The 85515-nt window shown below is 39.9% G+C and carries 92 protein-coding genes, 3 pseudogenes and 1 riboswitch; of the genes and pseudogenes, 60 read left to right on the top strand and 35 right to left on the bottom strand.

Features of this window, described 5'->3' with window-relative positions; translation table 11 throughout:
• From EV693_RS06420 to EV693_RS06410, 3 genes are all read right to left on the bottom strand, one after another.
• Nucleotides 1–1203, bottom strand: a 1203-nt coding sequence (locus EV693_RS06420; RefSeq protein ID WP_132501541.1) for a hypothetical protein, incomplete at its 3' end; no start/stop codon positions are given.
• 263 nt (nt 1204–1466) lie between these two features.
• Nucleotides 1467–2843 carry a Trk system potassium transporter TrkA gene (gene trkA, locus EV693_RS06415; RefSeq protein ID WP_132501540.1) on the bottom strand — a complete coding sequence of 459 codons (1377 nt, stop codon included), beginning with the start codon at nt 2841–2843 and terminating at the stop codon, nt 1467–1469.
• A gap of 51 nt (nt 2844–2894) precedes the next feature.
• Nucleotides 2895–5690 carry an autotransporter outer membrane beta-barrel domain-containing protein gene (locus EV693_RS06410; protein WP_132501539.1) on the bottom strand — a complete coding sequence of 932 codons (2796 nt, stop codon included), beginning with the start codon at nt 5688–5690 and terminating at the stop codon, nt 2895–2897.
• Between the two features lie 141 nt (nt 5691–5831).
• Between EV693_RS06410 and EV693_RS06405 the strand changes: the two genes are divergently transcribed.
• Together EV693_RS06405 and EV693_RS06400 are read left to right on the top strand one after the other, a co-directional pair.
• The gene (locus EV693_RS06405; RefSeq protein WP_132501538.1) at nt 5832–7001 is read left to right on the top strand and encodes an FAD-dependent monooxygenase; all 1170 of its coding nucleotides are present in this window, start codon (nt 5832–5834) and stop codon (nt 6999–7001) included.
• A gap of 103 nt (nt 7002–7104) precedes the next feature.
• Entirely contained in the window at nt 7105–7686 is a 582-nt protein-coding gene (locus tag EV693_RS06400) for a DNA-3-methyladenine glycosylase I (RefSeq protein WP_132501537.1), read from the top strand.
• Nucleotides 7687–7697: 11 nt separating this feature from the next.
• Here the strand turns inward: EV693_RS06400 and EV693_RS06395 are convergent, their stop codons facing one another.
• The 10 genes and pseudogenes from EV693_RS06395 to rsfS form a co-directional block, all read right to left on the bottom strand.
• Entirely contained in the window at nt 7698–8441 is a 744-nt protein-coding gene (locus EV693_RS06395) for a 4'-phosphopantetheinyl transferase family protein (RefSeq protein WP_132501536.1), read from the bottom strand.
• A gap of 60 nt (nt 8442–8501) precedes the next feature.
• Nucleotides 8502–9464 (bottom strand): lipoyl synthase, encoded by a 963-nt coding sequence (lipA, locus tag EV693_RS06390; RefSeq protein ID WP_132501535.1) that lies wholly within the window; start codon nt 9462–9464, stop codon nt 8502–8504.
• 10 nt (nt 9465–9474) lie between these two features.
• Nucleotides 9475–10134, bottom strand: a complete 660-nt coding sequence (gene lipB / locus EV693_RS06385; RefSeq protein WP_132501534.1) for a lipoyl(octanoyl) transferase LipB — start codon at nt 10132–10134, stop codon at nt 9475–9477.
• 15 nt (nt 10135–10149) lie between these two features.
• Nucleotides 10150–10455: a DUF493 family protein YbeD gene (gene ybeD / locus EV693_RS06380; protein WP_132501533.1), complete on the bottom strand. Its 306-nt coding sequence runs from the start codon at nt 10453–10455 to the stop codon at nt 10150–10152.
• Between the two features lie 87 nt (nt 10456–10542).
• The gene (locus EV693_RS06375; protein WP_132501532.1) at nt 10543–11718 is read right to left on the bottom strand and encodes a serine hydrolase; all 1176 of its coding nucleotides are present in this window, start codon (nt 11716–11718) and stop codon (nt 10543–10545) included.
• A 15-nt stretch (nt 11719–11733) separates the two neighbouring features.
• Nucleotides 11734–12369, bottom strand: a pseudogene (locus EV693_RS06370) (septal ring lytic transglycosylase RlpA family protein); the annotation flags it as partial.
• Between the two features lie 153 nt (nt 12370–12522).
• The gene (gene rodA / locus EV693_RS06365; RefSeq protein WP_132501530.1) at nt 12523–13650 is read right to left on the bottom strand and encodes a rod shape-determining protein RodA; all 1128 of its coding nucleotides are present in this window, start codon (nt 13648–13650) and stop codon (nt 12523–12525) included.
• A gap of 24 nt (nt 13651–13674) precedes the next feature.
• Entirely contained in the window at nt 13675–15642 is a 1968-nt protein-coding gene (gene mrdA, locus EV693_RS06360; protein WP_132501529.1) for a penicillin-binding protein 2, read from the bottom strand.
• A gap of 15 nt (nt 15643–15657) precedes the next feature.
• Nucleotides 15658–16125, bottom strand: a complete 468-nt coding sequence (gene rlmH / locus EV693_RS06355) for a 23S rRNA (pseudouridine(1915)-N(3))-methyltransferase RlmH (protein ID WP_132501528.1) — start codon at nt 16123–16125, stop codon at nt 15658–15660.
• Between the two features lie 116 nt (nt 16126–16241).
• Nucleotides 16242–16556, bottom strand: a complete 315-nt coding sequence (rsfS, locus tag EV693_RS06350; protein WP_132501527.1) for a ribosome silencing factor — start codon at nt 16554–16556, stop codon at nt 16242–16244.
• A 291-nt stretch (nt 16557–16847) separates the two neighbouring features.
• On the opposite strand from rsfS, the pseudogene EV693_RS06340 reads away from it, so the two are divergent.
• Nucleotides 16848–17060: pseudogene (locus EV693_RS06340) on the top strand (FGGY-family carbohydrate kinase); the annotation flags it as partial.
• A gap of 60 nt (nt 17061–17120) precedes the next feature.
• On the opposite strand, the gene acpP reads toward EV693_RS06340, so the two are convergent.
• Nucleotides 17121–17351 (bottom strand): acyl carrier protein, encoded by a 231-nt coding sequence (gene acpP, locus EV693_RS06335; RefSeq protein WP_006249478.1) that lies wholly within the window; start codon nt 17349–17351, stop codon nt 17121–17123.
• Between the two features lie 371 nt (nt 17352–17722).
• On the opposite strand from acpP, the gene proS reads away from it, so the two are divergent.
• Together proS and EV693_RS06325 are read left to right on the top strand one after the other, a co-directional pair.
• On the top strand, nt 17723–19438 hold the full coding sequence (gene proS / locus EV693_RS06330) for a proline--tRNA ligase (protein WP_132501526.1): 1716 nt from the start codon (nt 17723–17725) through the stop codon (nt 19436–19438).
• A gap of 200 nt (nt 19439–19638) precedes the next feature.
• Nucleotides 19639–20964, top strand: a complete 1326-nt coding sequence (locus EV693_RS06325; RefSeq protein ID WP_132501525.1) for an L-cystine transporter — start codon at nt 19639–19641, stop codon at nt 20962–20964.
• A gap of 61 nt (nt 20965–21025) precedes the next feature.
• Here EV693_RS06325 and frdD read toward each other — a convergent pair whose 3' ends face one another.
• From frdD to frdA, 4 genes are read right to left on the bottom strand one after another with little or no spacing between them, the layout of a single operon-like run.
• The gene (gene frdD / locus EV693_RS06320; protein ID WP_132501524.1) at nt 21026–21370 is read right to left on the bottom strand and encodes a fumarate reductase subunit FrdD; all 345 of its coding nucleotides are present in this window, start codon (nt 21368–21370) and stop codon (nt 21026–21028) included.
• Nucleotides 21371–21407: 37 nt separating this feature from the next.
• A complete protein-coding gene (frdC, locus tag EV693_RS06315; RefSeq protein WP_132501523.1) occupies nt 21408–21800 on the bottom strand; it encodes a fumarate reductase subunit FrdC in 393 nt (130 codons plus the stop codon).
• Between the two features lie 9 nt (nt 21801–21809).
• Nucleotides 21810–22580: a succinate dehydrogenase/fumarate reductase iron-sulfur subunit gene (locus tag EV693_RS06310; RefSeq protein ID WP_132501522.1), complete on the bottom strand. Its 771-nt coding sequence runs from the start codon at nt 22578–22580 to the stop codon at nt 21810–21812.
• 6 nt (nt 22581–22586) lie between these two features.
• A complete protein-coding gene (gene frdA / locus EV693_RS06305; RefSeq protein ID WP_132501521.1) occupies nt 22587–24368 on the bottom strand; it encodes a fumarate reductase (quinol) flavoprotein subunit in 1782 nt (593 codons plus the stop codon).
• A gap of 281 nt (nt 24369–24649) precedes the next feature.
• Here frdA and EV693_RS06300 point away from each other — a divergent pair, with 281 nt between their 5' ends.
• Nucleotides 24650–26425, top strand: a complete 1776-nt coding sequence (locus tag EV693_RS06300) for a transferrin-binding protein-like solute binding protein (protein WP_165904884.1) — start codon at nt 24650–24652, stop codon at nt 26423–26425.
• A gap of 12 nt (nt 26426–26437) precedes the next feature.
• Complete coding sequence (locus EV693_RS06295; protein ID WP_132501519.1) at nt 26438–29209, top strand: lactoferrin/transferrin family TonB-dependent receptor; 2772 nt, start codon at nt 26438–26440, stop codon at nt 29207–29209.
• 66 nt (nt 29210–29275) lie between these two features.
• On the opposite strand, the gene EV693_RS06290 is transcribed toward EV693_RS06295, so the two are convergent.
• Both EV693_RS06290 and EV693_RS06285 read right to left on the bottom strand, forming a co-directional pair.
• Nucleotides 29276–29368 carry a methionine/alanine import family NSS transporter small subunit gene (locus EV693_RS06290; protein WP_132501518.1) on the bottom strand — a complete coding sequence of 31 codons (93 nt, stop codon included), beginning with the start codon at nt 29366–29368 and terminating at the stop codon, nt 29276–29278.
• Nucleotides 29368–30876, bottom strand: coding sequence for a sodium-dependent transporter (locus EV693_RS06285; protein ID WP_132501545.1), 1509 nt, complete (start codon nt 30874–30876; stop codon nt 29368–29370). Before EV693_RS06285 ends, EV693_RS06290 begins: the two co-directional genes overlap by 1 nt.
• A gap of 563 nt (nt 30877–31439) precedes the next feature.
• On the opposite strand from EV693_RS06285, the gene rpsJ reads away from it, so the two are divergent.
• The 14 genes from rpsJ to EV693_RS06215 all read left to right on the top strand — a co-directional run bounded on the left by rpsJ (nt 31440) and on the right by EV693_RS06215 (nt 39805).
• Nucleotides 31440–31751: a 30S ribosomal protein S10 gene (rpsJ, locus tag EV693_RS06280; RefSeq protein WP_001181005.1), complete on the top strand. Its 312-nt coding sequence runs from the start codon at nt 31440–31442 to the stop codon at nt 31749–31751.
• A gap of 25 nt (nt 31752–31776) precedes the next feature.
• Nucleotides 31777–32403 (top strand): 50S ribosomal protein L3, encoded by a 627-nt coding sequence (gene rplC / locus EV693_RS06275; RefSeq protein ID WP_132501517.1) that lies wholly within the window; start codon nt 31777–31779, stop codon nt 32401–32403.
• A gap of 15 nt (nt 32404–32418) precedes the next feature.
• Nucleotides 32419–33021, top strand: a complete 603-nt coding sequence (rplD, locus tag EV693_RS06270; protein WP_132501516.1) for a 50S ribosomal protein L4 — start codon at nt 32419–32421, stop codon at nt 33019–33021.
• Nucleotides 33018–33320 carry a 50S ribosomal protein L23 gene (gene rplW / locus EV693_RS06265; protein ID WP_132501515.1) on the top strand — a complete coding sequence of 101 codons (303 nt, stop codon included), beginning with the start codon at nt 33018–33020 and terminating at the stop codon, nt 33318–33320. Before rplD ends, rplW begins: the two co-directional genes overlap by 4 nt.
• Before the next feature lie 22 nt (nt 33321–33342).
• On the top strand, nt 33343–34164 hold the full coding sequence (gene rplB, locus EV693_RS06260; protein ID WP_132501514.1) for a 50S ribosomal protein L2: 822 nt from the start codon (nt 33343–33345) through the stop codon (nt 34162–34164).
• A gap of 28 nt (nt 34165–34192) precedes the next feature.
• A complete protein-coding gene (gene rpsS / locus EV693_RS06255; protein WP_005539416.1) occupies nt 34193–34468 on the top strand; it encodes a 30S ribosomal protein S19 in 276 nt (91 codons plus the stop codon).
• Between the two features lie 10 nt (nt 34469–34478).
• A complete protein-coding gene (gene rplV, locus EV693_RS06250; RefSeq protein ID WP_132501513.1) occupies nt 34479–34811 on the top strand; it encodes a 50S ribosomal protein L22 in 333 nt (110 codons plus the stop codon).
• A 17-nt stretch (nt 34812–34828) separates the two neighbouring features.
• Complete coding sequence (rpsC, locus tag EV693_RS06245; RefSeq protein WP_132501512.1) at nt 34829–35533, top strand: 30S ribosomal protein S3; 705 nt, start codon at nt 34829–34831, stop codon at nt 35531–35533.
• 11 nt (nt 35534–35544) lie between these two features.
• Nucleotides 35545–35955 carry a 50S ribosomal protein L16 gene (gene rplP / locus EV693_RS06240; RefSeq protein WP_132501511.1) on the top strand — a complete coding sequence of 137 codons (411 nt, stop codon included), beginning with the start codon at nt 35545–35547 and terminating at the stop codon, nt 35953–35955.
• Nucleotides 35955–36146, top strand: coding sequence for a 50S ribosomal protein L29 (rpmC, locus tag EV693_RS06235; RefSeq protein WP_005818323.1), 192 nt, complete (start codon nt 35955–35957; stop codon nt 36144–36146). Before rplP ends, rpmC begins: the two co-directional genes overlap by 1 nt.
• Nucleotides 36146–36403: a 30S ribosomal protein S17 gene (rpsQ, locus tag EV693_RS06230; protein ID WP_132501510.1), complete on the top strand. Its 258-nt coding sequence runs from the start codon at nt 36146–36148 to the stop codon at nt 36401–36403. The genes rpmC and rpsQ overlap by 1 nt, the downstream gene beginning before the upstream one ends.
• 462 nt (nt 36404–36865) lie before the next feature.
• Nucleotides 36866–38077, top strand: a complete 1212-nt coding sequence (locus EV693_RS06225) for a radical SAM protein (protein ID WP_132501509.1) — start codon at nt 36866–36868, stop codon at nt 38075–38077.
• Nucleotides 38070–39299, top strand: coding sequence for an MFS transporter (locus tag EV693_RS06220; protein ID WP_132501508.1), 1230 nt, complete (start codon nt 38070–38072; stop codon nt 39297–39299). The genes EV693_RS06225 and EV693_RS06220 overlap by 8 nt, the downstream gene beginning before the upstream one ends.
• Nucleotides 39287–39805 (top strand): phosphotransferase, encoded by a 519-nt coding sequence (locus EV693_RS06215; RefSeq protein WP_132501507.1) that lies wholly within the window; start codon nt 39287–39289, stop codon nt 39803–39805. The genes EV693_RS06220 and EV693_RS06215 overlap by 13 nt, the downstream gene beginning before the upstream one ends.
• A gap of 548 nt (nt 39806–40353) precedes the next feature.
• On the opposite strand, the gene araD is transcribed toward EV693_RS06215, so the two are convergent.
• The 4 genes from araD to ulaG all read right to left on the bottom strand — a co-directional run bounded on the left by araD (nt 40354) and on the right by ulaG (nt 43906).
• Entirely contained in the window at nt 40354–41046 is a 693-nt protein-coding gene (araD, locus tag EV693_RS06210; RefSeq protein WP_132501506.1) for an L-ribulose-5-phosphate 4-epimerase, read from the bottom strand.
• The gene (locus EV693_RS06205; RefSeq protein WP_132501505.1) at nt 41040–41900 is read right to left on the bottom strand and encodes an L-ribulose-5-phosphate 3-epimerase; all 861 of its coding nucleotides are present in this window, start codon (nt 41898–41900) and stop codon (nt 41040–41042) included. The genes araD and EV693_RS06205 overlap by 7 nt, the downstream gene beginning before the upstream one ends.
• An 83-nt stretch (nt 41901–41983) precedes the next feature.
• Entirely contained in the window at nt 41984–42751 is a 768-nt protein-coding gene (ulaR, locus tag EV693_RS06200; protein ID WP_132501504.1) for an HTH-type transcriptional regulator UlaR, read from the bottom strand.
• 63 nt (nt 42752–42814) lie between these two features.
• Nucleotides 42815–43906: an L-ascorbate 6-phosphate lactonase gene (gene ulaG, locus EV693_RS06195; protein WP_132501503.1), complete on the bottom strand. Its 1092-nt coding sequence runs from the start codon at nt 43904–43906 to the stop codon at nt 42815–42817.
• A gap of 294 nt (nt 43907–44200) precedes the next feature.
• Here ulaG and EV693_RS06190 point away from each other — a divergent pair, with 294 nt between their 5' ends.
• The 4 genes from EV693_RS06190 (at nt 44201) to EV693_RS06175 (ending at nt 47719) form a co-directional block, all read left to right on the top strand.
• Nucleotides 44201–46027, top strand: a complete 1827-nt coding sequence (locus EV693_RS06190) for a PTS ascorbate-specific subunit IIBC (RefSeq protein WP_132501502.1) — start codon at nt 44201–44203, stop codon at nt 46025–46027.
• Nucleotides 46028–46081: 54 nt separating this feature from the next.
• Complete coding sequence (locus EV693_RS06185) at nt 46082–46558, top strand: PTS sugar transporter subunit IIA (protein WP_132501501.1); 477 nt, start codon at nt 46082–46084, stop codon at nt 46556–46558.
• Between the two features lie 57 nt (nt 46559–46615).
• Entirely contained in the window at nt 46616–47293 is a 678-nt protein-coding gene (locus tag EV693_RS06180; protein ID WP_132501500.1) for a 3-keto-L-gulonate-6-phosphate decarboxylase UlaD, read from the top strand.
• Between the two features lie 66 nt (nt 47294–47359).
• Nucleotides 47360–47719 carry a CrcB family protein gene (locus tag EV693_RS06175; protein ID WP_132501544.1) on the top strand — a complete coding sequence of 120 codons (360 nt, stop codon included), beginning with the start codon at nt 47360–47362 and terminating at the stop codon, nt 47717–47719.
• Nucleotides 47720–47739: 20 nt separating this feature from the next.
• Here EV693_RS06175 and EV693_RS06170 read toward each other — a convergent pair whose 3' ends face one another.
• The gene (locus EV693_RS06170; RefSeq protein WP_165904885.1) at nt 47740–48531 is read right to left on the bottom strand and encodes an IclR family transcriptional regulator; all 792 of its coding nucleotides are present in this window, start codon (nt 48529–48531) and stop codon (nt 47740–47742) included.
• Nucleotides 48532–48778: 247 nt separating this feature from the next.
• Between EV693_RS06170 and yiaK the strand changes: the two genes are divergently transcribed.
• The 28 genes from yiaK (at nt 48779) to EV693_RS06030 (ending at nt 68925) form a co-directional block, all read left to right on the top strand.
• On the top strand, nt 48779–49777 hold the full coding sequence (gene yiaK / locus EV693_RS06165; RefSeq protein ID WP_132501498.1) for a 3-dehydro-L-gulonate 2-dehydrogenase: 999 nt from the start codon (nt 48779–48781) through the stop codon (nt 49775–49777).
• Nucleotides 49778–49858: 81 nt separating this feature from the next.
• Nucleotides 49859–50323 carry a NanQ anomerase/TabA/YiaL family protein gene (locus EV693_RS06160; RefSeq protein WP_132501497.1) on the top strand — a complete coding sequence of 155 codons (465 nt, stop codon included), beginning with the start codon at nt 49859–49861 and terminating at the stop codon, nt 50321–50323.
• 82 nt (nt 50324–50405) lie between these two features.
• Nucleotides 50406–50903 (top strand): TRAP transporter small permease, encoded by a 498-nt coding sequence (locus tag EV693_RS06155; RefSeq protein WP_132501496.1) that lies wholly within the window; start codon nt 50406–50408, stop codon nt 50901–50903.
• Complete coding sequence (locus EV693_RS06150; protein ID WP_132501495.1) at nt 50900–52177, top strand: TRAP transporter large permease subunit; 1278 nt, start codon at nt 50900–50902, stop codon at nt 52175–52177. Before EV693_RS06155 ends, EV693_RS06150 begins: the two co-directional genes overlap by 4 nt.
• A 73-nt stretch (nt 52178–52250) precedes the next feature.
• A complete protein-coding gene (locus EV693_RS06145; RefSeq protein WP_132501494.1) occupies nt 52251–53234 on the top strand; it encodes a TRAP transporter substrate-binding protein in 984 nt (327 codons plus the stop codon).
• 81 nt (nt 53235–53315) lie between these two features.
• The gene (locus EV693_RS06140) at nt 53316–54827 is read left to right on the top strand and encodes a sugar ABC transporter ATP-binding protein (protein ID WP_132501493.1); all 1512 of its coding nucleotides are present in this window, start codon (nt 53316–53318) and stop codon (nt 54825–54827) included.
• A 56-nt stretch (nt 54828–54883) separates the two neighbouring features.
• Nucleotides 54884–55927 carry an ABC transporter permease gene (locus EV693_RS06135; protein WP_132501492.1) on the top strand — a complete coding sequence of 348 codons (1044 nt, stop codon included), beginning with the start codon at nt 54884–54886 and terminating at the stop codon, nt 55925–55927.
• A gap of 16 nt (nt 55928–55943) precedes the next feature.
• A complete protein-coding gene (locus EV693_RS06130; RefSeq protein WP_132501491.1) occupies nt 55944–57059 on the top strand; it encodes an ABC transporter substrate-binding protein in 1116 nt (371 codons plus the stop codon).
• A 68-nt stretch (nt 57060–57127) separates the two neighbouring features.
• Nucleotides 57128–58012 carry an SMP-30/gluconolactonase/LRE family protein gene (locus EV693_RS06125; RefSeq protein ID WP_132501490.1) on the top strand — a complete coding sequence of 295 codons (885 nt, stop codon included), beginning with the start codon at nt 57128–57130 and terminating at the stop codon, nt 58010–58012.
• A gap of 9 nt (nt 58013–58021) precedes the next feature.
• A complete protein-coding gene (locus EV693_RS06120; RefSeq protein WP_132501489.1) occupies nt 58022–59479 on the top strand; it encodes an FGGY-family carbohydrate kinase in 1458 nt (485 codons plus the stop codon).
• 251 nt (nt 59480–59730) lie between these two features.
• Nucleotides 59731–60102, top strand: coding sequence for a 50S ribosomal protein L14 (rplN, locus tag EV693_RS06115; RefSeq protein WP_132501488.1), 372 nt, complete (start codon nt 59731–59733; stop codon nt 60100–60102).
• 10 nt (nt 60103–60112) lie between these two features.
• Nucleotides 60113–60424, top strand: coding sequence for a 50S ribosomal protein L24 (rplX, locus tag EV693_RS06110; protein ID WP_132501487.1), 312 nt, complete (start codon nt 60113–60115; stop codon nt 60422–60424).
• Nucleotides 60425–60441: 17 nt separating this feature from the next.
• Entirely contained in the window at nt 60442–60981 is a 540-nt protein-coding gene (rplE, locus tag EV693_RS06105; RefSeq protein WP_132501486.1) for a 50S ribosomal protein L5, read from the top strand.
• Between the two features lie 11 nt (nt 60982–60992).
• Nucleotides 60993–61298: a 30S ribosomal protein S14 gene (gene rpsN / locus EV693_RS06100; protein ID WP_132501485.1), complete on the top strand. Its 306-nt coding sequence runs from the start codon at nt 60993–60995 to the stop codon at nt 61296–61298.
• 36 nt (nt 61299–61334) lie between these two features.
• Nucleotides 61335–61727: a 30S ribosomal protein S8 gene (gene rpsH, locus EV693_RS06095; RefSeq protein WP_132501484.1), complete on the top strand. Its 393-nt coding sequence runs from the start codon at nt 61335–61337 to the stop codon at nt 61725–61727.
• 13 nt (nt 61728–61740) lie between these two features.
• Nucleotides 61741–62274 (top strand): 50S ribosomal protein L6, encoded by a 534-nt coding sequence (rplF, locus tag EV693_RS06090; protein ID WP_132501483.1) that lies wholly within the window; start codon nt 61741–61743, stop codon nt 62272–62274.
• A gap of 14 nt (nt 62275–62288) precedes the next feature.
• On the top strand, nt 62289–62642 hold the full coding sequence (gene rplR / locus EV693_RS06085; RefSeq protein WP_132501482.1) for a 50S ribosomal protein L18: 354 nt from the start codon (nt 62289–62291) through the stop codon (nt 62640–62642).
• A 14-nt stretch (nt 62643–62656) separates the two neighbouring features.
• The gene (gene rpsE / locus EV693_RS06080; protein WP_132501481.1) at nt 62657–63157 is read left to right on the top strand and encodes a 30S ribosomal protein S5; all 501 of its coding nucleotides are present in this window, start codon (nt 62657–62659) and stop codon (nt 63155–63157) included.
• 8 nt (nt 63158–63165) lie between these two features.
• The gene (gene rpmD, locus EV693_RS06075) at nt 63166–63345 is read left to right on the top strand and encodes a 50S ribosomal protein L30 (RefSeq protein ID WP_005599315.1); all 180 of its coding nucleotides are present in this window, start codon (nt 63166–63168) and stop codon (nt 63343–63345) included.
• A 4-nt stretch (nt 63346–63349) separates the two neighbouring features.
• Entirely contained in the window at nt 63350–63784 is a 435-nt protein-coding gene (gene rplO, locus EV693_RS06070) for a 50S ribosomal protein L15 (RefSeq protein WP_132501480.1), read from the top strand.
• 3 nt (nt 63785–63787) lie between these two features.
• Nucleotides 63788–65107 (top strand): preprotein translocase subunit SecY, encoded by a 1320-nt coding sequence (gene secY, locus EV693_RS06065; protein WP_132501479.1) that lies wholly within the window; start codon nt 63788–63790, stop codon nt 65105–65107.
• A 21-nt stretch (nt 65108–65128) separates the two neighbouring features.
• Nucleotides 65129–65242, top strand: a complete 114-nt coding sequence (gene rpmJ, locus EV693_RS06060) for a 50S ribosomal protein L36 (RefSeq protein WP_132501478.1) — start codon at nt 65129–65131, stop codon at nt 65240–65242.
• 135 nt (nt 65243–65377) lie between these two features.
• A complete protein-coding gene (gene rpsM, locus EV693_RS06055; protein ID WP_132501477.1) occupies nt 65378–65734 on the top strand; it encodes a 30S ribosomal protein S13 in 357 nt (118 codons plus the stop codon).
• 15 nt (nt 65735–65749) lie between these two features.
• Nucleotides 65750–66139: a 30S ribosomal protein S11 gene (rpsK, locus tag EV693_RS06050; RefSeq protein WP_132501476.1), complete on the top strand. Its 390-nt coding sequence runs from the start codon at nt 65750–65752 to the stop codon at nt 66137–66139.
• A 28-nt stretch (nt 66140–66167) separates the two neighbouring features.
• The gene (rpsD, locus tag EV693_RS06045; protein ID WP_132501475.1) at nt 66168–66788 is read left to right on the top strand and encodes a 30S ribosomal protein S4; all 621 of its coding nucleotides are present in this window, start codon (nt 66168–66170) and stop codon (nt 66786–66788) included.
• Between the two features lie 46 nt (nt 66789–66834).
• Nucleotides 66835–67824, top strand: coding sequence for a DNA-directed RNA polymerase subunit alpha (locus EV693_RS06040; RefSeq protein ID WP_132501474.1), 990 nt, complete (start codon nt 66835–66837; stop codon nt 67822–67824).
• Between the two features lie 36 nt (nt 67825–67860).
• A complete protein-coding gene (gene rplQ, locus EV693_RS06035; RefSeq protein ID WP_132501473.1) occupies nt 67861–68250 on the top strand; it encodes a 50S ribosomal protein L17 in 390 nt (129 codons plus the stop codon).
• Between the two features lie 87 nt (nt 68251–68337).
• Entirely contained in the window at nt 68338–68925 is a 588-nt protein-coding gene (locus EV693_RS06030) for an FMN-dependent NADH-azoreductase (RefSeq protein ID WP_132501472.1), read from the top strand.
• Between the two features lie 81 nt (nt 68926–69006).
• On the opposite strand, the gene ftsX is transcribed toward EV693_RS06030, so the two are convergent.
• From ftsX to ftsY, 3 genes are read right to left on the bottom strand one after another with little or no spacing between them, the layout of a single operon-like run.
• Nucleotides 69007–69936: a permease-like cell division protein FtsX gene (gene ftsX / locus EV693_RS06025; protein ID WP_243694585.1), complete on the bottom strand. Its 930-nt coding sequence runs from the start codon at nt 69934–69936 to the stop codon at nt 69007–69009.
• Nucleotides 69923–70588 (bottom strand): cell division ATP-binding protein FtsE, encoded by a 666-nt coding sequence (ftsE, locus tag EV693_RS06020; protein ID WP_132501471.1) that lies wholly within the window; start codon nt 70586–70588, stop codon nt 69923–69925. The genes ftsX and ftsE overlap by 14 nt, the downstream gene beginning before the upstream one ends.
• A complete protein-coding gene (gene ftsY, locus EV693_RS06015; protein ID WP_132501470.1) occupies nt 70581–71918 on the bottom strand; it encodes a signal recognition particle-docking protein FtsY in 1338 nt (445 codons plus the stop codon). The genes ftsE and ftsY overlap by 8 nt, the downstream gene beginning before the upstream one ends.
• 100 nt (nt 71919–72018) lie before the next feature.
• On the opposite strand from ftsY, the gene rsmD reads away from it, so the two are divergent.
• Nucleotides 72019–72618: a 16S rRNA (guanine(966)-N(2))-methyltransferase RsmD gene (gene rsmD / locus EV693_RS06010; RefSeq protein WP_132501469.1), complete on the top strand. Its 600-nt coding sequence runs from the start codon at nt 72019–72021 to the stop codon at nt 72616–72618.
• 132 nt (nt 72619–72750) lie between these two features.
• Here rsmD and EV693_RS06005 read toward each other — a convergent pair whose 3' ends face one another.
• Nucleotides 72751–74736 (bottom strand): TonB-dependent receptor domain-containing protein, encoded by a 1986-nt coding sequence (locus tag EV693_RS06005; protein WP_132501468.1) that lies wholly within the window; start codon nt 74734–74736, stop codon nt 72751–72753.
• A 200-nt stretch (nt 74737–74936) separates the two neighbouring features.
• Here EV693_RS06005 and EV693_RS06000 point away from each other — a divergent pair.
• The 4 genes and pseudogenes from EV693_RS06000 (at nt 74937) to sfsA (ending at nt 76969) form a co-directional block, all read left to right on the top strand.
• A pseudogene (locus EV693_RS06000) lies at nt 74937–75719 on the top strand (hypothetical protein).
• Complete coding sequence (locus EV693_RS05995) at nt 75691–75960, top strand: hypothetical protein (protein WP_132501467.1); 270 nt, start codon at nt 75691–75693, stop codon at nt 75958–75960. The pseudogene EV693_RS06000 and the gene EV693_RS05995 overlap by 29 nt, the downstream one beginning before the upstream one ends.
• A gap of 8 nt (nt 75961–75968) precedes the next feature.
• Nucleotides 75969–76247 (top strand): heavy-metal-associated domain-containing protein, encoded by a 279-nt coding sequence (locus EV693_RS05990; RefSeq protein ID WP_132501466.1) that lies wholly within the window; start codon nt 75969–75971, stop codon nt 76245–76247.
• On the top strand, nt 76247–76969 hold the full coding sequence (gene sfsA, locus EV693_RS05985; RefSeq protein ID WP_132501465.1) for a DNA/RNA nuclease SfsA: 723 nt from the start codon (nt 76247–76249) through the stop codon (nt 76967–76969). The genes EV693_RS05990 and sfsA overlap by 1 nt, the downstream gene beginning before the upstream one ends.
• 78 nt (nt 76970–77047) lie before the next feature.
• Here sfsA and EV693_RS05980 read toward each other — a convergent pair whose 3' ends face one another.
• The 5 genes from EV693_RS05980 to EV693_RS05960 form a co-directional block, all read right to left on the bottom strand.
• On the bottom strand, nt 77048–77674 hold the full coding sequence (locus EV693_RS05980; protein ID WP_132501464.1) for a 7-carboxy-7-deazaguanine synthase QueE: 627 nt from the start codon (nt 77672–77674) through the stop codon (nt 77048–77050).
• A gap of 21 nt (nt 77675–77695) precedes the next feature.
• Nucleotides 77696–78118, bottom strand: coding sequence for a 6-carboxytetrahydropterin synthase QueD (gene queD, locus EV693_RS05975; RefSeq protein ID WP_132501463.1), 423 nt, complete (start codon nt 78116–78118; stop codon nt 77696–77698).
• Nucleotides 78111–78851 carry a 7-cyano-7-deazaguanine synthase QueC gene (gene queC, locus EV693_RS05970; protein ID WP_132501462.1) on the bottom strand — a complete coding sequence of 247 codons (741 nt, stop codon included), beginning with the start codon at nt 78849–78851 and terminating at the stop codon, nt 78111–78113. The genes queD and queC overlap by 8 nt, the downstream gene beginning before the upstream one ends.
• Before the next feature lie 3 nt (nt 78852–78854).
• Nucleotides 78855–78899, bottom strand: a riboswitch (PreQ1 riboswitch).
• Between the two features lie 99 nt (nt 78900–78998).
• Nucleotides 78999–80384, bottom strand: coding sequence for a signal recognition particle protein (ffh, locus tag EV693_RS05965; protein ID WP_132501461.1), 1386 nt, complete (start codon nt 80382–80384; stop codon nt 78999–79001).
• A gap of 234 nt (nt 80385–80618) precedes the next feature.
• Nucleotides 80619–81230 (bottom strand): YigZ family protein, encoded by a 612-nt coding sequence (locus EV693_RS05960; RefSeq protein WP_132501460.1) that lies wholly within the window; start codon nt 81228–81230, stop codon nt 80619–80621.
• Between the two features lie 185 nt (nt 81231–81415).
• Here EV693_RS05960 and EV693_RS05955 point away from each other — a divergent pair, with 185 nt between their 5' ends.
• A complete protein-coding gene (locus tag EV693_RS05955; RefSeq protein WP_132501459.1) occupies nt 81416–82381 on the top strand; it encodes a TAXI family TRAP transporter solute-binding subunit in 966 nt (321 codons plus the stop codon).
• A gap of 123 nt (nt 82382–82504) precedes the next feature.
• Nucleotides 82505–85162 carry a TRAP transporter permease gene (locus EV693_RS05950; protein WP_207906486.1) on the top strand — a complete coding sequence of 886 codons (2658 nt, stop codon included), beginning with the start codon at nt 82505–82507 and terminating at the stop codon, nt 85160–85162.
• Nucleotides 85163–85344: 182 nt separating this feature from the next.
• On the opposite strand, the gene EV693_RS05945 is transcribed toward EV693_RS05950, so the two are convergent.
• The coding region (locus EV693_RS05945) for a YadA C-terminal domain-containing protein (protein WP_207906487.1) at nt 85345–85515 on the bottom strand (171 nt) is incomplete at its 5' end.

The raw sequence follows: 85515 nt of genomic DNA, 5'->3' as shown, positions 1-85515 counted from the left end.
ATTGTCTGCCTTGCCTTGCACCGCTTCAACCAATGTCCCTACACCAAATTCCACTACATTCAATCGCTTATCCTGCTCCACTTCCTTCTCTTTCAATGCATTGACCGCTTTGCCTGTCCGATTAAAACCTTCTTCAACCTCTACACTCAGTTCATTTAATGCCGTCTGTGCTTTTTTAAAGCCCGATGATACTTCATTACCTAATTGTACTAAGCCCTCTGCGTTCTTCTCAATCCCCGAGATGTTTTTCACCACCAAACGCTCTAACCCCATTAATGCTGACTTGTCCGCCTTTTCTCTTAACTGACTATCCTGACGATAATTAATCTCTTCATTTACTTTCGCAATTTCATTTAATCGCTCAAACTGTATTTCATCTGCCCTATCCAGTAACACAATCGCTTCATGAGCCTCTGCAATATCCTCTCGCATTGTCGAGGTTGTGTATTCTACTTCTGATTGTAAGTCCGCTAAATCATAGCTTACTTCTGCAATTTGGTTGCTGTTCCCCTCAATGCCGATTACCGCATCTTCTAGGTCAGATTTCAACCAATTAATCTCCTCCCTATGTCCCTTCACCACATCGTCCAAACGGTCAATGTCTAGCTTTAATTGTTTATGTGAACCAACCGTCAGTTCTTGTAGTTTCTGATTGATAATAGACTGGTTCTTTAGGGCGGCGATTAGGGCGGCGTCTTTGGGGTCATTACGTCTTAGAGATGTATTCAAGATATTTAAAGAAACTCTAGATCTTAACTGCGTAGTTAATATATTTTGTACTTCGTCAGATAATTGCTTACCCCTAAGTGTTCCAGCTTTAATTTGATCCACTATTGTTGTTTTACTATCTAATGAACTAGAAATTATACTATATAGTGTAGAAAGAAGCGAAAGTTGTCCTCCCGTTCTTCCAGTAGAAGTACCCACATCATTAATGCGTTTATAAAGACCATTTACATAAGCGGCATCATTAGCTATCTCAGCAAAACTATTTAAAGCTAAAAGACTGAGTTCAGTATTGACATTATCAAGGACTAACTTATTTTTTTCGATTGGATAATTTTTAATATTAGTTACACCAATTTTTGCAATACTTAGATGTTCAGGAGTAGAATTATTAATATTAGTAGCACCCACACCACTCACACTCAACACAGCCAAAGCAATCACAGACTTCTTTAAGCTAAACACAGATTTTTGCATAATATTATTCTCCAAGTTAAGTAATATTACGCTGTCTAATACAGACAGCGACTTAACCACGGATTATCCCCCCCCCCCCGCATATTTTGTCAAGCGACTGCGTTCAAAATAGGTAAAAATTTTATTTTACTGCTTTACCTATTATGAAACTTATCGTAATCAACGATTCACTTGCAAAAATGCTGTAGACTCTGCCTAGTTCTACTACTTTTTTAATGCCTGTTTTTATTTCCTACTACGTTTAGATATAAACAAGAAAATTATCAGATAAAAAACGCACTAATTTGGAAAAGTTTTTCAACTTCTGCGGATTGTTTGCTGTCGTTTACAAACAGAATAATACGGTCGCCTGTTTGGATTTCCATCGCTTTATGAGCAATCATCATATTTTCGTTACGAACAACTGCCCCAATCACCACGCCTTGAGGTAATTTTAAATCACGAATTTTTTGACCGACCACATTTGATGATTTGGCATCGCCGTGTGCAATGATTTCAATACCCTCCATTAGTCCCTGTTTAAACGCAGCTACTCGAACAACGTCAGCTTTGCGAACGTGATTTGATAATGCGGAAATGGTTGCTTGTTGTGGCGAAAGGGCAATATCAATCGTTCCTCCCTGAATCAGTTGTAGATAAGCCATTCGCTGAACCAATACGATGACTTTTTTTGCTCCTAATCGCTTAGCGAGTAGGGCTGACATAATATTGTCTTCATCATCGCTGGTCAGTGCAAGAAACAGATCAATGTTATCAATATGTTCCTCAAATAGCAGCTCTTGATCTGAAGCATCGCCACATAAGACGAGTGTTTTAGAGAGCTTTTCTGCCAATTTATCCGCTCGTGTTTTATTACGTTCAATCAGTTTGACGCTACAACGATCTTCCAAACTCTTGGCTAATTGAGTACCAATATTGCCACCGCCAACAATCATGACACGGCGATGTGGTCGTTCAAGGCGTTGTAATTCTGCCATGATTGCTTTTATATGGGGCGTGGCACAGATGAAGAATACTTCATCGCCTGCTTCAATAATTGTAGAGGCTTGTGGTATAAAGGCTTTTTCTTGGCGAAAAATCGATACGATACGAGCCTCTATGTGGGGGAGGTGATCGCTTAAGGCTGAAATGGGGTAGCCGACTAAAGGTCCGCCATAATAGGCTTTGAGGCTGACTAAACTGACTAATCCATCAGCAAAATGAGCAATTTGTAACGCCCCAGGGTAATCAATCAGATGGAGAATTTCCTGTGTCACCAATAATTCAGGGGCGATGATATGATCAATAGGCAGCACTTTATTATTAAACAGCACATCATGTTCTCGCAGATAATCTGTGTTGCGAATGCGTGCAATTTTAGTTGGAATATTAAATAGCGTGTAGGCAATTTGGCAAGCGATCATATTGCTTTCATCATTATTGGTTACTGCGACAAGTAAATCAGCATCACTTGCTCCAGCTTCTCGCAATATTCTGGGCGAAGCACCATTACCTTTTAGCACTCGTAAATCATGCTTATCTTGTAAGATGTTTAAGCGTTGTTCATCATCATCAATGATCGTGATGTCGTTATCGTTGTTGGCAAGATTTTCGGCAAGTCTAGCTCCCACTTGCCCAGCCCCTAAAATAATGATTTTCATATTATCCCCTCATTGCTTAATGAGGGGGATTTTACAAGAATAAGCCCATTATTAAAACTCATACTGAATTTGTAATTTAATAGCTTTTTTTTGTTGAGTGTTCTCTTGTTTGGCATACTCAAACGTCGTATCTAACGCCAATACTTTACCTATCTTTGTATTGATTCCTGCTGTTAAACCTTGCTGTTTAGCAACACTGACCCCTTGCCAACTCAATCCATTACGGCTTATTATGTTTGTCGGATGTTTGCTTAATGAGTACCGTTTCTCTACCTCTAAATGAGGGCGTATTTCAATATTCCCTGCAGTCAATACATATTCCATATTCACTCCTATACCGCTGTACAATACAGCTTGACTCTGTATCTTTGTTTTAATATGGTCGCTTAAAGCAAATGATTTATTATGACTATTCATATAGTGCGTTGATAATGCAGGGCGAATATTCAGATTACCTAATTTGTGTGTGTATGAGAGTTTTAACATTGTCCCCCATATAGGCTGACTAAATTGCCCCACGCTCTCTCCTCTTGTATTTTTTATATGTAAATGATGTTGGAAGTAACTATAATTCATCGCACCTTCAATTGCTACGTTAGAATGTGCGTGATATTTTGCATAAATACCTACACCATAACCTTTTACTTGGCTTCTACCTCCCAGTGGGTGAGTAAGATTTGCTTTGTTCATTTCTGCTTGGAGGCTTAATGTTCCCCAACCAGAGTGATGCTGCCAAGTTTTACTGCTACCTAATGTGATATGTTTTGCATTTAAGCTAAAGTGTATATTCCCAGAATGAAGATGATATTGCTGGATATTCGTATCTGCCCAGACGATTGCACCTTTTCCTGCTTCCGTTAATTTTGGTGTGGTGTGGTGGAATAAGAGTTGTGGTGTAGTAGCATTCGCTAATAAGGCCTGTATAATCCCAGAAGCATGGTATTCAAGAGAGTTGAGTTGATTAGAAAGTTGCCAACGTTGTCCTGCTTTTTTAAGTTGGTAACCGATATCGCCAACATCAATCTGTGATAGAGCTATGCCTTGTTCATCTACCAAGCTAAATGTGGCTCCATTTTTTTGAGTATCGACCAATGTCAATGCGAATTTCTCAGGTACCGTGCCACTTTCTTTTATGTCAAGGTAGAGGCGGTGTCGACCATTTGCTGTTTGAGTATTGATGATTGTTGCTATTTTTTTAGAAAGGTCTACTTGCTGATTAAACGTCAATTCACCCGATAAGGTATCTACATTTAGTGGCGAGTAATTATCCTCTACTGTTAGATTAACACTTCCTTTACCAGATAGCTCCGTAATGTTGTGGGCGGCGGTGCTTATGTTTAAGGTCGTTGTTCTATCTGCCAAATCAATTGCTTGTGCATAAATATTCATCCCCTTATTTGAGGGGCGTATATTTAGCTTAGCCTGTTGATGCAATTTGATAGGTGAGTGAAGCTGACCAGATAAATTTAGTACGGCCTGCTGGTTAAGTTGGCTATCACCAGAAAAGTGGTTATGACCAGACAATGTTAATTCCCCTGCATTCACTTCCACGCCAGCAAATTGGTTATTTCCACTAAGGTGTAATTTACCTGCGTGATTGATGATTAATTTGCCTGACCCTGTAATATTTTGTGACCAAGTATCTTGCTTGCTGTAATGAGCAATATCTAATTTATGCTCTGGTATGGCAGATGTTTGCAGATCTTCAAAGAGATAGCGTGGTCCCATATAAGCTAATGGTAGATTAATCAGTCCCCAATTATTATCAGGCTTTGTTAAATCGCCACGCTGTGCCAAACTATTTGCAGGATAGGCCGTACTGGCAAGAATTTGCTTACGTGCTGCTTCATTGAGATATGGAAAACGTAGTCTCAATAAGGCTGGAGAGGTACTAGGTAGTTGTTCTGGCGTGATGCTAACAGGAGTTTCTGTACGCAGTTGTCCATAATAGCCAATTTGGAAATGGTCTTTTTGGTGAGTATCAAATACAGGTGTCGGTAAATCAGATAAGCAATGCGATAATGATTTTCCGCATAGTTCTTCAAATGGGAAACGGGTGGTTCGAGCCATCTGTGATAGGGCAGTTGCTATCTCGTCATCATTTAATAATTGTGCCATATAGTAGTAACGTGCCATACGTGAGGCGATGGTATCTGTTGGGAAGTGTGCACCTAATACCACTCTGCTTTCACCATATTGTAAGGCTCGAGAGAATAACTCTTGACCACGCTCTGGAAACGCTAATGCTAAGGAAACTGCTTGACCAAAACCGTTTGATGTGTGTCCACTTGGGTAGGATGAAAACTTTCTCCCACGACTGTCAGTTGTAGCTTCGTCATAGTTTGGTAGATATTCTCCTGTATTACTGTCCATCACTTGATAAGGACGTCCACGTAGATAGCGGTCTTTTAATATGAAGTCATAAGAGCGTAGGCGGTTATGCTGATTAGTATCTGCAGCACGAGAGGCAGTATTAACAACACCTTCTAATCTTGATGTAAGGCCTGCAAAATCATAATAGCTTATTTTACTTTCTCCAAGTCCACTTAATGCCGATTGACGAAATTCATTACGCACATGATCCACATTTTGGATCTTATCATTATTAGCAAGTGCTAATCGTTGCGATGACGCGTTCTGTTTGTAAGTTAAGACAACTTGACGATCTAATTCTGCATCCAGCGTGCCTTTTGCTGGATAGGCAGTAATCACATTTTGATCTAATTGATTAAACCAAGTGGCCGCATTCGCACGCACTTTTTGATCTATATTGCCGACATCTGCATTTAGGTTAGAAAACGGGTATAGCACGATTGTTAAAGCACAAGAAAGTGTTGATAGTTTCATTTTTACTCCTCATATGATTTAGTGGGTGCTGAGTTACTATAATAAGAATTTGTGGCATAAAAATGACAAACCCATAAAAACCTTACTCCAACTCACCTGCTATAGTAAACTTATCGAATGGTATTTATATTGGGAGGAACAGTGAAACAGCAAGATGTCATTATCATCGGTGGTGGTATGGTGGGAGGGGCTGCTGCGTTAGGGCTAACCAAGTTGGGGCTGAAAGTAGCGATTATTGAAAAATCAGCGTTGCCTCTTTTTTCAGCACAAAAGCCTTATGATGTGCGGATTTCGGCAATCAGTGTTTCATCGGTTAAGTTATTGCAAGATTTGGGGGCTTGGGAGGCGATTGAGGCAATGCGTGTTTGCCCTTATGATGGACTGGAAACGTGGGAAATAGAGGGATTTCAGACCGCATTTCGAGCAGCGGATATTGGTTTAAGCGAGCTGGGGTTTATGGTGGAAAATAACGTAATCCAACAAGCACTCTGGCAGCAGATTCAACAATATCCAAATTGCCAACAAGCGGTCGGTTTTGAACAAATTTCTGCAACCCGTCTTGATAACCAATGGCAAATTAGCCTAGATGGTATTCCTCACTTTTCTGCGCCATTATTACTTGCCTGCGATGGTGCCACTTCAGTGGCTCGCCGCTGGGCGAATATTGGATTGACGAGCTGGCAGTATCGACAGGCGTGTTTATTAGCTACGATAGAGACCTCCTTAGCCCAACAATCGGTAACGTGGCAACAATTCTTCCCTTCAGGGCCTCGAGCATTTTTACCGTTGAATGGTCATAATGGCTGTGTGGTATGGTACGATTCTCCACAGAAAATTGCTCAATTACAAGCGTTGTCATCGGACAAATTAACTCAAGAAATTGAGCGTGTTTTTCCGCAGCGTTTGGGGAAGGTGAAGGTTGTTTCGCACGGCAGTTTTCCGCTTACTCGCCAGCACGCACAACGTTATTTCAATCAAGGTGTGGTATTGGTTGGTGATGCGGCACATACGATTAATCCGCTGGCAGGTCAAGGGGTGAACCTCGGTTTTAAAGATGTCAAAATGCTGCTTAATTTAGCTGAACAAGCGGTCAATGCTGGGCAAAATATTGCAGATGAGGCGTTGTGGAAGCGTTATGAGCAGCAGCGTAAGCCTGACAATTTGCGAATGCAAACGGCAATGGATCTGTTTTATAAAACCTTTAAAACGGAATTGTTACCTGTCAAAATGATGAGAAATTTGACACTGCTTGTCGCAGAGCGTGCTACGTTTCTTAAAAAGCAAGTTTTAAAATATGCTATTGGGCTTTAGAGAGCTTTAGAAATTGCCTTGTTTTTGCATTTGCTAAACGAAATAATGCTGAGGTGCAAGGACGGCGAGTAGGGCGTGTCTGAAAATTAGAGAGAGTGAATTGGTGGATAAAATACGCTGTAGCTGGGTAGGGGATAGCCAGATTTATCAAGATTACCACGATAATGAATGGGGTAAGCCCGAATTTGATAGCCAGAAACTGTTTGAAAAACTCTGCCTTGAGGGGCAGCAGGCAGGTCTGTCTTGGATTACGGTGCTGAAAAAGCGATCAGCCTACCGTGCTGCTTTTCATCAATTTCAGCCAGATAAGATAGCGACAATGAGTGAAGCGGATTTGGACAAGTTAGTGCAAAATGTGGGGCTAATTCGCCATCGAACGAAACTTGCAGCAATCATTAAAAATGCCAAAGCCTATCTTACAATGCAACGAAATGGAGAAGATTTTAGTCAGTTTATTTGGTCGTTTGTTGGGCATCAAGTGCAAATTAATGATGTGCCGACTTCTGCGGTTATTCCGACTAAAACAGCGGCGTCATGGGCAATGTCAAAAGCATTGAAAAAACGAGGTTTTGTCTTTGTTGGAGAGACGATTTGCTATGCGTTTATGCAGTCGATGGGGTTGGTAGACGATCATCTTAATGGCTGCTTTTGCAAGTTGTCTAATAACAAGCTGTCTAATAAATAGTGGAATAGCAATTAATTAACCCTGTAGACGATCGGCTGTAATCCTGTGATGGCGTGATATTGCTGGTTTTTCCATTGCCATATTGGGATAGCAACATTGTGTTGTGAGATGTTCTCAAGAAAAAATGCTAAATAAAATGGTAAGGAAGAATAAAAATGTAAAATCCCTTTGGGGCAATAGTTTGAGTGAATCGTTTGTTGATCCAATCGGTGTTTGACTTCAGACAGTTTGACAATGCCAACCCCCTGCGACTTTAATACTGCTTCTCGTAAACACCAGCTCAGATAAAAACGATCTTCTAAGCGGTCTAAATCAGCCAAAATTTTGCAATCTTGAATCTGTTGGATTTCTGTTGTGTCGGCATAATAATCCAATAATTTGAGGTAAGGGCGTGTTTTTTGTGGGTGTTCTATATCGATGCCAACATATCGTTTGGGCTGGCTAATGTTGAAAATAATCGCCACCCACTCACCAGAATGGCTGATGTTAAAATCTATATTGGGGTGAGATAGATAAGGTCTGCCGCTGTGAGTTTTATTTATTTGATCTAACAAAGAGGTTTCAATCTGATATTTTTGACAGAGTTGGTCTAACAAAAAATACGCCATTCTACGGCTTTTCCACTTAGCTAATTGACGTGCCGACATTGGCATTAGGTTAGACTGTCTAAAATCTAGAAATTCAGCTGGAATAGGTTCATTATGATGAGCAAAAATAACTTCGATTGTCGGTGTTATAGCAGCAATGTTGGGCATATTGGTTACGGGCTGAAGTATAAAAGAAAAGGAAGAGGGCTTCCTTTTCGTTTTGCAGTTTTATTTGACTAAACCACCGCTTGCTTGTAAGTCAGCGTGATAGGAAGAGCGTACAAAAGGCCCGCAGGCTGCGTGTTCAAAACCCATCGCTTCGGCTTTTTCACGAAACATATCGAACTCTGTTGGGTGTACATAGCGAGCTACGGGTAAATGATGGCGGCTTGGCTGCAAATATTGTCCCAGTGTCAGCATTGTTACACCATTGTTCCGCAAGTCCTGCATCACTTCTAAAATTTCCTCATTCGTTTCCCCAAGTCCAACCATAATCCCAGATTTGGTTGGAATATGTGGGAATACCGCTTTAAATTGTTTAAGCAATTTAAGAGACCACTGGTAATCCGCACCTGGGCGAATTTCACGGTATAGGCGAGGCACGTTTTCTAAATTATGATTAAATACATCAGGCGGATTCTGCTGTAGAATTTCAATGGCTTGTTCAATGCGTCCTCGAAAATCAGGTACAAGAATTTCGATTTTAATCTTTGGGTTTAAAGCACGAATTTCTTTCACACATTCTGAAAAATGGCTTGCTCCACGATCAGGCAAGTCATCACGATCGACAGAGGTAATCACCACATATTTTAACCGCATATCTTGAATGGTTTCTGCCAGTTTACGAGGCTCATCTTGATCAAGTGGCAATGGCTTACCGTGTGCCACATCGCAGAAAGGGCAGCGGCGAGTACAAATCGCCCCCATAATCATAAAGGTAGCCGTGCCGTGATTGAAACATTCGTGTAAATTTGGGCAAGAGGCTTCTTCACAAACAGAATGCAGACCGTGTCGTCGCATACCATTTTTGATACTGTCAATTTTTGCTGAATTAGCAGGTAGTTTGATTCGCATCCAATCAGGCTTTTTCAATAATTCTTGGTCGGGATCAATATTTTTCACGGGAATAATGGAGGTTTTGGCAGCATCACGATACTTTACGCCACGCTCCATTTTAAAAGGTGTACCCATTCATTTAGTCCTATTTGTAAATAATCTGTTGCATATTATAGCCGAGAATATCCGTGAAGTGCTGTGTTAATTGTGTGCAAATGTTTGGAAAATGGATCTCAACGGTATCAATAAAGTCTGATAGCTGACACATTTCCAATCCTGCATGGCCACAGGGGTTGATGTAATCAAAAGGGGTTAAGTCCATCTGAATATTCAATGCCAATCCGTGAAATGAGCAGCCTTTACGAATGCGTAAACCGAGTGAGCAGATTTTCTTCTGCTCAACATACACCCCAGGGGCGTCAGGCTTAGGCTGGGCTTTAATGTTATATTCTGCAAGGGTTTTGACAACCGTTTGCTCCAATGCGGTAACTAAATCACGCACTGAAATGGGGTTGCCTTGCGTTTTTAAACGCTTGAGATCAATTAATATATACATCACCTGTTGCCCCAAGCCGTGATAGGTTATTTGACCTCCACGATCAGATTGCACCACAGGGATATTGCTCGAACGCAATAAATGTTCAGCCTTGCCAGCCGTACCTTGTGTGAAGACGGCTGGGTGCTGAACGAACCAAATTTCATCGGCAGTTTGCTCATTGCGGCTGTCGGTAAAAGCGTGCATTGCTTGCCACGTTTGGGCGTAATCTTGAACTCCGAGTTGGCGAATAATTAACTTTGGTTGCATCACGTTTTTCTCGTATTACAGCACCATTCTCACACCACTGATTTTTGCTAATTCAGCATAAAGTGTTTCGATTTGCTCAATATTTTGAGCGTGAATATCAACCGAAATACTGTTATAAGTGCCTTTGCTGCTTTTACTTTCACGAGGGCGGTAATCGCCTTTAGCATATTGCTGCACGGTATTAATGACATCTTCAACCAATCCGTCTCGATTTTGCCCAACCACTTTAAAGGTAAAATCACAGGGAAATTCAAGTAAATCTTTTAATTTTTTATCTTGTGCAAGATCAGTGAGGTTGATATTTTTATTATTCGTTGTCATTGTTATTCCTTATTAAACAAGCGGTATAAAAAGCGGAAAATTTTGCAAATACAATTCTCCCTTTTCCACATTCTATCTATTTCTCTTTTATTCAAAAATGCCTTTTATGGTCAGTACAATCCAATCCCACGCTTTACCAAACATTCCAGCTTCAGGCACATCTTGCATCACTTGTAGATCGACATTCGCTATCTGTTTTTCGCCGAGTTGGTAAACCATTTTACCCACTACTTGTCCTTTAACTAATGGAGCCTCAAGATTTTTCTTCTCAAGCACATAGTGCATTTTAATTTCTTGCGATTTTCCTTTTGGAATGGTGATGAAGCTGTCTTGCAATGTTCCTAGCTGGGTTTTATTTAGCTCACCAAAATAGACATCTTGCTCAACCACATTCTGACCAGCACTTAACGGTTTGAGTGTTTCAAAATTTGCAAATCCCCATTGGAGTAATTTTTTACTTTCAACTTCACGTCCTTTGTAAGTTGGTACGCCCATCACCACCGAAATTAAGCGAGTGTTACTGTTATAGGCGGAGGCGACCAAGTTATACCCTGCTTTATCTGTATGCCCTGTTTTCATTCCATCAACATTGATTGATTTATCCCATAGCAAGCCATTGCGATTAGGTTGTTTGATTTTATTGAATGTAAACTCTTTTTCAGCATAAATTTTATACTCATCAGGCAAGTCTCGAATTAAATGCGATCCAATGATTGCCATATCACGAGCGGAAGTATATTGGTTTGGGTCATCTAAGCCGTGTACGGTTGCAAAATGGGTGTTTTTTAGCCCAAATTTTTGGACGTAATGGTTCATTGTGTCGATGAATGCTTGTTGCGATCCTGAAATATGTTCAGCGATAGCCACACTCGCATCATTGCCTGAAACAATGATAATGCCACGGTTGAGATCATCTACGGAGACTTGTTGGTTCAAATTCAAAAACATTTTAGACGAACCAGGGAAATTTTTCCCCCAAGAATTTTCTGTAACTGTTACCAAATCATCATTGCGAATTTTGCCTGTTTTTAAGGCATCACCAACCACATAGCTCGTCATCATTTTAGTCAGACTTGCTGGGTATTGACGTTGATCGGGATTAAATCCTGCTAATACTGCTCCTGAGTGGTAATCCATTAGAATAAATGTTTGAGCGTTAAGCTGAGGAATGGGAATATTGTAATCGACATCTTGTGCGTAGCTGATTGTTGAGAAAGCGATTGTACAAAGTGCGAAAGAGCGGAATAATTTTTGTTTTAACATAGCCTGTTCCATTGGTTATTTTGTCTGTTTGGATTTTGAGTACGTGGAAACGGAGTAGTTTCCTAATTGGCGAATTTTATTTTTCAGTTTTTTGTTTTCAACGGAGCTGATCGTTTCGAAGATTAACTGGTATTTCTTATTTGCAAGTGGTGTGATTTTTCCTTTTTTTTGCAATTTCTTGAGCAATAGTCTAGCTTGCTTTTCATTTTGGGTGGTAACCTTGATGAAATAGCTTGTTCGAGTTTGTGTCGGTTTAGGCTTAGTTTTTGCTTTAGTTGATTCAGTTTTGTATTTGAGGCGAAAACCCAATTTTTTGGCTACGGTTGCAAGATATTTTGCATCTTTGTCGTGGATATAGCCTTTTTTATCTACGTTCAATGCTCTAATCTGAACTCGAGCAAGCCCTTTGCGGAAGCTGCCAATTTCTTTTGCCGCTGCTTTAGAAAGATCTAAAATGCGTTTGCTGACAAAGGGTCCACGATCATTAATCCGCACAATCACTTTTCGCCCATTGGTCAAATTGGTTACTAGGGCGTAAGAGCCAAGCGGTAAGGTTTTATGTGCCGCTGTGTAGGCATTCATATTAAAGATTTCGCCGTTGGCAGTTTTACGTCCGTGAAAGCGTTCGGCATAATAGCTAGCGATACCTGTTTGGATCTGAGTATGGCTTTTAGATATTGTACTCTTTTTGGCAGCAGTTTTGTTTTGGGTTTTTGCCTCAATTACAAAAGGACTGAGCATTAGGCTTAATGCAATCAGTAAGAGGTAAAATTTACGTAAGATCATAGGGTTCTAGTTATTAAATTATTTAAGTTTACGGTATGGATTATTTTTATTTGCCTGATGACGGTGTACATACACGGACATCATCAAACCAAAAGCTGCCATCAGTGTAACATAAGACGTGCCACCGTAACTAAAAAGCGGTAATGGTACGCCAACTACAGGCAAAATTCCACTGACCATACCGATATTGACAAAAACATACACAAAAAAGAGCAATGCCGTGCCACCAGATAAAATGCGTCCAAAGGCATTGGTTGCTTTTGTTCCAATGACTAAGCCACGAGCCACAATAAAAAGATAAATAGCCAGCAATACCAATATGCCAATCATTCCGTGCTCTTCGCTTAATACCGCAAAAATGAAGTCTGTATGCGGCTCAGGTAAAAATTCTAGCTGTGATTGCGTGCCACTCATCCAGCCTTTTCCTTCAATGCCCCCAGAGCCAATCGCAATTTTTGATTGAATAATGTGATACCCTGCACCGAGAGGATCTTGTTCAGGGTCGAGTAATGTCATCACTCGAGTTTTTTGGTAGGGGTGCATTAAATAAAACCACATAATGGGAATAAAGCCGATGAGGAAAACGACGCCTGCACTAATCAACTTCCAGCTTAATCCTGCTAGAAAAAGTACAAACATTCCAGCAGCACAAACAAGAATGGAAGTGCCTAAATCAGGTTGCATTGCAACTAATAGAGTTGGCACAATAATTAATCCAAGTGCAATAAAAGTATCTTTAAAATTTGGTGGCAATGAACGCTTGCCTAAATAGGTTGCTACCATTAGCGGCACGGCAAGTTTTGCGATTTCAGAGGGTTGAAAACGGATAAAACCTAAATTAAGCCAGCGTTGTGCCCCTTTACTTGTTTCACCCATAAGATCAACAAGTAGTAATAAAATAAGGCAACTAACGTACAGATAAGGTGATATTTTTTCATAAAAACGAGGAGGAAATAACGCCATTACTATCATTATCCCCATACCAAGCGTAACTTGAACTAAGCGATTGATAAACATTCGTTCATTTCCACCGCTCGCACTGTACAGCACTAGTAGTCCATAGCCTGTAATTGCGATTAGTCCAATCAGCAATAAAATATCAAGCGATAAAATTTTCCAAAATCGTTTTAATTGAGCATTATTCATTGTTTGCACCATTGACTGTATGTGTTATTCACGATTTACTTTATTATTCATTTCACCCACTGCCTCACTCTCTGCAAGCGGTCTAATTTGAATGGATTTTTGCAGGGTCTTGTAAGCGGATTGTGTCAGCATATAATCCATAATATTTCGTACAATCGGTGCAGCAGCACTCGAACCGCCGCCTGCATTCTCTAAAATGATGGAGACGACGACTTGAGGATCATCATAGGGGGCATAACCTGTAAACCAAGCGTGGTCGTGTAACTCTTTGCGCAATTTTCCTGCTTTATAATCTTGTCCATTGAGACTGAATACTTGTGCAGTACCTGTTTTACCTGCTGCACGGTATGCTGAATTAGCGAATACTTTTTTTGCTGTCCCATTATGGGCATTGACTACGTTGTACATACCTTGCTTAGCAATCTGCCAAAAATGTTTTGGCACGCCTATAATGTCATTGTATGGTTTGGGATCTTGATATAATTGTTGTTCATTCCCTATTATTTCCTGCATTAAATGAGGTGTATTGACTTTGCCATCGTTAATCAATACTGCAGTTGCTTTTGCGACTTGAAGTGGCGTTGAAATCCAGTAGCCTTGTCCAATGCCAACAGGGATTGTATCGCCCTGCACCCACGGCTTTTTGTAGCGTTTTTGCTTCCATTCACGAGAAGGCATAATGCCACTGGATTCTTCTGCAAGATCGATACCTGTTTTCACCCCAAAACCAAATTTTTTCATCCATTCTGACATTTTATCTATCCCCATATCGTAGGAGAGTTGGTAGAAAAAAGTATCGGAGGATTCAGTGATCGCTTTTATCACGTCTGTTTTACCGTGTCCTGAACGTTTCCAATCTCTGTAACGTTGTGTTGTGTTAGGTAGCACCCAAAAACCCTGATCTAAAATAGTTTGATTTGGTGTAATTTTACCCTCACTTAGCCCCGCAACTGCCATAAATGGTTTGATAGTTGAGGCGGGAGGGTAAGTGCCTTGGGTTGCACGGCTATACAGAGGGCGATCGGGATCGTTGAGCAATTGGTGATAATTCTCGCTAGAAATGCCATCAACAAATAGATTGTTGTCGTAACTTGGGTTCGTTACCATTGCCAAAATGCTACTATCTTTTGGATCGAGTACGACCACTGCCCCTTTTTGATTAGCTAAAAGAGTCGAGACATAGCGTTGTAGCTCAATATCAATGGTTAAACGAATACTACTGCCAGCGATGGCTGGCTGGTCTCGTAGCTTGCGAATCACTTTGCCTCGATTGTTAATTTCGACTTCTTCAAAGCCTGTTGTGCCGTGTAATTCTGTTTCATAAAATTTCTCAATCCCTAATTTTCCAATATCGCTCGTACCAGCATAATTGCCCAAAATACCCGCTTGTTGCAGACGGTTCTTATCTTTGTCATTTATTTTTGCCACATAGCCAATAATATGTGTCAAAGTATCGCCATAGGGGTAGTTTCGCTTAAAATAAGGCTGAATATCCATACTAGGGAACAGGTGTTGATTAACAGCAAAACGAGCAATTTGTTCTTCGGTTAAATCAGGTTTGAGCAAAATTGGCGTGTAGCGAGAGACTCGCTTTTTCGCTTTTTGGAAAAATTCAACATCGCTTTCCGTTAAGCCTACGATATCTTTTAATTTTACCAATGTGTCGTCTAAATTTTCGACTTTCTCTGGCACAATATACAATCCGAAAAAGGTTAAATTTTCTGCCAGCGCCTTGCCATTTCGGTCATAAATTAAGCCTCGAGTAGGCGGGATAGGCAATAATTTAATGCGATTACCGTTTGAGCGAGTTTGATAAGTTTCATAATCACGAATTTGTAAATGATAGAGGTTAATCAATAAAATCGCCGTTAGTCCCAATACACCAATAAACGCAATGAACGCACGTCGCATAAACAGATTGACTTCGGCCTGTCGATTACGTTGTTTTTCATAGGGTTTGGTTTTAGTTAGTTTCCCTAATTTGCCTAGCATTGGGTTTGCTCTCTATTATTCTCGATGATAAGGGTGGTTAGTTGTCAAAGACCACGCTCGGTAAAGACTTTCTGCCACAACCACTCGCACTAATGGGTGGGGTAATGTGAGGGGGGAGAGTGACCAACTTTGCTCTGCTGCTGCCTTACATTCCTCAGACAATCCTTCAGGGCCGCCAATTAATAAGCAGATATCACGCCCATCGTTTTTCCAGCTTTCAAGCTGTTGGGCGAGCTGTTCTGTTGTCCATCTCTTACCAGGGATATCTAGCGTGATAACTTTTCCTCGACCGCAGGCTTGTAGCATTGCCTTGCCTTCTTGATCTAAAATACGTTTAATATCTGCATTCTTGCCACGTTTACCTGCTGGAATTTCGATTAATTCAAATGGCATATCTCTTGGAAAGCGGCGTTGATATTCTTCAAATCCTATCATCACCCAATCAGGCATTTTTGTGCCAACTGCAATAAGTTGAATTTTCATTGAACTAATTCCTCCAAATTGCTCACCTCTATTCTCCTCTTACCTTGTATCAGCAGGCGGTCTTTTTTAAACAAAATTTTGCAATTTGCAAATAGCAGACTATTGCCATCATTATGTTAGAGCCATAATTTTTCAAACTGATAAAGCTCACGGCTTTCTTGTTGCAAGATATGCACAATTGCCTGACCGAAATCAATCACAACCCAATCAGCCACAGCTTTACCTTCTTGAGCAAAGACTTCTATGCCTGCTTTTTTTGCTTCTTCAATCAAATTATTTGCCGTTGAAGCAACGTGGCGGCTTGATGTCCCTGTACAGAGGATCACTGTTTCGGTAATACTTGACTTGCCTTTTACATCAATGGGTTGAATGCCCTGTGCTTTGAGATCTTCTAGTGTATGCACCAAAAAATTAACAAGATTTTGTTCCATAATTTGCCTTTATTTGTCGCTTGTTTTTGCCCAACAGTGTATAGGGGCGAATAAAAGGTAACGATTATATCACGTCATTGAAGGTCGTAATGGGAATTGTAGCGTAAAAAGCGAACAAAGAATGATTGAACTAAAATTGACACTCAGTTATAAGCCCAATCGACATGGAACCAGTACTATTGGGGAAAGTAATATCTGCCCCTGTAATATAGAAGGATTATTCGTATAGTTTCTGATAGCAGGTTCTGTGCAGAAACAGGCTCGTTCCAACCCTTTTTCTGGGGCTGTAAATTAATGCAATTCCAAGCTGACATTTTAGATACAAAAGTAGAACGCCCAGAGGTGAAAGAGGTTACTGCTTTAGGTGCCGCTTATCTTGCAGGCTTAGCGGTTGGGTTCTTTTTATATCATAAAATTGATGACGAAGAAAAACATTCAAAACACTATAAAGGCTGGAAAAAAGCCGTTAGCCGTTCATTGGAATGGGCAAAAGAAGATTTATAAGAGGGGCGGTAGATAAAAAGAAAGGCGAGTTTAAACTCGCCTTTCAGTGTTATTGACTGATTACTGATTGTTTTGAACGTAATCAATCGCTGATTGTACTGTTGTAATTTTTTCAGCTTCTTCGTCAGGAATTTCAATATCGAATTCTTCTTCTAAAGCCATTACTAATTCAACAGTGTCAAGTGAATCTGCACCTAAATCTTCAATGAAAGAAGCCTCAGGTTTAACATCTTCTGCTTTTGCGCCAAGTTGATCAACAATGATTTTTTTTACGCGTTCTTCAATGCTCATTTTTTGTTTCCTATGATAAGTCGCTTCAGTGCGAGAGTTAAACAGTGTAAAGAAAATTAGCTCAAATTCAACCTTTTATTAAGAAGTCGAACCAGCTTTGCTTTTCCACACACTGAACTTAATGGGTTCGCCCATAAAGTCGAGCGAAAAAGCGGAGGCAATTCTAACATTATGCCTAGACTTTATCTAGAGCCGATTTTGATTGAAATAAAATTTCTAGCGAAAATCGCTGTATATTCCTTCTATATTGATAAGATCTTTATAAGCGGTTGCATTTAATAAAATTTTTTCAATTTGCAAAATTTACTGCCAAATAGACCGCTTTTTGCTTTAAAATGGCAGCCTTATCAGGTTTAAAATTAGGATATCAAATGCGTACAAGTCAGTACTTATTTTCTACTCTCAAAGAGACACCAAATGATGCACAGGTTGTTAGCCATCAGCTGATGTTGCGTGCGGGTATGATCCGCCCACTTGCGTCAGGATTGTACAACTGGTTGCCAACAGGGCTGCGTGTATTAAAGAAAGTTGAAAATATTATTCGTCAAGAAATGGACAAAAGTGGGGCGTTAGAAGTGGAAATGCCAGTTGTTCAACCTGCGGATTTATGGGTAGAGTCTCAACGTTGGGAAGATTATGGTCCAGAATTGCTCCGTTTTACCGATCGTGGCGATCGTGCATTTGTTTTAGGTCCGACTCACGAAGAGGTGATTACTGATTTGGTTCGTCGTGAAATCAGCTCTTATAAGCAACTGCCGTTAAATCTCTATCAAATTCAAACCAAATTCCGAGATGAAGTACGTCCTCGTTTTGGTGTGATGCGTGGGCGTGAATTTTTGATGAAAGATGCTTATTCTTTCCACACAACAAAAGCGTGCCTGCAAGAAACCTATGACGTGATGTATCAAACTTATAGCAACATTTTCACCCGTCTAGGTTTAGATTTCCGTGCCGTAGCAGCAGATACAGGATCGATTGGCGGCTCTGCTTCGCACGAATTCCAAGTGTTAGCTCAAAGTGGCGAAGATGATGTTGTGTTCTCAACCGAGTCTGATTATGCAGCGAATATTGAACTTGCGGAAGCAGTTGCAGTGGGTGAACGCCAAGCTCCAACACAGGATATGCAGTTAGTCGAGACACCGAATGCCAAAACGATTGCTGAGTTGGTTGCCCAATTTAATCTGCCGATTGAAAAAACGGTAAAAACACTCATTGTTAAAGGGGCAAGTGAAGCACAACCGCTAGTTGCACTTATCTTGCGTGGCGATCACGAGCTGAATGAAATTAAAGCGGAAAAATTAGCTGAAGTCGCAGAGCCATTCCAATTGGCTGATGAGGCGGATATTAAGGCTGTTATTGGTGCAGGTGTGGGGTCGCTTGGACCTGTCAATCTCGCTATTCCAGCGATAGTGGATCGCAGTGTTGCGGTGATGAGTGATTTTAGTGCTGGGGCGAATATTGATGGTAAGCACTATTTTAATATCAACTGGGATCGTGATGTGAGCTTGCCTAAAGTGGCGGATTTACGCAACGTTGTTGAAGGTGATCCAAGCCCTGATGGTCAAGGTACATTGCTAATTAGGCGAGGCATTGAAGTTGGGCATATTTTCCAACTTGGGACGAAATATTCTGAGGCAATGAATGCCACGGTGCAAGGTGAAGATGGTCGTCCACAAACGATGATTATGGGGTGCTATGGTATTGGTGTTACTCGTGTTATTGCCGCAGCCATTGAACAGCACCACGATGAGCGAGGTATCATTTGGAGCAGCGATGAAATTGCCCCTTTTACCGTTGCGATTGTGCCAATGAATATGCATAAATCTGAGGCGGTTCAGCTTTTTGCTGAAGATCTCTATAAAACGCTACGCAGTCAAGGGATTGAGGTGATTTTCGATGATCGTAAAGAACGCCCTGGAGTGATGTTTGCTGATATGGAGTTAATTGGTGTGCCACACGTTATCGTTATTGGCGAGAAAAACCTTCAAAATGGTGAACTTGAATATAAAAATCGCCGTACAGGTGAAAAACAGATGATTGCCAAAGAGGATATTTTCACTTTCTTGCAGGCTCAAATGAAAAGATAATTTCTCTTTATCAATTTTTAAGGCAATGACCTAAAAAGACCGCATTAAGCGGTCTTTTTCTTTTTAAAAAATGCAATAAATCATAGTTGAGAAAAGTGGGTATATTTAATTGGAATAATCTATAGATAAAGTGAATTGTGATTTTTCTTTACTTCTCTTTTAATTAAAACGTTTTTAATCACAAATAGTAAGGAAATAAAATGCTTTTACTTAATTTAGTTATTTTTATCGCTACGTTGCTGCTGTTATCTGTTGTGTATCGCAACACGCAGAAACTTGGTGGATCGGTTTTGCTTGCGTTAATTTTAGGGCTATTTTTTGGAGCAATCTTACAAAATGTTTATTCTCAATCACTGATTGATAGCACGCTAGAGTGGGTAAATGTGATAGGCAGTAGCTATGTGAGGCTGTTGCAGATGATTGTAATGCCGCTTGTCTTCATCTCTATTTTGTCAGCAGTAACGAAGCTCAATCAGGTTAATTCGTTAGGGAAAATTAGCTTTAGCGTGTTGTCCATTTTGCTGTTCACGACTGCAGTAGCGGCTGCAGTGGGCATTGGATTTACTTATCTGTTTGATTTATCCGCAGAGGGGTTGATTGCAGGAGAGCGTGAATTGGCTGCACAAAGTCGTATAGAAGGGCGAGTAGGGCAGGTGAGTAATTTAAACTTGCCTACAGTGTTGGTCTCTTTTATCCCTCGTAATCCTTTTGCCGAACTCACAGGGGCGAGTGCCACCTCCATTATCAGTACAGTCATTTTCGCAGGCTTGCTTGGTGTAGCAGCGTTAAGTTTAGCCAAAGAAGATAAGGCTTTGGGAGAACGGATTGCACAAGGTGTTGAAACGTTAAATAAGCTTATTTCTCGTTTAGTGCGTTTTGTTATTCGTCTGACACCTTACGGTGTGTTTGCCTTAATGCTTAAAATGGCGGCAATATCAAAATGGTCAGATATTTTAAATTTAGGAAATTTTATTCTCGCCTCTTATTTGGCAATTGGGGCAATGTTTGTAATTCACGCCATATTGCTTGCGTTCGCTAAAGTCAATCCTATTGGGTATTACAAGAAAGTGCTACCGACCTTGAGTTTTGCATTCAGCTCTCGCTCTAGTGCAGCGACATTGCCGTTGAACATTGCGACACAGATTGAAAAATTAGGCAACAATAAGGCGATTGCTAATTTTTCTGCTACATTCGGAGCCACTATCGGACAAAATGGCTGTGCAGGTATTTATCCTGCAATGTTAGCTGCAATGGTTGCCCCGACTGTTGGCATTGATCCATTCAGTTTGGGATATATGACAACCTTAATTTTAGTTGTCGCCATTTCCTCATTTGGGATTGCTGGCGTAGGCGGAGGGGCAACTTTTGCTGCGATCGTCGTGCTTTCTGCACTGGATTTGCCCTTAGCACTGGTTGGATTACTCATTTCAGTTGAGCCTTTGATTGATATGGGCAGAACTGCACTTAACGTGAATGGTGCAATGGTTGCAGGTACAATTAGCAATCAAGCGTTAAAACTAGACTAGTTTTCCCTTTTTACTCCCTCCGTTTATAGAGGGAGTTTTCTGTTAGGTGAGAGGAGAAATGCTAGAGCTTAACTACTGCGAAAATAACCAATAAGCTGTAAAGCGTGGAGAGTCCGTAGAAAATCCAGCCACCCGCAGGGATCTTAACCTTAAAATCGTGTAGACCAAGATGAATGCGGTGCATTCCACACCACATTGGGAAAATAAGTAGGGTTAAAATCACTAATTTCCCAAGCCAAGTCTGTGCAAAGTCAATGATATTTGTTGAGGTAACGAGTCCAAAAGGCAGTAGAAAGCCGAAGATAAGGACGAGAACTGGGAAGAAAATTGCACTCACTGCACCGCCAGCACCAAAAAGTAGCCAAACAGCAGGTTCATTTGAGCGTGTAGGATTATGTTTGTTCATTTTATGCTCCGTTTTTTAAGCGTTGTTTTGTCTGTGTTTAAACCAAAATTAATGCTAATAGACTGAAAAATGCGGTGATTATCCAAAAGAGACGAGAGAGGAGTTTTGGACTCACTCGTTGATTTTTCACAATCAGATTTATCATCTTTGGTGCCATATTAAAGAAGGTAAAGCTGTTCAATAATACCGCCCCTAATGTGATGATATTTAGGATAATCACTAATGGATTTTGTAGAAAATTAATAAAATGAGTAGAAAATGTGTGGCTATTTATGCTGATTACGCCATAAAATAGCACAAGACAGAACCATACTGTCGGCACAGCGGTACTTTCTCGTAACACATAAAATTTATAAAAATCTAATTTTTTCCACCAAGTTGGTTTAACTTCTCGAACGTATCTTTTACGCTTGGTTGCATTGGTTATCATTCCATTCTCCTATTTTTGCGGTTTTAGCATAGCAAAAACGTAATCTTTGGCACTTTCAATTTTGCCTTGATTGACTGCTGAAGCAGGATCAACGTGTTTTGGACAAACTTCTGAACAATAGCCCACAAAGGTGCAGCTCCAAACTCCGTTTTTGCCATTGAGAATTTTCATTCGTTCTGCCTTGCCGTTATCTCGGTTATCGAGATTGTAACGGTGAGCCAAGGTTAAAGCAGCAGGCCCCACAAATTCGGGGTTTAAGCCAAATTGTGGACAAGCGGCATAACATAAACCGCAGTTAATACACATCGAGAAATTGCGGTATTTTTCCAGTTGTGCAGGGGTCTGTTTTGTCCGACTTTTTGCAAGTATATCTGCAGGTTGAGGCGTACCATCAAGTTCAGGGGCTTTATTTTCGATGATATAAGGTTTAATCAGTTCTAGACTTTCTATAAAATGGCTTAAATCGACGACTAAATCCCGCTCAATAGGGAAATTTGCCAGTGGCTCAATTCGCATATAGCCACTGTAATCTCGTAGAAAGGTTTTACAGGCTAATTTCGGTTTACCATTGACCATCATTCCGCACGAACCACAAATTGCCATACGGCAAGACCAGCGATAGGAAAGCTCGGGTTCAAGTTCATCTTTGATATAACCGAGGGCATCTAATAATGAAGTTTGGCTATCATACGGAACGTGGTAGGTACTTAAAGACGGTTCATTATCCTGTTCAGGATTGTAACGGAGTACCTCAACGGTCATTGTGGTTGGATTATTCATCTATTGCTACTCCTTTTTTGCTTTCTCTTGTGCCTCAGCCTCTGCACCATATACCCGTTTGGCAGGCTGTGATTTGGTAATTTTTACCTCGCTATATTTAATCGTGGGTGCGTCATTTTCGTTGTAAAATGCTTGGGTGTGTTTAAGGTAATTGACATCATCACGCTCTTCATAGTCCAAACGCTGATGTGCCCCTCTCGACTCTTTGCGGTGTAATGCTGAGGAGGAAATCGATTGAGCGACGTCTAAAATATAACCGAGTTCAATTTTGTAGAGCAGATCGGTATTAAATACACTGGAGCTGTCTTTGACTTTAATTCGTTTATAACGCTCTTTAAGTTCTGCAATTTTAGCTACCGTCTTTTCCATACTCGCTTGAGTGCGATAAATACCGCAGCCTTCTTCCATTGAATCGCCCATCTCATTACGAATTTGCGACCAAGATTCACTGCCTTCTTGATTACATAAGGCGTGTACCCGTTTTACAATATCTTGTGCTTGTGCGTCAATGCCAGCTCTATTGCAAGCGGTCGATTCTACGGCTCTTTTTGCAGCCATTTCGCCAGCGACTTTGCCAAAAACGACCAATTCTGCAAGTGAATTTGAACCTAGTCGATTTGCACCGTGTAAGCCCGAAGAGGCACATTCTCCTACCGCAAATAGAGCGCTAATGCAAGTTTCTGCGTGTTGGTTGACCTCAATACCGCCCATCGTATAATGCACAACAGGGCGTACAGGAATCGGTTGTTTTGCAGGATCAACCCCTTCATAGGCTTTTGATAATTCGCAAATAAATGGCAAACGCTCAAGTAGGTATTTTTCACCTAAATGACGTAAATCAAGATGAACTACATCAACGCCTTTCGCTGTTTTCAAGGTATTGCCTTTACGCCATTCTTGCCAGAATGCTTGAGAAACTTTATCCCTTGGACCTAATTCCATATATTTATTTTCAGGTTTGCCAATCGGTGTTTCTGGACCTAGACCATAATCTTGCAAGTAACGGTAGCCATCTTTATTAACCAGAATGCCACCTTCGCCACGACAGCCTTCGGTCATTAAAATTCCTGTGTTGGGTAGTCCTGTTGGGTGATATTGGACAAATTCCATATCTCGCAATGGCACGCCGTGGCGATATGCCATAGATAGCCCATCGCCTGTTACAATACCGCCATTAGTATTAAAGCGATATGCACGACAACCTCCTCCTGTGGCAATCACCACGGCATTTGCATTGATTTGCACGAAAGTACCTTCCATCATATTCATCGCTACACAGCCTTTTGCCTGACCATTGTCAGTTAAAATATCCAGTACAAAATGCTCATCAAAACGAATGATTTGCGGATATTGAATCGAGGTTTGGAAGAGGGTGTGTAAGAGATGGAAACCAGTCTTATCTGCGGCAAACCACGTCCGCTCTATTTTCATTCCGCCAAAGCGGCGAACATTAATATCGCCATCTTCTTTACGGCTCCACGGGCAGCCCCAACGCTCAAGCTGGGTCATTTCCACAGGCGAATGCTCAACAAAATATTCCACCACATCTTGCTCGCATAACCAATCTCCTCCGCCGACAGTATCGTGAAAATGTTTATCATAAGAATCGCTCTCCTTCACCACTGCAGCCGCTCCACCTTCCGCTGCCACGGTATGGCTTCGCATTGGGTAGACTTTTGAAATTAACGCAATCTTTAGATTAGGGTTCGCTTGTACTGCTGCAATCGCAGCACGCAAACCACCCCCACCTGCCCCCACAATAGCAACATCAACATTGACCTTTTGCACAATTTCCTCCTCGGAAGATCAATTAAATAAAAACATCGTCATTGTGCCACTATTTTAAGCAATATTTAATTATTTTTTACAATTTATTAACAATGGATTCCATGTTTTGTGATCTACCTCAAATAATGCTCGTTTGTATATTGAGCCATCAAATATTTTTTAATGATTTATATCAATTTTCAAAAATAATGAAGGTTAAATATCATTTTTTTCTTTACTTGATAAAAGAAATAACTATCATTTACTTATTTCTTTATACTATCTATCGTAAGAGGTCTTTTATGAAATTTACACTCTCTAAAACAGCACTTTTAGTCTCCGCAGTCGTTTTATCTGCTTGTGGAAGCAATAAGGGTAATTCCAATTTTGATACGGTTTCTCCAAAGAAATCAGAAGTTGTGCCAGAAGCAGCAAAACAAGCACCTAAACTTGATGTAAATAAACCGAAATTAGTTGATCCTAAATCCCCTCAAGCTCCTGCTTATGTCGATGATGTGCGTGCAGCGGATAAAGATGGGGTTACACCAAGTCTCGGCGTGGAGGTTAAAATTCCTCGTCGTAGCTTTGGATTGGGTGGCACATTAGATGAAGTAGTTGCTCCAATCGGTGATTTAACGAGTGTATATGATGTTACACAAATTGATAATAATGATTCTAAAGACGCACCACACTACAAAGAGGTGAATGAACATAACAAATCAGACCCTGAAGTAAGGCCAATTCACTCACACGATAAACTGGATAAAGATCCAAGACGTAATCGTAGTCATTTTAAATATGTCAAAGCTGGTTTTATTGTTAAATCTACTAGTTTAGGTTTCGAGGGGGAAGGGAAAAATAAACGTATTGAGATGGGTAACAATGGCTATGTTTACTATAAAGGGGTAAATCCTGCAACCCATTTGCCTAAAGGGAAAATCAGTTATGAAGGAACGTGGGATTTTACAACAGATGCTAAAAAGTCTCGTAACAATAAAAACTATTTCGGTGCTGATCCGTATATTGGGACACGCTCTGGGGCAGTGTCTTATAACGAAGGTACAAATGGTAAAGAAGAGAAAGGCGGTATCGGTCATTCCAGCGAATTTAGTGTGGATTTTGATACAAAAAAATTAGAAGGGACGCTTAATCGCAATAAAATCGCTAAGGACGGAGAACAATCAGTTAAAGAAAAACGTTATGATATCAACGCAGAACTTGTAGGTAACCGTTTCCGTGGTAGTGCCACAGCAGCCAATCCAAACGATGAATATTTTGGTAAAAATGCCTCTGCTTATAAAAAAGATAAATCGCTTGGGGTTGAGGGTGGATTCTTTGGCGATGAAGCACAAGAATTAGCTGGGCAATTTATTACTGATGATAAGTCGTTGTTTGCGGTATTTGGGGCACAGCGAAAAGCAGAGAATGTTCAGCTTGAGAAAGCATTTGATGCCCATACAGTTAGCACAAAAGAAAATGCAAAAACCTTACAAACCTTTGGTAATCCAACACAACTGGTGATAAACGGCAGAATTTTCGATCTTGCTCCTGCTAAAGCAGGTGAAACAATTGCCTATAAACTTGATGATAAAACAGATAAACAACTTAAAATCACGGCTTGCTGCGATAATTTAAGTTACAGCAAGGTGGGTAAATTTGATTATGCTGGAGAGGGTGATACCTACTTTATTACAGGCGAACGTACTCAAGAGACAAAAATTCCACAAGCTGGACAAGTCAAATATCAAGGGCAATGGAATGGTACAATGTTAGCAAATAGTGTAGAGAAAAAGGCTAGCTTCAACGTTGATTTTGCTAATAAATCTCTGACAGGGGATTTAACTGAAGGGGGAAATCCGTATCTTACGATTAATGCAAAAGTTGAACAAAATGGGTTCAAAGGTTCGGCACAAGCAGCTGAAAGTGCTAAACAGAAAATTAGCTCCAGCCTTGATGTTCACGGTGGCTTCTACGGACAAAATGCCTCAGAACTTGGCGGTTATGGCGTGAGCAAAGCAGGGACAGAGAAAGTTGGTGTGGTCTTTGGTGCAAAACGTCAAGTTGAGCAAGCTAAATAGGACCGAATACTAATGAGCAAAGTCTTAAAATCGAAAGCGAGCTTAAAGCTAAGCCCTATCTATATTGCATTAAGTGGCGTGTTTATCGTTGTAAATAGTGAAGCAAAAACGACCGCTAGCCTTGAGCAAATTAATGTGAAAGCAAGTGTTGAGGGGCAGCGTAAATCCAATGAAGTTACGGGGCTAGGGAAAGTAGTTAAGAATACGCAGGATATTAATAAACAACAAGTGCTTAATATCCGTGATTTAACTCGCTACGACCCTGGTATTTCAGTAACCGAGCAAGGACGTGGGGCAACCAGTGGCTATTCCATTCGGGGTGTTGATCGAAATCGTGTTGCACTTTTGGTTGATGGTTTGCCACAAATCCAGTCCTATAAAAGCCAATCTGTACAAGCGAATAGTGGTGCGATTAACGAGATTGAATATGAAAATATTCGTACAATTGAGTTAAGCAAAGGAGCAAGCTCGGCAGAATATGGTAATGGTGCACTTGGTGGAGCGGTCGGCTTCCTGACAAAAAATGCAAAGGACGTTCTCAAAGAGGGACAAACTTGGGGGATTAATAGCAAAACTGCTTACGCCACCAAAAATAGCCAAATCACTCAATCGTTAAATTTTGCAGGTAAAGTTGGAGGTTTTGAGGGGCTGGTGCAATACACTCATCGTCAGGGAAAAGAGACACAAATCCATCCAGATGCCTATAACGTAATGCAACGCTATTACCGTGTTGTACCTGCACCGTTGGATTTTAACCGAAATCAGACTGATAACTGGTTTATCTTAAAAGAAGCTTGTCAGGGGGGCATAAAAGGGGCTTGTGAACCACGTCCTAGAAGCTATAAAGCTCAGCATGTTATAGAGTCTATTAATCCAAAAGATTACACGGGTGAAGGTAGAATCGTGCCAAATCCAATGGAATATAAATCAGGTTCTTGGTTTGTCAAAACAGGCTATCAATTTACTCCAGAGCATTCGGTCAATCTGGTATTTGAAAATACTCAGCAACATTACGATATTCAGGATATGACCTACCCTAAATATGCTACAGTTGAATGGAGTAAGGGTAAAATAAATGTAAACCGTGTTCTTGGATATCAAATGTCGGGTCGCAGTGGCGTATATCGTGATGACCCACTGCAATCGTTGGGTATGCCAAGTATTTATTGGACTCGTAGTCTCTATTTGGACGAACACCATAAGAAACGTCGTATTGGAACGGGCTATCAGTATGCCAATCAGGATCGTAAAGGCGTATTTGATCGTATTAACCTGAATGTGGATCAGCAAAATATTCAAGTGATCACCAAGGCTCATAATTTGCAGTGTAGTCCGTATCCGACATTTGATAAACATTGTACCGTTGGACCTCATACGCCTGATTCTGAAGCAAGATTTGAGCGTAATACTTATAAAGAGGTGCATAAACAGGTTCATTTGTCATTTGAGAAAGACCTAGAAATTGCCAAATCATTACATTTGTTGGGGCTATCATTAAATTATGGTAACGTTCGGTCTAGCCATAAACGTGATGATTATCAGGAACATTATACTTTCTATCGTGATCGTGCTGAATTACCCGCTAATTTTGGATATATCGCAGATTCTGAGAATCGCCCTTATACTGACTGGGACGGGAGAAAAGCAGGAACTTATGCGGATCCTCAAGTCTTCCAAGCACGTTATCCGACGAAGCGAGGCATTCGTAATTACTGCGATCAATCTGGGCTAGCAAAAGATGTTACAGACTGCTCAGCACATACTATTAAGGGAACGCATTACGGGATTGCCTTGCGTGATAACATTTTCTTTGGTGAAAAGGTTGATTTAGGCATTGGTTTACGTTATGACCAACACAGTTATCGTTCTGATGATACTTGGACAAGCGTAGGTAAATTTAGTAATTTCTCTTGGAATACTGGCTTAGCTGTTCGTCCTTTAGAAAGCATTGAATTGTCTTATCGCATTTCAAGCGGTTTCCGTAACCCATCATTTGATGAGATGTTTGGTCGACGTATCCGTGGTGCACAGGACTCGAAATATTGGCAACAAGATCACCTCAAATCAAAATTTAAATCGGAGAAGTCGTTAAACCAAGAAATTGGACTAGCATTTGCCGGCAACCTTGGTGCCTTGGAAGTGAGCTATTTTAGAAATCAGTACAAAGATTTGATTGCAGAAGCGAAGCAGAAAGTGTTTGATGGAAAACATGGCTTCTATAATCTCCAAGATATTCAGTTATCAGGAGTAAATGTTTTAGCGAAACTTAATTGGAGCGAATTATGGAATAAACTGCCAAGTGGTCTGTATTCTAACTTTGCTTATAACCAGATTTCTCCAAAACAGACACGTGTGCAGTCTGGATATGCGTTTATTGAGAATCCTTTCTTAGATACTATACAACCCGCACGTTATGTTGCAAGCCTTGGCTACGATGCCCCAGATGAAAAGTGGGGGGTCAATGGTATTTTCACTTACTCTCAGGCGAAAAATGCAAAGGAGGTGTTGGCGACACGTACCTATCTTGATGGCTCTGAACTTGAAATCGCTGCGACGAATAAACGTACTACACAATGGTATATTTACGATTTGATTGGTTATTATCAGTTAGGTAAACATTTTACATTAAGAGCTGGTGTATATAATTTAACTAATAGTAAATATAGCACGTGGGAAGCGGTCAGACAGTCATCAAGGACAGCAATTAACCCAACTACCCGTAGCTATAACAGCTATGTTGCACCAGGTAGAAACTATGTATTTACCTTAGAGGCGAAGTTTTAGTAGAGATTTATTCTAAAAACGGATCAATGGATACATTGATCCGTTTTTTATATGTAAAACAAGCATTTACTCTTTCGGCAGGCAAGCAATAGAGATTAGCAACCCGCCCCAAATCACGGTTAATGCCACAATCATCATAATAATTGCACTTGTACTCATTACAGATTCTCCTCAAGTTGTTGTTCACGTTTCCATTTTAAGCGTGATAATAAAAATGCAACGACAAATAAGCTGATCGACATTCCCCAGCCAAAAGTGTTAACAAACCAAGACGGATAACCTTCATAGCCTTCTTTGAATACTTTCGTTCCCTCGCTAAATAACATAAATGCAAGCACGCCTGTGGTGAGAACAATAAAGAATTTCCAAAAGAACCCGACTTTAAATGAAGAGGTTTTGTTTAGATGGTTGCCTAATACGCCTAGTTTTTCATCAGAAACAATCACGATCAATGAAACAAAGGCTACAGCAACAATACCAAAATAATTGACGAATTTATCTAATACATCAAGCATTGGTAAGCCTGTGGTTGTACCAAAAAGTAGCACAGAAGTAAACATCATTGGTAAGCCTACCACAAATGTTGAGCTAACCCGCCCAAAATTCAATTTATCTTGTACCGCAGAAATGATGACTTCCAATACCGAGATGAAAGAGGTTAATGCGGCAAAGGTTAATGAACCGAAGAATAATACACCAAGTATTTCACCAAATGGAGCTTGATTGATGATAGTTGGGAATGCGAAGAAGGCTAAACCTATTCCGCCTTTGGCAACTTCATTCACTTCTTGACCAGCTGTGGCAGCCATAAAACCAAGAGCCGCGAATACACCGATACCTGCCAAGAGTTCAAAACTACTATTAGCAAAGGCAACAACCAAACCATTACCTGTTAAATCCGACTGTTTTTTAAGATAAGATGCATAAGTAATCATAATCCCAAAGCAGATAGAAAGGGAAAAGAAGATTTGTCCATAAGCGGCAATCCAAACGCTAGGATCTGAAAGTTTTGACCAATCTGGGGTAAATAATGCGTCCAACCCCTTTTCCGCTCCTGGTAAAGAGAGTGAAAATACCACTAAAACCAAAAACATCACGACAAGAATTGGCATTAAAATACCTGACGATTTTGCAATTCCCTTTTGTATACCTAATGCCAAAATGCCCAAAGCAATTAGCCATACTGCAATTAACGGACCTGTAACCATACCTACAAAATCGAAGCTGATCCCCTGAGCAATATCGCCCATTTTTAAGAATTCGCTGATAAAAAAGTCAATTGGTTTATCGCCCCAAGCACCATTGACAGAAAAATAGGTATAACTTGCAGCCCAGCCTAGAACAACAGCATAGTATACGCCAATAATGACATTAACAAGCACTTGCCACCAGCCAAAGGTTTCGAATTTAGGGCTAAAACGACGGTAGGACAGAGGTGCACCACCACGATAACGATGACCAATAGCGTAGTCTAAAAATAACAACGGAATGCCAGCGGTTAATAATGCTACGATGTAAGGAATAATAAAAGCACCGCCCCCATTCTCATAAGTAGTGTAAGGAAAACGCCAAATGTTTCCCAACCCAATGGCAGATCCAATCGCTGCGATAATAAATGCTCTGCGTCCAGAGAAGGTTTCTCTTTCTGGCGCATTGCTTACTTTTATATTAGACACAATAACTCCCTCAAAAATAACTAAACATACCAGTTTTAATTACGAATTACTCGCAAAGGCGACAAATATGCCTAACAATTACAATAAAGTAAAGGGTAAAAAGCAGAAATTGGGTAGTTAAATATAAGATTCTGTTAGATATAAATTCTTTTTCTATGTGTTTGTTTAGTATAAAAAACTTTAAATGGTCTTGATTTAGTATATTGTATAGGTAAAATTCTTTGAGTTAAGCATAATAAAATACTGTTACGACGTTAGTTTTTGAGAGTAGTGGGAAAATGTAAATTTTAAAAATGCTTAATAAATTTGTGATTCTTATGCTTGCTATTTTTGTTTAATTGTTTTAGAATTTCAATGCTTTGTAATTGTGGTTTGAGTGCAATTATGTGAGTGTCCAGTGTAATCATTTACTGGATAGCGTTACAGATTTTGTAATGTATAAAAATGTCTCCGATTTGGAGGCTATAACAATGGTATAATCGTGCTCCCTTGAGTTTTTCAAGTTTGGTAGCTCGGTTTTTTTATTAGCTAAATTTTAATGGAGCTCTGGTCTAATGCAGAACCAAAGAATCCGTATCCGCTTGAAAGCTTTTGATCATCGTTTGATTGATCAATCTACAGCGGAGATCGTAGAAACAGCTAAACGTACTGGTGCACAAGTTCGTGGTCCAATTCCTTTACCAACTCGTAAAGAACGTTTTACTGTATTGATTTCTCCACACGTAAATAAAGATGCGCGTGATCAGTATGAAATCCGTACTCACAAACGTTTAGTTGATATTGTTGAACCAACAGAAAAAACTGTTGATGCATTAATGCGTTTAGATCTAGCGGCTGGCGTTGACGTTCAGATTAGTCTAGGTTAATTGGGAATTTTAAGAGGTTATTACAATGATTGGTTTAATCGGTCGTAAAGTTGGTATGACGCGTGTCTTCACTGAAGACGGTGTGTCTATTCCAGTTACAGTTATCGAAATTGAATCCAACCGTGTTACTCAAGTTAAAACCCTTGAAAACGATGGCTATTCTGCAATTCAAGTTACGACTGGTACTAAAAAAGCAAGTCGTGTAACGAAGCCAGAAGCAGGTCATTTCGTGAAAGCAGGTGTTGAAGCTGGTCGCGGTTTATGGGAATTTCGTACTGAGGGTGAAGAATTCACTTTAGGTCAAGAAATCACCGTTGACATTTTCGCAGATGTTAAAAAAGTTGATGTTACTGGTACATCAAAAGGTAAAGGTTTCCAAGGTGGTGTTAAACGTTGGAATTTCCGTACTCAAGATGCTACACACGGTAACTCTTTATCACATCGTGTTCTTGGTTCAATTGGTCAAAACCAAACTCCAGGTCGTGTGTTTAAAGGTAAAAAAATGGCTGGACATTTAGGTGCTGAGCGTGTAACCGTTCAATCACTTGAAGTTGTTCGTGTTGATGCTGAACGTAAATTGTTATTAGTAAAAGGTCCAGTCCCTGGAGCAACTAATAGTGATGTTATCGTTAAACCAGCAGTAAAAGCATAAGTCTAGGAGATAGAGATGGAATTACAAGTTGTAGGTGCAAATGCACTCACTGTTTCTGAAACTACCTTCGGACGTGAGTTCAATGAAGCATTAATTCATCAAGTGGTTGTTGCTTATGCAGCAGGTGCTCGTCAAGGAAGTCGTGCTCAAAAAACTCGTGCTGAAGTGTCTGGTTCAGGTAAAAAACCTTGGCGTCAAAAAGGTACAGGTCGTGCTCGTTCTGGTGATATTAAATCACCAATTTGGCGTTCTGGTGGTGTAACTTTTGCAGCAAAACCACAAGATCATAGCCAAAAAGTGAACAAAAAAATGTACCGTGGTGCAATCAAAAGTATTCTTTCTGAATTAGTTCGTCAAGAGCGTTTGATCGTTGTTGATAAATTTGAGATTGAAGCACCAAAAACAAAAGTTTTAGTTCAAAAATTAAAAGATATGGCGTTAACTGACGCTCTTATCATCACTGCTAATGTAGATGAAAATTTATTCTTAGCTGCACGCAACCTTTATAAAATTGATGTGCGTGATGTACAAGGTATTGATCCTGTAAGTTTGATTGCTTTTGATAAAGTGGTTGTAACTGCAGAAGCAGTAAAACAAATTGAGGAGATGTTAGCATGATTCAACAAGAACGTTTGCTAAAAGTGCTTAAAGCACCACATATCTCTGAAAAAGCGACAAACAATGCTGAAAAAGCGAACACAATTGTTTTCAAAGTTGCATTAGATGCAAATAAAGTTGAAATTGCAAATGCAGTTGAGCAACTCTTTGAAGTTAAAGTGGATTCTGTGCGTACTGTGGTTGTGAAAGGTAAAACAACACGCCGTGGTGCGAAAACAGGTCGTCGCAGTGACTGGAAAAAAGCTTATGTAACTCTTCAAGAAGGTCAATCACTTGATCTCGTTGAAGGTAATGCATAGTCTATCAGAGGAGATAAAATAAATGGCTATCGTTAAATGTAAGCCGACCTCTGCTGGTCGTCGTCATGTAGTTAAAGTTGTTAATAACGAACTCCATAAAGGTAAACCTTTTGCAGCACTTTTAGATACTAAATCTAAAACTGGTGGTCGTAACAACTTAGGTCGCATTACAACTCGTCACATTGGTGGTGGGCATAAACAACATTACCGTTTAATTGATTTCAAACGTAATAAGTTAGATATTCCAGCGGTAGTTGAGCGTCTAGAATACGATCCTAATCGTTCTGCAAATATTGCATTAGTACTTTATAAAGATGGTGAACGTCGTTATATTTTAGCACCAAAAGGTTTGTCTGCTGGTGATACAATTCAAGCGGGAGCGTCTTCACCGATTAAAGTAGGTAATGCTTTACCTATGCGTAATATTCCTGTAGGTAGCACAGTGCATAACGTGGAGTTAAAACCTGGTAAAGGTGGTCAAATTGCACGTTCAGCAGGTGCGTATGTACAAATTATTGCTCGTGAAGGTAACTATGTTACTTTGCGTCTTCGCTCTGGTGAAATGCGTAAAGTATTAGCTGAATGTACTGCAACTATTGGTGAAGTGGGTAATTCAGAGCATATGCTTCGTGTTCTTGGTAAAGCAGGTGCAAGCCGTTGGAGAGGTATTCGTCCAACTGTTCGTGGTACTGCAATGAACCCAGTTGATCACCCACACGGTGGTGGTGAAGGTCGTAACTTCGGTAAACACCCTGTTACACCTTGGGGCGTTCAAACCAAAGGTAAGAAAACTCGTCACAACAAGCGTACCGATAAATTTATTGTACGCCGTCGTGGTAAATAATTTTTATTCATAAAAAAGAGGGTAAGCCATGCCACGTTCTCTCAAGAAAGGTCCTTTCCTTGACCTACACTTGTTGAAGAAGGTAGAGAAGGCGGTGGAAAGCGGGGATAAAAAGCCAATTAAAACTTGGTCCCGTCGTTCAATGATCATTCCATCAATGATTGGATTGACCATCGCAGTCCATAATGGTCGTCAGCACGTTCCAGTTTATGTATCGGACGAAATGATCGGTCATAAATTAGGTGAATTTGCACCGACTCGTACATACCGCGGTCACGCCGCAGATAAGAAAGCTAAGAAATAAGAGGTAAAAGATGGAAACTATAGCAAAACATCGTTACGCTCGTACTTCTGCCCAAAAAGCTCGCTTAGTTGCTGATTTAATCCGTGGTAAAAAAGTTGCACAAGCATTAGAGATCTTAACTTTTACTAACAAAAAAGCAGCAGCTTTGGTGAAAAAAGTTTTAGAATCTGCTATTGCTAATGCAGAGCATAATAACGGTGCAGATATTGATGACCTTAAGGTTGCAAAGATTTTCGTTGATGAAGGTCCGAGTATGAAGCGTGTAATGCCACGTGCTAAAGGTCGTGCCGATCGTATTTTAAAACGTACTAGCCACATTTCTGTGGTAGTGTCAGATCGTTAATCAGTAGGAGAATAACAATGGGTCAAAAAGTACATCCACATGGTATTCGCCTAGGCATTGTGAAGCCTTGGAACTCTACTTGGTTTGCGAATACACAAGATTTCGCTGATAATTTAGAAGGCGATTTCAAAGTACGTCAATTTTTAAATAAAGAGTTAGCGAACGCTTCTGTTTCACGCATTGCAATTGAGCGTCCAGCAAAAAGTATTCGTGTAACTATTCACACAGCTCGCCCTGGTATCGTTATTGGTAAAAAAGGCGAAGATGTTGAGAAGTTAAGAAACGCAGTATCTAAAATTGCAGGCGTTCCAGCACAAATCAACATTGCTGAAGTGAAAAAACCAGAATTAGATGCTAAACTTGTTGCTGATGGTATTGCTTCTCAACTTGAACGCCGTGTAATGTTCCGCCGTGCAATGAAGAAAGCAGTACAAAATGCAATGCGCTTAGGTGCTAAAGGTATCAAAGTTGAAGTTAGCGGTCGTTTAGGTGGTGCAGAAATCGCACGTTCAGAATGGTATCGTGAAGGTCGAGTGCCTCTGCATACACTTCGTGCGGACATCGATTATAACACTGCTGAAGCTCACACAACATACGGTGTAATTGGTGTGAAAGTGTGGATCTTCAAAGGTGAGATTCTTGGTGGAATGGCTGCAGTGATTGAGTCTGAAAAAGAGCCAGCGGCACAGCCTAAAAAGCCTGCTCGCAAAGGTCGTAAATAAGGAGATCACTGATGTTACAACCAAAACGTACAAAATTCCGTAAAGTACACAAAGGCCGTAACCGTGGTATTGCGGGCGGTACTGAAGTGAGCTTCGGCACATTCGGTTTAAAAGCTGTTGGTCGTGGTCGTTTAACCGCTCGTCAAATTGAAGCGGCTCGCCGTGCGATGACTCGTGCAGTTAAACGTCAAGGTAAAATCTGGATTCGTGTTTTCCCAGATAAGCCAATTACTGAAAAACCATTAGAAGTCCGTATGGGTAAAGGTAAAGGTAACGTTGAGTACTGGGTAGCCTTAATCCAACCGGGTAAAGTTCTTTATGAAATGGACGGTGTATCTGAAGAAATCGCACGCCATGCTTTTGCATTGGCGGCAGCGAAACTTCCATTTAAAACCACATTTGTAACTAAGACGGTGATGTAATGAAAGCTCAAGAACTAAGAAACAAAAATGTTGAAGAGCTGAATGCTGAGTTAGTGAACCTTTTAGGTGAGCAATTCAAATTGCGTATGCAAGCAGCCACCGGTCAGCTTCAACAAACCCACCAGTTAAAACAAGTGCGTCGTAGCATTGCACAAGTGAAAACTGTATTAAACCAAAAGGCGGGTGAGTAATGACTGATAAAATTCGTACAGTACAAGGTAAAGTAATTAGCGACAAAATGGATAAATCATTTGTAGTTGCTATCGAGCGTACAGTGAAGCACCCATTATACGGTAAGTTCATTCGTCGCACGACGAAATTACACGTACATGATGAAAACAACGATGCTAAATTAGGTGATGTTGTTGAAATTAAGGAATGTCGTCCGATTTCAAAAACAAAATCACATACTTTAGTTCGTGTTGTTGAAAAAGCTGTTATTGCTTAATCAACAAAAAATGGTTAAAACCCTAGCAGTAGTGCTAGGGTTTTTTTTATTAAAAATATTGATAATTAAGCGGTGTAGTTGAAATATAACGAATATCCTGCCTACTTTAGAGAAAAATCACACACTTTAGTTTGTGTTATTAAAAAAGTTTTTATAGCTTAAATAGTATGAAATGTTAAAATTTTTATGTTTGTGTTAATTTATTTATAAAATATTGATAAATGTGTTTTATTTTTGTATCTTGTGTGTGTTTTAAACTTGATTTTTTTTAAAACATTGGTGCATTGTTAATTTGTGGTTATTTAGAATGAGGAAAATATTATGCAAAAGAGTAATCAAGCAAAATTTAAACTCCGTTTAATTGCTGGTAATTCAACATGCTACAAATCTGTGAAAAGTAGATAATTTATTAGGCTATACTGAATTTAGGTATAGCCTGTTTTTATATGGAGTTAAATTCTTATGTCAAACATTGAATATTTGTTTAGTAAGAAAACTAAATCTTTGCTTAAAATAGCAAATCTATCTACCCTTGAATTGAATGATAAGGGGGTTGAATTTATTGATTGCTTTTTAAATGGAAATTACTTGGATGAAGATATAGAGAGTTTTATTTCAGAAATAAAGGGTTGTGGATTTGAAATTAGTAGAGAGAATATTGCTTATAAAGATAACTCTCTTGAAGACATCTCTATGTCATTAATCAGGAAAATATCAGTGCCTATAGTTCATATAATTCAGAATTGCAATAGTCCTTGTATTATGTGTGATTGTTGGATGACAAAGGGAAAAAAATATCATAAATTTGATGATTTGAAATTATTATTTGATAAATTTATTGATATAGGGGTGAAGAGAATAATGATATCTGGTGGTGAACCTTTGATGCACCCAGAATTAGAAAGTATAATTGATTATTTAAATAATATTAATATTAATATTGAGTTAAATACAAATGGAATTTTGCTAGATAAGAATTTATGGATTTTAAAATATAATATATCTGATATCGTAATATCATTGGATGGGATTAATAGAGAAGACTATAAGTTTATTAGAGGGAGGGATAAATTTGATTGTGTTATGAATAATATAAATTTAATTAAGAAAATTAGCAATAAACAGAGTGTAGGAGCCAGAGTTACATTAACTAAAAAGAGTATTGTAAATATTATTGAATTTATTAGTTTTTTACAGGGTAAAAAAATAGATTTTATTGGATTTAGTCCTTTGGATACTCATTCCACTTCTTTCTCTAGAGTTAATTTGGATAAAATTAGAATACAATCTTTAGAAGATTCTCTTATACCAAACAGAGAAGAGTTGTTAGCATTGAAGAGTAGAATTGATAATAATAGTTCTGCTGAGTTTATGTTTATTAATGAACAATATAATCTTGATCGTATAAGTTGGCATCCAGAACAATTTTCTATGTGTTTGTCTTATTATCTTAAAGAAAATATAGATTACCTTTCTTCTATAGAGTCTTGCAATTTTCCATATACATCCTTTGTTGTGGATTATAATGTAGATCTTTTAAATTGTTTTTATTCAGAAAAATTTGGAAATATGTATGATATAAGTAATATAAATTGGGATAGCCATATTCCACTAATAAATCTGAAAAAAGATAAAAAATGTATTAACTGTAGAGGTAAAGTGTTCTGTGGATAATATAAATAAATATAAAGCTTTTGCATTTTTCAAATCAACAGCAATAACCTTGCCCATATTGCCTATTTATATTAATAGTGATATAGGTGTTTCCGTCTCTGATATTATTTATTACTCTTGGATTTCTTTTATTGTTCCATTTTTTCTTGAAATTCCTAGTGGAATGCTATCTGATGCTATAGGCTATATAAGAACATTATGTATTGCTACGTTATTTTTTATAATGTCGTTTATTGTTCTTATGATGCAATTTGAATTATCTTATGTATATTATATATTGTTGATAACCGTTGCTTCTGTATTGTATTCAGGAACTGATATGGCTTTGCTTTATCGAATCTCTGAAGGTAATCAAATTGGGAAAATAAAAGCTGAGGTAGATCATTTCTTCTATAAATATACAAGTTTATTATTTTTAATTTCAGGTGTGCTATATTCGTTTAATGTTTATCTTCCAATAATATTTCAAATTATATCTTTAATGATTTCACTGTTATTTTTAAGGAGTATAGATATAGAAGAGAAGGTTAGTAGGTTAATGCCTGTTAATAGGATTGGTCTTCGATTATTTTATATCAGACCTTACATAGTTCCATTACTGTTATTTTCTTCTTTATTTATTTTTGGTTTAAATGTCAATGTTAGAACTATATCTATTCAGTTTTTTGAAAATAATAATAACGTTTATTATATCTGTATTCTATTTATTTTTACAAACTTCATTTCATCTTTATCCGCTAAATATTATAAAGAAAGATATAGTGAAGATTGGAATATTGCTTTAGTCCTTTTCTATATGATAGCATCTTTATCGATCGCTTACTTATTTATATCAATAGATAATATAGTTATGTTATCTTTGGGATTTTGCCTAATATGTATAGTAAAACCAGTTTATCGATCATATATTTACACATTATATATGTCATTTCAAGAAAAGGAATATGATGTTGCAACAACGCTATCTTATTATACTTTGTTATCTTCTATTTTAGCGTCTTTTTTCAGTTTCTTATATGGAAAGTTGTTTATCAATTTTCAGCAAATTAATATTGTCTTGTCCATTTTTATTTTTATAGTAGGTTGTATTTCTGTTATTTATTTTATAGTTGTAAGATCTAATCAATATAGACTGAATTATAATAGTTTTTCTACAAAAGAATCATATCTCTTACGAGAAAATAATCAGATTTTTTTGTACAGAAATATTTGGATAACTTAGAGATTAATTCTTTTATATTTATTAATGATAAACCGTACCCAAGCCCAAATTTAATTAGAAAAGATTATAATGAGTTAGTATGGGAGTTCATTCCAGGTTTAAATTTATCTTCGTTAGGTAGAGTCGAGCAAATTGATATCTTAAATAAAATATCGATTTTGCAATCAGATTTGTTTGATTCTAACGATAATGAGATGATAATACACGGCGATCTCCACCCAGATAACATTATTGTATCAAATAATACATTTTACATGGTTGATTGGGATCTTGCATATATAGGGTTTATCATTAATGATGTATATAATCTTTATACTAGTCCGCAGTTGCATTTAAATTATGAAGAAAGAGTGAATTATATTCGTATGATTACTAAAGAGAATATTGATGTTATACAGAATAATATAAATAATTTTGTTAGTAATAAAATTTACGAGTTAAGTTTATTAGAAAAAAATAAGGATCACTCTAAAAATTTAATTAATGCTTATCAGGGGATATATTAAAATGTTTTGCTTGGTGTGATCTTTTTTTGTGCTATATCTGCAAATTTCCTATAAACTCTGACCCCTTATATTTCAAATTTTCGTGTTTAAATTGATTATCCTACGCAGTCTTCACTTCTGCCAAATCTCCCCTATCCCCTCTTTGCTAAAGAGGGGAACTGGATCTTTGCAGGAATTAATTTCTGCAGGCAAATCCACATTTCAATTTTCTATTGTTGATGAAGAACAGTGTTCTTGAAATTTCTAGCGATCAACTCCCCTCTTTAGCAAAGAGGGGTAGGGGGAGATTTGTGCAATCTCAAATTTGCAAAAAATCTACACTCTCTGACCGCTTATTTCTAATTTTCTCTTGATTAAAAAGCAGTTAAACTATATCCAGAGTTTAAATATTAAAAGATAAAAATAGGATTTATCTCGATAAAATTAAAATCTGTACTCACGGCTCTTTTTCTTGGTTTATCTATCGGAGTGTCAAGTTATGCCCTGATGATATTCATCATAAATTGTTTGGGCGAATGCGATTCGCCACTATGCTAAATAATTTAATATTATTGTCCGTAATAGGCATTTACACCGTGTTTACGCAGGTAGTGTTTATCTAATAGCTCTTGTTGCATTGAACCAATATTGGGGCGAATCTGATGGCTGACAAAATTCATATAAGCGACTTCTTCTAACACCACAGCGTTGTGTACTGCGTCAAAGGCATTTTTACCCCAAGTGAAAGGGCCGTGTGAATGTACTAATACGCAAGGAATTTCTTTCGGTTCAATGCCTCGTTTACGAAATGTTTCCACAATGACTTTGCCTGTTTCTTTCTCATATTCGCCCGCAATTTCTTCAGGGGTCATTTTTCGAGTGCAAGGAACTGAGCCGTAAAAATAATCGCCTTGTGTTGTGCCTAGTGCAAGAATATCTTCTCCAGCTTGGGCCCAAGCGGTTGCGTGGCGAGAATGGGTATGGACAATGCCACCAATGTCTAGAAATTGGCGATACAGTTCAAGGTGTGTTGGGGTGTCTGATGATGGTTTTTTGTTGCCCCAGACACGGTTGCCGTCTAAATCTACAATCACAATATCATCAGCGGTCATCACATCATAATCTACGCCAGAGGGTTTAATTGCAACAAGACCACTCTCTCGGTCAATTTCGCTGACATTGCCCCAAGTGAATGTAACCAGTTTATATTTGGGTAACTCTAAGTTGGCTTGGAGTACACGTTCTCTTAATTCTTTTAACATTGGAAACCTCCTTCTTGCATTTTTTGTTCAATCCAACGGCGAGCATTAATAATTTCAGTGAGAGGTTCATCAGCTTTTTCTGTCCACATCTCAATTAAAAATGCACCGCGGTAGTTAAGTTTGCTTAAAATTCGGAAAAAATTGGCAAAATCAACACAGCCTTCGCCAAACGGCACATCACGGAATTGCCCTTTACTGGTTTGGGTAACTTTGTAGGTGTCTTTTAAATGAATGGCCGAGATTTTATCAATACCGAGAGTGAATTCTTGTTCAACGTTGTCGTTCCACGCAGAGACGTTACCAATATCAGGGTAAACCGTAAACCACGGCGATTTGATTAAGTCGTCCCATTTTTTCCAACGTGTAATGGAACTCATAAATTGGGTATCCATAATTTCAACAGCAAGGGTAACTTGATTGCTTGCTGCTAGCGATACTGCCCATTCTAGTCCCTCTTGAAAGCGTTGGATCGTGCCTTCATCTTGGTCTTCATAATAAACATCATAGCCTGCAAGTTGAATGGTACGAATGCCTGTATCAACAGCGAATTGGATTGCTTTTTCCATTATTTGGTAGGCTTGTTGGCGTGTGGCTTCATCACGGCTACCAAATGGAAAACGCCGATGCCCTGAGAGGCACATTGATGGGATTGTAACGCCTGTGTTTATAATCGCTTGAACAAGTTCTAGACGTTGCTGTTTTGTCCAGTCAAGGCGAGCAAGCCTTTCGTCGGTTTCATCGACCGACATTTCTACGAAATCAAATCCGCAGGCTTTTGCAATCGAGAGGCGATCTTGCCAGCTAATATTCTTCGGTAAGGCTTTTTCATAGATGCCGAGTTTATGTTTTCTCATTCCTAATATTCCTTATGATGTTTAACAAGCGGTTCAGATTTGATTATATTTTGCAATATATTGGGTTTCTCTTGTTGATTTAATTAAGCCAAAATGACTTCAAGTCCCTGCTCTCGAAGTTGGGCGATAATTTTAGGATTTGCTTCTTTACCTGTAATCAGTAGGTCAATGTCCTTTAATTCGCTAAATAATATGCCAACCTGTTTACCCAGTTTTGTGCTATCAAGTAAAACAACGAATTTTTCTACTTTAGCTAATAATTGCTGTTCTGAATTAGCAATAATCATATCGGTTTTAAAAAGTCCTGCTTGAGTAAAGCCTTTACCACTGCTAAACATAATGTTGGCTGCGTACTTGTTGGCGGAATAGGGCATTTCGCTTTCTGTCGTATTAAGTGAAAGGGTTACTTTTTTGTGATGGTTATATTGTCCACCCATAATGACAATGTCTTCGTGATTATGCTCAATCAGATAGTTTGCAAGCGGTAAGTAATTGGTGATAATTTGCAATTTTTTTCCGCATAAGCTGTTGCCCAGCATTTGCATTGTTGAACCGCAGGTTAATACGACACAATCCCCTGCTTGGCAAAGTTCACCAGCTTTTGTAGCAATGCGTTGTTTTTCCTCAGCATTGTTAATATCATAATGGTGACCACCCTGTGTGTATGCAACCTCCATCGATTCTGCCCCGTTGCGTACTTTCTTTAGCCGACCTTGTTCGTTTAACTTATTAATGTCTCGGCGTGCGGTCGCAGGCGATATGTCTAATAGCTGGATAATGTCTGCAGTGGAAAGGATTCTTCGTTCTCGAAGTAAATTCAGTAATCGACGATGGCGATAATTTTCGTTCATTATTATTTTTCTCCTTTTATGATTGTATAATGAACACGACGCCACCGCCAAGGTGGGAGTTCATTAAAGCATTGATTTGAATTGAATATTTGGCTCTTGCTCAAAACAGTCATCAAAACCACGAGGGTGGTGGTATTCGATTAAATCTTTATCTCTTGGGTAAACATACTTGCCGCCCACTTCCCAAATGAATGGGTGGAATTGGTATTGTAAGCGATCTTTACGCATACGCCACAGTTCAAGGATTTCTTGAGTGCTTGCCATAAAGTTAGTCCAAATGTCGTGATGTACAGGAATAATCACTTTGGTTCGTAAGCATTCTGCCATACGCAGCAAATCGACAGATGTCATCTTATCGGCAATCCCTACAGGGTTTTCGCCATAATTATTCAATGCAACGTCAATATCAAACTGCTTACCGTGCTTGGCAAATTGGATTGAATAATGGGAGTCTGCGCCGTGATAAATCGTACCACCAGGGGTTTTGAACACATAATTTACTGCTTTGCGTCCCATCTCTTCATCTGATGGACAGAGTCCTGCCAGTTCGCCGCCATTGTTTTCAGCTCCCTCTACAGGTAGTGTTACCAAGCAGGTGCGGTCAAAAGAATCTAATGCGTGAATTTCCACATCTTTTAATTTGACTACGTCCCCTGGTTTGACAATGATAATACGATCTTCTGGTACGCCCCATTTTTTCCAGAGTTCTGCACAATGCCAAGGACCGACAAATTTAACGTGATTTAAATTAGGATTATTAATGATTGCTGCTGCAACATTGATATCAATATGATCACTATGATAGTGGGAAGCAAGAATAAAATCTACTTCATTAATTGCAAAGGGATCAAGCACCATCGGTTGAGCTCGCAAATTTGGCTGTAACTTACGCACGCCAGCCATATTTGCCATTTGATGGCCTCGTACCATATCCTTCACTTTTTTGGTCGATTTACCTCGACCGCACCATAAATCCATACAAATGTTTGCACCAGCAGGCGTTTTGATCCATACACCTACACAGCCTAGCCACCACATTGCGAAATTGCCCTCTGGTACAACTTCATTTTCAATTTCTTCATTTAGCCAAGTACCCCATTCAGGAAAAGTAGATAAAATCCAGCTTTCACGGGTAATTTCAGAAATTTTACTCATTATCGACTCCCAAGTTATAGTTTATAAAAATAATCAAAGTGGATCATAATAAATCATTTTAAGTTATGCAATGATTTTATTTGTTTTATATAGGTAATATATGGCGTTTGTATCACTTTCTTATGGCTATTAAGGCTGATATGGTTTTGTGATCTAGTTCACAAATAATCAAAAATTATTATAAATAATCTTTTTTAATCATTAAATTCGCTATATGATGTTGCTGGCTTGAGCAAATGACAATTTTTATACTTTTGTTTATCATTTCTCTCATCTTATTTTAAGAGGTGTTCTATGGAATTTTTGACTGATATTTTGCTTTTCTTTAAGGATCAAGTCCTTAATAAAGCACCATTCTTGCTTGGTATTGTGGCGTTTATTGGTTATGTACTGCTGAAAAAAGACAACAATATCATTATTAAAGGTACGATTAAGACTATTGTTGGTTTTTTAATTGTACAAGCAGGATCAGGTTTTTTGGTAACGAATTTTAAACCTGTGATTGAAGGATTATCGAAATATCATAATTTGACAGGGGCGGTGATTGACCCCTATACCAGTATGCAATCTACGATTCAGACAATGGCGGAAAATTATGCGTGGGTTGGCTATGCAGTGATTGGGGCATTGTTGTTGAATATTTTATTTGTGGTGCTGCGTCGCTTTACAGGTATCCGAACCATTATGCTTACAGGACATATTATGTTCCAGCAAGCAGGTTTAGTTGCGGTGTTTTATATGATTATTGGTGCGTCAATGTGGGAGACAATCATTTATACATCGGTATTGATGGCACTCTATTGGGGGATTTCCTCAAATATTATGTATAAGCCTACGCAAGCTGTTACAGGCGGTGCAGGCTTTTCCATTGGGCACCAACAACAATTTGCTTCTTGGATTGCCGTGAAGTTAGCACCGAAATTAGGGAATAAAGATGACTCTGTGGATAAAATGAATTTGCCAAAATGGCTGCATATTTTCCACGATAGTATTTCTGCCACAGCGTTGGTGATGACCGTCTTTTTTGGCATTATTTTGCTCTCTTTTGGCTTAGATAACTTGCAGCAAATGGCGGGCAAAACCCATTGGGTAATGTACATTTTAGAAATGGGCTTAAAATTTGCCGTTGCGATTCAAATTATTGTAACAGGCGTGCGAATGTTTGTGGCAGAGTTGTCAGAAGCCTTTAAGGGGATTTCAGAGCGTGTGATTCCAAATTCTGTCTTGGCAATTGACTGTGCAGCGATTTATGCGTTCTCACCGAATGCAATGGTATTTGGCTTTATGTGGGGGGCAATTGGTCAATTCGTAGCGGTCGGCATATTGCTAGGTATGGACGCTTCGATTTTGATTATCCCAGGCTTTATTCCAATGTTCTTCTCAAATGCAACGATTGGTGTATTTGCTAACCAGTTTGGTGGTTGGAAAGCAGTGATGAAGATCTGTTTTGTGATGGGGATTATTGAAGTATTAGGATCAGCGTGGGTGATTTATTTACTTGCTTCACAAGGCACCATTTTTAACGGCTGGATGGGTATGGCAGACTGGGCGTTATTCTTCCCTCCTGTTTTACAAGGTATCGTCAGCGTCCCTGGCTTTTTCTTTGTGATTGTGGCACTGGCGTTAGTGTATATGGCATTCGCTTCTAAAAAGCTGCGTGTAGAAGAGGCGGCAGCGTTGGCAGCAGGTAAGACCCTTGAAGAAATGGACGGCTATGGTGCTGAAACTGTTGCAACAGTCGCAACAGATAAAGTCGTTGTTGGAAAAACATCAGCTGAGATTGCAGAAAATCAAGAAAAACTCACCGCTAGTGCAGACAGTGCAGCGAAACCAATCCGCATTCTTGCAGTATGCGGTTCAGGACAAGGTTCATCAATGATGATGAAAATGAAAATTAAAGGCTATCTTGATAAACGAGGGATTCTAAATGTGATGGATTCTTGTGCGGTAACCGATTATAAAGGCAAGCTCAACGATGTAGATATTATTGTTGCCTCAAAACATCTATCGTCAGAAATCGAAGTGGGCGAGGGCAAAGCCGTGTTGGGCGTGCAAAATATGCTTAATCCAAATTCCTTTGGTGATGAATTGGTAGAATTAATCAAAAAGCATTCAGTGTAATCGCTGCCAAGTTAGTGGGGGCTAAATGAATAATCATTTTATAAGGAAAATACTATGTTAAAAGCATCTCTTATTGAAAATAACTCAATCTTATTAAATCAACGTGTCGCAGGTTGGAAAGAGGCGATCAAACTTGGTACAGATTTGCTTGAAGCATCAGGGGCAACTGAACCCCGTTATTATCAGCATATCATTGATAATATTGAGAAATTAGGACCTTATATTATTCTCGCCCCAGGACTTGCAATGCCACACGCACGCCCAGAAGAAGGTGTGAACAGAACTGCCTTTGCGTTAGTTACCCTTGCTGAGCCTGTGGTATTTGAAGGGGAAGATGATCCTGTTTCTGTTTTTGTTACCCTTGCTGGCAGCGACTCAGATCAACATTTACAAGGCTTAATGGAGATCACCCAAACGCTTGATGATCCTGAAAGTGATACAGGCGTGAATTTAGAAAAAATCCTGCGTTGTAATACGAATGAAGATGTGTATCACGTTATCGACCAAGCACTGGCAGCGAACGCTGGATAGAGGATATCTAGGACTAAATTCAATAATTCTATTTTTTAATTTAATGAGGAATACATTATGTCAAAACCATTACTCCAAATTGCATTAGATTCACTTTCATTAGAAAAGGCAATTGCTGATGCTAAACAAGCCGAAAATCTTGTTGAGGTGATCGAGTGTGGCACAATCTTAGCTTTTGCTGAGGGAATGAAAGCGATTTCAACTTTGCGTGCTTTACACCCAAACCACATCATTGTTTGCGATTTAAAAACGACCGATGGCGGAGCTATTCTTGCTAAAATGGCATTTGAAGCTGGGGCAGATTGGCTCACTGTATCTGCTGCGGCACACCCTGCAACTAAAGCAGCTTGTAAAAAAGTGGCAGATGAATTCAATGCGGCTCACCCTGACTTAAAAGTGAAAAAAGAGATTCAAATTGAAATTTATGGCAATTGGAGTGTAGAAAAAGATGTCAAAGAATGGGTTGAATTAGGCGTACGCCAAGCGATTTATCATCGCTCTCGAGATGCTGAATTGGCAGGTAAAGGCTGGACGGCAGAAGATGTTGAGTTGATGAAAAAATTATCGGAATTAGGTATTGAGTTATCCATTACAGGCGGTATTGTGCCTGAAGATATTCATTTGTTTAAGGAAATCAAAAATGCCAAGGCATTCATTGCAGGGCGTGCATTAATCGGCGAAAAAGGTAAGCAAACCGCCGAAGCAATCCGTGCTGAAATTGAGAAATATTGGTAGATTTTGGCAAAGCGATGAGCTGGAAACTCATAGGGGTGAGTAAATTGCAATGGATAGTGTGAGATGATGAATATGATTTTACTTTCTGTCGGTGCAGTGGCTGGTGCAGTCGCTCGTTGGCAGTTGGGCTTATGGTTCAATCCTTTTCTCGCTCAATTTGCATTCGGTACGCTGCTTACCAACTGGCTTGGCTGTTTTTTGATTGGCGTAGCAATGGGATTGAATTTAGGGAATGAAACGAGATTATTCGTTATCACAGGCTTTCTTGGCAGTTTTACTACTTTTTCTAGCTTTTCTGCAGAGATTAGTGAGAAATTACTTGTGGGTAAATGGCTTACCGCTTTAGGTATTCTAAGTTTTCATTTAATTGGCGGTATTTTGCTCACATTACTTGGTATTTTATTTACTCGCTATTGGGGAAGGTAAGAGGTGGGCTTACGCCCACCCTACGATTGCCCCCCTGTCCAGCCTAGCTCGCTGGAAATGGCGGTTGCTGTGTGTTTAATTTGTTTGAGATATGGGTCTAATCCTTGTTGTTGCAATTTATGTAACGATAAGGAAATGGATACGGCATATTCCACTTTTCCATCAAAATCAAAGATTGGGCAGGCGATACAGATTACACCAAGCTCATTTTCTTCTCTATCCATTGCAAAGTGATCACGCAAAATTTCTGCCAGCTCTTTTTTCATTAATCCAAGATCCGTAACAGTATTGTGAGTTAATGGCTCAATGATGGACTGGTGTGATTGCCAATATTGCTCTAGGTATTCGCTAGTGGAATAGGCTAGATAGATTTTCCCCATGGCTGAGCAGTACAAGGCTATCTGTTGTCCGATGTAGCTGCGAGTTCGCATCATTCCTGTGGTTGGTTCAAGTTTATAAATCATAATGGCGTGATCGTTTTCTCGTTTGGAGAAATTGACTGTTTCGCCTAAAGACAAATTCAGTTGTTCCAAATGCGGAGCGGCGAGGTGAATAATATTTAGTGAAGCGAGGGTTTTCTTACCAAGGCTTAGACATTTGGTGGTGAGGCGGTAGCTACCTGCTGTAGAGGCAGGTTGTACATAGCCTTCGTTTTGCAGTCCTTGCAATAAGCGATGCGTAGTACTTTTGTTTAAATTGGCAATTTCCGCCAATCTAATCAGCGGACAGCCGTTTGGGAAATTACTTAGGATATCCATAATGCGTAGCCCACGAATTAAGCTTTGGTTTCCACTGCTTTTTTCTTCGGTGATTTTTTCTTGTGGTTTTTCTTTGAATATTGTTTTACTCATCAATTTTCTGTCAGTTTATTAAGTTCATATTATGAAATATCATCTCATAAAAAATGAGATCTTGTTCACAAAATTGAAAAATAATTTTTATACTATTGATATTAAACAGTTTTTATTTTGTTGGTTTCATTGACTTTGTCATGTGTAGAATGTAATTTGTGAACTATAGTTTTACTATGTGAAATATTATTTTGACAGGAGTTTTTCAATGAGAGTGTCTTATCAAGAATTAAAAGCAGAATTTAAGCGTGTATTATTAGCTAGAAATGTGCGTGAAGAAATTGCAGAAGAGTGTGCAAGCGTGTTTGCTGATACAACACAAGCAGGAGCATATTCACACGGTGTTAATCGCTTTCCTCGCTTTATTCAACAGTTGGAAAATGGCGATATTGTCCCAGAAGCTGTACCGTCCAAAGTCTTATCGTTGGGGGCAATTGAACAATGGGACGCTCATCAAGCTATTGGTAATTTGACTGCGAAAAAAATGATGGACAGAGCGATGGAACTCGCCTCTCAAAACGGTATTGGTGTGGTGGCATTACGCAATGCGAATCACTGGATGCGTGGCGGTTCTTATGGTTGGCAGGCAGCAGAGAAAGGCTATATCGGTATCTGCTGGACGAATGCGCTTGCCGTGATGCCGCCTTGGGGGGCAAAAGAGTGTCGTGTCGGAACAAATCCTTTAATTGTTGCTGTGCCGACAACGCCGATTACGATGGTGGATATGTCTTGCTCAATGTATTCTTACGGTATGCTAGAAGTTCACCGTTTACAAGGTCGCCAAACCTTTGTGGACGCTGGGTTTGACGATGAGGGTAACCCAACTCGTGATCCTGCGATAGTCGAGGAAAACCGTCGCTTAATGCCGATGGGTTTTTGGAAAGGATCTGGCTTGTCAATCGTGTTAGATATGATTGCAACCTTGCTTTCTAATGGTGAATCGACTTGTGCAGTAACTGAAGATAAAGATGACGAATATTGTGTATCACAAGTGTTTATCGCCATTGAAGTGGATCGCTTAATTGATGGCAAGACCAAAGATGAAAAGCTCAATCGTATTATGGATTATGTCAGAACAGCAGAACCTGCTGATCCGAATGTGCCAGTACGTTTACCAGGACACGAATTTACTACAATTCTTGAGGATAACCTTGCTAACGGCATTCCTGTTGATGAAACCGTGTGGGCGAAATTGAAATCGTTGTAATTGATGTTACGGTAGGGACGCCACGTTTGGCGTCCTCTAATAGGCGGTCAAATTCTTTAAAATTCTTACGAGGAACAAACGATGTTTTTCGGACACATTTCAAATTACAATCCAAAATCTTATCCATCTGCCATTGCCTTTGCGTTGGATTATCTGCGAGGTACCGATTTTAATCAGTTAGATGCAGGTGTATATGAACTCAAAGGGCGATCTGTTTTTGTGCAGGTATTGGATCTCACAACTAAAAAGTTAGAGGATTTTCAGCCAGAGGTACACCGCAATTACCTTGATGTGCAATATTTACATTGTGGTAAAGAAATTATGGCGTGTGCAGTGGATACGGAGCAAAATCCAGTTGCTCAAGTTTATGATCCTGAGCGTGATATTCAGTTTTATCAGAATGTTGAAAATGAACAAATCTTACACTGTGTGGCAGGTAGCTTCGCTGTATTTTTTCCAGAAGATTGCCACCGCACTGCAGTTTATGACGGTACACCAACCATTCGCAAAGTGGTTGTAAAAATTGCGATGTCTGAAATTAAATGATGAGTAACTCCCCTCTTTGAACAAGAGGGGAGCTTGCAAGCAGTAAGAAATTCCAGATTTTTACAAATTCAAGGAGCAACAGATGAAATCCATCGCTAAATTCGTTGGAAAAACCATTGAGGCATTTGCCGTAATGATTTTATCGGCGATGTCAATTTTGGTTTTCTTCAATGTGGTGCTGCGTTATGGTTTTAATAGTAGTATTAATATCACAGAAGAAGTCTCTCGTTATATGTTTGTGTGGCTAACCTTTTTAGGTGCGGTGTTAGCGTTGAGTGAAAATCAGCACGTTAGTGTAACGATGTTCACAGAAAAATTAAGTCCTCTCAAACGTAATGTTCTTAAATTATTTACTGATGCAGCAATGTTATTTTGCTGTTATTTAATTGTGGACGGCAGCTGGACACAATTTCAGCTTAATCTTGCTAATCGGGCTCCCATTTCTGGTTTACCACAGGGGATAACCTTTCTTGCTAGTGTAATTGCGGGGGGGTTAATGGCAGTGCTGATTGCTGCAAGAATTTTCGCCAATGTAACCGCTTTGATGAATGGCAAGTGCAATCAAGGAGAGTCAAAATGACGGTTTTAATTTTCTTAAGTGTGTTATTAGGGGCGATTATTCTTGGCGTACCTGTTGCATTTGCCTTGTTGATTTGTGGCATAGCGTTAATGTTACATCTTGATTTGTTTGATGCTCAAATTCTTGCTCAACAGTTGGTGAGTGGGGCAGATAGCTTTTCACTGATGGCAATTCCATTTTTCATCTTAGCTGGAGAAGTGATGAATGAAGGTGGTTTGTCAAAACGTATTATTGACTTGCCGATGAAATTGGTAGGACATAAACGTGGTGGTTTAGGGTTTGTGGCAATTCTTGCTGCAATGATTATGGCAAGCCTTTCAGGTTCAGCAGTGGCAGATACTGCAGCAGTGGCGGCAATGTTACTACCCATGATGAAAACGACAGGTTACCCAATTGATAAATCTGCAGGCTTGATTGGTACAGCAGGAATTATTGCACCAATTATTCCGCCAAGCATTCCATTCATTGTTTTTGGGGTCGCCAGTGGCGTGTCAATTACCAAGCTGTTTTTAGCAGGGATTTTCCCAGGGATTATGATGGGGATTTTTCTTGCGGCACTTTGGTGGTGGCAGGCAAAACGCTTGGATTTAATGACGTTTTCCAAAGCGAGCAAACAAGAGCTATGTATTTCATTTAAAAACAGTATTTGGGCGTTGCTGTTACCTGTCATTATTATTGGTGGTTTCCGCTCAGGTATGTTTACGCCAACCGAAGCAGGGGCGGTAGCAACGGCTTACGCACTTGTTGTTTCACTGTTTGTCTATCGTGAATTGAAATTTAAAGATCTGTACAAAGTGGTGCTGGCGGCAGCAAAAACCACCGCAGTGGTGATGTTTTTAGTGGCAGCGGCGAATGTAACAGGCTGGTTGATTACGATTGCTGAATTGCCAATGATGCTAACTGAATTGCTTGAGCCATTGATTGAAAGTCCAACGATATTGTTGCTCGTGATTATGCTGGCGGTGTTTATTATTGGTATGGTAATGGATTTGACCCCAACGGTACTTATTTTAACGCCTGTGTTAATGCCATTGGTTGAAGAGGCAGGTATTGATCCTGTTTACTTTGGGGTGCTATTTATTCTTAATACGTCAATCGGTTTGATTACACCGCCAGTCGGTAATGTCTTGAATGTGATTACAGGTGTCTCTAAATTGCCGTTTGACCAAGCTGCGAAAGGTATTCTGCCATATCTATTGATGATGATTAGTTTATTGCTGTTATTCGTATTCGTACCAGATTTAATTTTAGTGCCGTTAAGCTGGGTGCAATAAAAAATTAACTTCTTCCTCTTTGATAAAGAGAGGAACTAGAAAATAAATTTCCAAACCTACTTAGGAGAAAACTATGAAATTTAACCTTAAAGTTTTATCTACGGTCGTTGCCAGTGCCATTGCATTTTCAAGCGTTGCTTATGCAGATATTTCTCTACGATTCGGCTATGAAGCGCCACGTTCAGACACTCAGCATACCGCAGCGAAAAAATTTGACGAATTGCTAAAAGCGAAAACTAATGGTGAGATTAAGCTTAAATTATTCCCAGATAGTACACTGGGTAACGCACAAACAATGATTAGTGGTGTGCGTGGTGGCACGATTGATATTGAAATGTCGGGTTCGCCAAATTTCACAGGTTTAGAGCCGAAACTTAATGTGATTGATATTCCATTTATTTTTAAAGATCGTGAACACGTTTATAAAGTGTTAGACGGTGAAATTGGTCAAGGTTTATTAAAAGATCTTGAAAAACAAGGCTTGAAAGGATTGGCTTTTTGGGACGTGGGTTTCCGTGCATTTTCTAATTCAAAACACCCAGTGAACAAGCCAGAAGACATTAGTGGCTTAAAAGTGCGTACTAACCAAAACCCAATGTATATCAAAGCGTTTAGTTTATTAGGTGCAAATCCTGTGCCAATGCCGCTTTCAGAGCTGTATACTGCTCTTGAGACTCGTGCGGTTGATGCACAGGAACACCCAATTGGTATTTTCTGGTCGGCAAAACTTTATGAAGTACAAAAACACTTAAGCCTCAGCAATCACGGTTATACGCCATTAATCGTGGTGATGAATAAGGCAAAATTTGATGGTTTAACGCCAGAATTGCAACAAGCGGTATTAGAAGCTGCAAAAGAAGCAGGTCAATTCCAGCGTGGTTTGAATGTGAAAAACGAGAAAGACATTATCGCAAAATTGCGTAAAGCAGGCGTTGAGGTAATTGAGCAAGTGGATAACGCACCGTTTAAAGCCGTTATTGAAGCAGAGGTGCGTAAAGACTTTATTGAGAAACACGGTAAAGAGTTAGTTGAGAAAGTGGACGCATTAGCGAAATAACTCTAGATAAGCGGTCAGGTTTGCAATAAATTTTGTTAAATAGACCGCTTTTTTTAAGTTCTAAGCAGACTTGGAGGTCTTATGACTTCAGCGACACCAGTGTTGAGTCTTCAACATATTATCAAGCACTTTGGTAGCCATACTGCGGTCAATGACGTGAGTTTGGATATTCATTCAGGCGAAATTGTTGCGTTACTCGGTGAAAATGGGGCGGGTAAATCGACACTGATCAAAATTTTGGCGGGTATTTATGAACGTGATGCGGGGGATATTTTATTTCATCAGCAAAAAATTCAATCCGCTACTTCACTTAAAAAAGACAACAAGCAGCCTATTGCGTTTATCCATCAAGATTTAGGCTTAATTGAATGGATGACGATTGCTGAAAATATGGCATTTGTGATGGGGTTTCCTCGCCGTTTCGGTCTGATTGATTGGCAAAAAATCCGTCATCAGGCCCAACAGGCTTTAGATGCGGTGGGGATTAAGTTGTCGGCAGATACTCGAGTGTTTGACTTAAGTCGTACGGAAAAAGCGTTACTGGCGATTGCTCGAGCGATTGCGGTGAATGCGGAAATTTTAGTGCTTGATGAACCGACCGCTTCTTTGCCTGCGAGCGATGTGGAACATCTTTTCACGGTTTTAAACTGCTTGCGAGAGCAGGGGGTTGGAATGATTTATGTTACTCATCGTCTTGACGAGGTGGTGGCGATTTCTGATCGAATTTTAGTGATGCGAGATGGTTGTCCTGTCGCAGAGGGGACAACGAAAAATTACGATGTGAAAGGGTTGGTAAAAGCAATTGTTGGTGAGGAAAGTCGAGGTAAACAGCGTTTACCTTTGCCTGAGAATACGCCAGAGGTACTTCAACTTGATCATGTTGTGGTCGGCGATACTGGACCTGTGTCGTTTCGCTTACATCAAGGTGAGATGATTGCACTGGTTGGGTTGCGTGGTGCAGGTCAAGAAGAGATTGGTCGTTTGTTATTTGGATTAAGAGAGCTAGATAATGGGGTAATTTATCTGAATAAACAGGCGTATTTGGCGACTGCTCCGCAAGACGCTATCCAAAAAGGCGTTGCGTTAGTGGCAGGGGATCGCACTCAAGAAAGCGTGTTTATGTCGATGACCACAACGGAGAATTTGTTTATCAACCCTGCACTGAGCGGGCATTCTCCCCTCAAATGGTATAACCGCCGTGAGGAATGGGGGGCAAGTTGGTTTAAATTTCAACTGTTCGATATTCGTCCGAAAAATCTGTTTATTGATGCCAGTGCGTTATCAGGCGGTAATCAGCAAAAAATTGTGTTGGCACGCTGGCTACATCTCAATACACCAGTGTTGATTTTGGAAGATCCAACCGCAGGCGTAGATGTGGGAGCAAGAGCAGAAATCTACGATTTGCTCAATAAGGCATTGAAAGAAGGCGTGGCAATTATTGTGATTTCAACGGATTTTGAGGAAATTGCTCATCTCTGTAATCGAGCATTGGTTTTCAATCGAGGTGAAATTGCAGGCGAGTTAAAAAATGAACAAATTACCTTTGCTAACCTGCTTGCATTAGCATCGGATTCTCAATCAAAAATGGCATAACAAGCGGTCAGTTTTGCAAAAAAATTAGCAAATTTAACCGCTATTTTGGAGGCTTTATGGCGACAAATATTAAATCGACTGCACTTGAGCAGCCTGTTTCTATTGCAAGAGACGGCTTGTTGGCGTGGTCTTCTCAAATGGTTACTCGCTACGGTTTATTACTGCTTTGTGTGTTGCTTGTGGCTATTTTCTCCCTGACAACAGAGTCATTTGCATCAATGCTGACGCTCAATGCAATTTTAGAAAGTAAATCAAAAATTGCGCTATTAGCTTTAGCGGCAACCACGACGATGATTGTGGGTAAAATTGATCTGAATGTTGGGTTTGGTATTGTGTTATGGCACATTCTTGTCATCACGCTTCAAGTGCAATTTGGCTTTTCTTGGCAAATGGCGATTGTAACCGTACTCATCATTGCGGCATTGTATGGGCTGCTAAATGGTATTTTGGTGGCATTAGCTGATATTGACAGCTTTGTGGCAACCTTGGGTTCAGGCACAGTACTGTATGCGGTAGCCTTGTGGCATTCTGGCGGTAGACAGATTGTGGGCGATTTGCCTGATGAATTTATTGCGTTAAACAGCACGGAAGTTTGGGGAATGCCTATCTCTGCATTCTATGTGTTAGTTGTCGCCGTGATTATGTGGCTCGTTACGGAACATACGCCGACTGGACGAGCGATGTATGCGGTTGGGGTAAACCCTGTGGCAGCTCGTTTGAATGGGATTAATATTAAAAAATACACGATAGTGCCATTTGTAGTCTCAAGTGTGATCACCGCATTGACAGGCATATTGATCTCCGCTCAGCAAGGCGTGGGGCAAGCAAGTGTGGGTATGGATTATCTCTTACCCGCTCTTGTTGGGGCCTTCCTTGGCAGTACCACTATCCGACCTGGGCGAATTAATGTGTGGGGAACGGTGGTTGGTATTGCGATTTTAGCCATTGGTATTTCAGGTATTCAACAATTTGGTGGTGCGTTTTGGGTTGAGCCTCTCTTTAACGGTGCAACTTTACTTCTGTCGATTACGATTGCAGGCTATGCACAACGTAAACGCTTGCTGAATCAAAAATCAATCCACAAGAAATCTACTCAATAACTCAAAGGAGTTCACGATGAAATCTTACTTTAAACGTCATTTCAAGCATAGTTTGCTAGCACTGATTACGATGGGGGCAAGTACAAATTTTGCCTTAGCCAATGATCCATTTGTCGAGGCGGCGAAACAGCAGGTTTTAGCCGCAACTGCTAAGCAAGAAAAATGGGACGGTCCAACCTCAGGACCTAAGCTGCAACAAGGAAAAACCGTGATTTTTATTGCCTCTGATATGAAAAACGGTGGCGTGTTGGGCGTGATTGATGGAATGAAAGAAGCGGTGAGTACAACAGGCTGGAAGTTAGATGTGTTAGATGGTGCTGGCACGGTGAATAATCAATTATCCGCCCTCAATCAAGCGATTGCTCGCAAGCCTGATGCGATTGTGATCGGTGGTTGGAATCCGAATGTGGCAAAAATTCCCCTTAAAAAAGCGGTAAAAAATGGCATTCAGTTGGTGGCGTGGCACGCCACACCGACCCCTGGTTCAGATGAGAAATACAATATTTTTTATAATGTAACCTCAGATTCTGATGAAATCGCACGTCTTTCTGCATTACAAGCGGTTGCTAAATCTGACGGAAAAGCAAAAGTGGTGATTTTAACTGACTCGTTATATGAAATTGCTCTGCGTAAAGCAACCGTGATGAAAGAGGTGATTGAGCAATGTAAAGAGTGCGAGGTATTAGAGTTTATTGACACGCCGCTAGCAGATACCTCTAGCCGTATGCCAAGTTTAACGTTTAGCTTATTGCAAAAGTATGGTGATGATTTCCAATATACCTTGGCAATTAATGACCTCTATTTTGACTTTATGGCTCCATCATTACGTTCTGCCAATAAAGGGGAAATGCCATATAACATTTCAGCAGGCGATGGCTCGGTAACGGCATATCAACGGATTCGTAATGATGATAAGCAATTCGCTACAGTACCAGAGCCATTAAATTTACACGGTTGGCAACTGGTTGATGAACTTAATCGTGCATTTGCGAACGAAAAACCATCAGGCTACGTTACACCTGTACATCTTGTGATTAAAGAAAATGTGGCGTTTGATGGCGGTGAGAAAAATCTCTACGATCCAAAAAATGGTTACAAAGACGCTTACAAAGCCATTTGGGGCGTGAAGTAGTTGTTTAACAAGCGGTCATTTTTGCAATTTTTTTTGCAAATCTGACCGCTTACCTCATAAGACAGACTATGCAAACTCAACTTGAAATTTATGATAATCGTTTCTATCAATTAGTTGGGGAAACTTTTCAATTAGATGAACTATTTGATAAAGCGATTTGGGCGGAAGGTCCAGCTTGGCATACCAAAGATCAAGCCTTGATTTTTAGCGATGTAAAAGGCAACACAATGTATCGCTGGACAGCAGAAACAGGCGTACAAATTTTCCGTTCACCTTCTTATTTTGCGAATGGCAATACGGTGGATTTAGATGGTAATTTGGTTACCTGTGAACACGGTCACCGAGGTATTAGTTTAACCAATCGGAAAGGGGAAGTATCGATTTTGGTTGATCATTTTGAAGGGAAACGTCTTAATTCGCCAAATGATGTCGTGGTGAAATCCGATGGAACGATTTGGTTTACTGATCCGCCTTATGGGATTTTAAGTGATGCGGAGGGGAAAAAGTCCCCTAGTGAAATTATTGGCTGCTATATCTATTGCTTTGACCCTCGAACTCACAAACTCAATATTGCTACTTTCAACGTGATGCGACCGAATGGTTTGGCATTTTCAGCTGATGAAAAGCAACTGTTTGTTGCAGATATGTCAGCGGTTGAATTTAGTGAAGAGGGATTACATCATTTGGTGGTTTTCGATGTGGAAGGGCAAAGGCTCACTCATCGCCGAGAGGTCGCTGAAATTACCCCTGGTATTCCAGATGGCTTTTGTATTGATCAGCAAAATATTATTTATTGTAGCTGTGAGAATGGCTTGGTGATTCTGCTCGCTGACGGTACGCTGTTGGCTAGGTTGTTATTACATAAAACTACCTCAAATTGTACTTTTGGAAATGACCAAAAAACATTATTTATTACAGCAAGCAACAGCTTGTATCGTTTGATTTTTCAATAGGGATATTTTATGAATTATTATCTTGGCATAGATTGCGGCGGTACTTTTGTGAAAGCGGCTCTTTTTGATAAAACTGGCGAATTGCACGGTATTTTTCGTGAGAATGTGGCTGTTATCAGTGGACAAGCAGGCTATGCCGAGCGAGATATGCAGCAGCTTTGGCAAGTTTGTGCTGAGGTTGTGCGTCAAACGATTGCAAAAAGTGGCGTAAATCCAACCGCTATTAAAGGCGTGGGGATTTCTGCTCAAGGCAAGGGGGCGTTTTTGCTTGATAAGCAAAATAAACCGCTGGGTAGGGCGATTTTGTCGTCTGATCAACGTTCTCTTGAAATTGTGAAACGCTGGCAAGCGGAAGGTGTGCCTGAAAAATTATATCCACTGACACGCCAAACCTTGTGGACAGGGCACCCTGTTTCCATTTTGAAGTGGTTACAAGAAAATGAACCTGAACGCTATGCCAATATTGGCTCAGTGCTGATGTCCCACGATTATTTACGTTTCTGTTTAACAGGCAAGCTACATTGTGAAGAAACCAATATTTCTGAGAGTAACCTCTACAATATGGCAACAGGGGAATACGATCAGCAGTTGGCTGATCTGCTCGGTTTGCAAACTATTTTGGAAAAATTACCGCTTGTGATTAAACCTAATGAAGTGGCAGGTTATGTAACCGCAGAAGCCGCAGAATTGACAGGATTGGCGGCAGGTACGCCTGTTGTGGGGGGGCTATTTGATGTTGTCTCAACAGCACGTTGTGCAGGGTTAGATGATGAAACTAAATTAAATGTAGTGTTAGGCACTTGGTCTGTGGTGAGTGGTATCACGGATTATCTTGATCCAAATCAGCTACTACCGTTTGTTTATGGACGCTATGTTGATGAGGGTAAGTTTATTGTTCACGAGGCAAGTCCAACCTCTTCTGGTAATTTAGAATGGTTTGTGAAGCAATGGAAGTTAGATTACACAGAAATTAACCAGCAAGTGGCAAGTCTTGCCCCAGCAGCGAGTTCTGTCTTGTTTGTTCCGTTTTTGTATGGCTCAAATGCAGGGTTGGGTATGCAGGCAGGTTTTTATGGTTTGCAAGCACACCACAGCCAAGCACACTTGCTGCAAGCGATTTATGAAGGTGTGTTATTTAGCCTAATGTATCACCTCAACCGAATGAAGCAGCGTTTCCCAAATGCAACTGTATTGCGAGTAACTGGCGGACCCACGAAATCTGCAGCTTGGATGCAAATGCTCGCTGATCTCACAGGAATGCGGCTAGAAATTCCAAATGTTGAAGAGGCGGGTTGCTTAGGTGCGGCGTTAATGGCTATGCAAGCAACGAACAATGATTGCTCACAGATAAAAGCATTAGGTGCTGAAATGTTGAGTGTTGAACCTAACGCTGAAAATTTTGTGGCATATGAGCAAAAATACCAACGTTATCAATGCTTAACGGAAAGTTTGAAAGCAATGCTTTAATTGTACACAACAAGCACTGAGTTTTTAATCGAATTTTGCAAAATTAGTATTGTGCGTAGTCGGCATAATGTAATAGGTATAAACAGTTTGCCGTTTGCGATTTTGAATACAGCATAAGACTGTATTTGAAAGGAAATTTATAAATTGTGTTTGCGTTGAAATGCTAAAATGGAGTACAATCCGCAGACTATTTGCATAGGGCAAATAGGTTCGTCCCGAAAGGGTGTTTTTTTATTTAACGGAGCACTAATATGATCCAAGAACAGACTATGCTGGACGTTGCTGATAATTCAGGGGCTCGTAGCGTAATGTGTATCAAGGTTCTAGGTGGATCGCACCGTCGTTACGCTGCTATTGGCGACATCATTAAAGTTACTGTGAAAGAAGCAATTCCTCGTGGTAAAGTAAAAAAAGGTGATGTGTTAAAAGCGGTTGTTGTGCGCACCAAGAAGGGTGTTCGTCGCCCAGATGGATCAGTTATTCGTTTCGATGGCAATGCTTGTGTAATGTTGAACAACAATACTGAGCAACCTATCGGTACTCGTATTTTTGGACCAGTGACTCGTGAACTTCGTTCTGAGAAGTTTATGAAAATCATCTCTTTAGCTCCAGAAGTACTGTAAGGAGAATGTAATGGCTGCTAAAATCCGTCAAAATGATGAAGTAATTGTGCTTGCTGGTAAAGACAAAGGCAAGCGTGGTAAGGTAACTCAAGTGTTACCAAATGGTAAAGTGATTGTTGAAGGTGTTAAAATTATCACTAAACACGAAAAACCAGTTCCTGCTTTAGGTAAAGCTGGTGGTTTAGTGAAGAAAGAAGCTCCAATTGATACGTCAAATGTGGCAATTTTTAACCCAAAAACAAATAAAGCTGACCGTGTAGGTTTTAGATTCGAAGAGGGTAAAAAAGTCCGTTTCTTCAAATCTAATAATGAAATTATTTAATTAACTGGAGTAATGCGATGGCGAAACTGCATGATTACTACAGAGATACAGTAGTAAATGAATTGAAAGAAAAATTCAACTACTCATCTGTCATGCAAGTCCCACGAATCGAAAAGATAACCCTGAATATGGGTGTGGGTGAAGCATTGACCGATAAGAAATTGCTAGATAATGCAGTAGCAGATTTAGCAGCAATTAGCGGTCAGAAACCTTTAATTACTAAAGCACGCAAATCTGTTGCAGGCTTTAAAATCCGTCAGGGATATCCGATCGGGTGCAAAGTAACCCTGCGTGGTGAACGTATGTGGGAGTTCTTTGAAAGATTGATTACTATTGCTGTTCCTCGTGTTCGTGATTTTCGTGGTTTAAATCCGAAGTCTTTTGACGGACGTGGAAATTACAGTATGGGTGTTCGTGAACAAATTATTTTTCCAGAGATCGACTACGATAAAGTTGATCGTGTGCGTGGTTTAGATATTACAATCACTACGACTGCGAAAAGTAATGAAGAAGGTCAAGCTTTATTAGCTGCCTTTAATTTCCCATTCCGTAAATAAGGTAGGTTATCGTGGCAAAACAATCAATGATTGCACGTGATGTAAAACGTGCCAAATTAGCTGATAAGTACTACGCAAAACGTCAAGAGTTAAAGGCGATTATCTCAAGTGAAAACTCTACAGATGAAGAACGTTGGAATGCTGTATTAAAATTACAGACTTTACCTCGTGATTCTAGCCCAAGTCGTCAGCGTAATCGTTGTCGCCAAACTGGTCGCCCTCACGGTGTACTAAGCAAGTTTGGTTTAAGCCGTATTAAGGTGCGTGAAGCCGCAATGCGTGGTGAAATTCCAGGCCTTAAGAAAGCTAGCTGGTAATAACCTCTCTTAATTTGGAATCATGGGAGTAAATACATGAGCATGCAAGATCCAATCGCAGATATGTTGACCCGTATTCGTAACGGTCAAGCTGCGAACAAAGTTGCGATCAGTATGCCTTCATCTAAGTTAAAAGTTGCTATTGCAAATGTTTTAGCTGAAGAAGGTTATGTTGAGAGCTTTAAAGTTACTGAAGGCGTTAAGCCTGAGTTGGAAATTACTTTAAAATATTTCCAAAATAAACCTGTTGTAGAAAATATCCAACGTGTAAGCCGTCCTGGTCTTCGTATTTATAAACGTAAAGATGAATTACCTAAAGTAATGGGCGGTTTAGGTATTGCTGTTGTTTCTACATCTAAAGGTGTAATGACCGACCGTGCAGCACGTCAAGCTGGTCTCGGCGGTGAAATTATCTGTTACGTAGCATAATAGGGGTAGGAAAATGTCTCGTGTTGCAAAAGCACCTGTTAATATTCCTGCCGGAGTTGAGGTTAAACTTAACGGTCAGCTATTAACAGTTAAAGGAAAAAATGGCGAGTTATCTCGTGAAATTCATAATGCAGTTGAAGTAAATCAAGATGCTAACGTATTAACTTTCGCTCCTCGTGAGGGTATTGCTAATGCAGATGCACAGGCAGGTACTGCTCGTGCACTTGTTAGTGCTATGGTTATTGGTGTTACTGAGGGCTTTACTAAGAAATTGCAATTGGTGGGTGTTGGTTATAGAGCTCAAATGAAAGGTAATTCAATTGCCTTAAGTTTAGGTTTTTCTCACCCAGTAGAACATGCGTTGCCAACTGGCGTAACTGCTGAATGCCCTTCTCAAACTGAAATTGTGTTGAAAAGTGCTGATAAACAGTTACTTGGTCAAGTAGCAGCAGATATTCGTGCATATCGCAAACCTGAGCCTTATAAAGGTAAGGGTGTACGTTACTCTGATGAAGTAGTACGTACAAAAGAAGCGAAGAAAAAGTAAAGTAAGGTAACACTATGGATAAGAAAGTAGCTCGTATCCGTCGTGCAACCCGTGCACGTCATTTAATGAGAGAGCAAGGTGCAACCCGTTTGGTTGTGCATCGCACACCTCGTCATATTTATGCGCAGGTAATTGCACCTAATGGCTCAGAAGTACTAGCAGCAGCTTCAACTGTTGAGAAAGTAATTAAAGAGCAAGTTAAATATACTGGTAATAAAGAAGCAGCAGCAATCGTAGGTAAACTTGTTGCAGAGCGTGCTTTAGAAAAAGGTATTAAAGCGGTTGCATTTGATCGTTCTGGTTTTAAATACCACGGTCGTGTGCAATCATTGGCAGACGCTGCTCGTGAAGCTGGTCTTCAGTTCTAATAGAGGAATTTGAGATGTCAAACATCGAAAAACAAGCTGGTGAACTGCAGGAAAAGCTAATTGCGGTTAACCGTGTGTCTAAAACCGTAAAAGGCGGTCGTATTATGAGTTTTACTGCTTTGACAGTAGTAGGCGATGGTAATGGTCGTGTAGGTTTTGGTTATGGTAAAGCGCGTGAAGTTCCAGCAGCTATCCAAAAAGCGATGGAGAAAGCTCGTCGTAATATGATTAACGCTGCCTTAAATGAGGGTACGTTACAGCACCCAGTTAAAGGTACTCATACTGGTTCTCGTGTATTTATGCAACCAGCAAGTGAAGGTACTGGTATTATTGCGGGCGGTGCAATGCGTGCAGTATTGGAAGTTGCAGGTGTTCGTAATGTGCTTTCTAAAGCGTACGGTTCAACCAACCCGATTAACGTTGTTCGTGCAACAATTGATGCACTTGCAAATATGAAATCACCTGAAATGGTTGCTGCAAAACGTGGTAAAACTGTTGAAGATATATTGGGGTAATTGAGAATATGGCAAAAACAATTAAAGTAACTCAAACTCGTAGCTCTATTGCTCGTTTACCAAAGCATAAAGCAACGCTAAAAGGTTTAGGTCTGCGTCATATTCGCCACACAGTAGAGCTTATTGATACACCTGCAGTGCGTGGTATGATCAATCAAGTATCCTATATGGTTAAGGTTGAGGAGTAATAAAATGCGTTTAAATTCTCTTTCAGCAGCTGAAGGTGCTAAGCACAACAGTAAACGTTTAGGTCGTGGTATTGGTTCTGGTGTTGGTAAAACTGGTGGTCGTGGTCATAAAGGTCAAAAATCTAGAACAGGTGGCGGTGTTCGCCGTGGGTTCGAAGGTGGTCAAATGCCTTTATATCGTAGATTACCAAAATTTGGTTTTACATCTCTTAAGTCATTACAAACAGCTGAAGTTCGCCTAAGTGAGTTAGCAAAAGTTGAAGGTAATGTAGTAACATTAGAATCACTTAAAGTAGCAAATGTGATTACAAAAGATATTTTATCTGCAAAAATTATTTTGTCAGGTAATGTTGATAAAGCATTTGTTATTAAAGGCTTAGGTGTGACTAAAGGTGCTAAGGCTGCTATTGAAGCAGCTGGTGGTTCCATCGAGGAATAATAAATGGCAAAACAACCAGGGTATCAAGGTAAAATTACAAAAGGGACTAGCGAGCTAAAATCAAGAATTTTGTTTGTTTTAGGTGCGTTGATCGTATTTCGTATAGGTTCTTTTATACCTGTTCCTGGTATTGATGCTTCTGTATTATCCGAATTAGTTCGCCAACAACAGGGCACTATCATTGATATGTTCAATATGTTTTCTGGTGGTGCTTTAAGTAGAGCGTCTATATTTGCGTTAGGTATTATGCCTTATATTTCAGCGTCAATTATTATACAATTGTTGACGGCTGTTCACCCTGTATTAGCTGAATTGAAAAAAGAAGGTGAGGCAGGAAGGCGTAAAATCAGTAAATATACACGTTATGCGACCTTGTTATTAGCAATTGTTCAGTCTATTGGTATTTCGTTTGCTTTACCGAATATGCTTGTTGGGTTAGTTCCTAGTCCTACAATGTTGTTCTATCTCACTTCTGTTATCAGTTTAGTAACTGGAACGATGTTTTTGATGTGGCTCGGTGAACAAATTACGGAAAGAGGAATTGGTAACGGTATCTCTTTGATTATCTTTGCTGGTATTGTAGCTGATTTACCTTCGGTAATTGGACAAACAATAGAGCAATCTCGTCAAGGCGAAATTTCTATACCAGTTCTATTATTAATAGTGCTTGTTGCATTTGCAGTAACATATTTTGTTGTATTCGTAGAACGTGGACAAAGAAGAATCGTAGTACACTATGCTGGACGTCAACAAGGAAAAGCAGTTGTACCTACGAGATCATCTCATTTACCATTGAAAGTGAATATGGCTGGAGTTATTCCAGCAATATTCGCTTCTAGTATTATCTTATTTCCTGCAACTATTACGCAATGGTTTGGGCAAACTGAGAACTTTGAATGGTTATTTGAGTTGTCTCAATTATTGCAGCCAGGGCAGCCCTTATATATTGTCCTCTTCACAGTTGCTATAATTTTCTTTGCATTCTTTTATACAGGAATGCAGTATAATCCTCGTGATACAGCGGATAATTTAAAGAAATCAGGTGCATTTGTACCAGGTTATCGACCAGGTGAACAAACATCAAGATACATTGATAAAGTAATGACACGTTTAACTTTAATCGGTGCGTTATATATTACCTTTGTTTGTTTGGTTCCTTATATCGTAACATCACTATGGAATGTATCGTTTCAATTAGGTGGTACATCTTTGTTGATTGTTGTGGTTGTTATAATGGACTTTATCGCACAGATCCAAAGTCATTTAATGTCTCTACAATATGATTCTGTGTTGAAAAAAGCCAATCTAAAAGGCTTAGGGTGATCAGCCCTTTAAGGATAAGTAATGAAAGTTCGAGCTTCAGTAAAAAGAATGTGTCGTAACTGTAAAGTTGTCAAGCGCGAAGGTGTTGTGCGTGTTATTTGCAGTGAGCCTAAACATAAACAGCGTCAAGGATGATTGACAATTTTCTTGCAAAGAACAAGCTGGGCGGTTATACTGCTCAGCTCATTTATTCCTGATATACTGTTTGAGTATCCTGAAACGGGCTTTTCAAGATCAGTGTATCGATAACTTTAAAAATAGGAGTGCATAGTGGCCCGTATTGCAGGCATTAACATTCCTGATCAGAAACATACTGTGATTGCATTAACTGCAATTTATGGTATCGGCAGAACTCGTGCTAAAGCTATCTGTGCAGCAGCGGGTATTGCTGAAGATGTAAAGATCAGAGAATTGTCTGAAGAGCAGATTGAAAAACTGCGTGAAGAAGTTGGTAAATTTACTGTCGAAGGTGATTTACGTCGTGAAGTGACTTTAAGCATCAAACGTCTTTTAGACCTAGGTTGTTATCGTGGTTTACGTCATCGTCGTAGTTTACCAGTGCGTGGTCAACGTACTAAGACTAATGCGCGTACTCGTAAGGGTCCACGCAAACCGATCAAGAAATAGTCGGAGTAAAATAAAATGGCTAAAACACCAGTTCGTACACGTAAACGTGTAAAAAAACAAATCGTAGATGGCGTAGCACATATCCACGCATCTTTCAACAATACAATCGTAACTATTACTGACCGTCAAGGGAATGCTCTCGCTTGGGCAACTGCTGGTGGTTCAGGTTTCCGTGGTTCACGTAAATCAACTCCATTTGCTGCTCAAGTTGCTGCAGAGCGTTGTGCAGAAATGGTTAAAGAGTTTGGTTTAAAGAATTTGGAAGTTATGGTCAAAGGACCGGGTCCTGGTCGTGAATCGACAATTCGTGCTTTAAATGCAGCAGGTTTTCGTATCACAAATATTACTGATGTGACTCCGATTCCTCATAACGGTTGTCGTCCACCGAAAAAACGTCGTGTTTAATTGACGTTAGAATAATTGGAGAAAGAAAATGGCAAGATATTTGGGTCCTAAGCTCAAGCTAAGCCGTCGTGAGGGTACAGATTTATTCCTTAAATCTGGTGTCCGTGCGATTGAGTCAAAATGTAAAATTGATACAGCACCCGGTCAGCATGGTGTGCGTAAACCTCGCTTATCTGACTATGGTAGTCAGCTTCGTGAGAAACAAAAAGTTCGACGTATTTATGGCATCTTAGAGCGTCAGTTCCGCAATTATTATAAAGAAGCTAATCGCTTGAAGGGTAATACTGGTGAGAACTTATTAGTATTATTAGAGGGTCGTTTAGATAATGTTGTTTATCGTATGGGATTTGCGGCAACTCGTGCAGAAGCACGTCAGTTAGTCAGTCATAAATCTGTTGTAGTAAACGGTCGTGTTGTTAATATTCCTTCCTTCCAGGTTTCTGTTGGCGATATCGTTTCTGTTCGTGAGAAATCTAAGAAACAAGCTCGTATTAAGGCATCATTGGAATTAGCGAGCCAACGTGAGAAACCAACTTGGTTAGAAGTTGATGTCACTAAGATGGAAGGCGTGTTTAAGCGTGTTCCAGAACGTTCTGATCTATCAGCAGATATTAATGAACATCTGATCGTTGAGCTTTACTCTAAATAATAATTTTATTTAGCTTAAGGATGCTTAACAGCAAAGAGAGGATAAAATGCAGGGTTCTGTAACAGAATTTTTAAAGCCACGTTTAGTGAGTATTGAACAAGTTAGTTTAACTCACGCAAAAGTGACCTTAGAGCCGTTAGAACGGGGTTTCGGCCACACTTTAGGTAATGCACTACGTCGCATTTTACTTTCGTCTATGCCTGGTTGTGCAGTTACAGAAGTTGAAATTGACGGTGTATTACACGAATACAGTAGTAAAGAAGGTGTACAAGAAGATATTCTTGAGGTACTGTTAAATCTCAAAGGTCTAGCGGTGAAAGTGCAAAATAAAGATGATGTTATTTTGACACTAACGAAATCTGGAATTGGCCCTGTAATTGCAGCTGACATTGTACATGATGGCGATGTTGAAATTGTGAATCCTAACCATGTTATTTGTCATTTAACAGATAACAATGCGTCTATTAATATGCGTATTCGTGTTCGACGTGGTCGTGGATATGTACCTGCATCTGCACTAGTACATACACAAGATGATAATCGTCCAATCGGCCGCTTGTTAGTCGATGCTCGTTTTAGCCCAGTTGATCGCATTTCTTATAATGTGGAAGCTGCTCGTGTTGAACAGCGTACAGACTTGGACAAGCTTGTCATTGAAATGGAAACTAATGGAACATTAGATCCAGAAGAAGCCATTCGTCGTGCTGCAACAATTTTAGCAGAACAATTAGCTGCATTTGTTGATTTGCGTGATGTTCGTCAACCAGAGGTGAAAGAAGAAAAACCAGAGTTTGACCCGATTCTTCTTCGTCCAGTAGATGACTTAGAGTTAACAGTTCGTTCAGCTAACTGTTTGAAAGCAGAGGCAATTCACTATATCGGTGATCTTGTTCAGCGTACAGAAGTTGAGTTATTAAAGACGCCAAATCTAGGTAAGAAATCACTTACCGAAATTAAGGACGTGCTTGCTTCTCGTGGCTTATCACTAGGTATGCGCCTTGAGAATTGGCCTCCAGCAAGTATTGCTGAAGACTAATTTTAGGTATTAGATTTTCTAAAGAAGGAATAGGTTATGCGCCATCGTAAGAGTGGACGTCAATTAAACCGTAACAGTAGTCATCGTCAAGCGATGTTTCGTAATATGGCAAGTTCTTTAATTGAGTATGAGATCATTAAAACGACTTTACCTAAAGCGAAAGAGTTACGCCGTGTAGTTGAACCATTAATTACTTTAGCAAAAGTAGATAGCGTTGCTAATCGCCGTTTAGCTTTTGCTCGTACTCGCAACGTTGAAACTGTTGCAAAATTATTTAAAGAATTAGGGCCACGTTTTGCCCAACGTACGGGTGGTTATACTCGTATCCTGAAATGTGGTTTCCGTACAGGAGATAACGCTCCAATGGCTTACATTGAATTAGTTGATCGCCCTGAAGTAATAGTTCAAGAAGCTGTTACAGAATAATTTACTAAGGTTAAAGCCCGATTTATCCGGGCTTTATTTTTTTATATAGCTTGTTACTTTTTATCATCAATAATTAAGGAGGAATTTATGAGAAATATACTTGTTCTAAAATCAAGTATTCTTGGTGAAAACTCTCAATCTAATGCTTTAAGTGATTATTTTACCAAGCAACTGACGGCAAATGTTACAATTCGGGATTTAACGAAAGAGCCCTTACCCTATTTTGAAAGTAATGCCATAGCAGCTACTCGTGCTGAGCCACAAACAGATGAACAAAGAGAATTACTTGACCTATCTAATAAGCTGATTGATGAGTTAAAGACAACAGACTTATTAGTTGTTAATGCACCAATGTATAATTTTGGTGTACCAGCACAATTAAAAAGCTATTTTGATTATCTTGCTCGTGCAGGTATTACTTTTCGTTATACATCTCAGGGGCCAGAAGGATTAGTGAAAGGAAAGAAAGCCGTTGTTATTCTAACTACAGGCGGGTTACATAAAGACCGTGCTACGGATTTAGTTAAGTGCTATGTCAGCACCTTTTTAGGGTTTATTGGGATTGTAGATGTTGAGTTTGTATATGCGGAAGCACTAGGAATGGGGACAGATGCGGTCGAAAAATCAATAAATTCTGCAAAATTACAACTAGATCGTATTATTGCAGAATTATAGTTATAGCCGATAGGCTTATATTGATCTATTTTTCATACAAATAGGCAGCATACTCGACTGCCTGTTTTTTTATTATATGTCTTATAATTTCTGAATATGGCGATTGGTTGCTAATTTTGCTGAGAGCCACCCAAGTGAAACGGTGAATGTGATAATAAATAGAATTTCACTAAGATGAAAAGCTTGTACCTTAAATTTTACAGTAAGCATATCTGCAACATACCTGACAATGCCAGTAAAATAGTGAATCATCGCATAGCTGAGTAATATTGCAAGTAGACTACCCAATAAGCCATAAAACATTCCTATGTATAAGAATGGGCGAGAAATAAAATGATTTGTTGCACCAAGAAGTTGCATAACTTCAATTGATGGGCGGCTGTTGGATACGTCAGATCGCACACTATTACCAATCACAAGAAATACAGCAACGACCATCAGTAATGTGCCAGTGATCGCAATTCGTGCAATCAACTGTGTCAGTAAATTGAGTTTATCTAACCAATTACTGTCTAGCTTTACCTCCTGAACGCCTTTAATTTTTTGTAGCTCATTACGAAGTATTGTCATTTTGTCTGAGGACGCAAAATCCTTTTTAGGTTTGAGAGTAACGATAGCTGGAAGGGGGTTATCCTCTAAAATATCCAAGGCATTGGAGAATCCAGACCAAGAGCGAAACTCTTCAAGACTTTGCTGTCGTGAAATGTAGTCAAACGTCTCAATTTTGTCAGCCTCAAATTTGCGTAGTTGCTCGACTACAGTATTGACATCATTCTCAGAGAGGTTTTTATGTAAATATACTGTGATTTCAGGTTCTGGATAGAATTGCGAACTGGCTTGATAAGTATTTTTCCATAGCAAATAACTGACAGTCGGAATAGTAAGAGAAACTGCAATCACAAGGATAGTCAGAAATGTGCCAAATTTGCGTTTAATTAAGTCTTGGCGGATAGAACGCAATATGTAGCGTGTTTGTGTATGTCGTTGTCGAAACACGTTAAATTTCTCCACTTTTTAGATGACCTTCTTCCAGCACTAAGCACGGCTTAGGCTGTTGCGTGATAATATTGGTGTCGTGTGTTGCAATCAGCACTGTTGTGCCAGCCTGATTAAATTCCTCAAATAGGCGGAAGATTTCAAATGAAAGTTTATCATCTAAATTCCCTGTAGGTTCATCAGCAAGTAATAATAGAGGACGATGCACGATTGCTCGTGCAATATCCACTCGCTGCTGCTCCCCTCCTGACAGATGAGAAGGCAGAAAATTCGCTTTATTTTCTAACCCTACTCGAGTGAGAGCCAAGCGAGCTTCTCGTTCGACAGTCGTTTGATTTAGCCCCATAATAATCAATGGTAACGCAACATTATCTAAAATAGAGCGATCAGTTAGCAGACGATAATTCTGATGCACCATACCAATGTGTCGCCGAAGAAATGGTAGCTCTCGTTCTGGAAGGCGAGTGATATCGTGTCCATTAAATGAAATTTGTCCGCCATTGGCTCGCTCAATGCCCATAATGAGTTTAAGTAAAGTTGTTTTGCCAGCACCAGAATGCCCCGTAATATAAGCCATCCCGCCCTTTGCTAACTGAAACGTGATACTCTGCAATGCAGGTTTACCACCCCCTTTGTAGACTTTACTGACGTTATCGAACTTAATCATTTTTCTCCCCTTCGTTTTCAAATAGGGCATCAATAAATTGGCTCGCATTGAATGGACGTAGGTCATCAATTTTCTCACCAACACCAATGTAGCGGATTGGCAGATTAAATTGATCCGCAATGGCAAAAATCACACCGCCCTTTGCAGTACCATCAAGTTTGGTGAGTGTAATACCTGTTAAGCCAACCGCCTCATTAAAGAGTTTGGTTTGACTGATTGCGTTTTGCCCCGTGCCTGCATCAAGGGTGAGCATAATTTCGTGCGGTGCAGTGTCATCATATTTTTTCATAACTCGCACAATTTTTTTCAGCTCGTCCATTAAGTTATTTTTGTTTTGCAAACGTCCTGCGGTATCGGCAATCAACACATCAACCCCTTTAGCTGCCGCAGATTGCATTGCATCAAATATCACAGAAGCAGAATCTGCCCCCACACTTTGTGCAACAACAGGGATATGGTTGCGTTCGCCCCAAACCTGAAGTTGTTCTACGGCGGCAGCTCGGAAAGTATCGCCAGCGGCTAACATCACTGATTTTCCCTCAGATTGGAATTGACGAGCTAACTTACCAATTGTGGTCGTTTTCCCAACCCCATTTACTCCAACCATCAGAATGACATACGGTTTCTTTGCTTCAATTGTTAGCGGTTGTTCCACTGGTTTTAAAACATTACCTAATTCAATTTTGAGTCGCTGATAGAGCAATTCTGCATCTTTTAATTGCTGGCGATTAGCGTGTTGAGTGAGGTTATTGATGATTTTCTGTGTCGTCGGCATACCCAAGTCTGCTACCAACAATTGTTCCTCTAGCTCTTCAAATAGTTCATCATCGATTTTTTTACCTCGGAATAAGCCTAAAAATCCTGAGCCAATATTTTGTTTGGTTTTGACTAGCCCTTTGATTAGACGACTAAAAAATCCACCCTCATTGGGTTTTTCTTGATACGTTCTTGAATGAGTACTGGTATCTGTATCTGCGGTGTGCAGCGTCTCTGTGGGTGTTTGTGTGTCGTTTATTTTTGTACTTTCAATCTCAAGATTGGATTGTGTATTGCTATCCACTTCAGTATTTTCAGTCTGATAGGGCAGTGAGGTTATATGTTGGATTTCGTGATCTTGCTTTACACTATTTTGTGAAAAATCAACCGCTTGTTTTTCATTCTGCTCACTTTGAGGCATATTTTCTTGAGATAAAATTTCATTTTTATCCGTAGAATGTAGCGGTTCTTCCGCTGAGGTTTGAGCGTTTGTTTCCGTTTCTTTTGCTATGGTCTCCGTATTTTTGCCGAACCCCAGCCAAGACCAAAACCCTTTTTTCTTTTCTTCAGCCATTTTTTTATTCTCTTATTAAAATTAACACGCCATTTTGAGCTAAAATGACATAAACTTGCATTAGTTTATCATTTTTTAACACATATTTTAGTAATCCATTATGAAAAAAAAGCAAACCGCCGTCTTAACTTCCTCAAATTCAATAGGCGAAGTCAGAATTATCGCAGGACGTTGGCGTGGAAGGAAAGTGCCTGTATTGAATGCACAGGGATTACGTCCAACAACGGATAGGGTAAAAGAAACGCTGTTTAACTGGTTGATGATGGATATTGCACAAGCACGTTGCTTAGATTGTTTTGCAGGCAGTGGCTCACTCGGGCTAGAAGCCCTATCACGTCAGGCTCAAGCGGTCGTTTTTTTGGAAAAATTTGCAGCCGCTGCACAGCAGTTAAAAAAAAATCTAGCCGTATTGAAGACAAATCAAGGCAAAGTAATACAAACGGATACGCTACAATTTTTAGCCCAAAAAAATATTGAAGCCCCATTTGATGTGATTTTTGTTGATCCGCCTTTTCACAAAGGGCTTGTACCTGATGTACTACGTCTGCTTGCTCAGAATCATTGGCTTGCACCCAATGCGTTGATTTATCTTGAGACAGAGCGAGAGCATTCAGCTCTTGAACTGCCTAACGCTTGGATAATGCTTAAAGAGAAAACAGCAGGTCAAGTTATCAGCAGGTTGATTCGTGTGCAGCAATAACGTCATTTTCTTCCTCAAGCAATAAAATCCCTTAAATGTGAGTTAAACAAGACTTAAGGGACTTTATTGGCTTTCTAAAAATAGTTTTTAACCGTTGTTTAAGTGGCTGTATGTTCTTATCGCCATGTGTGGTTAGAAACTGTAGTTCATACCCAACTTAAATTCACGTCCTGGGCTTGGTGGTGCAACAGGGGCATTGCGTTGACTGTGGCTACGGTAGTATTTGTTTGCCACATTTTTTACCGTAAAGTTAATATTAAAATTATCTTTATTTAGTGGCTGCCAATTGACGAATAAATCGTGTACGCCATAACCGACTCGTTTTTGAGTTTCAACAGATCCGCCTCTTTTAGCGGTCTTATATTCGATAGATTGTGCATAGCGTCCTAACCAGCCGATTTCTAGACTTGGTTGCTCGAAGCGGTAGGCTAAGCCAGTACGCCATTGGCGACCTTGTGGAATCACATTTAATGCATCATTAGAGAGTAAGAAACTCGTTTTTGGCTGTGCATAAGCGACGCCAGCACTTGCTGTAATACCATTCCATTGATAAGCAATATCGGCATCATAACCTGTGGTTTTTAGTACGCCAGCGTTAGTTATCGTGCTGTTTTTCACCTCATAGAAATTTTTAACTGTTTGCTGGAATAGGCTACCTTTCGCAGTCAAGGCGGCTTGTTTCCATTCAAAACCGATTTCAGCTAAACGTACTTTTTCGGTTTTGAGGTTGTTATCTACAAAGCGTAAACCTCGAGCCTTATCAATGGAACCACGGTTATCGGTAACAGTGTAAGAAGAAGCAAGAATTGGGCTGCGGCCTGCGTAGTTCAATTTTGCGTGGAGAGAAAGATTTTGTGTGACATCAATAATCAAGCCAGCACTTGGGTTAATACTGCCATTAGAAACTCTCCTGTTACCTACAAGTGGTACACGATTTGTATTGACTTTGCCAGCCGTTTCAAGGTCGTAGTGGTCATAACGTAAGCCAGTAGTTAAGGTTGCCATTTTGCCTAAAGACCAAATGCCTTCAGCGTATAAACCATACTCTGATTTGTTTTCACCCTTAATACTGCCAAATGAGTTCTGACTAGCGGTCGATTCTTTATGTAAATTTACACCATATTTAATAAGGTGATCGCCGACAATCTCACTAGTGAGATTTAAGTTTGCTCCTGATGTTTTTGTGCTAGAAAGACGTTGATAACCTGTCAGGTTATCAGATTGATAATCTGGGCGATCGTCAATCGCATGAATGTGGAAAACATTCGCATTAAGATCACGGGCAAAGCCTATATTTTTACCAGTATATTCAAGATTATAGGTCCGTTTTGTTGTATTAGCGTGTCCAGCTCGGCTGTTAAATGTCATCTCAAAGCGATCCTGACCGAAACCATAGAAAGATTCTTGACGGAAGCTCGTACTGATACGATGATCAGCATTAATGTCATAGCCGAATTTTGCTAAATAGTTACCTTGTCGGCGAGCAGTGTTATTCACCTGACGATTTTTATTTACGCCATCTACATAACCTTGACCAGCTTTGTAGTTATTATCTTTATTCCAACTGCCGAGTAATAATAGATCGGCATTACCAGCCCTGCCGTATAGTGCAAGACTGCCATTAATACCTTGATTACTGTTATATTCCGTACCAATTCTTGTTCCGAATGAGCGTCCATTATTAAGTAAATCTTTTGCTGAAACTGTTTCTGCACGAATTGCACCATCAGTGAGACCAATACCAGCACTTGCAGAACCCGTGCCTTTATCGATCTTGATAGATTTCACCATTACAGGATCAAGCTGGAAGCGTCCCTGATGATACCAAGATTGTGTATTTGTCGCAGTGTTGTCTACAACCATTTTAATGCGATCTTGCCCTGAACTACGAATAGATAAATACTGAGCAGAAACACTACCACCGCCTACGTTCACATCAGTACGAGTAGCAAGTAATTCTCGCAAGTTACTGATATTGCGAGTATGGTTTACCGTGGGCGAACCTTTAACTTCTACAGCATCTAGTTGCTGGCTCACGGATTGATTTGCTATGACCACGTTACTTACCACAATTGTAGCAATTAAACTAAGGCGGAATATTGAATTTTTATGAGACATACACGCTCCGTTATAAATAATAAAAGTCATTTTATAAAACTTGGGCATTCTAAATGCTAATTGTTTTCAGTCAAGTTTGTCGTGTGTGATTTATTTTAAGTGGTTTATTTTTCAGCAATAATGATAAAGGTGTCACTAAAATGGCTGCCTATATTGCTAACATGTGACAAGCTTGTTTATTGATAAGTAAGAAGGTTAAAATGAAAAAATTGATGATTGCATCTGTTGCAATTCCTTTGACATTGGCTTATTCAAGTTCGTCTGAAGCTACTTTTTCTCAAATTCCTCACTCTCAAGTTCCCCACATAGTGTCTATTCATAATACGACTTCCCATCTTTATGAATTAACTCAATCTTATGATTTGGTTGTGCCAAAAGGTTCAAGCGGGGAGACTCAACTTTGGATTCCATTGCTGTTTAATAATGATTACCAAAGCGTTAAATCGCTTGAGTTTGAAGGAAATTATCAGGTGGCGTTTATTACGGAAAATAATCTTTATAGCGCTAAAACGTTATATGCAAAATGGGACAAAAATGCGGAGAAACGTTTGTTGAATGTGAAGATGGCAGTGGAAACGAAAGAGGGGGAATCAAAAAATTAGCGATCTATTCAGCCCCTGCGTTTGGCTTTGCTAGGTATTGCCTATATTAACGAGGGGCAGCATTGTCGTGCGGAATTTTATCTTGCTGGATTTGGCGGGCTACCTGTTGATTCGGCGGATGTGGCGAAAATGCGTTTAGAAGAGGGAAAAGCAATAAATGATCCTGATACACAGATGGTTTCTGACTATTTGTTTGGTCATTGGGGGGGGGGAAATTGGGTTGGGTTTAATTATGGGAGGGATTTTGATCTCTATCCGCAGCTAGAATTAACTCCGTTTAATAATTTTGGTTATCCTTATGCTGAAATTGGAGGTGATCCTCTTAATTCGTTTAATGCAAAAGAGTTTGGCTATGAATTCCGTGCAAAAGCAATCCAATAAATCCTTTTTCGTTGCAATGTTTACATTAGTTGCTGAAGCCTTAGGTTCAACAGCTTGCTGTATTGCACCACTGATTTATTTGCTGTTTGGTTTTTCTTCGCCTTGGTTGGTTAGTTTGAGTATGAATATTTACAAATACCACTGTTATCAATATATTTCTCGCCAGACGCTGAAAATTTTATATATGATAACCTTTGTCGTTATTTTGTTTTTCTTAAGTTATCCAATAGTTTTGCCTTAGTTTTTAGAATGAAAAAATATCTAACTATTTTATTTTTTACATTGCGTTTTATTTCCACAAGTTTCGCTAGTGAGAGAGAAATGCATTTGTTTGTTAAAGAGATGAACTGTCCGCTTTGTGTTTATTTAGTTAATAAACAACTGCGTAATATTGATGGTGTGAGCTGTACAAAAGCCGATATGAAACAGCACACTGTTAAAGTTATTACGAATAATACGGTCATAAATCAGCAGCTCATTAATGCGATTGAAAAACTCAATTATAGTGCTGAGGTGATGACTTTTTAATGCAATTTCCAGCTCTTTGCCACGGTATATTATTATGCCGTTATAAGCGTTTTTTAGCGGACGTTCAGCTGCCAAATGGCGAACAGATAACGCTGCATTGTCCTAATACTGGAGCGATGACAGGTTGTGCGAATGTGGGCGACCGAGTTTGGTTTTCTACCAGCGACAATCCAAAACGGAAATATGCTTATACTTGGGAATTGACGGAAACTCAAACAGGGGATTTTATTTGCATTAATACTCAACGAGCCAATCAACTTGTCGCAGAAGCATTAGCAAAGAAAAGTATTCCTGAATTAGCCGTATTTGATAAGGTGTTTCCAGAACAAAAATATGGCGAGGAAAATAGTCGCATTGATTTTTTACTTAAAAATGATGCACTGGAAGGCAATGCTGCAAGTTGCTATTTGGAAGTGAAATCGACTACATTGCTGATAGAAAACGGATTAGGTATGTTTCCAGATGCGAAAACTGAGCGAGGGCAAAAGCATTTGCGAGAATTGACATATCTTGTTCAGCAAGGCTATCAGTCCGTTCTCTTTTTTGCTGCATTACATACAGGCATTGATCAATTTGCTGTTGCTGAACAGATTGATCCGATTTATGCACGGTTATTTAAGCAAGCCAAAAAGCAAGGTGTACAAACGCTTTGTTATAAAATTACAATGGAATTTGCGGATAATCGTCCGACTGGAATGCGACTTACATCAAAACTGGCATAACGCCAATAAACATATCATTATTTGTATTAAGCGGTCATTTTTTGCAAAAATTTTGCACATAAGAACCGCTCAATTTTGCTATTCAATGCCTGCTATTTTATGGGTTTGAATGCTGAGCTGCCAACGAGGTTTGTTTAAGCGAGCATTGAGTTTGCCCAGTTGTGTGATGGTTTCTAACAAATTCATTTCGCCCTCTTTTTCGCAAGGGGAGAGGTAGTAGCGGTCGGCTTTAATTGATTGCTCTATCTGTTCACAGAAGTCCTGCACATCGCTATCGACTACAATTCGGACTTCGTGGGCAAAGGGAATGTGATGTTTGAGGTAATTTTTTTGATACAGTCGTTTAGGGCTGGTCGCAATATAATCAATTTGCAGTGGTACGGGCTTTAAGCCGTTGGTTTCAATCGCAAGAAAATACCCTTCATTTTTTAATCTGTCCAGTAGGCGTTCTAGGTGTGGCTGAATGGTGGGTTCGCCACCCGTGATGATAATATTTTTAGCTGAAAATTGGCGTATTGTGGCAAGAATATCGCCTAAGGTTTTATTTTCATACTGGTGGTAATTAGTATCACACCAATCGCAAGCAAGGTTACATTTGCCAAAGCGGATAAAAATACTTGGCATACCTGTGTTAAATCCTTCCCCTTGTAAGGTTTCAAAAATTTCCACGATGCGATAAGGTGTTTGTAAGATGTTTTCATTCATAACTAGGGCGTATCAAATAGATTATCGGCTATATTCACAATAAGAAGTGGGCGTTTCCCACAAACGAATGAGACTGACAGCCAGTCCAACTTGTTCAAGTTTGTTGAACATATATTTTGCCATTTCTTCTGCGGTGGTACGGTGGGGAATGCCATAGACTTTAGAATTTAATTCGATCAGAAGTTGTGCAATTCTGCACTCTTTTTCGCTGTGAAGATCGTAGAGATAAGCGTGATCCATTGGATCAAGAATATGCGTTTTTACGATTGCTTTCAGATCGGCATAATCCATTACCATTCCCCGCTTTGCACCTGCAAGATGCAAATCGCCACTGATCTCAACTTGTAATTTATAGGTATGTCCGTGTAAATTTTGGCATTTGCCATCGTGCCCATCAAGCATATGCGCCATATCAAAACTGAACTCTTTAGCAATTTTAAACATTGGTTTTTTCCTCTAAATATTCTGCTAAACCCTTTTCTCTTAATCGGCAGCTTGGGCAGTCGTGGCAGCCACCGTCTACACCCAAATAGCAGGTGTGTGTATGGTTGCGGACATAATCAAATGCCCCCAATTTATCTGCTAGTGCCCAAGTCTGTTTTTTAGTCAGAAACATTAAAGGAGTTCGAATATCAAAAGGGTAATCCATTGCAAGATTGAGCGTAACATTCATTGATTTGATAAAAACGTCTCGGCAGTCGGGGTAGCCACTAAAATCGGTTTCACAGACACCCGTAAAAATCGTATGAATGCCTTGCCCTTTGGCGTAAATGGCAGCATACAGCAAAAACAGTGCATTACGCCCATCAACAAAAGTATTAGGCATACTGCCTTGTTGCTCAATCGTTGCGTTTTCGTCCATTAAAGCGTTGGTCGTAATGGCTTTAATCACAGAGGTATCAATAACAGTCTGTTTTACCCCTAAATCTTGAGCAATCCACTGTGCTTTTTGCAGCTCAATGGCGTGGCGTTGTCCATATTGAAAAGTGATGACTTCAACATTTTTTAAGCCAAATTCTTTAATCGCAAGAAACAGGCAAGTGGTTGAATCTTGACCGCCTGAAAAAATGACTGCTGCTTTTGGCAAGGCGTGTTTTTGAACAGAATCGTTGGTTGAAGTGCCGTCTAGTAATAAACTCCCTTGAGATAAGGGAGTGCTGAGAAAAGAAGAGTGCATTTTGTATCCTTAGTTTTTTTGCGTGGGAGGGTTGCGAACCACGGTTGAAAAAATAAATCAAGTTGAGAAGCAAATAAAAGAGCGGTCAATTTTACAGAAATTTTTGCAAAAATAATTGAAAAATTGACCGCTAAATAAAATTATTGATTAACGGCGACCAAACATTCCACCTAAGCTACCTAATCCGCCACCGCCCATTAGTCCTTTCATTCCTCGCATCATTTTTGCCATACCGCCTTTACGCATTTTTTTCATCATACGTTGCATTTCATCGAATTGTTTCAGCAGTTTGTTCACATCTTGCACCTGCGTGCCTGATCCTAATGCAATGCGGCGACGACGTGACCCTTTTATGATTTCAGGTTTTGCTCTCTCTTTAAGCGTCATTGAATTAATGATGGCTTCCATTTTAATGAACATCTTATCATCGACTTGGCTTTTGATGTGATCAGGTAGATTTTTCGCCCCTGGGAGTTTATCAAGCATCGACATCATTCCGCCCATTTTTTTCATTTCTACCAACTGTTCACGGAAATCATCAAGGGTGAATTCATCGCCTTTTTTGAATTTTGCCGCCATTTTTTCGGCTTTTTCCTGATCAACGGAATGCTGAAGATCTTCAATCAATGATAACACATCGCCCATTCCTAGAATACGAGAAGCCACACGATCAGGGTGGAATGGTTCAAGAGCATCGGTTTTTTCGCCCACGCCGAGGAATTTAATCGGCTTTCCTGTGATATGGCGGATAGACAACGCAGCACCGCCACGTGCATCGCCGTCCACTTTCGTTAAAATGATCCCAGTCAGTGGCAGAGCCTCATTAAAGGCTTTGGCGGTGTTGGCTGCATCTTGTCCTGTCATCGCATCAACGGTAAAGAGCGTTTCAATCGGATTTAACACACGATGCACTTGCTGAATTTCGTCCATCATTTCGCTATCAACGTGCAAGCGACCTGCGGTATCGACAATTAAGACATCAAAGAAGTTTAATTTAGCGTGTTTGAGTGCAAGCTCTGCAATCTCAACAGGCTTTTGATCGGTTTCACTTGGGAAAAATTCAACGTTTAATGCTTCAGCTAAGGTTTGAAGCTGCTTGATTGCCGCAGGGCGATACACGTCAGCGGATACCACCAACACTTTCTTTTTATGACGTTCTTTGAGGAATTTCGCTAATTTTCCCACAGAGGTGGTTTTACCTGCCCCTTGTAAACCTGCCATTAAGATGACGGCTGGCGGTTGTGTGGCGAGGTTTAGTGCTTCATTCACCTCGCCCATCGCATTTTCTAACTCGCTTTGTACGATTTTGAGAAATTCTTGCCCTGGGGTTAAACTTTTGTTTACTTCAACGCCAATCGCACGCTCTTTTACCTTGTTGATAAATTCACGCACGACGGGTAGAGCAACATCAGCCTCCAGCAATGCCATTCGAACTTCTCGCAAGGTCTCTTTGATATTTTCTTCGGTTAAACGTCCTTTGCCTGTAATATTTTTGAGGGTCTTGGATAATCTATCGGAAAGGTTTTCAAACATAATATTGTCTCATCTTCATTCTTTGGAAATCTAGCATTCTAGGGCTAGGCTTGGCGGTTTTAGTTTGCAAAATTTAGCACGATGTAAACCGCTTAATTTAAGATACCTAATGCCGTTTGCTTTTAATTTGCTTATTATAACGGAAATCTCAATAAGCGGTGAGATTTTAACAGATAAAGCCTTCGCCCTTGACTGAGTTGTCTTGTTAGATGGGTTATTTTCTCTGCTACTCGCTCACATTTCTTCTGCGATTAAATTTAGCTGCCCTGAAAAACGCTGTGTAATCTGTTGTGAGATATCAGCGAAATGGGACGGATTAATGCCTAATCGTAACACAACCTTTTCACAGAATTGTTGCTCAATAATCTCAATGTCATATTCTTGGCAGAGGTGCTGAATGGTTCTAAATTGCTCATAGCTACACTGCAAGCGGTAGGGTTGTCGTAAAATTTTACAACGCCGTGCCAATTGAGCAAGTGCTTGTTGAACGCCGTGGCTGTAGGCTCTTACTAGCCCTCCAGTGCCTAATAATATGCCGCCATAATAACGTACAACGACCGCACTAATTTCCCCCACTCCGCTTCCTAATAGGCAGTTCAGCATTGGTTTTCCTGCAGTGCCAGACGGTTCACCATCGTCAGAAAAACCGTATTGCAATGAATCTGTTGGCATACCTGCGACTGCTGCCCAGCAATGATGGCGAGCTTGTGGGTGTAATGATTTCATTTCAGCCCAAAATGCTCTCGCCTGCTCAATGCCTTGTGTGTGATTTAAGTAGGTGATAAATCGACTTTTCTTGATTTCTTCTTCAAAAATAACTTGCCGTTCTGGGATAAAAAATTCCATTTTCTTTTACTCTATTCGTCTTTTATTTATTAAATTGTTAAAAAATTGTGATTTATCTCGCATTCTTCCTAAAAATTATTTGCATAACCGTAAAAAGTCAAGTATATCTATGGCGGTTTGTTTTTCACATTCGGAGTAATCCGTCAATTTCATTATTATTCAATTCTTTTTGGAGGAGCTATTAAATGAAAAAATTATTGAAACTCTCTCTTATTGCAACTGCCGCTAGTGCTGCCTTTTCTTCTGCTCACGCATCTGAGAAATTTATTACGATTGGTACAGGTGGGCAAACAGGGGTTTACTATGTTGTTGGACAGTCGATTTGTCAATTGGTTAATCGTGATACTGCAAAAACAAAAGTGAAATGTAATGCTCCTTCAACGGGCGGCTCTGTGGCAAACTTGAATGCCATTGCAGATAAGCAAATTGATATGGGGATTTCTCAATCTGACTGGCAATACCATGCCTATAATGGATCGAGTTCTTTTGAAGGTAAAAAGAATGAGAAATTGCGTGCCATCTTCTCTATTCACCCAGAACCATTTACGGTAATGGCTCGTACTGATGCCAATATTCAATCGTTTGATGATTTAAAAGGTAAGCGTGTAAACGTAGGTGATCCAGGGTCTGGTACTCGTGCGACAATGAATGTTATTTTAGGAGCAAAAGGCTGGAGCGATAAAGAATTCAAAGTGGCTTCAGAATTAAAACCGTCTGAAATGGCCTCTGTGATGTGTGATAACAATTTAGATGCGATTACTTATAACGTTGGACACCCAAATGGGGCGTTAAAAGAAGCGGCGGCATCTTGTGATGCTCATCTTGTCCCTGTAACTGGTGAGGCAATTGATAAACTAGTTGCTGATCACAGCTATTATGCTAAGGCAGTTATTCCAGCAGGTTTATACAAAGGTTCAGATAATCCTGTGGAGAGTTTTGGGGTTTATGCCACGCTTGTTACTTCTGCTGATGTAGATGATGACAAAGTCTATGCGGTGGTGAAAGCGGTATTTGATAATTTTGCTCGCTTTAAACGTTTACACCCTGCCTTTGCAAATTTAAAAGAAGAGGAAATGGTGAAAAATGCCCTTTCTGCCCCACTGCATAACGGAGCAGCTCGCTATTATAAAGAGCGTGGTTGGATCCAATAGTTTTCTTTAAATTCAGGGCAATTTGCCTTTCGGATTAACTTGAACAAGCGGTCAGTTTGTTACAAATTTTTACAAAATTTGGGATAAAATCGACCGCTTGTTTTCTGATTTTTAGGAATAGCTATGTCTATAGAAATAACAGGAAATATAAAAACAACAGAAAAAACCGCAAGCTATGATGACCTGCAAGATATGGTTGCATCAAATGATTCTGGCGGACGGAATCCCTATGGCTTAACTAAAAAGGTCATTGTGGTTACCGCCATTTTATGGTCAATTTTTCAACTCTATTACACCTCGCCATTGCCTTTTTGGCTACAAGAAATTGTGCGTAATATGGGAATGGACGTAAATGTTGTGATTGATGATACCAAAGCTCGTTCAATTCACCTCGCTTTTGCACTTTTTCTTGCTTATTTATCTTTTCCAGCATTCGCCAGTTCGCCCAAACATCGAGTGCCTTATCAAGATTGGCTATTCGCCACACTGGGGGCATTTTTGGGGGCGTACTATATTTTCTTCTATGAGGGATTAGTAACTCGCTTTGGTGCACCTAATACACAGGATATTATCGCAGGTTGTTTGGGGCTGCTTTTATTATTAGAAGCCTGTCGCCGCAGTCTTGGGCTACCTTTAGTGATTATCGCCACTGTGTTCTTGCTATATAACTACGTTGGACAATTTTTACCGACAGATTGGATTATTAGCCATCGTTCGGGTTCATTATCGCAAATTATTAATCAACAATGGATTACGACAGAGGGCGTATTTGGCGTAGCATTAGGGGTTTCAACCAAATATGTGTTCTTATTTGTGCTATTTGGGGCGTTGTTGGATAAAGCGGGTGCAGGGAACTATTTCATTAAAACCGCCTTTGCCTACTTAGGGCATTTTAGTGGCGGGCCGGGCAAAGCGGCTGTGGTTTCTTCGGCACTAACTGGACTGGTTTCAGGCTCTTCAATTGCGAATGTGGTAACCACAGGTACGTTTACCATTCCAATGATGAAACGGGTTGGATTGAGTGCGGAAAAAGCAGGGGCCGTTGAGGTAGCGTCCTCGGTTAATGGGCAAATTATGCCGCCTGTAATGGGGGCTGCGGCATTTTTGATGATCGAATATGTCAATATGCCCTATAGCCAATTGATTACTCACGCCTTTTTACCTGCTCTGATTTCCTATATCGCTTTGGTGTATATCGTACATCTTGAAGCTCAAAAAATGGGATTAAAAGGTTTGGAGCGAACCGATCCGCCAAAACCATTCTTAGTCAGCCTAATGCGTGCATTAGCGAGCTTCCTTGTGATCAGTATTATCTATTTCGCAATGGAATTTAGTTTAGGTTGGATCAAAACTGCGACACCTGATTTTGCATTTGCTATCGTGAGTGTATTACTTGCTGTTATTTATCTAGCTTTAATTCGTCGTGTGGCTCGTTTTCCTGATTTAGAGCCAGATGATCCGAATGCAAAAATTGTTAAATTACCCGCACAAAAACCGACAGTGAATGCGGGATTGCATTACTTATTACCTGTTGTGGTTTTAATGTGGTGTTTAATGATTGAGCGTATGTCGCCTGGGTTGTCCGCTTTTTGGGGAACAATGGCATTAACGATGATTCTATTGACTCAACGCCCTCTGTTGAGTTTCTTCCGCAATGAAAAAGATAGCCATAAAACAGCCCTATTTAAACAGGGGATTAACGATCTCATTGATGGTTTAGAAACAGGGGCTCGCAATATGATAGGGATTGGGATTGCCACCGCAACTGCTGGGATTATTGTTGGAGCCGTTTCGCTTACAGGCTTTGGGGTACAGCTTTCAGGTATTATTGAAATGCTTTCAATGGGCAACATTTTATTAATGCTGATCCTTGTTGCAATATTCAGTCTTATTTTAGGTATGGGATTGCCGACTACGGCGAACTATATCGTAGTTTCCTCATTGATGGCATTGGTCATTGTCGAGGTTGGGAAACAAAATGGATTGATTGTGCCACTGATTGCGGTTCATTTATTTGTGTTCTATTTTGGGATTATGGCAGATGTAACGCCGCCTGTTGGTTTGGCGTCATTTGCTGCCGCTGCGATTTCAGGGGGAAGTCCAATCAAAACGGGAACAGTTGCATTCTTTTATAGTTTACGCACCGCTATTTTGCCTTTCTTATTTATTTTTAACACGGATTTATTGCTCATTGATGTGGGCTGGGCGAAAGGTATTTTGGTGTTTGTAACTGCGACAATTGGGATTTTGATTTTTACTGCAGCAACAATGAATTTCTTTTTTGCTAAAAATAAGTGGTGGGAAACGATCGCTTTGATTTTGGCCGCTTTCATGTTATTCCGTCCTGCTTTCTTTATGGAACATCTCTCACCAAGTGTGCGTGATATTGAGCCTGTTCGGATCACACAAGAAATTGAATCGCTGAAAGTAGGTGATAATGTTCGACTTAAAGTTTCAGGGCTTAATCCTTATGGTAAACAGATTGAATTCTATGCACAGTTACCTGTGCCAGCTGGCGAAAATGGTGAGGCACGGATTCAGGCTTTAGGATTAACCTTGCTGGATACTGGCGAGCAGATCGAATTTAATGGCAGCCCTTCGCCAAAAATTTTGATAGATAATGTTGAAATTGATTCACCTGCTGCAAAAGCTGGATTAAATTGGGATCAGACCGTATTAGAAGTTGCAGTACCGCAAAGTTCATTACCGAAAGAGCTAATGTTTATACCTGCATTATTACTTGCATTCGGTGTGGCGTGGAACCAACGCCGCCGCCGTTAATAGTAGTTGGTAATGAAATAATACATAAGAATAGAAATGGCGATGTTTTAAAATTTAAAGACTTATAGTCTAGTCTAAAGCATAATGTTAATCACAGCAAAATGCCTTTAACGTGTAATAAGTTAAAGGCATTCGTGTTTAAATGGTGTGTTTAAATTCAATGCACTTTTATCAAAAGTTTCCTACCACTGATATCCGACGCCAGCACCAGCACCTATTTTGCCGTTAGTGTTGGCATTGCCTTGTAATTTTAAGAATACCTTGCCACTGTGTGAGACGGTGGAATAACCAACAGCGATAGCGCCTTCGTCCGCATAATGTCCGACAGAGGCGGCGAGCATAGATTTGCCGGC

It is taken from the genome of Nicoletella semolina, assembly GCF_004345745.1.
Classification (GTDB): domain Bacteria; phylum Pseudomonadota; class Gammaproteobacteria; order Enterobacterales; family Pasteurellaceae; genus Nicoletella; species Nicoletella semolina.
This window is presented reverse-complemented; position numbering and strand designations above follow the sequence as displayed.

Bases quoted from the DNA above. Each gene is read 5' to 3' on its own strand.
- rplP (WP_132501511.1), top strand. From the start codon at position 35,545: ATGTTACAACCAAAACGTACAAAATTCCGTAAAGTACACAAAGGCCGT.
- queD (WP_132501463.1), bottom strand. From the start codon at position 78,118: ATGTTTAAAATTGCTAAAGAGTTCAGTTTTGATATGGCGCATATGCTT.
- rpmJ (WP_132501478.1), top strand. From the start codon at position 65,129: ATGAAAGTTCGAGCTTCAGTAAAAAGAATGTGTCGTAACTGTAAAGTT.
- rpsE (WP_132501481.1), top strand. From the start codon at position 62,657: ATGTCAAACATCGAAAAACAAGCTGGTGAACTGCAGGAAAAGCTAATT.
- rplB (WP_132501514.1), top strand. From the start codon at position 33,343: ATGGCTATCGTTAAATGTAAGCCGACCTCTGCTGGTCGTCGTCATGTA.
- trkA (WP_132501540.1), bottom strand. From the start codon at position 2,843: ATGAAAATCATTATTTTAGGGGCTGGGCAAGTGGGAGCTAGACTTGCC.
- rplN (WP_132501488.1), top strand. From the start codon at position 59,731: ATGATCCAAGAACAGACTATGCTGGACGTTGCTGATAATTCAGGGGCT.
- secY (WP_132501479.1), top strand. From the start codon at position 63,788: ATGGCAAAACAACCAGGGTATCAAGGTAAAATTACAAAAGGGACTAGC.
- EV693_RS06150 (WP_132501495.1), top strand. From the start codon at position 50,900: ATGACGGTTTTAATTTTCTTAAGTGTGTTATTAGGGGCGATTATTCTT.
- EV693_RS05960 (WP_132501460.1), bottom strand. From the start codon at position 81,230: ATGGAATTTTTTATCCCAGAACGGCAAGTTATTTTTGAAGAAGAAATC.
- rplV (WP_132501513.1), top strand. From the start codon at position 34,479: ATGGAAACTATAGCAAAACATCGTTACGCTCGTACTTCTGCCCAAAAA.
- lipA (WP_132501535.1), bottom strand. From the start codon at position 9,464: ATGGGTACACCTTTTAAAATGGAGCGTGGCGTAAAGTATCGTGATGCT.
- ulaG (WP_132501503.1), bottom strand. From the start codon at position 43,906: ATGAGTAAAATTTCTGAAATTACCCGTGAAAGCTGGATTTTATCTACT.
- EV693_RS05950 (WP_207906486.1), top strand. From the start codon at position 82,505: ATGTCTATAGAAATAACAGGAAATATAAAAACAACAGAAAAAACCGCA.
- rplQ (WP_132501473.1), top strand. From the start codon at position 67,861: ATGCGCCATCGTAAGAGTGGACGTCAATTAAACCGTAACAGTAGTCAT.
- EV693_RS06140 (WP_132501493.1), top strand. From the start codon at position 53,316: ATGACTTCAGCGACACCAGTGTTGAGTCTTCAACATATTATCAAGCAC.
- ffh (WP_132501461.1), bottom strand. From the start codon at position 80,384: ATGTTTGAAAACCTTTCCGATAGATTATCCAAGACCCTCAAAAATATT.
- EV693_RS06175 (WP_132501544.1), top strand. From the start codon at position 47,360: ATGAATATGATTTTACTTTCTGTCGGTGCAGTGGCTGGTGCAGTCGCT.
- rplW (WP_132501515.1), top strand. From the start codon at position 33,018: ATGATTCAACAAGAACGTTTGCTAAAAGTGCTTAAAGCACCACATATC.
- ybeD (WP_132501533.1), bottom strand. From the start codon at position 10,455: ATGACAACGAATAATAAAAATATCAACCTCACTGATCTTGCACAAGAT.
- rsmD (WP_132501469.1), top strand. From the start codon at position 72,019: ATGAAAAAAAAGCAAACCGCCGTCTTAACTTCCTCAAATTCAATAGGC.
- ulaR (WP_132501504.1), bottom strand. From the start codon at position 42,751: ATGAACGAAAATTATCGCCATCGTCGATTACTGAATTTACTTCGAGAA.
- EV693_RS06410 (WP_132501539.1), bottom strand. From the start codon at position 5,690: ATGAAACTATCAACACTTTCTTGTGCTTTAACAATCGTGCTATACCCG.
- rpsJ (WP_001181005.1), top strand. From the start codon at position 31,440: ATGCAGAACCAAAGAATCCGTATCCGCTTGAAAGCTTTTGATCATCGT.
- EV693_RS06120 (WP_132501489.1), top strand. From the start codon at position 58,022: ATGAATTATTATCTTGGCATAGATTGCGGCGGTACTTTTGTGAAAGCG.
- EV693_RS06205 (WP_132501505.1), bottom strand. From the start codon at position 41,900: ATGAGAAAACATAAACTCGGCATCTATGAAAAAGCCTTACCGAAGAAT.
- rplO (WP_132501480.1), top strand. From the start codon at position 63,350: ATGCGTTTAAATTCTCTTTCAGCAGCTGAAGGTGCTAAGCACAACAGT.
- EV693_RS06125 (WP_132501490.1), top strand. From the start codon at position 57,128: ATGCAAACTCAACTTGAAATTTATGATAATCGTTTCTATCAATTAGTT.
- EV693_RS05990 (WP_132501466.1), top strand. From the start codon at position 75,969: ATGAAAAAATATCTAACTATTTTATTTTTTACATTGCGTTTTATTTCC.
- rpsC (WP_132501512.1), top strand. From the start codon at position 34,829: ATGGGTCAAAAAGTACATCCACATGGTATTCGCCTAGGCATTGTGAAG.
- rpsQ (WP_132501510.1), top strand. From the start codon at position 36,146: ATGACTGATAAAATTCGTACAGTACAAGGTAAAGTAATTAGCGACAAA.
- rpmC (WP_005818323.1), top strand. From the start codon at position 35,955: ATGAAAGCTCAAGAACTAAGAAACAAAAATGTTGAAGAGCTGAATGCT.
- rpsD (WP_132501475.1), top strand. From the start codon at position 66,168: ATGGCAAGATATTTGGGTCCTAAGCTCAAGCTAAGCCGTCGTGAGGGT.
- EV693_RS06310 (WP_132501522.1), bottom strand. From the start codon at position 22,580: ATGAATAATCCAACCACAATGACCGTTGAGGTACTCCGTTACAATCCT.
- ftsY (WP_132501470.1), bottom strand. From the start codon at position 71,918: ATGGCTGAAGAAAAGAAAAAAGGGTTTTGGTCTTGGCTGGGGTTCGGC.
- rplC (WP_132501517.1), top strand. From the start codon at position 31,777: ATGATTGGTTTAATCGGTCGTAAAGTTGGTATGACGCGTGTCTTCACT.
- EV693_RS05955 (WP_132501459.1), top strand. From the start codon at position 81,416: ATGAAAAAATTATTGAAACTCTCTCTTATTGCAACTGCCGCTAGTGCT.
- rplX (WP_132501487.1), top strand. From the start codon at position 60,113: ATGGCTGCTAAAATCCGTCAAAATGATGAAGTAATTGTGCTTGCTGGT.
- EV693_RS06180 (WP_132501500.1), top strand. From the start codon at position 46,616: ATGTCAAAACCATTACTCCAAATTGCATTAGATTCACTTTCATTAGAA.
- EV693_RS06190 (WP_132501502.1), top strand. From the start codon at position 44,201: ATGGAATTTTTGACTGATATTTTGCTTTTCTTTAAGGATCAAGTCCTT.
- rplR (WP_132501482.1), top strand. From the start codon at position 62,289: ATGGATAAGAAAGTAGCTCGTATCCGTCGTGCAACCCGTGCACGTCAT.
- EV693_RS06395 (WP_132501536.1), bottom strand. From the start codon at position 8,441: ATGCCCAACATTGCTGCTATAACACCGACAATCGAAGTTATTTTTGCT.
- rlmH (WP_132501528.1), bottom strand. From the start codon at position 16,125: ATGAAAATTCAACTTATTGCAGTTGGCACAAAAATGCCTGATTGGGTG.
- rplE (WP_132501486.1), top strand. From the start codon at position 60,442: ATGGCGAAACTGCATGATTACTACAGAGATACAGTAGTAAATGAATTG.
- rpsS (WP_005539416.1), top strand. From the start codon at position 34,193: ATGCCACGTTCTCTCAAGAAAGGTCCTTTCCTTGACCTACACTTGTTG.
- acpP (WP_006249478.1), bottom strand. From the start codon at position 17,351: ATGAGCATTGAAGAACGCGTAAAAAAAATCATTGTTGATCAACTTGGC.
- rplF (WP_132501483.1), top strand. From the start codon at position 61,741: ATGTCTCGTGTTGCAAAAGCACCTGTTAATATTCCTGCCGGAGTTGAG.
- EV693_RS06295 (WP_132501519.1), top strand. From the start codon at position 26,438: ATGAGCAAAGTCTTAAAATCGAAAGCGAGCTTAAAGCTAAGCCCTATC.
- EV693_RS06160 (WP_132501497.1), top strand. From the start codon at position 49,859: ATGTTTTTCGGACACATTTCAAATTACAATCCAAAATCTTATCCATCT.
- EV693_RS06155 (WP_132501496.1), top strand. From the start codon at position 50,406: ATGAAATCCATCGCTAAATTCGTTGGAAAAACCATTGAGGCATTTGCC.
- EV693_RS06030 (WP_132501472.1), top strand. From the start codon at position 68,338: ATGAGAAATATACTTGTTCTAAAATCAAGTATTCTTGGTGAAAACTCT.
- rpsH (WP_132501484.1), top strand. From the start codon at position 61,335: ATGAGCATGCAAGATCCAATCGCAGATATGTTGACCCGTATTCGTAAC.
- EV693_RS06325 (WP_132501525.1), top strand. From the start codon at position 19,639: ATGCTTTTACTTAATTTAGTTATTTTTATCGCTACGTTGCTGCTGTTA.
- ftsE (WP_132501471.1), bottom strand. From the start codon at position 70,588: ATGATTAAGTTCGATAACGTCAGTAAAGTCTACAAAGGGGGTGGTAAA.
- EV693_RS06040 (WP_132501474.1), top strand. From the start codon at position 66,835: ATGCAGGGTTCTGTAACAGAATTTTTAAAGCCACGTTTAGTGAGTATT.
- frdC (WP_132501523.1), bottom strand. From the start codon at position 21,800: ATGATAACCAATGCAACCAAGCGTAAAAGATACGTTCGAGAAGTTAAA.
- queC (WP_132501462.1), bottom strand. From the start codon at position 78,851: ATGCACTCTTCTTTTCTCAGCACTCCCTTATCTCAAGGGAGTTTATTA.
- EV693_RS06145 (WP_132501494.1), top strand. From the start codon at position 52,251: ATGAAATTTAACCTTAAAGTTTTATCTACGGTCGTTGCCAGTGCCATT.
- rodA (WP_132501530.1), bottom strand. From the start codon at position 13,650: ATGAATAATGCTCAATTAAAACGATTTTGGAAAATTTTATCGCTTGAT.
- EV693_RS06005 (WP_132501468.1), bottom strand. From the start codon at position 74,736: ATGTCTCATAAAAATTCAATATTCCGCCTTAGTTTAATTGCTACAATT.
- rplD (WP_132501516.1), top strand. From the start codon at position 32,419: ATGGAATTACAAGTTGTAGGTGCAAATGCACTCACTGTTTCTGAAACT.
- rsfS (WP_132501527.1), bottom strand. From the start codon at position 16,556: ATGGAACAAAATCTTGTTAATTTTTTGGTGCATACACTAGAAGATCTC.
- EV693_RS06290 (WP_132501518.1), bottom strand. From the start codon at position 29,368: ATGAGTACAAGTGCAATTATTATGATGATTGTGGCATTAACCGTGATT.
- rpsK (WP_132501476.1), top strand. From the start codon at position 65,750: ATGGCTAAAACACCAGTTCGTACACGTAAACGTGTAAAAAAACAAATC.
- EV693_RS06225 (WP_132501509.1), top strand. From the start codon at position 36,866: ATGTCAAACATTGAATATTTGTTTAGTAAGAAAACTAAATCTTTGCTT.
- EV693_RS05980 (WP_132501464.1), bottom strand. From the start codon at position 77,674: ATGAATGAAAACATCTTACAAACACCTTATCGCATCGTGGAAATTTTT.
- frdD (WP_132501524.1), bottom strand. From the start codon at position 21,370: ATGAACAAACATAATCCTACACGCTCAAATGAACCTGCTGTTTGGCTA.
- proS (WP_132501526.1), top strand. From the start codon at position 17,723: ATGCGTACAAGTCAGTACTTATTTTCTACTCTCAAAGAGACACCAAAT.
- EV693_RS06135 (WP_132501492.1), top strand. From the start codon at position 54,884: ATGGCGACAAATATTAAATCGACTGCACTTGAGCAGCCTGTTTCTATT.
- yiaK (WP_132501498.1), top strand. From the start codon at position 48,779: ATGAGAGTGTCTTATCAAGAATTAAAAGCAGAATTTAAGCGTGTATTA.
- EV693_RS06375 (WP_132501532.1), bottom strand. From the start codon at position 11,718: ATGTTAAAACAAAAATTATTCCGCTCTTTCGCACTTTGTACAATCGCT.
- EV693_RS06300 (WP_165904884.1), top strand. From the start codon at position 24,650: ATGAAATTTACACTCTCTAAAACAGCACTTTTAGTCTCCGCAGTCGTT.
- EV693_RS06185 (WP_132501501.1), top strand. From the start codon at position 46,082: ATGTTAAAAGCATCTCTTATTGAAAATAACTCAATCTTATTAAATCAA.
- sfsA (WP_132501465.1), top strand. From the start codon at position 76,247: ATGCAATTTCCAGCTCTTTGCCACGGTATATTATTATGCCGTTATAAG.
- lipB (WP_132501534.1), bottom strand. From the start codon at position 10,134: ATGCAACCAAAGTTAATTATTCGCCAACTCGGAGTTCAAGATTACGCC.
- araD (WP_132501506.1), bottom strand. From the start codon at position 41,046: ATGTTAAAAGAATTAAGAGAACGTGTACTCCAAGCCAACTTAGAGTTA.
- mrdA (WP_132501529.1), bottom strand. From the start codon at position 15,642: ATGCTAGGCAAATTAGGGAAACTAACTAAAACCAAACCCTATGAAAAA.
- rpmD (WP_005599315.1), top strand. From the start codon at position 63,166: ATGGCAAAAACAATTAAAGTAACTCAAACTCGTAGCTCTATTGCTCGT.
- EV693_RS05995 (WP_132501467.1), top strand. From the start codon at position 75,691: ATGAATTCCGTGCAAAAGCAATCCAATAAATCCTTTTTCGTTGCAATG.
- EV693_RS06130 (WP_132501491.1), top strand. From the start codon at position 55,944: ATGAAATCTTACTTTAAACGTCATTTCAAGCATAGTTTGCTAGCACTG.